At 41.4% G+C, this 115,343-nt stretch carries 107 protein-coding genes, 4 tRNA genes, 2 pseudogenes, 1 riboswitch and 1 other annotated feature (2 of these 115 cut by a window edge); of the genes and pseudogenes, 76 read left to right on the forward strand and 37 right to left on the reverse strand.

The genetic code is table 11. The features are described 5' to 3' along the window. The 3 genes from C6347_RS00260 to C6347_RS00270 form a co-directional block, all read right to left on the reverse strand. A protein-coding gene (locus tag C6347_RS00260; RefSeq protein ID WP_106071254.1) for a 2,3-dihydro-2,3-dihydroxybenzoate dehydrogenase crosses the window boundary here: on the reverse strand, nt 1-382 show its beginning. The gene continues 404 nt to the left of window position 1, outside the view; only the first 382 of its 786 coding nucleotides appear in the window; it begins with the start codon at nt 380-382; its stop codon lies beyond the left edge, outside the window. A 7-nt stretch (nt 383-389) separates the two neighbouring features. Continuing rightward, complete coding sequence (locus C6347_RS00265) at nt 390-1,271, reverse strand: alpha/beta hydrolase (RefSeq protein WP_106071255.1); 882 nt, start codon at nt 1,269-1,271, stop codon at nt 390-392. Between the two features lie 595 nt (nt 1,272-1,866). Continuing rightward, entirely contained in the window at nt 1,867-2,724 is an 858-nt protein-coding gene (locus C6347_RS00270; RefSeq protein WP_106031728.1) for a hypothetical protein, read from the reverse strand. A 108-nt stretch (nt 2,725-2,832) separates the two neighbouring features. Between C6347_RS00270 and C6347_RS00275 the strand changes: the two genes are divergently transcribed. From C6347_RS00275 to C6347_RS00285, 3 genes are all read left to right on the forward strand, one after another. After that, a complete protein-coding gene (locus C6347_RS00275) occupies nt 2,833-3,789 on the forward strand; it encodes a DUF4885 family protein (protein ID WP_106042805.1) in 957 nt (318 codons plus the stop codon). Between the two features lie 251 nt (nt 3,790-4,040). Beyond that, a complete protein-coding gene (dnaB, locus tag C6347_RS00280) occupies nt 4,041-5,405 on the forward strand; it encodes a replicative DNA helicase (RefSeq protein ID WP_003214779.1) in 1,365 nt (454 codons plus the stop codon). Between the two features lie 129 nt (nt 5,406-5,534). Next, nucleotides 5,535-5,948: a VOC family protein gene (locus C6347_RS00285; RefSeq protein WP_060597683.1), complete on the forward strand. Its 414-nt coding sequence runs from the start codon at nt 5,535-5,537 to the stop codon at nt 5,946-5,948. A gap of 34 nt (nt 5,949-5,982) precedes the next feature. On the opposite strand, the gene C6347_RS00290 is transcribed toward C6347_RS00285, so the two are convergent. Continuing rightward, the gene (locus C6347_RS00290) at nt 5,983-7,188 is read right to left on the reverse strand and encodes a cytochrome P450 (RefSeq protein WP_106071256.1); all 1,206 of its coding nucleotides are present in this window, start codon (nt 7,186-7,188) and stop codon (nt 5,983-5,985) included. A 106-nt stretch (nt 7,189-7,294) separates the two neighbouring features. On the opposite strand from C6347_RS00290, the gene C6347_RS00295 reads away from it, so the two are divergent. The 4 genes from C6347_RS00295 to C6347_RS00310 all read left to right on the forward strand — a co-directional run bounded on the left by C6347_RS00295 (nt 7,295) and on the right by C6347_RS00310 (nt 10,907). Next, nucleotides 7,295-7,906 (forward strand): TetR/AcrR family transcriptional regulator, encoded by a 612-nt coding sequence (locus tag C6347_RS00295; RefSeq protein ID WP_223251415.1) that lies wholly within the window; start codon nt 7,295-7,297, stop codon nt 7,904-7,906. Between the two features lie 216 nt (nt 7,907-8,122). Further along, a complete protein-coding gene (locus C6347_RS00300) occupies nt 8,123-9,412 on the forward strand; it encodes an adenylosuccinate synthase (protein ID WP_034660617.1) in 1,290 nt (429 codons plus the stop codon). 136 nt (nt 9,413-9,548) lie between these two features. Continuing rightward, nucleotides 9,549-10,682 carry a DUF418 domain-containing protein gene (locus tag C6347_RS00305; protein WP_106036346.1) on the forward strand — a complete coding sequence of 378 codons (1,134 nt, stop codon included), beginning with the start codon at nt 9,549-9,551 and terminating at the stop codon, nt 10,680-10,682. Between the two features lie 15 nt (nt 10,683-10,697). After that, entirely contained in the window at nt 10,698-10,907 is a 210-nt protein-coding gene (locus C6347_RS00310; RefSeq protein WP_106071257.1) for a hypothetical protein, read from the forward strand. Nucleotides 10,908-10,937: 30 nt separating this feature from the next. Here the strand turns inward: C6347_RS00310 and C6347_RS00315 are convergent, their stop codons facing one another. Next, entirely contained in the window at nt 10,938-11,462 is a 525-nt protein-coding gene (locus tag C6347_RS00315) for a peroxiredoxin family protein (RefSeq protein ID WP_106071258.1), read from the reverse strand. 342 nt (nt 11,463-11,804) lie between these two features. Here C6347_RS00315 and C6347_RS00320 point away from each other — a divergent pair. The 11 genes from C6347_RS00320 (at nt 11,805) to C6347_RS00370 (ending at nt 19,938) form a co-directional block, all read left to right on the forward strand. Then, nucleotides 11,805-11,880, forward strand: a tRNA-Lys gene (locus tag C6347_RS00320). A gap of 6 nt (nt 11,881-11,886) precedes the next feature. Beyond that, a tRNA-Glu gene (locus C6347_RS00325) sits at nt 11,887-11,958 on the forward strand. 81 nt (nt 11,959-12,039) lie between these two features. Then, a tRNA-Asp gene (locus tag C6347_RS00330) sits at nt 12,040-12,116 on the forward strand. A gap of 26 nt (nt 12,117-12,142) precedes the next feature. Then, a tRNA-Phe gene (locus C6347_RS00335) sits at nt 12,143-12,215 on the forward strand. Nucleotides 12,216-12,561: 346 nt separating this feature from the next. Then, nucleotides 12,562-13,269, forward strand: coding sequence for a response regulator YycF (gene yycF / locus C6347_RS00340; protein WP_034660610.1), 708 nt, complete (start codon nt 12,562-12,564; stop codon nt 13,267-13,269). A gap of 7 nt (nt 13,270-13,276) precedes the next feature. Then, on the forward strand, nt 13,277-15,115 hold the full coding sequence (walK, locus tag C6347_RS00345) for a cell wall metabolism sensor histidine kinase WalK (RefSeq protein WP_050944648.1): 1,839 nt from the start codon (nt 13,277-13,279) through the stop codon (nt 15,113-15,115). Beyond that, entirely contained in the window at nt 15,105-16,484 is a 1,380-nt protein-coding gene (gene yycH, locus C6347_RS00350) for a two-component system activity regulator YycH (protein ID WP_060597680.1), read from the forward strand. Before walK ends, yycH begins: the two co-directional genes overlap by 11 nt. Then, nucleotides 16,471-17,334 carry a two-component system regulatory protein YycI gene (locus tag C6347_RS00355; protein WP_060597679.1) on the forward strand — a complete coding sequence of 288 codons (864 nt, stop codon included), beginning with the start codon at nt 16,471-16,473 and terminating at the stop codon, nt 17,332-17,334. Before yycH ends, C6347_RS00355 begins: the two co-directional genes overlap by 14 nt. A 6-nt stretch (nt 17,335-17,340) precedes the next feature. Beyond that, nucleotides 17,341-18,135 (forward strand): MBL fold metallo-hydrolase, encoded by a 795-nt coding sequence (locus C6347_RS00360; protein ID WP_034660602.1) that lies wholly within the window; start codon nt 17,341-17,343, stop codon nt 18,133-18,135. Between the two features lie 78 nt (nt 18,136-18,213). Further along, complete coding sequence (locus C6347_RS00365) at nt 18,214-19,404, forward strand: S1C family serine protease (protein WP_374955721.1); 1,191 nt, start codon at nt 18,214-18,216, stop codon at nt 19,402-19,404. A 69-nt stretch (nt 19,405-19,473) separates the two neighbouring features. Beyond that, entirely contained in the window at nt 19,474-19,938 is a 465-nt protein-coding gene (locus C6347_RS00370; RefSeq protein WP_081311462.1) for a GNAT family N-acetyltransferase, read from the forward strand. A gap of 39 nt (nt 19,939-19,977) precedes the next feature. On the opposite strand, the gene C6347_RS00375 is transcribed toward C6347_RS00370, so the two are convergent. Together C6347_RS00375 and C6347_RS00380 are read right to left on the reverse strand one after the other, a co-directional pair. Further along, nucleotides 19,978-20,859 carry an ABC transporter ATP-binding protein gene (locus tag C6347_RS00375; protein WP_066031483.1) on the reverse strand — a complete coding sequence of 294 codons (882 nt, stop codon included), beginning with the start codon at nt 20,857-20,859 and terminating at the stop codon, nt 19,978-19,980. After that, entirely contained in the window at nt 20,860-21,549 is a 690-nt protein-coding gene (locus C6347_RS00380; RefSeq protein ID WP_060597675.1) for an ABC transporter permease subunit, read from the reverse strand. A gap of 192 nt (nt 21,550-21,741) precedes the next feature. After that, nucleotides 21,742-22,012 (forward strand) — a binding site (T-box leader). A 110-nt stretch (nt 22,013-22,122) separates the two neighbouring features. Between C6347_RS00380 and C6347_RS00385 the strand changes: the two genes are divergently transcribed. The 6 genes from C6347_RS00385 (at nt 22,123) to rlmH (ending at nt 27,003) form a co-directional block, all read left to right on the forward strand. After that, nucleotides 22,123-22,983, forward strand: a complete 861-nt coding sequence (locus C6347_RS00385) for an SAM hydrolase/SAM-dependent halogenase family protein (protein ID WP_034660590.1) — start codon at nt 22,123-22,125, stop codon at nt 22,981-22,983. A 14-nt stretch (nt 22,984-22,997) separates the two neighbouring features. Continuing rightward, the gene (locus tag C6347_RS00390; protein WP_012011871.1) at nt 22,998-23,555 is read left to right on the forward strand and encodes an ECF-type riboflavin transporter substrate-binding protein; all 558 of its coding nucleotides are present in this window, start codon (nt 22,998-23,000) and stop codon (nt 23,553-23,555) included. A 19-nt stretch (nt 23,556-23,574) separates the two neighbouring features. Then, nucleotides 23,575-25,290: an ABC transporter ATP-binding protein gene (locus C6347_RS00395; RefSeq protein ID WP_106071259.1), complete on the forward strand. Its 1,716-nt coding sequence runs from the start codon at nt 23,575-23,577 to the stop codon at nt 25,288-25,290. Beyond that, on the forward strand, nt 25,281-26,111 hold the full coding sequence (locus C6347_RS00400; protein ID WP_106071260.1) for an energy-coupling factor transporter transmembrane component T family protein: 831 nt from the start codon (nt 25,281-25,283) through the stop codon (nt 26,109-26,111). The genes C6347_RS00395 and C6347_RS00400 overlap by 10 nt, the downstream gene beginning before the upstream one ends. Before the next feature lie 161 nt (nt 26,112-26,272). Further along, the gene (locus tag C6347_RS00405) at nt 26,273-26,443 is read left to right on the forward strand and encodes a CxxH/CxxC protein (protein WP_066031484.1); all 171 of its coding nucleotides are present in this window, start codon (nt 26,273-26,275) and stop codon (nt 26,441-26,443) included. A gap of 80 nt (nt 26,444-26,523) precedes the next feature. Next, a complete protein-coding gene (gene rlmH / locus C6347_RS00410) occupies nt 26,524-27,003 on the forward strand; it encodes a 23S rRNA (pseudouridine(1915)-N(3))-methyltransferase RlmH (protein WP_106071261.1) in 480 nt (159 codons plus the stop codon). A 171-nt stretch (nt 27,004-27,174) separates the two neighbouring features. Here rlmH and C6347_RS00415 read toward each other — a convergent pair whose 3' ends face one another. Continuing rightward, complete coding sequence (locus tag C6347_RS00415) at nt 27,175-27,786, reverse strand: DUF421 domain-containing protein (RefSeq protein ID WP_106071262.1); 612 nt, start codon at nt 27,784-27,786, stop codon at nt 27,175-27,177. A gap of 22 nt (nt 27,787-27,808) precedes the next feature. Beyond that, nucleotides 27,809-29,122: a voltage-gated chloride channel family protein gene (locus C6347_RS00420; RefSeq protein ID WP_106071263.1), complete on the reverse strand. Its 1,314-nt coding sequence runs from the start codon at nt 29,120-29,122 to the stop codon at nt 27,809-27,811. A gap of 596 nt (nt 29,123-29,718) precedes the next feature. Between C6347_RS00420 and C6347_RS00425 the strand changes: the two genes are divergently transcribed. From C6347_RS00425 to C6347_RS00435, 3 genes are all read left to right on the forward strand, one after another. Next, nucleotides 29,719-30,021, forward strand: a complete 303-nt coding sequence (locus C6347_RS00425) for an ArsR/SmtB family transcription factor (protein WP_045034889.1) — start codon at nt 29,719-29,721, stop codon at nt 30,019-30,021. 137 nt (nt 30,022-30,158) lie between these two features. Continuing rightward, a complete protein-coding gene (locus C6347_RS00430; RefSeq protein WP_034660579.1) occupies nt 30,159-31,337 on the forward strand; it encodes an MFS transporter in 1,179 nt (392 codons plus the stop codon). Nucleotides 31,338-31,428: 91 nt separating this feature from the next. Next, nucleotides 31,429-32,277: an MBL fold metallo-hydrolase gene (locus C6347_RS00435; RefSeq protein WP_106071264.1), complete on the forward strand. Its 849-nt coding sequence runs from the start codon at nt 31,429-31,431 to the stop codon at nt 32,275-32,277. Between the two features lie 68 nt (nt 32,278-32,345). Here C6347_RS00435 and C6347_RS00440 read toward each other — a convergent pair whose 3' ends face one another. Further along, nucleotides 32,346-32,588 (reverse strand): hypothetical protein, encoded by a 243-nt coding sequence (locus tag C6347_RS00440; protein ID WP_106071265.1) that lies wholly within the window; start codon nt 32,586-32,588, stop codon nt 32,346-32,348. A 342-nt stretch (nt 32,589-32,930) separates the two neighbouring features. Here C6347_RS00440 and C6347_RS00445 point away from each other — a divergent pair, with 342 nt between their 5' ends. From C6347_RS00445 to C6347_RS00470, 6 genes and pseudogenes are all read left to right on the forward strand, one after another. Next, nucleotides 32,931-33,368, forward strand: a complete 438-nt coding sequence (locus C6347_RS00445; RefSeq protein WP_034660576.1) for a helix-turn-helix transcriptional regulator — start codon at nt 32,931-32,933, stop codon at nt 33,366-33,368. Then, a complete protein-coding gene (locus C6347_RS00450; RefSeq protein WP_060597665.1) occupies nt 33,365-34,099 on the forward strand; it encodes an ABC transporter ATP-binding protein in 735 nt (244 codons plus the stop codon). Before C6347_RS00445 ends, C6347_RS00450 begins: the two co-directional genes overlap by 4 nt. Continuing rightward, nucleotides 34,096-34,833 (forward strand): ABC transporter permease, encoded by a 738-nt coding sequence (locus tag C6347_RS00455; protein WP_060597664.1) that lies wholly within the window; start codon nt 34,096-34,098, stop codon nt 34,831-34,833. Before C6347_RS00450 ends, C6347_RS00455 begins: the two co-directional genes overlap by 4 nt. Nucleotides 34,834-34,935: 102 nt before the next feature. Continuing rightward, complete coding sequence (locus C6347_RS00460; RefSeq protein ID WP_106071266.1) at nt 34,936-35,442, forward strand: LURP-one-related/scramblase family protein; 507 nt, start codon at nt 34,936-34,938, stop codon at nt 35,440-35,442. A 93-nt stretch (nt 35,443-35,535) separates the two neighbouring features. Next, nucleotides 35,536-35,997 (forward strand): hypothetical protein, encoded by a 462-nt coding sequence (locus C6347_RS00465; protein WP_106071267.1) that lies wholly within the window; start codon nt 35,536-35,538, stop codon nt 35,995-35,997. 26 nt (nt 35,998-36,023) lie between these two features. Beyond that, nucleotides 36,024-36,253, forward strand: a pseudogene (locus C6347_RS00470) (LysR family transcriptional regulator); the annotation flags it as partial. 49 nt (nt 36,254-36,302) lie between these two features. Here C6347_RS00470 and C6347_RS00475 read toward each other — a convergent pair. Then, complete coding sequence (locus tag C6347_RS00475; RefSeq protein WP_060597662.1) at nt 36,303-37,013, reverse strand: GntR family transcriptional regulator; 711 nt, start codon at nt 37,011-37,013, stop codon at nt 36,303-36,305. Between the two features lie 153 nt (nt 37,014-37,166). Between C6347_RS00475 and C6347_RS00480 the strand changes: the two genes are divergently transcribed. The 3 genes from C6347_RS00480 (at nt 37,167) to C6347_RS00490 (ending at nt 41,648) form a co-directional block, all read left to right on the forward strand. After that, nucleotides 37,167-39,065 carry a beta-glucoside-specific PTS transporter subunit IIABC gene (locus C6347_RS00480; protein WP_060597661.1) on the forward strand — a complete coding sequence of 633 codons (1,899 nt, stop codon included), beginning with the start codon at nt 37,167-37,169 and terminating at the stop codon, nt 39,063-39,065. A 12-nt stretch (nt 39,066-39,077) separates the two neighbouring features. Beyond that, nucleotides 39,078-40,514, forward strand: coding sequence for a 6-phospho-beta-glucosidase BglA (gene bglA, locus C6347_RS00485; protein ID WP_374955718.1), 1,437 nt, complete (start codon nt 39,078-39,080; stop codon nt 40,512-40,514). 153 nt (nt 40,515-40,667) lie between these two features. Continuing rightward, nucleotides 40,668-41,648, forward strand: a complete 981-nt coding sequence (locus tag C6347_RS00490; protein WP_066031490.1) for a restriction endonuclease — start codon at nt 40,668-40,670, stop codon at nt 41,646-41,648. Between the two features lie 4 nt (nt 41,649-41,652). Here C6347_RS00490 and C6347_RS19330 read toward each other — a convergent pair whose 3' ends face one another. After that, on the reverse strand, nt 41,653-41,814 hold the full coding sequence (locus tag C6347_RS19330; protein ID WP_223253273.1) for a hypothetical protein: 162 nt from the start codon (nt 41,812-41,814) through the stop codon (nt 41,653-41,655). A 161-nt stretch (nt 41,815-41,975) separates the two neighbouring features. Here C6347_RS19330 and C6347_RS00495 point away from each other — a divergent pair, with 161 nt between their 5' ends. The 6 genes and pseudogenes from C6347_RS00495 (at nt 41,976) to C6347_RS00515 (ending at nt 48,164) form a co-directional block, all read left to right on the forward strand. Next, complete coding sequence (locus C6347_RS00495; protein WP_106071269.1) at nt 41,976-43,211, forward strand: TerD family protein; 1,236 nt, start codon at nt 41,976-41,978, stop codon at nt 43,209-43,211. A gap of 202 nt (nt 43,212-43,413) precedes the next feature. Beyond that, nucleotides 43,414-44,970 carry a ribonuclease YeeF family protein gene (locus C6347_RS00500; RefSeq protein ID WP_106071270.1) on the forward strand — a complete coding sequence of 519 codons (1,557 nt, stop codon included), beginning with the start codon at nt 43,414-43,416 and terminating at the stop codon, nt 44,968-44,970. A 13-nt stretch (nt 44,971-44,983) separates the two neighbouring features. Next, entirely contained in the window at nt 44,984-45,523 is a 540-nt protein-coding gene (locus C6347_RS00505; RefSeq protein WP_034660743.1) for a DUF2247 family protein, read from the forward strand. A gap of 21 nt (nt 45,524-45,544) precedes the next feature. Continuing rightward, entirely contained in the window at nt 45,545-45,877 is a 333-nt protein-coding gene (locus C6347_RS19335; RefSeq protein ID WP_223250411.1) for a hypothetical protein, read from the forward strand. A 628-nt stretch (nt 45,878-46,505) separates the two neighbouring features. Next, a pseudogene (locus C6347_RS19685) lies at nt 46,506-46,646 on the forward strand (YxiF family protein); the annotation flags it as partial. A gap of 324 nt (nt 46,647-46,970) precedes the next feature. Next, a complete protein-coding gene (locus tag C6347_RS00515) occupies nt 46,971-48,164 on the forward strand; it encodes an MFS transporter (RefSeq protein WP_106071271.1) in 1,194 nt (397 codons plus the stop codon). 39 nt (nt 48,165-48,203) lie between these two features. On the opposite strand, the gene C6347_RS00520 is transcribed toward C6347_RS00515, so the two are convergent. From C6347_RS00520 to C6347_RS00530, 3 genes are all read right to left on the reverse strand, one after another. Continuing rightward, nucleotides 48,204-49,106 carry a quinate/shikimate dehydrogenase gene (locus C6347_RS00520; RefSeq protein WP_106071272.1) on the reverse strand — a complete coding sequence of 301 codons (903 nt, stop codon included), beginning with the start codon at nt 49,104-49,106 and terminating at the stop codon, nt 48,204-48,206. Nucleotides 49,107-49,124: 18 nt separating this feature from the next. After that, on the reverse strand, nt 49,125-50,306 hold the full coding sequence (locus tag C6347_RS00525) for an MFS transporter (protein WP_060597655.1): 1,182 nt from the start codon (nt 50,304-50,306) through the stop codon (nt 49,125-49,127). Between the two features lie 432 nt (nt 50,307-50,738). Beyond that, nucleotides 50,739-51,761 carry a LacI family DNA-binding transcriptional regulator gene (locus C6347_RS00530; RefSeq protein ID WP_106071273.1) on the reverse strand — a complete coding sequence of 341 codons (1,023 nt, stop codon included), beginning with the start codon at nt 51,759-51,761 and terminating at the stop codon, nt 50,739-50,741. Between the two features lie 261 nt (nt 51,762-52,022). Then, nucleotides 52,023-52,102, forward strand: a riboswitch (glycine riboswitch). A gap of 162 nt (nt 52,103-52,264) precedes the next feature. On the opposite strand from C6347_RS00530, the gene C6347_RS00535 reads away from it, so the two are divergent. Beyond that, the gene (locus C6347_RS00535) at nt 52,265-53,611 is read left to right on the forward strand and encodes an amino acid permease (RefSeq protein ID WP_060597654.1); all 1,347 of its coding nucleotides are present in this window, start codon (nt 52,265-52,267) and stop codon (nt 53,609-53,611) included. A gap of 48 nt (nt 53,612-53,659) precedes the next feature. Here C6347_RS00535 and C6347_RS00540 read toward each other — a convergent pair whose 3' ends face one another. Both C6347_RS00540 and C6347_RS00545 read right to left on the reverse strand, forming a co-directional pair. Further along, nucleotides 53,660-54,340, reverse strand: a complete 681-nt coding sequence (locus C6347_RS00540) for a DUF3169 family protein (RefSeq protein WP_060597653.1) — start codon at nt 54,338-54,340, stop codon at nt 53,660-53,662. After that, on the reverse strand, nt 54,337-54,543 hold the full coding sequence (locus tag C6347_RS00545) for a helix-turn-helix transcriptional regulator (RefSeq protein WP_034323321.1): 207 nt from the start codon (nt 54,541-54,543) through the stop codon (nt 54,337-54,339). Before C6347_RS00545 ends, C6347_RS00540 begins: the two co-directional genes overlap by 4 nt. Before the next feature lie 170 nt (nt 54,544-54,713). Between C6347_RS00545 and C6347_RS00550 the strand changes: the two genes are divergently transcribed. Continuing rightward, nucleotides 54,714-55,337, forward strand: coding sequence for an NUDIX hydrolase (locus C6347_RS00550; protein ID WP_106071274.1), 624 nt, complete (start codon nt 54,714-54,716; stop codon nt 55,335-55,337). Between the two features lie 11 nt (nt 55,338-55,348). Here the strand turns inward: C6347_RS00550 and C6347_RS00555 are convergent, their stop codons facing one another. Beyond that, on the reverse strand, nt 55,349-55,831 hold the full coding sequence (locus C6347_RS00555; protein WP_066031499.1) for a DUF4188 domain-containing protein: 483 nt from the start codon (nt 55,829-55,831) through the stop codon (nt 55,349-55,351). Between the two features lie 4 nt (nt 55,832-55,835). After that, the gene (locus C6347_RS00560; protein WP_060597650.1) at nt 55,836-56,387 is read right to left on the reverse strand and encodes a PadR family transcriptional regulator; all 552 of its coding nucleotides are present in this window, start codon (nt 56,385-56,387) and stop codon (nt 55,836-55,838) included. A gap of 233 nt (nt 56,388-56,620) precedes the next feature. On the opposite strand from C6347_RS00560, the gene C6347_RS00565 reads away from it, so the two are divergent. From C6347_RS00565 to C6347_RS00580, 4 genes are all read left to right on the forward strand, one after another. Further along, the gene (locus tag C6347_RS00565) at nt 56,621-57,472 is read left to right on the forward strand and encodes a hypothetical protein (RefSeq protein ID WP_142393572.1); all 852 of its coding nucleotides are present in this window, start codon (nt 56,621-56,623) and stop codon (nt 57,470-57,472) included. A 310-nt stretch (nt 57,473-57,782) separates the two neighbouring features. Next, nucleotides 57,783-59,642, forward strand: a complete 1,860-nt coding sequence (locus tag C6347_RS00570) for a beta-glucoside-specific PTS transporter subunit IIABC (RefSeq protein ID WP_106036356.1) — start codon at nt 57,783-57,785, stop codon at nt 59,640-59,642. Nucleotides 59,643-59,646: 4 nt separating this feature from the next. After that, entirely contained in the window at nt 59,647-61,113 is a 1,467-nt protein-coding gene (locus C6347_RS00575; protein WP_106036357.1) for a glycoside hydrolase family 1 protein, read from the forward strand. A gap of 30 nt (nt 61,114-61,143) precedes the next feature. After that, nucleotides 61,144-61,992, forward strand: coding sequence for a PRD domain-containing protein (locus C6347_RS00580; RefSeq protein ID WP_106071275.1), 849 nt, complete (start codon nt 61,144-61,146; stop codon nt 61,990-61,992). 100 nt (nt 61,993-62,092) lie between these two features. Here the strand turns inward: C6347_RS00580 and C6347_RS00585 are convergent, their stop codons facing one another. After that, nucleotides 62,093-63,271, reverse strand: a complete 1,179-nt coding sequence (locus C6347_RS00585) for a response regulator aspartate phosphatase (RefSeq protein ID WP_106071276.1) — start codon at nt 63,269-63,271, stop codon at nt 62,093-62,095. Between the two features lie 414 nt (nt 63,272-63,685). On the opposite strand from C6347_RS00585, the gene C6347_RS00590 reads away from it, so the two are divergent. Continuing rightward, nucleotides 63,686-63,898 (forward strand): hypothetical protein, encoded by a 213-nt coding sequence (locus C6347_RS00590; RefSeq protein ID WP_106036360.1) that lies wholly within the window; start codon nt 63,686-63,688, stop codon nt 63,896-63,898. A 32-nt stretch (nt 63,899-63,930) separates the two neighbouring features. Here the strand turns inward: C6347_RS00590 and C6347_RS00595 are convergent, their stop codons facing one another. The 4 genes from C6347_RS00595 to C6347_RS00610 all read right to left on the reverse strand — a co-directional run bounded on the left by C6347_RS00595 (nt 63,931) and on the right by C6347_RS00610 (nt 69,003). Next, the gene (locus C6347_RS00595; RefSeq protein ID WP_060597643.1) at nt 63,931-64,692 is read right to left on the reverse strand and encodes an ABC transporter ATP-binding protein; all 762 of its coding nucleotides are present in this window, start codon (nt 64,690-64,692) and stop codon (nt 63,931-63,933) included. Nucleotides 64,693-64,705: 13 nt separating this feature from the next. Continuing rightward, nucleotides 64,706-67,033 carry an ABC transporter permease gene (locus tag C6347_RS00600; RefSeq protein WP_106071277.1) on the reverse strand — a complete coding sequence of 776 codons (2,328 nt, stop codon included), beginning with the start codon at nt 67,031-67,033 and terminating at the stop codon, nt 64,706-64,708. After that, nucleotides 67,030-68,283 (reverse strand): MFS transporter, encoded by a 1,254-nt coding sequence (locus C6347_RS00605; protein ID WP_106030709.1) that lies wholly within the window; start codon nt 68,281-68,283, stop codon nt 67,030-67,032. The genes C6347_RS00600 and C6347_RS00605 overlap by 4 nt, the downstream gene beginning before the upstream one ends. A 72-nt stretch (nt 68,284-68,355) precedes the next feature. Beyond that, nucleotides 68,356-69,003, reverse strand: a complete 648-nt coding sequence (locus tag C6347_RS00610) for a TetR/AcrR family transcriptional regulator (protein ID WP_066031508.1) — start codon at nt 69,001-69,003, stop codon at nt 68,356-68,358. Between the two features lie 161 nt (nt 69,004-69,164). On the opposite strand from C6347_RS00610, the gene C6347_RS00615 reads away from it, so the two are divergent. The 7 genes from C6347_RS00615 (at nt 69,165) to C6347_RS00645 (ending at nt 75,930) form a co-directional block, all read left to right on the forward strand. Then, the gene (locus C6347_RS00615) at nt 69,165-70,277 is read left to right on the forward strand and encodes a CdaR family transcriptional regulator (protein WP_106036362.1); all 1,113 of its coding nucleotides are present in this window, start codon (nt 69,165-69,167) and stop codon (nt 70,275-70,277) included. 118 nt (nt 70,278-70,395) lie between these two features. Next, complete coding sequence (locus C6347_RS00620) at nt 70,396-71,667, forward strand: GntP family permease (RefSeq protein WP_106036363.1); 1,272 nt, start codon at nt 70,396-70,398, stop codon at nt 71,665-71,667. A 31-nt stretch (nt 71,668-71,698) separates the two neighbouring features. Beyond that, nucleotides 71,699-72,838, forward strand: a complete 1,140-nt coding sequence (locus C6347_RS00625) for a glycerate kinase (RefSeq protein ID WP_060597638.1) — start codon at nt 71,699-71,701, stop codon at nt 72,836-72,838. A gap of 93 nt (nt 72,839-72,931) precedes the next feature. Further along, entirely contained in the window at nt 72,932-73,270 is a 339-nt protein-coding gene (locus tag C6347_RS00630; RefSeq protein WP_060597637.1) for a zinc ribbon domain-containing protein YjdM, read from the forward strand. 327 nt (nt 73,271-73,597) lie between these two features. Further along, the gene (locus tag C6347_RS00635; RefSeq protein WP_106071278.1) at nt 73,598-74,527 is read left to right on the forward strand and encodes an ABC transporter ATP-binding protein; all 930 of its coding nucleotides are present in this window, start codon (nt 73,598-73,600) and stop codon (nt 74,525-74,527) included. Continuing rightward, on the forward strand, nt 74,524-75,477 hold the full coding sequence (locus C6347_RS00640) for an ABC transporter permease (protein ID WP_106042889.1): 954 nt from the start codon (nt 74,524-74,526) through the stop codon (nt 75,475-75,477). The genes C6347_RS00635 and C6347_RS00640 overlap by 4 nt, the downstream gene beginning before the upstream one ends. A 24-nt stretch (nt 75,478-75,501) precedes the next feature. Next, a complete protein-coding gene (locus tag C6347_RS00645) occupies nt 75,502-75,930 on the forward strand; it encodes a DUF4064 domain-containing protein (RefSeq protein WP_106071279.1) in 429 nt (142 codons plus the stop codon). Between the two features lie 46 nt (nt 75,931-75,976). Here the strand turns inward: C6347_RS00645 and C6347_RS00650 are convergent, their stop codons facing one another. From C6347_RS00650 to C6347_RS00680, 7 genes are all read right to left on the reverse strand, one after another. Then, the gene (locus tag C6347_RS00650; RefSeq protein ID WP_106071280.1) at nt 75,977-77,305 is read right to left on the reverse strand and encodes a CitMHS family transporter; all 1,329 of its coding nucleotides are present in this window, start codon (nt 77,303-77,305) and stop codon (nt 75,977-75,979) included. 297 nt (nt 77,306-77,602) lie between these two features. Further along, complete coding sequence (locus C6347_RS00655) at nt 77,603-79,669, reverse strand: beta-galactosidase (RefSeq protein WP_106071281.1); 2,067 nt, start codon at nt 79,667-79,669, stop codon at nt 77,603-77,605. Between the two features lie 23 nt (nt 79,670-79,692). Continuing rightward, a complete protein-coding gene (locus C6347_RS00660; protein WP_106071282.1) occupies nt 79,693-80,901 on the reverse strand; it encodes a glycoside hydrolase family 53 protein in 1,209 nt (402 codons plus the stop codon). A gap of 11 nt (nt 80,902-80,912) precedes the next feature. After that, on the reverse strand, nt 80,913-81,755 hold the full coding sequence (locus C6347_RS00665) for a sugar ABC transporter permease (protein WP_106071283.1): 843 nt from the start codon (nt 81,753-81,755) through the stop codon (nt 80,913-80,915). 1 nt (nt 81,756) lies between these two features. Further along, nucleotides 81,757-82,995 carry a carbohydrate ABC transporter permease gene (locus tag C6347_RS00670; RefSeq protein ID WP_076840566.1) on the reverse strand — a complete coding sequence of 413 codons (1,239 nt, stop codon included), beginning with the start codon at nt 82,993-82,995 and terminating at the stop codon, nt 81,757-81,759. Nucleotides 82,996-83,133: 138 nt separating this feature from the next. Further along, nucleotides 83,134-84,399 (reverse strand): galactooligosaccharide ABC transporter substrate-binding protein GanS, encoded by a 1,266-nt coding sequence (gene ganS / locus C6347_RS00675; protein ID WP_106071284.1) that lies wholly within the window; start codon nt 84,397-84,399, stop codon nt 83,134-83,136. Nucleotides 84,400-84,571: 172 nt separating this feature from the next. Further along, nucleotides 84,572-85,567, reverse strand: a complete 996-nt coding sequence (locus tag C6347_RS00680) for a LacI family DNA-binding transcriptional regulator (RefSeq protein WP_076840564.1) — start codon at nt 85,565-85,567, stop codon at nt 84,572-84,574. 172 nt (nt 85,568-85,739) lie between these two features. Here C6347_RS00680 and C6347_RS00685 point away from each other — a divergent pair, with 172 nt between their 5' ends. Then, nucleotides 85,740-86,639: a LysR family transcriptional regulator gene (locus C6347_RS00685; protein WP_034660520.1), complete on the forward strand. Its 900-nt coding sequence runs from the start codon at nt 85,740-85,742 to the stop codon at nt 86,637-86,639. A 15-nt stretch (nt 86,640-86,654) separates the two neighbouring features. Here the strand turns inward: C6347_RS00685 and C6347_RS00690 are convergent, their stop codons facing one another. Continuing rightward, entirely contained in the window at nt 86,655-88,331 is a 1,677-nt protein-coding gene (locus C6347_RS00690; protein ID WP_106061335.1) for a hypothetical protein, read from the reverse strand. A gap of 550 nt (nt 88,332-88,881) precedes the next feature. On the opposite strand from C6347_RS00690, the gene C6347_RS00695 reads away from it, so the two are divergent. The 5 genes from C6347_RS00695 (at nt 88,882) to C6347_RS00715 (ending at nt 94,521) form a co-directional block, all read left to right on the forward strand. After that, nucleotides 88,882-89,220 (forward strand): DUF3969 family protein, encoded by a 339-nt coding sequence (locus tag C6347_RS00695; protein WP_045210169.1) that lies wholly within the window; start codon nt 88,882-88,884, stop codon nt 89,218-89,220. A 164-nt stretch (nt 89,221-89,384) separates the two neighbouring features. Further along, nucleotides 89,385-90,242, forward strand: a complete 858-nt coding sequence (locus tag C6347_RS00700) for a MurR/RpiR family transcriptional regulator (RefSeq protein ID WP_060597627.1) — start codon at nt 89,385-89,387, stop codon at nt 90,240-90,242. A 185-nt stretch (nt 90,243-90,427) separates the two neighbouring features. After that, nucleotides 90,428-91,972 carry a gluconokinase gene (gene gntK / locus C6347_RS00705; RefSeq protein WP_106071285.1) on the forward strand — a complete coding sequence of 515 codons (1,545 nt, stop codon included), beginning with the start codon at nt 90,428-90,430 and terminating at the stop codon, nt 91,970-91,972. A 24-nt stretch (nt 91,973-91,996) separates the two neighbouring features. Continuing rightward, nucleotides 91,997-93,325: a GntP family permease gene (locus C6347_RS00710; protein WP_034660515.1), complete on the forward strand. Its 1,329-nt coding sequence runs from the start codon at nt 91,997-91,999 to the stop codon at nt 93,323-93,325. A gap of 89 nt (nt 93,326-93,414) precedes the next feature. After that, complete coding sequence (locus C6347_RS00715) at nt 93,415-94,521, forward strand: DNA alkylation repair protein (RefSeq protein ID WP_106071286.1); 1,107 nt, start codon at nt 93,415-93,417, stop codon at nt 94,519-94,521. Between the two features lie 31 nt (nt 94,522-94,552). Here C6347_RS00715 and C6347_RS00720 read toward each other — a convergent pair whose 3' ends face one another. Further along, on the reverse strand, nt 94,553-95,890 hold the full coding sequence (locus C6347_RS00720) for an amino acid permease (RefSeq protein WP_060597624.1): 1,338 nt from the start codon (nt 95,888-95,890) through the stop codon (nt 94,553-94,555). A 319-nt stretch (nt 95,891-96,209) separates the two neighbouring features. Between C6347_RS00720 and C6347_RS00725 the strand changes: the two genes are divergently transcribed. Then, nucleotides 96,210-97,724: a methyl-accepting chemotaxis protein gene (locus tag C6347_RS00725; RefSeq protein ID WP_060597623.1), complete on the forward strand. Its 1,515-nt coding sequence runs from the start codon at nt 96,210-96,212 to the stop codon at nt 97,722-97,724. A 39-nt stretch (nt 97,725-97,763) separates the two neighbouring features. Here C6347_RS00725 and C6347_RS00730 read toward each other — a convergent pair whose 3' ends face one another. Next, nucleotides 97,764-98,747 carry a Gfo/Idh/MocA family protein gene (locus tag C6347_RS00730; protein WP_060597622.1) on the reverse strand — a complete coding sequence of 328 codons (984 nt, stop codon included), beginning with the start codon at nt 98,745-98,747 and terminating at the stop codon, nt 97,764-97,766. Between the two features lie 144 nt (nt 98,748-98,891). Further along, complete coding sequence (locus C6347_RS00735; RefSeq protein WP_060597621.1) at nt 98,892-99,251, reverse strand: MerR family transcriptional regulator; 360 nt, start codon at nt 99,249-99,251, stop codon at nt 98,892-98,894. Between the two features lie 310 nt (nt 99,252-99,561). On the opposite strand from C6347_RS00735, the gene yidA reads away from it, so the two are divergent. Continuing rightward, nucleotides 99,562-100,374, forward strand: a complete 813-nt coding sequence (gene yidA / locus C6347_RS00740; protein WP_106071287.1) for a sugar-phosphatase — start codon at nt 99,562-99,564, stop codon at nt 100,372-100,374. A 36-nt stretch (nt 100,375-100,410) separates the two neighbouring features. Here yidA and C6347_RS00745 read toward each other — a convergent pair whose 3' ends face one another. After that, nucleotides 100,411-101,418 (reverse strand): helix-turn-helix transcriptional regulator, encoded by a 1,008-nt coding sequence (locus C6347_RS00745; protein ID WP_060597619.1) that lies wholly within the window; start codon nt 101,416-101,418, stop codon nt 100,411-100,413. A gap of 129 nt (nt 101,419-101,547) precedes the next feature. Here C6347_RS00745 and C6347_RS00750 point away from each other — a divergent pair, with 129 nt between their 5' ends. Next, a complete protein-coding gene (locus C6347_RS00750) occupies nt 101,548-102,255 on the forward strand; it encodes a class I SAM-dependent methyltransferase (protein WP_060597618.1) in 708 nt (235 codons plus the stop codon). Next, nucleotides 102,252-103,349 carry a saccharopine dehydrogenase family protein gene (locus C6347_RS00755; RefSeq protein WP_106071288.1) on the forward strand — a complete coding sequence of 366 codons (1,098 nt, stop codon included), beginning with the start codon at nt 102,252-102,254 and terminating at the stop codon, nt 103,347-103,349. The genes C6347_RS00750 and C6347_RS00755 overlap by 4 nt, the downstream gene beginning before the upstream one ends. 27 nt (nt 103,350-103,376) lie before the next feature. Here the strand turns inward: C6347_RS00755 and C6347_RS00760 are convergent, their stop codons facing one another. Then, nucleotides 103,377-105,200, reverse strand: a complete 1,824-nt coding sequence (locus C6347_RS00760) for an acyltransferase family protein (RefSeq protein WP_106071289.1) — start codon at nt 105,198-105,200, stop codon at nt 103,377-103,379. Nucleotides 105,201-105,441: 241 nt separating this feature from the next. Between C6347_RS00760 and C6347_RS00765 the strand changes: the two genes are divergently transcribed. From C6347_RS00765 to C6347_RS00815, 10 genes are all read left to right on the forward strand, one after another. After that, nucleotides 105,442-106,317: an aldose 1-epimerase family protein gene (locus C6347_RS00765; protein WP_060597616.1), complete on the forward strand. Its 876-nt coding sequence runs from the start codon at nt 105,442-105,444 to the stop codon at nt 106,315-106,317. Between the two features lie 60 nt (nt 106,318-106,377). Beyond that, nucleotides 106,378-107,322 (forward strand): DNA-binding transcriptional repressor DeoR, encoded by a 945-nt coding sequence (locus C6347_RS00770; protein WP_034660503.1) that lies wholly within the window; start codon nt 106,378-106,380, stop codon nt 107,320-107,322. An 83-nt stretch (nt 107,323-107,405) separates the two neighbouring features. Next, the gene (deoC, locus tag C6347_RS00775) at nt 107,406-108,077 is read left to right on the forward strand and encodes a deoxyribose-phosphate aldolase (RefSeq protein WP_060597615.1); all 672 of its coding nucleotides are present in this window, start codon (nt 107,406-107,408) and stop codon (nt 108,075-108,077) included. 166 nt (nt 108,078-108,243) lie between these two features. After that, nucleotides 108,244-109,425 carry a NupC/NupG family nucleoside CNT transporter gene (locus C6347_RS00780; RefSeq protein WP_060597614.1) on the forward strand — a complete coding sequence of 394 codons (1,182 nt, stop codon included), beginning with the start codon at nt 108,244-108,246 and terminating at the stop codon, nt 109,423-109,425. 25 nt (nt 109,426-109,450) lie between these two features. Next, nucleotides 109,451-110,752 (forward strand): pyrimidine-nucleoside phosphorylase, encoded by a 1,302-nt coding sequence (locus C6347_RS00785; RefSeq protein WP_095285603.1) that lies wholly within the window; start codon nt 109,451-109,453, stop codon nt 110,750-110,752. A 180-nt stretch (nt 110,753-110,932) separates the two neighbouring features. Then, nucleotides 110,933-111,376 carry a MarR family winged helix-turn-helix transcriptional regulator gene (locus tag C6347_RS00790; RefSeq protein WP_106071290.1) on the forward strand — a complete coding sequence of 148 codons (444 nt, stop codon included), beginning with the start codon at nt 110,933-110,935 and terminating at the stop codon, nt 111,374-111,376. A gap of 14 nt (nt 111,377-111,390) precedes the next feature. Continuing rightward, nucleotides 111,391-112,029: a nitroreductase family protein gene (locus C6347_RS00795; protein WP_012011776.1), complete on the forward strand. Its 639-nt coding sequence runs from the start codon at nt 111,391-111,393 to the stop codon at nt 112,027-112,029. A gap of 25 nt (nt 112,030-112,054) precedes the next feature. Beyond that, the gene (locus C6347_RS00800) at nt 112,055-112,348 is read left to right on the forward strand and encodes a putative quinol monooxygenase (protein WP_060597613.1); all 294 of its coding nucleotides are present in this window, start codon (nt 112,055-112,057) and stop codon (nt 112,346-112,348) included. 189 nt (nt 112,349-112,537) lie between these two features. Further along, entirely contained in the window at nt 112,538-114,919 is a 2,382-nt protein-coding gene (locus C6347_RS00805) for an immune inhibitor A domain-containing protein (protein ID WP_106071291.1), read from the forward strand. 208 nt (nt 114,920-115,127) lie between these two features. Further along, on the forward strand, nt 115,128-115,343 hold the 5' portion of the coding sequence (locus tag C6347_RS00815) for an ORF6C domain-containing protein (RefSeq protein WP_012011773.1). The gene runs 39 nt beyond the window's last position; 216 of the gene's 255 nt are visible here — the first part of the coding sequence; the start codon lies at nt 115,128-115,130; its stop codon lies off the right edge, out of view.

Here is a 115,343-nt window from a genome sequence, read left to right on the forward strand (position 1 = left end):
AGACAGCTTGAGATACGTAAAAGACACCATGTGTGTTGACTGCGAAGGTTTGTTGCCAGTCATCTGCACAAAGCTGGTCAATAGAACCGATTCGAAGAATGCCTGCTACATTGACTAGTAAATAAATGGGTCCGAGCTGCTTTTCAATTTGATCGACAATGTGCTGAACAGAAGCTTGATTGGTAATGTCACCTGGATAGGCAAAGGCGCGTATGCCTTCATCATTCATTTGTTGGATGGTGCTTTGCAGCTGATCTTCATTTGCGTCAACTGCTGCAATGATCGCACCTTCTTCGGATAGTCTTTTTGCGACTGCTTGCCCAATACCTTGTCCTGCACCTGTGATAAGGGCAATCTTTTGAGATAGACCACTATGTTTCATGTGTTCACTACCTTTCTTTCATGTCTGTGGTTGTTAAAGGATCATCATGATAGAGTGCAAAACGGAAAGCGTAATTCATCAGCACCGGTAAAACGGACGTATGTCCTTCTTCAGGGAACTCATGATAGGCCGTATGTAAGCCATATGAGGATAAAGGCAACATACGATTTGCTAGTGACTTTGCATGATCATTCATTTGACATGGATGATGTTTTTCTAGCTCACCTACACCTACAAACAGCCTTACATCCATAGGCACCTGACGTACACGGTTGGTGAATTGGTATTCTTTTTCTAGAAATAATTTTTTATTCCAGTGGATAGAAGGACTGCCCGCAATATATGTCTGATAAGCATCAGGGTGCTCAAATAGTGTGTGTAATACAAAAAGACCGCCAAGAGAATGCCCAAACAGTGTTTGACGACTCAGGTTGATCGGAAAGCGTTGCTCGATATAAGGCTTTACAGTCTTTTCTAAAAAAGAAAAGAAAGCAGAGGCCCCGCCATATGTATGGATGGAGAAGTCCTTTCTTTTGCCCCCAATGGAAGCATCAGGGCTGGTAAGAGTGAGATCATAATGCCTGAGCGGATGATAGGGCGCTTCTGTCTGATAGCCAATTCCAATAATGATGGCAGGTACGACACCTGTTTTTTCAGGTCTTCTTGACTGTAAACGAATGGCTTCGACCATTGTGCCAAAAAGTGAATTCCCATCAAGCACGTACATGACTGGAAAACCAGCCGCTGGAGGAGTAGTATTCGGTTTAAATATAAAAAGTCTGTATGGGTGTGCTGTGATATCCAGTTGCTCCGTCCCAGATATAAAGAAAGGACGGCTTTCTCCGAAAAGTGAATCCTCAGTACCCATTCCTTCAGGGCGTTTGGACATATGTAAAAAATCTCCTTCCTCAAATTCGACCCTCATACGATGATAAAAACAGGCTTGCGGATATTGGATGAGTGTAGTAATTGAAGAATGGTTTCTCCAAATGAAAATGATTCTCAACTATCACGCAAGCAAATCAAATGATAATGGTTATCAATTATGAAGTCAAATGTTCATAAAGTTGTGTATTTGATATTTCAATCTTAATATTCAGAAAATAACAGACTAACTCACTAACAAATGATTTGAAATAGGGAATACCGGACCTTGTCATTTAAAAAGAGGAGAAATGTCAAAAGACCTTGACTGCCTCGGAATATTTACCATTTTCTTCTGTTTGATTCAGGAATAAATATAGGTTTTTCTTCTCGAAATAATTTTGAGGAAAAATGAGTCTATAGACCCCCTTATATTTTTAGGCAAAAAGAGGAGGATTTTGCAAAAAGCTGGTGATCATATCTCACAACTTATTCAATATCATGCGTAGCTGTTTTAAAAGTGGCGAAGTATAGCATCAAAAATGACACAATTAAAAAAGTAAGGGAATGTACCCTTACTTTTTGATCAATTGGTGAACATGTCTGTAAACACCATTAAATTAGAATCCATCTGTGACATCATATTCGTAACGGATATCGGCTTTGACATTGCTCATAGTAGATCTCGCTGTAGCTTTTGCGTTGTACTTAAAGTTCCATTTTTGAGCGACTTTTAATTCATCTTCAAGAGAAATACGGTAAGAACCGCTTGTTGCAGAAGAAAAAAGTGATGTGTACCAAATATTACTTTCACTAGCCATCAGTTTGTGTGTGACATTCCCTTGGTTGGGTGTTTGGGTACTAGTTGTCGTAATCGATTTAACTACAGCACGTTTAGGAACTGTGGAATTATTAGTTAAATCCATTGTAATGACTGAAGAATCAACTCCTAAAAAATTTAAAGAAGAATTCCCCAAGTTGGTAGAAGTCCCCGTAAAATTGAATGTCCCATTCCCAGATTTAATACGATCTTGAATGGAAACAGTAAAGTACATATTCCCTGTATATGTACCACGGGTCACTTTCACAAAATAAGTCTCTGAAGTTGATGTAACTTCACCAGTATTAGCAAAAATAAAAGGCGTTACTGAATCAGGATTAATAACTTCGGACCCTGTCCTAGAATATTTAGAATTATACACCTCGATATTCATCCCTGTATATTGCTTATTATAAGAACTTCTGACATAAACTCTTTCACCTTTATTGATCGTAAACTGATAATACGCTTCATTTTCACCTTCAGGTAAGATTGTTGTATCTGGACGACTATTTTTCCAATATCCCATTGAACTTGCTGTGTTAGGACTGTTATTCCCTGTAATAGCTGCTTCCGCAGAATTAGGTGCAAAAAAACTAGTAACAAGCACTAATACCAATGCAGGTAATAAAAAACGTTTGAAGATAGTATTTGTCATATTTTAACCCTCCTTGTAATAATTACTATATCGGATCAAAACTAACAAATTTTAACTGAATTGCCGATATATTTAATAATCACTATTTTTTTAAAAAGGAGAATCAAAATGAATATTAATACGTCATACACGGCAGGTGCTTCAAACAATCAGAACCGAATCGACTATAAAGGTCAATCAGCTATTAAAAGTACAAATGAGGTGATGACCGAAGCTGATAGACGGATGAAAATACTAGATGAAAAATACGAAAAAATAAATGAACAAAATAAACGATTCAAAGATCCTCAAGACCATATATATAATAAGTATAGAAACCCTTATTCTTCTTATTTCAGAAGTGATCTAACAAAACCGGAAAGAGAAGCTGCTTACATTATGGAAATGAGTTGGGCAAGGAATAATAAAGGAGGTCAATATGACTTTAATGACGCCATCTTCCGTAATGAAAAACGGTACGATCCTACCCAAGAAAGCGTAGAGAAAAAAATATTCAATCGGCAAAAGGTCAACGAACAATTGCAAGATTTATTCTCTAAAAACGGTATAACCATTCCTAAAAACACAAATTTAACTTTTACCATTGACCCAAATCATTTCAAATTATTGGTGAGTGGTTCAACAGACGAATCGCTGACCAAACAAATAGAAGACCTATTAAATACAACCAACAATACAAGAGAATTATTTTTCCACATCATGAAAAGCAGATCTGACGATTCTACTCAATTCACGCCTGATTCTCTTGCCAAATTCCACCTTGTTAATCAAATCAAAACGGTCACAGGCTACAATTTAAAAGATTTAAGCATTGTAAACGGTCAATTTGTAACGGATAACGGGAAGAATATTTTTGATATATACAAAGAAGAACTCCTGAAAAATCCATACACAGCAGAAAATGCACGCATTGCCGCTTCACATTATGGTGCACAGCTATTTGATCTAGCCAAAAACGGGATTGATTCAATTCCCGATTTGGTGTTATCTATTGGTTATCAAAACGGGTCTTTACAAGACATTGGGCAAAAAGAAAATTATGGAGTTAAGAAAACGATAGATTAAAAAAACGCATTCGAACATGCCATGTTGGAGCGTCGATCACATGTGTGAACTACAACAGATAAAAATCCGATACAGAAGGACTCTATAACAATTTATGTTACAGAGTCTTTTCTATTGAAATGCGTTGGTTGGCTGTTCAACGAAACATCCTCATGGTAATTTTGACTATAGTCGATGTTTTTCACTTTTTTATTGATGAAAATGTTAAAATGATGAGTAGCGTATTTTTATATGAAAGGACGGTGCTTGGCATGACGGAACTTCTCGATGACCGGCTGCCGCCGCAAAATATAGAAGCCGAGCAGGCCGTATTAGGTGCTGTTTTTTTAGAACCATCTGCGCTCACGCTCGCTTCTGAGGTATTAATTCCAGAGGATTTCTATAGAATGTCGCATCAAAAGATTTACAATGCGATGCTTGTACTTGGTGATAGAGGGGAACCGGTCGATCTTGTCACGGTGACTTCTGAACTTGCCAATACAGATTTACTAGAAGAGGTAGGCGGGATTTCGTATTTAACCGATATTGCGAACTCTGTCCCAACTGCCGCAAACATTGAATACTATGCAAAAATTGTAGAAGAGAAATCAATTTTAAGACGTCTGATCCGTACGGCGACAACCATTGCACAGGATGGGTACACGCGTGAGGATGAAGTAGAGGATCTGTTGAGTGATGCTGAAAAGACCATTATGGAAGTGGCGCAGCGTAAAAACTCAGGAGCCTTCCAAAACATTAAGGACGTTCTTGTTCAGACATATGATAATATTGAACAGCTTCATAACCGAAAAGGCGATATCACAGGGATTCCAACGGGATTCTCTGAGCTTGACCGGATGACTGCTGGATTCCAGCGAAATGACTTAATTATTGTCGCGGCTCGTCCATCAGTAGGGAAAACGGCTTTCGCATTGAACATCGCACAGAATGTTGCGACCAAAACGGACGAAAGTGTCGCCATCTTTAGTTTAGAAATGGGAGCTGAGCAGCTAGTTATGCGTATGCTTTGTGCAGAAGGGAATATCAATGCACAGAACCTAAGAACCGGTAATCTGACAGAAGAGGACTGGGGCAAGCTGACAATGGCGATGGGCTCGCTATCAAATAGTGGGATTTTCATTGATGATACACCAGGAATCAGGGTAAGTGAAATTCGCTCGAAATGCCGCCGTTTGAAGCAAGAAAACGGTCTTGGCATGATCCTGATTGACTACTTACAGCTCATTCAAGGGAGCGGACGATCAAGCGATAACCGTCAGCAAGAGGTTTCTGAAATCTCTAGGGCGTTAAAATCGCTAGCAAGGGAACTTGAAGTTCCGGTTATTGCTTTGTCTCAGCTTTCACGCGGAGTAGAGCAGCGTCAGGACAAACGTCCAATGATGTCTGATATTCGTGAATCAGGAAGTATCGAGCAGGATGCCGATATCGTGGCATTCCTTTATCGTGATGATTACTATGACAAAGAATCAGAGAATAAGAACATTATTGAAATCATCATTGCCAAACAGCGTAACGGTCCAGTTGGTACAGTATCACTGGCGTTCGTCAAAGAATATAACAAATTCGTCAATCTGGAAAGAAGGTTTGACGATGCGGGTGTTCCGCCCGGTGCTTAAAGCCCAGCTCAAGAAGCTGGGCTTTTTTTGATGGATCTACATCGAAAGAATGATTGAAAAACGGTCGAAATGAGGAGGAGAGGGAGAGAGAGAAATCGTATACTAAAAGGAGAAAAGGAGTGATGACTGATGAAATTTCAACAGTTCGAAGCCGCTCAATTACGCATCGCACGTCCAACCGTCAACATGGAAGAGGTTGTTTCTTTTTATGAAAAAGGCTTAGGGCTCAAACGAATAGGTTCATTTGATCAGCATGAAGGATACGATGGTGTGATGCTGGGGCTTCCTCAACAGCATGTTCATTTAGAAATCACCAAACATGAAGAAGAAGAGAGCCTGCCCGTTCCGCATCCAGAACAGCTGCTTGTTTTTTATATTCCTGATGAACAGGAGTTTCAGCAGATGAAAGAGAGACTGATCTCATTTGGCGGACGGCAAGTCACCTCTACGAACCCATACTGGGATCGAGGAGGGGCAACCATTGAAGATCCAGATGGATATCGAGTTGTGCTCATGAACACAGAAGGAATTACCCCCGTTTAAAAAAGACTCCCATGCTTGGTGGGAGTCTTTTCTGTTATGAACGAAGTGTGACGCGCAGCTTCAGCTCTTTCAGCCCATACATGCCGCTGTTTGTCATCGGCATATAGGAGAGGAGCTCTAGTGACTCATATCGGTCCAATAAGGCCTTGATGGCAGTACATGCTTCCAAGCGGGCAAGTGGTGCGCCAAGACAGAAATGGATGCCGTGCCCGAAACCAATATGAGGGTTAGGGTGACGGTGTATATCAAATTCATGTGCGTTTAAAAATTGACGCTCATCCCGGTTGGCAGAAGCAAGAAACACAATCACATTGTCTCCCTTTTTCAGCACTTTTCCCCCAAGCTCTGTGTCTTCTGTGACATAGCGGACGATCGTAGGAGCGGGTGCACGGAAACGGACGGCCTCCTCCACAGCACGCGGGATGAGCTCAGGTGATTGAACGAGCGCTTCATACGCACCCGGCTGTTCTAACAAGCTGAAGATCATATTGGAGATCAGGTTGGTGGTTGTTTCGTTGCCAGCTAAAAGAAGAAGATTACAGAATGGAATTAATTCATCCGCTGACAGTTTGTCTCCATTCTCCTCCGCTTGAATAATGAGAGAAATCAAATCTTCACCGAGGTTGTGACGTTTCCTTTCAATGATGTCTGCAAAAAACGCCATCATGTCAGCCTCTCCTTGGTCCCGAATTTTCTGCCATTCAGCGACATCCTCCTCATCTTCACTTTTAGGCATACTGACGAGAATATCAGACCATTCTTTAAAGGATTGTTTATGCTCTGACGGTACACCTAAAAGCTCTGCAATGACAATGACAGGAAGCGGATAAGAGATGGCTTGCACTAGGTCAATCTCGTTTTTCCCTTCTATTTGTGCCATGAGTTCCTCCATCAATTCTTGAATACGCGGCTCCCACAATTTCATGACTTGAGGTGTAAAGGCTTTGCTCACAATGGAGCGGATTCGAGTGTGTTTGGGCGGGTCCATCATCACCATTGTTTTCATCAATGAATGCTTCCGCTGGTCTTTAGGAGGCTGACTAGAAAAGGTATTTTTATCGATTGTCACACGTTTTGCTTCCTCATAGGTGAATACACTCCATGTTCGGCTGGCTTCGTCAAAATGAACAGGTGATGTCTGACGCATGTTGGCATACCAATCAAATGGGTTATACGGATCCTGCTTGTTTTTTCCTCTTAATAACGCTTTTTGCACGGCAGTTGGTGTAGTTGTTTCCATGATCATCACTCCTTATAGGTTGTCAGATGCTTCCTTTTTTTCATTGTGTTAGATTAAAGTTAATTCATCAGCCTTGAGGATTCAACCAACAGAAAAGCGGAATCTGTTGAAGTTCATAGGAAGGGGAGAATGGCTTGTGGCGGACTGCTACAGAGGGGATAAGCGTGCAACGGAATCGAAGCAGCAATTAAGAAAAGCGTTATTTCAGTTATTAAGAGAAAAAGAGTGGGAGAAGATTTCTGTACAGGATTTGACGAAAGTGGCGGGCATCCACCGCACCACCTTTTATCAGCATTATGAGGATAAATTTGATCTTGCCCAGCAGGTGATGGATGAGATGTTTGATGTGATGAAATGTGCCATTTTTGCTCCTGTACAAGAAGATGATGTGAAAAAAGAGCATGCGTCTTATGTGTATATTTTTCGATTTTATCAGCATTTGCAGGAACATGAAGAGGAGTATCAAATTCTTTTGAAACGAGGACGAGAGCTCAATATTCATGAAACGGTTCGTGCTTTTTTTGAAGAAAGCTTTTCTATGGGGTTAGAGGAAATCGCAGGCTCAAAGCCTCATCCACATCTCGTTCCAATCGACATGCAGCAGCAATTCGTCATTTCTGCTTATGTTGGAACAGCAGAATGGTGGTTGAGGACAGGGAGACCGTACTCACCTGATTTTATGGCAAGCTCGATGATTCATTTAATTGAAAATCAATAGAAATTAGGAACCATCAAAATAGTTGTTTTTACTCAAAATCTCCCTTTTTAAGCGCTGAAGAAGTGATTAAAGCGCTTTTTCTCATAATTAAAACGAACAAAATTTGATTTCGAGATATTAATGTTCGGATTTCGCGTTGACTTTTTCGTTTTGCATTGATAAAATAAATGTGTTTGAAAGAGATAACGTTTTGAAAGGTTAACGGAGGTGCACGATATGTCTTCAGTAGTCGTAGTAGGTACGCAGTGGGGTGACGAAGGGAAAGGGAAAATTACCGATTTCCTTTCAGAAAATGCAGAGGTGATTGCCCGTTATCAAGGGGGGAACAATGCAGGTCACACGATCAAATTTGATGGAGTGACTTACAAGCTACACCTCATTCCGTCCGGTATTTTTTATCAAGAGAAAACTTGTGTCATCGGTAATGGAATGGTGGTTGATCCTAAAGCGTTGGTCACTGAGCTTGCGTATCTTCACGAACGGAATGTGAGTACAGATAACCTCAGAATCAGCAATAGAGCCCATGTGATTCTGCCTTACCATTTAAAATTGGACGAGGTGGAAGAAGAGCGGAAAGGGGCTAACAAGATCGGTACGACGAAAAAAGGAATCGGACCAGCTTATATGGACAAAGCAGCTCGTATCGGTATCCGTGTCGCAGATCTATTAGATCGTGAAGTATTTGAAGAGAAGCTTGCACGTAATCTAGAAGAGAAAAATCGTCTTTTAGAGAAAATGTACGACACAGAAGGCTTCAAGATTGAAGATATTTTAGACGAGTATTATGAATATGGCCAGCAAGTGAAAAAATATGTCGTGGACACATCTGTTGTCTTGAATGACGCACTAGATGAAGGCCGCCGTGTGCTATTTGAAGGAGCACAAGGCGTTATGCTTGATATCGATCAAGGGACATATCCATTTGTCACGTCATCTAACCCAGTGGCTGGAGGAGTGACGATTGGTTCTGGTGTAGGACCAACGAAAATTCAACATGTGGTCGGCGTGTCAAAAGCGTACACAACACGTGTTGGAGATGGCCCATTCCCGACAGAACTCCATGATGAAATTGGCGATCAAATCCGTGAGGTTGGCCGTGAATACGGTACAACAACTGGACGTCCGCGCCGTGTTGGCTGGTTTGACAGTGTCGTTGTCCGTCATGCTCGCCGTGTGAGCGGGATTACAGATCTATCTCTTAACTCAATTGATGTACTGACAGGGATTGAAACATTGAAAATCTGTGTCGCTTATAAATTGAACGGAGAAATCACAGAAGAATTTCCAGCAAGTCTAAATGAACTAGCGAAATGTGAGCCTGTCTACGAGGAAATGCCAGGATGGACAGAGGATATTACAGGCGTGAAGAATTTAAGCGAACTGCCTGAAAATGCCCGTCATTATTTAGAGCGCATTTCACAATTAACAGGTATTCCACTTTCCATTTTCTCAGTCGGACCAGATCGTTCCCAAACGAACGTTGTCCGCAGCGTGTACCGTCCATAATAATAGACTGATCAGACACCAGTAAAATTGCACATTTTACTGGTGTCTTTTTGTTTAAATATTTCTTAATTTCAGTAGAACAGGCTTCCGATCATTACCAAAATATGATAACTGTATAGGGGGAAGGAGCGTTCTAGTGAAAGAAAGAATAAGATTATTAGATATTTTACGAGGTTTTGCCATATTAGGCACATTGGGAACGAACGTCTGGTTTTTTGCGTATGCAGGGGATACCTTTGCGACAGATCAGATTGCAGATGAATATGAACATGGCAGTTTTCTAGAAAGCCTTGTTTCCATGTTCGTCTATGGGAAAATGCTCTCACTGCTCACAATCATGTTCGGTGTAGGGCTAGAGCTGAAATATCAGCAGGCCAAAAGAAAAAACATGCCTTGGCCAGGTACATATTTATGGATTCTTTTATTTTTATTTATCGAAGGCTTTGTCCATTTTGCACTTGTGATGGAATATGATGTGCTCATGAGTTACGCTGTGACCGGTTTGCTTGTGGCATTTATTGTACGAGGAGGGAGCAAGCGCATCAAAAGAGGCATGATGTTCTCTGGAGTCATTCATTTGCTTGTTCTGTCCTGTCTGATGGTGTTCTCCCTCTCTGAAATGGAGACAGAATCGTATGATCAAAGCAGTGAACCGGCGCTGGAAGAGCAGCTGCCAGAGACATGGATCTCGCAGGTTCAAGAACGATTACAACACTTTTTCATGTACCGTGAAGAAGCGATCTTTATCATTCCAATGAACACATTTCTGTTTTTATTAGGTGTGCGGATGATGAGAGCCGGTGTTTTTTATGCAAACGAACGCGGGCAATCTCTACGGAAAATACTATTCCGAGTCGGTCTGTGGGTGGGTCTGCCGCTGAATGCACTTGTCTTCGTTCCGAACGAACTAGTGGAATTCGTTGTGCGCTATGCGTTTTCGCCATTCCTTTCTCTTTTCTATATCGCTGTCATTGCGAAGCTCCTGGTTCACACGGAATCATGGTTCATGTGGAATTGGTTTGAATATGTAGGGAAAATGGCACTCAGCTGTTACATCCTGCAAAATATCATCTGCTCGGTTCTTTTTTATAGCTGGGGATTGGGTCTTGGCGGACAAATCAACGCCCCTCTTATCGTATTGGCATGGCTGCTCATTTCACTTCTGCAAATTGCCATATCAGCGTTTTGTCTAAAGGTTTGGAGAATGGGTCCGATGGAATATATTCGTTTGCGGGCACTTCGCCGGGTGACGATGAAGAAGGCAGCATAAAGGGGAATAGCTACAATGTTTTTTAAAAAAATGACGAAAAGAGAACAAGCGAATTCACATAAAGCAGCTGTATCAGCGTTTGTCTTTTATCTTCTCGCATTAGGAGGACATGCGCTGTACTCGTATGTCGAAGGTGACAGACCACCCGTCACTTTTGTGATTCTCATGGCGGGTCTTCTTGTGTTTTTCGCCGCAGACTGGCTATTTAATAAAAGACAATCATAAAAAAAGAGCCCTCATCATGAGGGTTCTTTCTTATTTCATGCTTTTATATTGACCTTTTAAGTTTTTGCGGATGTACTGAATGATTTTGCGCAGTTCGTTGGCATGCGGTCTGCCAAACGGACTTGTTTGTCTTTGCTGATAGAGGACTTGGCCCTTTTCATTTAATAAGAAATAGGCAGGTTCCCCGTGCACTCCGTGATCTTCATAAGGAGCATCTTCTCCGTGATAGTGGACTTCATATGCTTTTAATGAAGTAAGATCCTGGTCAGACATGATCGGGAAGGACAGCCCCTCTTTATCCGCAAAATCTTTCAAGTCATCAGGGTTATCCGTTGAAATCGTCATTAAGTGGATATCCTTGTCTTGAAAGTATGATTGCTGCTGTTCGAGCTCTTTTAATTCTTCTACACATACTGGGCACCATGAGCCTCTAAAGAAGACGATGAGGTGCCAGCTTTGATGCTCCTCTAAATGTTTGTCGAAATCAATGTGATCGCCCTGTATTGTTGGAAGTGAAAAGTTGGGCATTTTATCTCCTAATTTGAATGAACTCATACTGTTTCCTCCTTTTTCAATGACAATGTCACTTGTTTCATGTATAGCCATTTTTGAGCGGCCTGAAACGTGTCTATGTGTTTGAATAGGCAGAGATCATCCGAAAAGACGTGTAAAATGAAGGCGGTTGCAGAAGTGGAGGCTTTGAAAGCAGATTTGACATCCGACACTTTTTTTAAAAAAATGTCGAAAAACGTATTGCCATATGTAATTACTCTATGATATTATAAATCTCGTTGTTGCAAAGGTCTCTGAAACTTGTTAGGATGCGATGTTCCAGCTTTTTTAAAGCGATTGGTTTGACGCAATACGGCTTCTTCAGATTCACTTTTCACAAACCGAGAGCCATTAGCTCAGTTGGTAGAGCATCTGACTTTTAATCAGAGGGTCGAAGGTTCGAGTCCTTCATGGCTCACCATGTATTGGCCCGTTGGTCAAGCGGTTAAGACACCGCCCTTTCACGGCGGTAACACGGGTTCGAATCCCGTACGGGTCATTGATTTACTTTAGCGTTAAGCTAATTTTTCCTCACTTGCTTGAAGGAGCACCACGATTGCTTTTTCGGGCAAGTTACTGAGGTCCGGTAGTTCAGTTGGTTAGAATGCCTGCCTGTCACGCAGGAGGTCGCGGGTTCGAGTCCCGTCCGGACCGCCATTTATACATATTCATCTTTTGATGATGGCTCGGTAGCTCAGTTGGTAGAGCAACGGACTGAAAATCCGTGTGTCGGCGGTTCGATTCCGTCCCGAGCCACTTCCAAACGCATCTGCAATCGCAGGTGCGTTTTTCTTATGAAAAGAAGGCATAAAAGGGAGAAGCCGGACCTAGGTAGGGCCCGGCTCCATAAGAAGAAGACGTTACATCTATATAGACGATTGGTGACTGGAAAAGTTTCAATAAAAAAGGAAAAAAGCCATCAATTTTTTTGAGAGGTGACTTCCTATTCAACGTTTACTAGAAAAGAAAGCCGTTATTATTTTTATCTTTGCCACGTAAAACGTTATAATAGACAGTGAGCCTTTTTTGCTCAAACGAAAAGGCCTGATGAGAGATGCAAAATGGAATGACATAGATGCTAAAAATGCAGGAGGAAATCACAATGGAAAAAAAGATTCTTGTCGTAGATGATGAAAAACCGATTGCTGATATATTGGAGTTTAACTTAAGAAAAGAGGGCTATGAGGTTCATTGTGCATATGACGGAAATGAAGCCCTTGAAATGGTAGAAGAAATCAAACCGGACATCATTCTGCTCGACATTATGCTGCCGAACAAAGATGGCGTTGAGGTATGCCGTGAAGTGAGAAAAAAATATGACATGCCGATTATCATGCTGACAGCAAAAGACTCTGAAATTGATAAAGTCATCGGTCTTGAGCTTGGCGCAGATGATTATGTGACGAAGCCGTTTAGCACGCGCGAGCTGCTTGCCCGTGTGAAAGCGAATTTGAGAAGACAAATTGCTGCGCCGCAGACAGAGGAAGAATCTGAATCAAATGATATTGAAATTGGATCACTTGTCATTTATCCAGATGCGTATGTGGTGTCTAAGCGTGAGGAAACAATTGAATTGACGCACCGTGAGTTCGAATTGCTTCATTACTTAGCGAAACATATCGGACAAGTTATGACACGTGAGCACTTGCTGCAAACCGTATGGGGCTACGATTATTTCGGGGATGTGCGTACAGTGGACGTCACAGTCCGCCGTCTTCGTGAGAAAATTGAAGACAATCCTAGCCACCCGAGCTGGATCGTGACACGACGAGGCGTTGGCTACTATTTAAGAAACCCAGAGCAGGACTAAGATTCTTATGAATAAAGTAGGTTTTTTTCGCTCGATTCACTTCAAATTGACCTTAATTTACGTGCTGCTGATCATTGTCGCCATGCAGATCATTGGCGTGTACTTTGTGAAGCAGCTAGAGCAGTCCTTAATTAATTCCTATGATAATTCCTTGAATCAGCGAATCTACTCGTTATCGTATTACCTAGAACAAGATTCATCGAAAAGCAAGGCAGAATTAAAAGAGGATGCTCAAAAGATATTAAACGACTTTAACAACAAAGATGAGTCTAATGAAATTTCTGAAGTCAGCTATATTGACGAAAGCAGAGAGGTCATTGCCTCTGTGAATAATGGCAGTCAGGAGATTGCCGGGAAGAAAATCACTGATCAAATCATTAGCCGTATTTTTGCGGTCGGCAAAGACTATGAAAAGAAATTCTATGACCCAGAATCCAATAAACGGGTGCGTATTTCTGCGACAGCCGTGAAAAATGAAAACCAAGAAACCGTCGGTGTGATTTATGTTGTGTCTTCGATGGAGAGCGTGTTTAACCAAATGCGAACCATTAACACTATTTTGGCGACTGGCACACTGATCGCACTTGGGACGACCGCACTGCTTGGTATCTTCATCTTTAGAACAATCACTCATCCTATTTCGGATATGAGAAAGCAAGCGATCGAGCTTGCCAAAGGGAATTTTTCCAGGAAAGTCCGAAAATATGGACATGACGAGATCGGCCAGCTTGCGACAACCTTTAACCATCTGACGAGAGAACTGGAGGAAGCGCAGCTGATGACGGAGGGTGAGCGGAAAAAGCTTTCTTCTGTCATTGCCTATATGACGGATGGCGTCATCGCCACGAATCAAAACGGTGCGATTATTCTATTAAACAGCCCCGCATTAGAGCTGTTAAATGTTTCACGTGAAACAGCTCTAGAGATGCCGATTACGTCCTTACTGGGCCTCGAGGACACGCATACATTTGAAGATTTAGTCGAAAATCAAGATTCCATGCTGATAGAAATTGAACGCGAAGATCAGCTGTCTGTTTTGCGTGTGAATTTCTCAGTCATTCAGAAAGAGCATGGGAAGATTGATGGTTTAATTGCGGTCATTTATGACGTCACAGAGCAGGAGAAAATTGATGCAGAACGCCGTGAATTCGTCGCAAACGTATCACATGAGCTACGCACACCGCTGACGACGATGCGAAGCTATCTTGAGGCACTGGCCGAAGGGGCAATTGGTGATAAAGAGCTTGCGCCAAGGTTCCTCAGTGTCACGCAAAATGAAACAGAACGCATGATCCGGCTTGTTAATGACCTGCTGCAGCTGTCTAAGTTCGACAGCAAGGATTATCAATTCAACCGTGAGTGGACGAATTTTATCAGGTTTATCTCATTGGTCATTGATCGTTTTGAAATGACGAAAGAGCAGCATGTCGAGTTTATCCGCAATCTGCCGCAGCGTGAAATATACGTGGAAATTGATCAAGATAAAATCACACAGGTGCTCGATAATATCATTTCCAATGCCATGAAATACTCCCCAGAGGGTGGACATATCACGTTTACCGTTGATCTGGATGAGGAGAATGGCCTTGTGTTATTCAGCGTCAAAGATGAAGGGATCGGTATTCCGAAGAAGGATATGGATAAAATCTTTGAACGTTTTTATCGAGTGGATAAGGCGAGAACAAGAAAGCTTGGCGGAACCGGCCTAGGACTTGCGATTGCAAAAGAAATGGTTCAGGCTCATGGCGGAGATATTTGGGCTGACAGCATTGAAGGAAAAGGAACAACGGTGACCTTTACCCTTCCGTACAATGAAGAACAAGAGGATGATTGGGATGAAGCGTGAGACCTTTAAAACCATAATATTGACAATCCTAATTGCAATCAGTCTTGTGTTTACGTGGAATATTTGGATGTTCCAGCCCGTCATGCAGGACCAGGCAGATGCCGGCACACAGGTCGTGGAAACGAAGAAGATTTCAAGCGATGAGCCTAGAAGTCTCATTGATGTCGTGAAGCCGCGCGAGATGTTCATCCATTCAAATGGGGAGCACTTTAAAGTCGATCAAAAGGAACTCTTTCAAAACTTCTGGAATGATGTGAGCCTTTGGGATGTCAAAGAGATTTCGGATGTGTCGGATCAATATTCTGAGCAGAGATTTAAGAATTTCTTCTATGGAAGCGGAGGACAGGGGAAGACATTGGATCTTGTGTTCAATGACTCGATTCCGATTGATATTTTCCAAGCGCTGTTTAAATGGCCGAATAAGTCCATTGAATACAACTCGTTTGATCGGATGATTGTGCCGTTCTCCCAGCAGGACAAGGCCAATAAGAAAGTCTATTTGGTTTCATACAGCAAGGAAACGGTGCTTGAGCTGACAATAGAATCCGCTAACTATCGGAATCTAATGGACAGTATCTCAGCCGCTCAAAACGAGATGCCGCGCTACGATCTCTATACATTCTCAGCGAATTCTAAACGAGATTTCCTCCTTCCGAGAAAGCAAAAGCAGCTTGAAGCGAAAATGTTCTTTATCGAAACGATTAAGACAAGCAAATTCAAGGACGCTCTGTTTACGGACCCGAGTCTTGTGGGCGAGGAGTCTAATTTAAATCGGACAGTGTACACAGATGGCACAAGCCGTCTTGAAGCCAATCAAAAAGACCACCGCATCCAATATCAGCACCGCAATATCAATTCCAGCACCGTTTTCCAAACGGGGGATTTGATCAAGCGAAGTGTGAAGTATTTCAATGATACGGGGAGCTTTACCGATGACTATCAATACTTTGGCATCAACAGCAACCAGCAGCTTTCCTTTAATATGTTTATGGATGGTCTGCCGATCGTCAACAGTACAAAGCATCCATTTGGGATGACCTCTCTTGAAGTACAGTGGGCGAATGATGACATCTTGAATTACAAGCGTCCAAACTATATTCTAGGCAACAAAGCGAGTCAGAGTGAACAGGTCAAGCTGATGAACGGGACAGAGCTGAAGGACTTAATCGTCAAGCAGACGAAATATGATGACCTGGAGAAAATTGAACAAATTTTCCCGGCCTATCAAGCTGCTTCAACCGCATCAGATCAAGATCAAGCGATGTTTGTCTGGCTGGAGCCAGTATGGTGCATGAAATATAATGGCAAAACCGTGATACTATCGCATGATTTGTTGACAGAGGGGAGCGAGAATAATGGAGTGGAATAAGACCAAAACGATCTTTATCCTAGCCTTTCTCGTTCTCGATATCTTTCTAGGTTTTCAATACTTTGAAAAACGATCAACCGATCATTTTGCGATTATCGAAAAAACGGATACGCTGGAAGAAATGAAGGCAGATGGGATCAAATATGGCAATCTATCAGATGAAGCGAAGATTGGATACCGCATTACAGCTGAAAAGAAGCAATATACGAAAAAGGATGTCGACGGATTAGCTGATCAAAAGGCGAAAAGCACATTCCCGAAAACGGACAAAGATGATCCTGTCACACTGCTTGAGATGACCTTCAATAAACCCGTTGCATTGCCAAAAAAGGATATAAAAACAGCGGCGACAAACCTCGTAAACCAGCGTTTGCTGGATGGGAAGAATTATAAGCTGTGGAGTATTGATGAAGAGACAGGGAAGATCGTCTTTTTCCAAACGTATAAAGGGAAATACATCTTCCAAGAAGGCCTTGATGACACCGAAACCATCGGGAAAATCACCTTAGATGTAAACGATCAAAACGAGGTCGTGTCGTATCAGCAGTCGATGGTGACGTCGATTAATGAAGTGAGAAAAGAAACCCTTGTCCCAGCCCTTGAAACCGTGAAGGACTTATATACACAAAACATGCTGAGCCAAAACACGACCGTGAAAAAGGTAGAACTTGGCTACTATACGCAATACCCGGGTGCAAGCACGCAGGTCATGGTGCCTGTATGGCGAGTCGAGCTTGAAGGCGTATCAGTTAGTTCAAAGAAAAAGACAGAAGAAGAATATTTGATCAATGCCATTGATGGCTCAACACTTGATCATATAGAGAAAGATGACAAATCTTCAATGGAGTGAGAGAACATGAGCTTGCAGTTCAGTGTACTAGCGAGCGGAAGTACGGGGAACGCTTTTTATTTAGAAACAGACGAGCATGCCTTTTTAGTGGATGCTGGATTAAGCGGCAAACAGATGGTCGAGCTGCTTGGTCAAATCGACCGCAAGCCTGAAGACTTGGACGGCATTTTTGTGACACACGAGCACTCAGATCATATTAAAGGGCTCGGTGTCATGGCAAGAAAGTACAAGCTCCCTGTCTATGCAAATGCGAAAACATGGAAGGCGATGGAGTCTCATATCGGGAAGATTGACACAGAGCAAAAATTCCACTTTGATATGGAAACCGTCCAATCCTTTGGTGGTCTCGATGTTGAGTCCTTTGGCGTCTCACATGATGCGGCTGAGCCCATGTTTTACGTGTTCCATTATGGAGGGCGTAAACTTGCCCTGATGACGGATACAGGCTATGTGAGTGATCGTATGAAAGGCATCATTCAGTCAGCCAATACGTTTGTATTTGAGAGCAATCATGATGTCGGTATGCTGCAAATGGGCCGATACCCGTGGAGCATTAAGCGCAGAATTCTGAGCGATGTCGGACATGTATCAAATGAAGATGCCGCTCTTGCGATGACAGATGTGATTGGAGATGCGACCTCACGCATTTATTTGGCTCACTTGAGTCAAGACAACAACATGAAGGATTTAGCCCGTATGGCGGTCCAGCAGACGCTTGAGATGAAGGGCTTTGTTGTCGGGGATGGCTTTGATTTATATGATACGGACCCGAAAAAAGCAACCCCGCTTTGCGCCGTATGATTTTTACAATCGTATGATTAAGATAAGAGCTTCTTACCAACACTATATACATCATCTATTCACTGAAAGGAAGGAAACATAGTGGATTATCGCGATGTAGAGTGGAAGCCGAGACGAAGCAGAAAAGGATATTTCCTATCTGGTCTGATCGGTGTATTGGTAGGAGCTTTTTTAATGGGATTCTTTTTCCCCTATGTGTCAGGACAGAGCGGCAGTCCCTTTGGGTGGCAGCAGAATGGAGATGGGCAATCAGCACAGGGCCCTTTAAAGACCGTCAATGTGAACGTCAATGATGCGGTCACGAAAGTCGTATCTAATATGTCGGATACGGTTGTCGGCGTCATTAATATCCAAAAGTCGAGCTTTTGGGAAGAAGGCGGGGAGGCAGGCAGCGGGTCAGGTGTGATTTATAAGAAAAAGGGTGATACCTTTTATATCGTGACCAACCACCATGTCATCAAAGGAGCCAACCAGCTTGAAGTGAGCCTTCAGGATGGGACAAGAATTGGTGCCAATCTTGTTGGAAGCGATCAGCTGATGGATTTAGCGGTTCTCACCGTCAAAAGTGATAAGATCAAGAAGACCGCCGCCTTTGGCAATTCAGATCATGTGAAGCCAGGTGAGCCAGTCATCGCCATTGGAAATCCGTTAGGGCTTGAATTCGCGGGCTCTGTCACACAAGGTGTCATTTCTGGAACGGAACGTGCGATTCCTGTAGACTCGAATGGGGACGGACAGGCGGATTGGAATGCGGAGGTACTGCAAACAGATGCCGCCATCAATCCAGGCAACAGCGGTGGTGCCTTGATCAATATGGACGGAAAAGTGATCGGCATCAACTCAATGAAGATTGCTGAATCAGAGGTAGAAGGCATCGGGCTGTCTATCCCGGCGAATCTAGTCATCCCTGTCATAGAAGATTTAGAGCACTACGGAGAGGTGAAGCGTCCGTATCTAGGCGTTGGCATGAAATCATTAGCAGATATTGCGAGCTATCACTGGCAGGAAACGTTGAAGCTGCCATCTAAAGTCACATCAGGGGTTGTCGTGATGAGTGTCGAGTCTTTGTCTCCAGCGGGAAAAGCGGGACTAAAAGAGCTGGATGTCGTCACCTCCTTTGATGGCAAGAGTGTACAGAATATCGTAGATCTTCGTAAGTATTTATATCAAAAGAAAGTCGGCGACAAGGTAAAGATGGAGTTTTACCGAAGCGGAAAGAAAAAATCAGTAGAGGTCAAACTTTCTCAAACCGACCGATTCGGCGGATGACCAGTTCCTTGATGGGACTGGTTTTTTTCGCATGCTCATCATATGATTGAGGAAAGGGGGCGGTACGAATTGGTTACACTACAACCAATGTCACAAACGGATTACGATGTATTGATGGAGAAGGCCATTCAGCGGTACGCAGAAGAAAAGGTACTCGCAGGGACATGGGAAAAGGAAGAATCACTTGCAAACGCCGAAGAACAATTTGATCGGCTGCTTCCCGAAGGTCTGCAGACAGAGCATCATGAGCTATGGAATTTCTTGAACGGGGAAGAAGCGATTGGCTGGGTTTGGCTTTGTTATAACCCGAATCACCCTCAGCAGGAAGGATTCATTTATAACTTTATTTTATTCGAAGCTTATCGAGGTAAAGGCTTTGCAAAGCAGGCCATTGCTGCATTAGAGGAGCAGGCAAAGTCATTAGGAGTGCAAAAACTCTCGCTCCATGTCTTTGCTCACAATCAAATCGCCCGTTCACTGTACGAGAAGACCGGATTTGCAGAAACCGGAATCTATATGAGTAAACCTTTATAAAAAAGAAGAAGTACCGTGCGGATCGCGTACGGTACTTTTTTATGAAGTGCTCATGGCATCCTGAGCCGTGACTCTGTATAAATCGACTTTGCATTTCACGAAAGCGCGGATGATCGATGGGACTTGGGCTTCTGAACGAATCAACAATGAGGTCTCGTCATCACTGATCACAAGATCTGTTCCGACAGTTTGTAAGTACTGCGTGAGAACAGGTTTCACCTCATCATCAATCCACGCATGCTTGAAGGTTGCACGTATGTTTGAGGATGTGATGGTTTTTTCTTGAGGATGAGTATGGGGGGACACTAATTTTCCTTCAGAAATGAATGCCGTTTTGGTACAAATACTATTTGTGAACCTTGGGCGGTCAGCCGTTAAAAAGACGGTTTTCCCTTCATGTTTTAACGTTTCAATGACCTGCTGGATGTGCAAGATCGAATCAGCATCAATATCGGCAAAAGGCTCGTCTAGTAAAATAAATTCGGGCCGATGGGCGATGGCCTGCGCCATTCCGAGCCGCTTCTTCATACCAGGTGTGAAGGTACCGACCTTTTCCTGATGATAGTGATGTAAACCGACAAATTCGAGCAGTTCTTCATAATCACTCGTTTTCTGGCGTGTCCCGGTGATTTTGGATAAGTAGGCAATATGTTCAAGTGCCGTGAGCCCTTCATATAAATCCGTATATTCAGGCAGAACACCGATATGCTGCCTCACCTTTTTTAATGAAGGCATATCCATCATCGTAAACGTACCAGAGGTTGGCCGGGAAATTCCCGTAATGATATTGAAAAACGTCGTCTTACCAGAACCCTTAGGTCCAATGAGTCCGAAGATATCGCCTTGATTGACATCAAGGGTAATGTGATCTATCGCGACTTTTGTCCGATATTTTTTTGTGAGCTCTTTTGTATGCAGCATTTAGACATCCCTCCTTTGAAATAGGAGTGCTGTTCCAATGAGTAATACAACGGTTAATGCTGTATTCATGAGTACATAGGTCAGCGGTTCACTCAAGCGCGCATAATAATAAGGCGTCATATATTGGAACCAATGAATCAATCGTTCTGAAGAAAGAACAGATATCATACTGACGATCGGGAAAAGAAAGGAAAACAACATCCCAACAAACATTGATTTCTGCGGTGTTGGAAAGAGCATGGACAAAAATAAAGTACATGAGATACCGACACTGATAAAGGTTAAGATTTTTAACGCATCAGAGAACAGAAAACGATGTGAAATCACCATATTCAGTACGTAAGTCGTCATAATGCAGCTAAGCCAAAACAGCATCAGCCCAAGATATTTTCCGATAATAATGTTCAAACGGGTTGTTTTACTGACGAGAAAACGGATGGTTTTCAAATGAATTTCTCGGCTCAAAATATCGTGAGACAATAAAAAAATAAGGAAGAAACCAAATAACGACATCACCAGTTCATTCCCAATAGAATAAGGATCCTTTGCCTGCTCCCATTTGTCCTGATGAGCAGCAATAAACGGAAGAGTTGAAACAAAAGTAGATAAAATGAAAATAATAACAATTGTTAAAATGGATTTTGTGCTTTTGAAGAGCTGCTTAAACTCATTCATACAGATGGTCCACACACGCTGTACCTCCCTTCATCTTTATTATACCGCTAGAAAGAAAAGACACCATATCTCGCTCTTTAACATTTGTTTAAATTTTATAAAAAGAAGACTCTTCCAGCATCAGTTGACTCACTTTTGAAAATGTTCAGAAAAATATCTTGATTTATCAAAAAACATCATGTATGATAGCTTTAATTCAAGATAGTTAAACAGGCAATGACGAGAGAAAGTACAATCATCAATTTTTCCACAGAGAGCTTCGGCAGCTGAAAAGAAGCAAAAATAATGATTCGAAAAATGGTCTCTGAGCCTCGTGCTGAACATATCTATGATATTAGTAGGACACGACGAGAGTTGGTACTCGTTATCAAAACCACAGTATATGAGCCAGATTGGAGCTTTGTACTTGTAGAGGCTGTTTAGCGCGAGCAAACAGTAAATAAAGGTGGTACCACGAGACAAATACCTCGTCCTTATGATTCAAAGATAAGGATGGGGTATTTTTTATTGTCCACTTTTTTCATACAAATGTTCAAATGTTCCACGTGAAACACCACATCCATTTTTTCAAATGAAAGGGAGATTGACATGAGTGAACATGCATTGGTTTTACAATCAGATTTCGGCATTGATGATGGAGCAGTCAGCGCAATGTACGGAGTGGCAAATACGGTGAGCAGCAGGATCCGCCTTTTTGATTTAACACACAATATACCGCAGTATGACATTTGGGAGGCATCTTACCGCCTGCTCCAAACCGTCACATACTGGCCGGAAGAGACGGTATTCGTTTCCGTTGTTGACCCAGGCGTTGGGTCAGAAAGAAAGAGTCTTGTCGTCAAAACCACCAGCTCGCACTATATCATTACCCCAGATAACGGGACACTCACGCACGTCGCGCAGGATATTGGCATTGTGGAAGCCCGTTATTTAGATGAAACCATTAACCGGCTGCCGAAGTCGGGAAAATCACATACATTCCACGGGAGAGACATTTACGCATATACAGGGGCGAGAATCGCTTCAGGTGTGATTTCTTTTGAAGAGGTTGGGCCAAAGGCGAATATTGATGATATTATTCACCTTCCAGTCGTACAGGCGTATGCGAAAGAAGAAGTCATTACAGGAACGATTGATATTTTAGACGTGAGGTTCGGAAACCTATGGACAAACATTCATCACACGTTATTTGAACAGCTTTCAATTAATTACGGCGATGCAATAGAAGTTACCATTGCCAACGGGCCGAAAAATGTGTATAAAAATATCATGACCTATGGACGATCTTTTGCCGATTTAAAGGTAGGCGAACCACTCGTATATGTCAATTCACTCGATCATTTAGGCGTGGCGATCAATCAAGGGTCATTTGCAAAGGCTTATAACATCGGTACAGGCACAGGCTGGCGCCTTTCGATTCGCAAAGCTCCGCGCATTATATACGAATAAGAGGAGGAAACATCATGGCAGGTAAACAACTTTCAACGAAAACTGTCGTTGCCATCGGAATTGGCGCAGCCGTCTTTGTCATTTTAGGACGCTTCGTCTCCATTCCAACTGGGATTCCGAATACACAAATTGAGACATCGTACGCATTCCTTGCATTAATGGCTGTGCTTTTTGGTCCTGTTGCAGGCGCACTGATTGGGTTTATTGGTCATCTCATTAAAGATGCCACCACATTCGGCCCTTGGTGGAGCTGGATTATCGTTTCAGGTGTTGTTGGGTTATTGATTGGCTTCATTTCTAACCGTTTAAAAGTAGAAGAGGGCGACTTTGGCTGGAAGAAGATCACGCTTTTCAACGCCGTACAAGCAGGTGCGCAGGCATTAGGCTGGTTTGTCATTGCTCCTGTACTCGACATTGTGATCTATGCAGAACCTGCGAACAAAGTATTTGTTCAAGGCATCGTGGCAGGGATCTCGAACATCATCACAGTCGGTGTACTAGGAACCATCATCATTGCGGCTTATGCGAAAACGAGAAGCAAAAGCGGCAGTCTATCGAAAGAAACATCATGAAGCAAGGTGGAACACATAAATGAAGAAACCGATGATTCAATTCGAACATTTCGGATTCAAGTATCGCAGTCAGGCAGAACCGACATTGAAAGATATCAACCTGACCATCTATGAAGGGGAAAAAGTCCTCATCGCAGGCCCGTCTGGATCGGGAAAAAGTACGCTAGCCCATTGTATCAATGGGCTAGTTCCTGCGTCTTATAAAGGTTCTATAGAAGGAAGTCTTCACATCGGCGGGAAAAATGCAGAGAAAGAGAACATTTTCTCCCTTTCACAGCTCGTCGGAACGGTGCTGCAGGACCCTGATGGACAATTTATCGGGCTGACCGTTGGAGAAGACATCGCGTTTGCTCTTGAAAATGATCAAGTCACACGCGAAGAAATGAAAACACGTGTCGAAGAAGCGGCAAGATTAACAGAGGTAGACGGCAAGCTGGCATCGTCCGTGCATGAGCTGTCAGGCGGTCAAAAACAACGTGTTGCCATTGCGGGCGTACTTGTCAACGATGTCGACATTTTGCTGTTTGATGAACCACTTGCAAGCCTTGATCCGTCTACAGGCAAAGAAGTGATCGATCTTATTGATCGACTGCAAAAAGAAACGAAAAAAACGGTCGTGATGGTCGAGCACCGGTTAGAGGACGTCCTCTTCCGTCATGTCGACCGCATCATCGTCGTCAATGACGGCACGATTGCAGCGGATATGACACCAGATGAATTGCTCGCCTCAAATGTATTAGAAGCGGCATATTTGCGCGAGCCTTTATATGTAAAGGCCATGAAATATGCAGGCATTCCAGTTACACCGGGAGATCAGATAGCTAATTTACAGCATCTCACCTTAAATGACGAGGAAAAAGAGAAAATCGAGCAGTGGATGGAAGCGTCTGAGCCGTCAGTAGAGCAGATTACAGCGCAGGATTTACTAGAGGTGCGTGAGCTGAGCTTTGACTATCCGACAAGACCAAACACGCTGAGCAACATCTCCTTTACCGTCAAAAAAGGAGAAATGATCAGCATCGCAGGAGCCAATGGCGCAGGCAAGACGACACTATCCAAGGTGCTCTGCGCATTTGAAAAGCCAACAAAAGGGACAATTCATCTAAATGGCGATGACATCACAGAAGACACAATCAAACAGCGTTCTGAACGAATCGGCGTTGTCATGCAAAACCCAAATCAAATGATTTCAAAACAAATGATCTTTGATGAAGTCGCACTCGGTCTCGTTTTAAGAGGCGTAAAGGAAGACGACATCAAAGAACGGGTGGAGCGGGTTCTAAAAGTATGCGGCTTATATCCATTTCGGAACTGGCCGATTTCAGCCCTCAGCTTCGGACAGAAAAAACGCGTCACCATTGCATCAATTCTTGTATTAGAGCCAGAAATCATCATTTTAGATGAGCCAACCGCAGGACAGGATTTTAAACATTACACAGAAATGATGACGTTTTTAGAGCAATTAAATCAGCAGGGTGTCACGATCTTCATGATCACCCATGATATGCATTTGATGCTCGAATACACGACAAGAACCATTGTCATTTCAGATGGAGAAAAAATCGCAGATGATACCCCAGCCAAAGTGCTGACAGATCAGCTGCTTGTCCAAAAGGCGAGCTTAAAGGAAACGTCGCTGTATGAACTGGCGCTGAAAGCAGACTGGCCGAATCCAAATGAACTCGTGGATCGCTTCATTGAGGTTGACAGAAAGGAACGAATGACATGGCTGTAGACATGCTGTCCTATATCGATCGCCCGTCGCCGATTCATCGGCTGACAGGGGCAACCAAACTCATTTGCTTTATCCTCTGGTCATCCGCAGCGATGCTCACGTATGATACAGGCATTTTAGTCTTTATGCTAGCCGCCAGTATCGTATTCTTTCAGCTATCGAACGTGCGATTTCGTGATATTTCCTTCGTGGTGATTGTCCTGGCGATTTTCCTAGTCATCAACAACATCGCCATTTACATTTTTGCGCCCCAGCAAGGAGTTGCCATCTACGGAGCAAAGCATGAGCTGTTTCATATTGCAGGCTGGTACAACGTCACACTGGAACAGCTTTTCTATCAATTGAATATTACGCTGAAATATGTGACCGTCATGCCAGCAGCGCTTTTGTTTATCGTCACAACGAATCCAAGTGAATTTGCCTCATCGCTCAGCCGAATCGGGGTCAGCTACCGGATTTCCTATGCTGTCGCGATTGCCTTACGCTATATTCCAGATATTCAGCGGGAATTTCGAACGATAGCGATTTCTCAGCAAGCAAGAGGAATTGATTTATCGAAGAATGAAAAACTGGGGAAACGGATTAAAAATGCGCTGTCGATTGTGATGCCGCTCATTTTCTCCAGCTTGGAGCGGATTGAAACGATCAGCAATGCGATGGAGCTGCGCGGATTTGGAAAGCATAAAAAGCGCACATGGTTCACGGCGAAAGACTTTCAAAAAGCAGATTATGCTGCGTTATTGTTTGTTGGTGTGGTACTCATCGTGTCGCTAGTGATTACATTTGTTAGAGGAACAAGATTTTATAATCCATTTTTATAGAAAGAAGCCTTCACAGAAGTGGAGGCTTCTTTGTTTGGTTTGTGGATAAAAGGTGTGGGAAATGGCAAAAGACTATTAACATGTGAATAAATCGGTTATATTGAACAATGAGCGAAACACTTGTGAATAACCAGACAACATATTGGAGGAATAAGAAACTTATGAACAAAACATTATATGCTTGTGCAGAACACATAGAAACCGTATTAGACATGTACATAGATGATCACGAACAGCCACCAGAATTCAGAAAAATCGAACATACACACAGTTTATCCACAACCTGTGAATTGTGCGATGAACCTGCAATATATATAGTGGGGAACGAATGATCGGACACAAAATACACAAATTTTATCCACAATTGTTGATAACTTATATGAATAACTTGTTCTTAAGGTGGGGATGACCTGTGAATATATCAATTATCACAGTAGGAAAATTAAAAGAGAAATATTTAAAGCAAGGCATTGCCGAATACACAAAACGATTACAGGCATATGCGAAAATCGACATCATTGAGCTCGCGGACGAAAAAGCACCCGAACACCTCAGCGATCAAGACATGAAAATCATCAAAGACAAAGAAGGCGACCGCATCCTAAGCAAAATCAACCCAGACGCCCACGTCATCGCCCTCGCCATCGAAGGAAAAATGAAAAGTTCCGAAGAATTAGCCGATACAATAGATAAGCTGGCAACATACGGAAAAAGCAAAGTATGTTTCGTCATAGGCGGATCCCTCGGATTAAGCGACGCCGTCATGCAGCGTGCGAATGAGAAACTGTCATTTTCGAAGATGACGTTCCCGCATCAGTTGATGAGATTGGTGCTGGTGGAGCAGATTTATCGAGCGTTTCGGATTGTGCGGGGGGAACCGTACCATAAGTAAGTGAGGAATGAGAAGAGTAAATTTAGCTGAGGGTAATCTGTGCAGTTGATTTTTTAATGCTTAGACATTGACATAGCAGGAAAACAATATTCCGTTTTCCTGTTTTATCTCCAAGAGGAAAGACGAGATCGACCCCAAATCATGTTCAAGTTGAAATATTTATAATTGCTCTTAATCCAGATTCTCTTTAGGTTTTTCTTTATGTTTTCTGTTTTTGACCTCAGTAAATAAGTTATCTGACATGATTGTTTGAGTTTTTGATGATCCATTCTGAGGACGGGATTGGTTTGATTCAATTAGTGATTTGAGCATCTGAATATCCTCCTTAGTAGCATATTGTTTATCAGACTTTAACATATATCCTAACTGACCGTTCGCTTCTATTGTTGCCCATTGTAAGTCAGTGAAATGCTGAATGTTCTCCTGCCTCATTCGTACTTCAAGCATATCAACAGTTAACCGCAGCTTTTTTAAATTGCTTTCATTAATTTGGCCGTTTTCGACTACTAGAAGTGATTTTCCATAAACAAATGTCTCAAAAACATTGTATTTCAAAGCGATATACTCAATAAAAAGAAGTGTAATTACCATCAAAAATGTAATCACCATTGTAATCCAGATGTTCCTGTCACCCACAGGTTGAATAATCAATGATCCGACTGCTATCATCATGACAGTCTGAGCTACCGTAAGCTGTGAGATTGATTTTCTTCCTGCTAACCTCAAAATTATGACTCCTCCTACGACAACGACAATAGCTTTCCATATGAAGTGAAAATCCATAAGCAATCCCCTTTCCGAACAATCAATTTTGTTTAGTGCTTTTTTTTCTTTTTTTTACATTTTCTAATGTTTCTCCTTGGGGAAGATTATATAACCTGCTCTTAGGGTTATATATTTTCTGAGAAGGCCAGAGCCCATGATATCCTGAGAATAGATAGCTGACTAAACAAGCAACAAAAAAGTACTCTAACCCTTTCCCATCAAACATCTCCATTGCCAGCAGGAAAGCAGCTATAGGGGTATTCGCACCCCCGCAAAAAACCGCGATTAAGCCTAAAGCGGCGAGAAATGACATAGGTAAGTCAATGAACGTGTGTAAGGCATTACCTAATGTTGCCCCGATAAAAAACAAAGGGATGGCTTCCCCGCCGACAAAGCCGCTGCCCAGGGTTACCGCAGTAAATACCAGCTTGGCCAGGAAAGCAAAAGGCGGCACCTCTTCTGAAAAAGTTTGTTGCAGCATTTGTAATCCTCGGCCATTGAAGTCTTGTGATCCAACAATTAAAGTTAATCCCACAATGACAATTCCTCCAAAGAAGGCTCTTTTCATATGGTTTTTCTTGAAAAGTTTCTCAGAGAAATTTTGTATTCCGTGCCTCAACTGACAGTAGAGAACACTTATCAGGCTAAAAATGACTGCTATAAGAATAACTTTTAAAAACGTAATAGATGATATTTCCGGTACGGTTTGTATAATAAATTCTTCGTGTTTATGTCCCCAAGCTGCTGTAGTTATATAGTGACCAACAAAGCTAGCCACAAGACAAGGAACAAGTGCTTCAAATTTCAGCTTTCCTAAAGCAGCCATTTCCATGCCAAAAACAGTACCAGTTATGGGTGCTCCGAAGGCAGACCCAAAACCAGCACTTATACCGCTTATAATTAAAACTTTCTTGTCAAATCTGTTTACCTTAAAAAATTTGTTGACCGCTGCAGCTACACTTCCTCCCATTTGGACAGCTGCACCTTCTCTTCCTGTTGAACCGCCAAAAAGGATCGTGATAAAAGTCCCGAAAAAGACGATAGGTCCCATTCTCCGCGGAACCTCTTTTTTTCCATGAACTGAGTCTATCACGAGATTATTTAATTCAGCAGTGTCATTCAAAGTATTATTCAAAAATACCTTTCCGTATTTCATATATATGTATCCTATGATAATTCCTCCAAAGGGGAGAAGGAAGATAAGCCAATCTCTTTTTGCTCGTATATCATCTCCTAGATAATCATTTGTCTCTAAAAGAAAATTTGTTGTCGTACCAATAACTATACCAATTATGCTTCCAAAGAAAATCCATTGACCAAGAATTGAAAAAAAGTCTTTATACTTTAACAGCATTTACCAATTCACCTCATTTCAAATCTTTTAGGAATATCGATTCTATTTTTGCCCATTGTATTAAAATTATTATAATAAGAATTGAATAACCAATTATGCAAAAAAGGATTAAAAACCCTTAAATGCGATTTAATAAAGGCCGTTTTACATCAACTTAAAAATCTTCATTTAGATTTATCACGAAGAGCCTTATCATAAATAAGTGCGGTTTAATGTAAAGTATTTAATTCACATATGACTGTAAGACACTTAGACATATTCAGGTAAAATGAATATATCTATTTTTTTCAAAAATCTTGTAATGTTTTATTGTTTCTTTAGTTATCTTATTAGCTTAATTTATTTAATTGAAACAATCGTCTATTCTCCTGCTAGCAATTTTTTTACGGAGGATAAAAGAATTGGACCTGAGACTAGATTTAGCAGAAAGTGAACTAGTGGATGCTGTCTATTACGGTGAATTTGATCTTGGTTAAGTAACGAAAGAAAAAGAGCAAAATTTGGAGAGATAGAGAGAAAGAAGGAAAATAGAAAGTTTTAAGGGATCTCAAACAACACATGTTGACATATCGTTATTTATCGATATAATGGTTTGTATGGAGCCAATAGAAGTTTTCAAAGCCTTATCCAATGAATCAAGACTGCAAATTTTACAATGGCTAAAGGAACCTGATCGTCATTTTACACCCCACGAAGGGATTGATATGAATACTACAGGGGTATGTGTTAGTCAAATAACAGATAAATTGAAAATGACGCAATCAACAGCATCTCAATACCTTTCAATTCTACTACGAGCTGGATTAATTACGACAGAGCGTATAGGTAAATACACGTATTATAAAAGAGATGAAAATGCCATAAAAAAAATTGCTAAGATTCTAGAAAAAAATATTTAATAAATGAACTGAATTCATACATCAGAATTCAGTTTCATTTATTAAATACAAATCGACTTATCGTAATATATTTTTTTGTTCATACATATTAACAATTCTAGATATGTAAATATATTATATATAGGGAGTGATCTACATTGTCAAACACTGTAAAGGTATACATTTTAGCTATTGTAAGTTTTTTAGTTGGTACATCAGAGTATATCATCTCTGGTATTTTGGATAATATTTCTGAATCATTAGGAATTACGATAGCTGCAGCCGGCCAGTTAATTACCATTTTTTCTCTTGTGTATGCCATCTTCACCCCAGTATTAATGGCTTTAACATCGGGAATGAATAAACGCAAGTTAATGTTATTTTCACTTAGCATTTTTATTCTAGGTAATATTCTTGCATTCGTCCTTCCTGGGTATAAATTATTTATTGTTTCAAGAATTATTATGGCTCTTGGGGCGGGGATGGTCGTCGTTACTGCATTAACAATTGCTGAAAAAATCGCACCAAAAGGTAAGCAAGGTAACGCTATTGCTACAGTAGTAATGGGATTTACAGCATCATTGATAATTGGAGTCCCACTGGGCAGAATGACTAGTGATTTCTTCGGTTGGAAAGCTGTATTTGGAGGAATAGCCTTACTCGGATTATTAGCAATGGTTATAATTTCTCTTACGATTCCAAAAATCCAAGGGGATAAACCTGTACCTTTAATTCAACAACTCGCTCTTTTTAAAAAACCAAAAGTAGTGTTGGGATTGGCCATCACCTTTTTCTGGCTTGGTGGTTATTCAATTGCCTATACCTACCTATCCCCTTACCTTTTAAATATATCAGGTGTAAGCAACAAATTGCTGAGTGGAGTTCTCCTCGTATTCGGGATTGCTAGTCTAGTTGGGTCAAAGTTTGGTGGATTTAGTACCGATCGATGGGGTGTGAATTTTACTCTGATTAGCGGAATGACATTACATGTCATCATGCTAATATTGCTCTCACTAGTTACGCATTCTTATATTGGAGTATTGCTCATTTTAATATTATGGTCATTTGCTGCATGGTCTTCTGGCCCGACTCAACAATATCACCTAGCTACAATGGAGCCAGAGTCATCAGGTATACTATTAGGTCTCAATCAGTCAATGATGCAATTGGCGATGGCTGCAGGTGCAGCTATTGGAGGTATCTTTGTAGAGAGAGTTTCTCTATCTTCCATTACTTGGGTAGGGGCTTTGGGTGTTGCAATCGCGATCATTGTAACAATATTGGCTTCACGTGCTACTTCGAGTAATGGAATTCGAATTAGTAAACCGCACTTATAATATTGAAGGACAACCGCATCATAAACAGCGGAACGATGGTAAAAAACGTGATTCGATTTAAAATATAATTATAGAAAGGAGGAAGCAACCTATGCACTCAATTAAAAAAATAGGTCAGAATTTTTGGTACATCACACCTATATCGCTTACCGACCGCCCCATTCTAGGTATGGTTGTGGGCAGTAACAAGACATTAATGATTGATGCTGGTAACTCGAAAGAACATGCCAAGTACTTTATCAAAGAAACGTTAAAACATGAGAACTTGACTCCTGATATGGTTGTGCTCACGCATTGGCATTGGGATCATATCTTTGGTCTGCCAGCGCTGCCTGATTCGCTTTCGATTGCTTCTGCAAAGACAAGAAAGGAAATGGAGAAGCTTCTTCCGTTTTCGTGGTCAGATGAGGCGATTGATGAGCGGGTGAGGGAAGGAACGGAGATTGAGTTCTGCGCGAAGGCCATCAAGGAGGAATATCAGGATCACCGAGATATTCAGGTGGTTTTACCGGATGTGACATTTGACCGTCGGATGGAGATCGATCTTGGCGGGGTCACGTGTGTCGTGCAACTTGTTGGGGGCGATCATGCCGCTGATTCAGTCATCGTGTATGTGAAAGAAGAGAAAATCCTTTTTCTTGGTGATTGTATTTATCCGAAAATGTATGCCGAAAAAGTCCATTATTCAATGAAGGAAACATTGCGTCTTTTAGATGAGTTAGATGCTTTTGATGCTGATATGTATATTCCTTCACACCAAAGACCGTGGACAAAAGAGGAGTTTCGTCAGGAAACAGATAAGCTTAGGATGATTGCGAAATACACTGATCTTTATGGTGGAGATCGGCAGAGAATCACGAAAGAATATCAAAATTACGTGAACAGAGAACTGAAAGAAGATGAATTAGAAACTATTTCTTACTTTGTAAATGGTTATTAAATGATTGCTGTAACTAAACAAAAAAGTCTCATTTGAGTGATTTCCCTCAAACGAGACTTTTTTATTTTCTATGGTAAACCTACAACATCTTCTGCATCACGAACTGTGACAGATATATTTTTTACATTAACAATAATGACACAATCCCAAGTAGGTTTGATTTGTAGTTCATTGTTTTCATCCATCCAGATCACACCGTTTAATTCGATTGATGGTTCTAAAATGACCATTTTCTTTTCGTTATGATCTGTAATTGCGGTTAAATCATGTTGTAAATTGATTGTCCAGTCAAAAAACTTTATTTTTTTCATAGTTCCTCCTTTTATTCACTGATAACATTACTATACTTATCTAGTGATGCTTTGCGTGGGGGAATACCTATTTTCCAAGCCATTCTTACTTCCCTTATTAGCTTTAGCAAAAGGTGTTGTAGCAGAAGAAAAAATTAGTATATGTGATTAAACATATGAATCTCAGTTCCTATATTCGATTACACACCAAAAAAGTCCCCTCCACTTAATTTCGAGGTGGCTTTTTTGGGTTAAACTTAGGCATTTAACCAAATGTAAATTGAAGATAACTTCTGATGTCATGTTCAGTTGGTAGATGATCGGAATAAGTCTTATATAATGATATTGAAGGGTGTGAAAAACATGATCAATATGAATTTGAAAAAAATGCGAAAAATACACAGGTTTACACAAGAAGAAGTGGCTGAGAAAATTGGTGTTTCAAGGCAAGCTGTTGCGAAATGGGAATCGGGAGAAACTGTGCCGGATATCAACAATTGTAAGGCTTTGGCTGAAATATATGGCGTTGCTTTGGATGATCTCGTGAATAATGTGGATGGTACAGAAGAGGTAGGGGTGAAACCAAAAGGAAAACACATATTTGGACTTGTAAAGGTTGGTGAACGCGGGCAAATTGTCATTCCTAAAAAAGCGAGGGAGATATTCAGCATCAGTCCTGGAGACAGCCTGTTGATTTTGGGCGATGAAGCTCAAGGAATCGCCATTGTAAAAAATGAGGCCTTCCTGCAGTTTGCTGACGATATATATAAGGCACAGGAAGATCAGGAGGATGAGGAATGATTGCTATTCAAACAAAGAATCTAACTAAGAAATTCGAAGAAAAGATTGCAGTCGATTCTCTTAATCTTTCAATTGAACAAGGCGAGCTTTTTACTTTACTTGGAGTGAATGGTGCAGGTAAAACGACAACGATCAAGATGTTGACCTGTCTTAGCATCCCTACTACCGGTGATGCAACGATCCTTGGTAACAGTATTGTTTCTAATCCCTATGCAGTAAAAGAACAGATTAATGTTTCACCACAGGAAACGGCAATAGCTCCTAATTTATCCGTTAAAGAAAATCTTGAATTAATCGCTCAAATATACGGATTCCACAAGAAAACGGTTGATATAAAAGTCGAGGAAATGCTTGGTACGTTTAGTCTGACGGAGGTATCTAAAATGAAGGCTAAAACCTTATCTGGAGGAATGCAAAGAAGACTTAGTATTGCAATGGCACTCATTACAGACCCCAAAATCCTTTTTCTTGATGAACCTACTCTCGGTCTCGATGTCATCGCAAGGCGTGAGCTATGGAGTACTATTGAGAAATTAAAGGGGAGCATGACCATCATTCTCACGACACATTATATGGAGGAAGCAGCAGCCCTTTCGGATCGAATAGGGACGATGGCGAAAGGAAAATTAAAGGCAGTTGGAACAGCAGCTGAATTGATGGAAAGTACCAACACCAAATCACTTGAGGATGCCTTTATTTCGTTAGCTACCAATGAGGAGGTCACCAGATGAAGTCACTAGCCTTTGCTGCACGTAATCGTAAAGAGATTTTGAGAGATCCTTTAAACTTAGCATTTGGTATAGGCTTCCCGTTAGTTATCTTATTTTTGCTTCATGCTATTCAAGCGAATGTTCCAACTGATTTATTTGTCATTGATAAACTAATTCCTGGCATAGCCGTCTTCGGGCTTTCTTTTATCTCACTATTCTCTGGAATGTTAATAGCTAAAGATCGAAGTACATCATTTTTGATGCGATTGTTTACTACACCTCTTTCTGCCTCAGACTACATTGTAGGATATATTGTCCCACTCATACCGATAGCAATTGTTCAAGTTATCATTAGCTTTATCGCAGCACTTTTCTTAAGATTACCTTTTAATTCCAATGTTTTGTTATCCATTCTTGTCCTTTTGCCAACATCTTTACTATTTATCGGCATAGGGCTCTTAGTGGGGAGTATATTTAACGACAAGCAGGTTGGTGGTATTTGTGGAGCGCTACTAACGAATATGAGCGCATGGTTAAGTGGTACATGGTTCGATTTGAATTTAGTTGGAGGCTGGTTCAAAGATATTGCGTACGCACTTCCATTTGCTCACGCAGTAGACGCTAGCAGAGCCGCACTTTCTGGAGACTATGCATCAATTTTACTGCATCTTTGGTGGGTAATTGGATATACAGGTGTTATTGTAGCTATCGCCATTTTTGCTTTTAAAAAGAAAATGAATGGGGAAAACGCTTAGTTTGATACAGTTTTTGGTGAAGAAATTTACAGCTGGGTTATCTGGGCCTTTTTCTGTATGATAAACTTTAATGAAGTTGTCATTTAGTAGAGGGAGGTACATATGAAACAGCTTTACATGAAGCAGAAAGTATTTAGTCTGAGCGGCAGGTTTACGGTAAAGGATCAGCAGGAGAACGATGTGTATGTGGTTGAGGGCAGCTTTATGAAGATGCCGAAGACGTTCACCATTCTGAATTCAGAGCGAGATGAAATCGCGGTCATTACGAAGAAAATGTTTAGCTTTTTACCGAAGTTTTTAGTAGAAGTTGGTGGTAAAGAGGTGTTGACCATCAAAAAAGAGTTTACGTTCTTTAAAGCAAAATATTCAATTGATGCTGCTGGTGTAGAAGTACAAGGCAACTGGTGGGATATGAATTTCCAAGTGCTGCAGAACGGCGAAGTGATCGGTCAGGTGAAGAAGGAATGGTTTACTTGGGGTGACAGCTATAAGGTTGATATTTTGAAAGAAGAGATGGAGCCTGTAATGATTGCACTGGTTGTTGCGATTGATTGTGTGAAGGCTGATGAGGCAGCGTCTAGGTCTTCTTCGTCGACACCGACGAATTAAGATCATCATTTTTTAGAAATAGATGAATAACAATGGAGGGTTTAAAAAGTTGGACAACCTAACCCGCATATTAAGATTAAGAGACGCAGAAATATGGGAGATGAATTTCTCGATAAAAAAGAAATCACCATTTATTTCTCCATTACAGATTTAAATCGAAAAGCAACGACTCACGATAATCCTCTAGCTACCCAAGAAGAACTGGATGAAAGAGATAATTACATTTCAATTGATGTGTATAGTAATCTCGATCTCAAAAAAACGCTTGAAGAAGAAACATCTGATGATTTTATCACCACGATCTCTTCTTTAGTAGAGCATATGCACGATTTTCACAATGCTCATGTTTTTATTAAAGCTCATGTTCATGACAAAATGGACTTAACTGTTTTTCAGTTAGAGGAAGATGAAGATTTGCATGGTGATGAAAAAGAACAACTAGACACGCATAAACGGTCATTGATTCATGAAAAATGTTTTCAGTTGGTAGAAAGCTATTTAAATCGAAAGATCAAAGATACATCGAGCAGTAGATTTTGCCAAGATTTAATGTGAGATTAACATATGAGATAAGCAAACTGATCACATTCCAATACAAAGTATTTCTAACAGTCGTCGAATCCGGCAGTTTTACAAAAGCCGAGGAGAAACTTGGGCTGACACAGTCTGGCGTGAGTCATAACATTGTGAAGCTCGTATCCGAATTAGGGATTGTATTGCTGCGGCGGAATCGAAACGGTCTTTCATTAACTGATGAGGTGAGCGGGTGATGCCTCATATTCGGCAAAACATTCATCATGCGACATTTCTTCATACGACAAAAAAGCTTCCTGATTGTCTCAGGAAGCTTTTTCCATCCATCACCCATAATAATTATTCGCTTGAATAAAAAATTGGGACTGCATGTAGTTATAAGTGATTTTCGAGAAGTCGAAAGGCTGGCCGTTTGTGAGATGAAAGACGGTCTCGACGCGGAGAGCGGGATCATCTTGTTTAAGGCCGAGGTGCTTTGCTTCGGTTTCATTCAGTTTTCCTACTTGTAAGTACATATCGGAAAAGCCGACCTTGAGTCCAAGGCCTTCACTGATAAATTTAAAAACAGAATCGGCAGCAATTTCTGTGTTGAGATAGGGAATGATGGTTTTTCGGTAATAGGATTCTTCTAGACATAAGGTTTGTCCATTGATGTAACGGATGCGTTTGAGGTAAAAAACATCCTCATCTTCTTCAATATTCAAATTAAGCGCTGCTTCTTCGGGCGGTTTGATGGTGTCTAGCATTAAAACCTCTGAAGTCAGTTGAAATTCCTCTAAATCTTTTTTAAACCCTTGGTTGGATAAAAGGCTGATATAGCCCTTGCGCCTGTGTCTTCGAACAAAGATGCCGCTGCCCCTCACTTGATAGATAATTCCTTTTCTTTCGAGTAAGTCTAATGATTTGATAATGGTGCTTTTGCTCACAGCAAATTGGCTCATGAGGGTTTCGAGTACAGGAAGCTTGTCCCCTTGCTGCAGCTCATGGGTGACAATATATTTTTCAATATCGCTCGCAATTTGTTGATACTTTAACATAGCCATTCCTCTTTGTTTTCACGATTTATTGTCTTTGTATTATAGCACATACCGATTTTCCTTTGATATGCTAATCAAAATTATATATGTATTGATATATTGTACCGGTATAATTATAATATACATATACTAGTAGTGATAAAGGGGGGTTATATGTCAAAAGTGAGGGATTATCAAAAGCTTGCAGAAGACATCTTAGAGGCAGTTGGCGGAGAAGAAAATGTGGTGAGTGCCGCAAGATGCGCCACGCGTCTGCGTTTGGTACTGAAACGTTCGAATCCAAAGGCCAAGGAAGCAGTCAACGCCATGCCTGGTGTTATTACCGTGGTGGAAAACGGCGGTCAATTTCAGGTCGTCATCGGCCAGCATGTTGGTGAAGTATACGAGCATTTTTCCAACCTTGTTCAGCTCCAATCGTCGGATGATGACCAGCCTAATGAAAACAAGGGAACGGTACTGAACCGTGTCATTGCGACCATGTCCGCTGTGTTTGCGCCTTTTGTGTATATTTTGGCTGCAGCTGGTATTTTACAAGGTGCACTTATCCTCATTAATTTGTTATTTCCAAGCTTTTCGAAAACGGGAACATATGAAGTCTTTAGTTTCATTTCATGGGCACCGTTTACGTTTTTGCCAATCTTTATTGCCATCACAGCAGCTAAGCATTTTAAAACGAATATGTATATCGCAGTAGCGTGTACAGCAGCGCTTGTCAGTCCAGCTTGGACAGAAATTGCTGGGCGTGTGGCTTCAGGTGAAGGCGTTACCTTTTTAGGCATTGCGTTATCTGAAACTGTTTATACGTCATCTGTTTTGCCTCCGCTGTTCTTGGTATGGATTCTTTCATATGTAGAGAGATTTTTAAATAAACGGATTCACGAGGTAGTAAAACCGTTATTTGTCCCATTTATCTGTATGGTCGTCATGGTTCCGTTAACCATTCTATTAATTGGTCCTCTTTCAACAGCAGGTGCAAATGGGATTGCAAACGGATACAATATCTTAGCAGAAAATGTACCGGCTTTAGCAGGCGCCATTATCGGTGGATTCTGGCAAGTACTTGTCATATTCGGCGTTCACTGGGGCATTACGCCAATGGTGCTCGCCAACTTTGAACAATATGGACGTGACTCCTTCCAGGCATATCAAACCATCGCTGTTATCGCTCAGGTCGGCGCAGTGTTAGGAGTTATTTTAAAAGCAAGAAACCGCGAAACTCGGAAAGTCGGAGTCTCAGCCGGAATCACGGGACTCTTCGGAATTACGGAGCCTGCGATTTACGGTGTTACCTTACGTTTTAAAAAGCCGTTTATTTTCGGATGTATTTCTGGAGCAGCCGGTGCCATCGTTGCCAGCTTCTTCACGCCTTATTACTTTGCGTATGCAGGTTTGCCTGGTCCGCTGACAATTGTGAACGGAATTAGTGCAGATTATCCAACATCGATCATCGGTATCTTAATTGGTGTCGCAATTGCGCTGATCTTACCAGTTGTGCTCATTCAAATGTTTGGTTATGGGGAAGATACAGTGGAGCAGACAGCCGGAACAACAACTGTCAAAGATCAAGATAAAGAAAAAAAGAATGCTTCGATGAACAATGAAGAAACAATCACTGCACCACTTGCAGGAAAAGTGCTCACATTATCTGAAGTTCCGGATGCCGTATTTAGCTCCGGGGCGATGGGCAAAGGCTTTGCCATTGAACCGACAGACAATAAGCTGTATGCACCGTTTGACGGCAGTGTTGTCATGCTTGCACCAACAAAGCATGCCATTGGACTTCGTTCAGAATTTGGTGTGGAGTTACTTGTTCACGTAGGAATTGATACGGTTTCTCTAGATGGCTCAGCATTTACACTCAAAATTCAAGAAGGCGACAAGGTGAAAAAGGGTGACTTGTTGATGACATTTGATCAAGAAGCCATTGAAAGCAAAGGATTAAAAACAGTCACACCAGTCATCATCACCAATACACAAGCGTATGAAGATGTGATGGTAGAAGCACAATCGACATGTCAGCCAACGGACGTCATGATTACAATTGTAAAATAGGAGGAATAAATAATGACATTACCAAAAGGTTTTCTATGGGGCGGAGCATTAGCTGCACATCAATTCGAAGGTGGATGGAATGAAGGAGGAAAAGGCCCAAGTGTTGTGGATGTAATGACAGCTGGTGCTCACGGAGTACCGAGACAAATTACTGAGACGATAGAAGACAACAAATTTTATCCGAACCATGAAGCGATCGATTTCTACCATCGTTACAAGGAAGATATCGCGATGTTTGCCGAAATGGGTTTGAAATGCCTGCGTACATCCATCGGCTGGAGCCGAATTTTCCCAAAGGGAGATGAAGCTGAACCGAATGAAGCTGGTTTACAATTCTATGATGATGTATTTAATGAACTGCTCAAGCATGGCATCGAGCCTGTAATTACACTGTCTCACTTTGAGATGCCGCTTCATTTGGCAAGAGAATACGGCGGGTTCCGAAGCCGAAAAGTCGCTGAGTATTTCGCAAAATTCGCAGAAGTGTGCTTCAATCGATACAAGGACAAAGTCACATACTGGATGACATTTAATGAAATCAATAACAAAATGGATGTCAACAACCCACTGTTCCTTTGGACAAATTCAGGGGTATCAGTCAAAGAAGGCGAAAATGCCAAAGAAATCATGTATCAAGCAGGACATCATGAATTACTTGCAAGTGCGTGGGCAGTAGCAAAAGGCAAAGAAATCAATCCTGCTTTTCAAATTGGAGCAATGGTTTCTCACGTACCAATCTATCCATATTCCTCAAATCCAGAGGATGTCATGCTTGCTGAAGAATATATGAGACAACGCTATTTCTTCCCAGATGTACAAGTTCGGGGCTACTATCCGAGCTATGCACTTAAAGAATTCGAACGCGAAGGCTATCATATTCCGTTTGAAGAAGGCGATGAAGAAAGCTTAAGAAAAGGGAAAGTAGATTATCTTGGCTTTAGCTACTACATGTCGACAACGGTTAAAAGTGATGCAGTGTCTGATAACAACGGAGATATTGTCAACGGAGCCCTGCCGCATGGTGTAGACAATCCTTATATCAAATCAAGCGACTGGGGCTGGTCCATTGACCCGACAGGCCTAAGATATACTTTGAATCGTTTTTATGATCGCTATCAAATCCCGCTATTCATTGTAGAAAATGGATTTGGTGCCATAGATCAAGTGGAAGATGACGGTTCTATTCACGATCCAGAACGTATTCAATATCTCGCTTCTCATATCGAAGCACTGAAAAAAGCCATTGAATACGACGGTGTTGACCTTATTGGCTACACACCTTGGGGCATCATTGATATCGTGTCATTCACAACAGGTGAAATGAAAAAACGCTACGGCATGATCTACGTTGACCGCGACAACGAAGGCAACGGCTCGATGAAGAGACTCAAAAAAGATTCTTTTACTTGGTACCAAAACGTCATTGCCACGAACGGTGAAGAAGTGTAACAAAGGAAAAGAGAAGCCCGGATGAGCGAAGTATGTGCTTGTTCGGGTTTTTACGTTCTTTCGGGAAAATTGGTTTGTATATCCTTTTGTTCACTAGATATAAGTCTTATAATTTAGTAAGAAAGAAGAAGATTGGAATGGGAGAGATCGTAAATGACGAAATGGTGGATGGTGCGTGCAGGCGACCAGAATGATTTAATTCCGATTTGGGAAGAGAAAGGATTAGCATCAATCGGGTGGCCTAAATTAGGTAATCCAAAACAATATCAAACAAAGCAAGAGATGAATGCTCGAGCTGATGTCATATACGCCGAGAACAAACCTTTTACGAGAAGAAGCTGGGTTAGTCAGGTATGGAGGTTTAGTAGAGAAATTCAAAAGGGAGATCGAATTATTACATACATAAAAGAAAGCCGTGAATATCGAGTTGGTACGGTGACTGCTCCACATTTTTTTGATGAAGCAGCAGGGGATAAAATGTATCCAAATCATATTCAAGTCAATTGGGAACCAATCGCAGTGAAACGAGATTCTCTCAGCCAATCAGCTAAGAACAGCCTCGGTTCTATATCAACTGTTTTTCGTGTAGATGATTGGGGGAAAGAAATTGAACACCTACTTAAAAACCCTACTTCTATACCAGCATTCGAAGATGAAACAGAAGAAGATGAAATTATTGAAGATTTAGTCAGCAAAGCAACTGTGATGATTGCAGATAAGGTGGATAAACTGGATCCGTGGCAGATGCAAGACTTAGTCGGGGGCTTACTGCAAGCTATGTCATACAATGTTCGTGTGAGTCCAAAAGGTCCTGACGGCGGTGTAGATATATTAGCTTATAAAGATGCATTTGGATTTGAAAAGCCTATTATTAAAGTACAAGTCAAGCATCGGAAAAATTCAGCCAGTGCGCCAGAAGTGCAGCAATTATTAGGAGCAAACCCCATGAATGCAAATAGTTTATTTGTTTCTACTGGTGGATTTACCTCTCATGCAAAAGCTGTTGCGAAGCATAATGAAGTTCATCTATTGGACTTAGAAGAACTCGTCAATCTTATTGTACATTGGTATGAGGATATGCCAACTGAGACAAGATCTTTATTACCTTTGAAAAAAGTGTATGTGCCTGAGTGAATTTTTATTGTCTAAATTTTATTAATGCCTGAATACAAAGAAAAAAGAGAGTAATGGCGACAAAATAGTTCATTGGATTGTGAAAGATCTTGATGTTCAAGGATATTTGAAGAAGAATCCAAAGGCCGAATATCACCATAACTGCAGGAATGATTCTTTTATACACATTGATTATCCTTTCGGGAGTGGTTTGTTTTTAGTTAGCATTGTCTCATATCATTGCAGAGGTTGAAAAGAGATAAAGATATTAATAGGTTCTATTACATGATTTGGTATAATTGATCTATAAAAACGATAAATGGTAGATAAAGTATAGGAGTTGTTGAAATGAATCAAACACTGCAAATGGGAGCCAATACCGTACTAAGTTCTCCAAAGGGGCATGTATCCATCAGCTATGAAGTGTCATCTGCAATTGATATTTCTTTAACGGCGTTTCTTTTAACAGATTCAGATCAGGTTGAAGGAGATCATGGCATTATTTTTTACAATCAACCAGAGAGTGCTTCGGGTGCAGCGTCACTTTTACCAGCAGAGGTATCAGGTCAGTTGAAAAGGCATCAATTGAATTTTGATATGAGCAAAGTGCCTGCTGGAATCACAAAGATGGCTATTACATTAACAGAAGATCAAGGAACGGGCTTTTCTCAAGTGAAGAATTTGCAAGCGGAAATTCGAACAGGTGACGAGGTGTTTTATCTAACACCAGTAAACTTTACAAATGAAAAGGGCATTGTCGTAGTAGAGCTATATATAAGAAATGGTGACACGAAAGCACGCTCAATTTGGCGTGGTTTCGATTCTGGACTGGAAGGTCTATGCAAGCTTTATGGTGTGGAGGTTGAACCTGATGAACAGGATATTTCTACACATCAAATGGCTCTTGAAAAACAACCAATTAAAGACCCTGCTCAAACGAAGACAACTGCTAAAGAGAAAGTCGCTGCACCTATCAGTTTAGAGAAAGTTCAGGGTAAAATTAGTCTAGACAAAGGTCATAAACCGATCATAATCGAGAAAACGCCTGAGATCACAGCTACAGTATCCTGGGAGTCCGGCACCGATTATGATATTTATGCATTGGTCTACACAAAGTCAGGAAAGCAAGTAGATGTGGCTATGTTTGGTGCGAAAGGAATTCCTGCTCTCAAAAGTTACGGCAACGGAGCTGTTGAGCATAAGGGAGATGTCGGTAGAGACCATGAATCAATGAAAACAGAAGTTATTAAACTACGGTTAAATGACGATATCCTTGCTGTCGTTCCGGTTGTTTATTCTGCCCAATCAAACGGAACAGGTTCCTTTTATAGATATAGAGTATCTATGAGTATAGATAATCACCAAGGAACGTCTGTGACGATTCATGCCAAACATGCCAATGACAATGATCGTATTTATTCTTGTGTGCCAGGTATACTTCAAAATACAAATGATGGTGTGATCATCCGCCCACTTGAGCTTTACAGCAAACCAAACTCTGAGCGCAGACCTAAATTAAAAATGAAGTCTTCTAATGAAATTGAGGTTTTGATGGATAAAGGACCTATCAATGATTTTAAATAACACATGGGTATGGCTAGACAGAGCAAAGTACAGTGTCTAGCTTATTTTTTAGCCCGTTAAATAGTGAGTCTAATCCATTTTTTGTGTCAATTAGCCTATTTTTCCGTTTTGGTGGACACGGTAAATTTGACTTTATGATCAATAATGGAGGGAGTGACTTCTTCTGGGCAAGATACTTGATGCAAAAGCACTAACAAATGCTATGGATGCAAGGGCAAAACACTACCAAGAACTCCGCGAACAAATGGTAGATTTAAAAAAGACACTTCAAGGCGTGGCAAACCTCGGTGATGAATTCACGGGAAAAGGCGCCGATAACATTAAAAGCTTCTACAAAGAACTGGCTGGAAATGTAGACATGTTTATCAGCTTCATTGATAAGCAGAAAGCCTTTCATGAAGGCGTTTCTGGGACACTTGATGATACGAATTTTGGCGACGATACCTTTGTAGAAGAACACTTTTTAGACAATGCAGTACATATGGGAATCAAAAACGCCAAAAGTATTGTAAAGGATCAAAAAAAGGCACTCAAAACGATTTTTCAAGACATCGACGACCTCATTTCTCTAGAAGTATTTGATAGCCAAACCTTTGATGAAAAAATTGCAAATGCAGAAGATGAACGAAAAAAGACAGTAAAAGACCTAAGAGAGCTTGATCAAAATTTAAAAGATGAATATGCTTTATCAGAAACGGAGCAGCAAGCTACAATGGCATTGTACGCAGAAATGATGAATGCGACAAATGATGGAAAAGCCATTTCGCCGATGAATTTTGACAAGAAAGCGTATCAAAATAGCGAAATCTACAAGGCAAAAAGCGATATTGAGAAGCAAACTGCTGAATATCTCAAAATTAAAAAAGAACAAGAAGAAGCTAGAGAAATCGCAAAGGAACAAGAAGCACTCGCCAACCGCCCTTGGTATGAAAAAGCACTTGATTATGGTGGAAATATCGTGAATGAACTGACTGGCGTGAACGATGCAAAACGCGCCGCAACGGGCGTTGACCCGATCACAGGCGAAGAACTTACCGCAGGACAGCGCGTCGCCGCAGGCGGCATGGCAGCAGCAGGTTATATCCCAATCGTCGGCTGGGCAGGCCGTATTTTCAAAGGCGGAAAGGCTGTCTATAAAACGACTCAAGCCACATCAGCAGCAGTACGAGCAGTCGACATCTACAAGACATCGCAAAAGTCCTTTGACGCCTTAAAAACATCTCAAAAAGGCTTATATGGTCTCACCGCAACAAACGGCTTCAGTGAAGCGATTACTGGGCGAGACATGTTTGGAAATAAGGTCTCGAAAGAACAGCAGGAAGCGAGTATGAACGCGGCGCTGGGAATGCTTTTGCCGTTTGGGGCGAAAGGGTTCAATGGGAAGATGGGGATTAAAGGAGATAAAATTGAACATCCGGTAATAGATAATAAAAGGGTCGGAAGTGCGTTGAAAAAGCCAGATGGTCAACATGGTTTCAATGATATAATTGACAATTACACACCACTGGCTAAAGAGTTTGATTTGGTTGGTGGTGATAAAACAAAGGTTAAGTTATATCAAATAGAAGGTGGAATGAAATACTATAGTTACAAGGATGTTTATAATAAAGATTTACGTATAATTGAAAGAGTGTTTTCGGTAAAAGATCAAAATGGTATTTTTGAGTGGATTGTCGATCCCAATAAGGGGGTTACTCATAGAAGGTTTATTCCAGAAGGTGAAATTACAGGATTACCTAATCAAAATCCTAAAAGATAGGAATGAAGAAAAAATGAAAAGTTCTATAGAGGTCTTAAAAACTTATAATATTCATTATGATTGGAAAACTATATATGTAGGAATTAGGCTAGATTTGATTTCATATAAAGAAATAAGCAAGTATGCTGTGGAATATTTATCTAATCATATTGAATGTGAAAATTCTTTAATCCTAGAATTAGCTTGGGGAGCTGGCGACCCAGATGAAGATTATAGAAAACTTCAAATGGTATTGGTAGAATTATATAATGATTTGATAGAAGAAGAATCCAGCCAATGGGACATTGAAAAAAGGAAATGGAGATATGGTATAACTTCTCATTTAAAAGAAATAAATAAGAATTCAACTGAAGAGTTGTTGGATGAACTTTCTGAAGTATACGCAGATTTTGGTTATCCTGAGGATATGGAACCGTTTATTCATTATATGCCTCCTTCAGATGGTTATAATCCGTTGCTGTATTCAAAAGAAGAGAATATAAATAGATTAGCATCTCTTTTTGAGGAGTTTTTACAAAAAGAAAAAGCATTTGTTCAATTTGAGCAAATGTAACTACTGATTAAAAGATGCCTAATGAAAATAGAACTTGAATTCGAAAAAGAAGTTACAAACTACTATAAGTGGTTAGATCAAAAAATAAATGAACTTAAACAGCTAAGTGTATATAGTATTAATGGATATTACTTTTTAGATGATGGCGGAATTAAGACTTTTCAACGTTATTGTCAAAATGAACTTATCGAAATTTTTAGCGACCAGTTGAATAATTACCATTTTTATATATTCCTGAGTAAGAAAGTAAGTGATGTACATTCTCGAATAGAGAAATTTCGAAAAGTATGGAAGTCTATTGACTCAGAAATAAATACTTCAGGTTTTGAAAAGGGGCCAGAACTACTTTTATGATGAACTTAGAAATCATTTTTATGTTAGTATGGCGAAAGTTCCTCAGCCTGAATTAGATAAAGCATTGCGGATAATGGATAAGTATCAATCGAGTTTCATGATTGCCACTAGAAGGGATTCTATTCTTTCAGAGGAATCTATAAAAGATTTGTTTTACTCAGGTTTGAACAAGGATAGTCACGAAGTAGATTATCAAGCACTTTTTTTGAAATATGGTTTGAATAGTGAAATTATTTTCAGATGGGGCTCTGTTGTAAATGAGGCCGAATTGGCAATGATATTAAATCAAGATCTTACCCAGAAAATACGGCAGCGAATACAAAGCTATTCATAGTATCTTCAAAAGACAATGATCTCTAACATATTAAACAATCCCCACATTCGGGACTGACTCTCATTTTTGAGACAGGGATCATGACACTTTATGAAACAGCCAGTTGTCGAAACTCTTTCGATGGCTGGTTGTTTCATTTCAATTGATGAAAGCAATGCTGTTCTCCATAAAGATACCATTTCTTCATGTTTCCACTTGTGTACTATTCTTAATCCTTATTTTTTGAATGAATCTCTGCTAACTTCAATCGAACGGTCTCTCCTTTTACACTGATTGAATAACTCACTCCTTTTTCATACAAACCAGCTTCTTGAGCAAACGAAATTTTCAAGTGGATACGGGGATTTTATTTTAGTCGCAGAGGATTTTTGTTTTGGGTTATGCATAGAGCGAACGGAATATTTTTATGAGCTAAGTATTTGGGGGCTAGAATAATTAACGATGAATAGAGTTGACACATCTTTTAGGGAGTGGAATTAGCCACTCTTTTTTTCTATCGATGGAGTCATACGCTTGATCGATGATTTTCTCTCAAATTTAAGCAATTCACTATCATTACCTTTCACATTCATATAAAATAAGAGAGTGAAAAATTGAAGAAATGCTTGATACATGAAGGGCATGTAAGCTGTGAGCTGCATGACATGATGAGATGTATGAACGTGAAGGCTGCAAAGCTGTTCTTCCTCACATATGAGATCTTGTAAGCGTAACCATTATTTGTCACTTCATTGCGATGGTGTTGAGGGGTGTGTCAGGATGAGAAATCCGTATGTGAGAACGGCTTCTAGTCTTTATATCAATTATTTTTTATTAGGTATGGTCAATATTATTTTGGCTTCAAATATGCCATTTTTAATCAAACAGTTAGATACCAATAGTGCGGGAATTAGTTATATGATTTCGGCGCTCGGCATTGGCAGGGTGCTCACGTATGGTCTATCGGGCGTGCTGTCAGATCGTTTTGGGCGAAAGCCGGTCATTTTGGTTTCGGGTGTGCTGATGGCGGCGTTTCTCATCGGAATCCCATTGTCTCCGAATTATCAAATTGCGTTTGCGTTTGCGATTTTGGCAGGGGTGGCGAATTCGGCGATGGATGCAGGAACGTATCCAGCGTTAATGGAGGCTTTTCCTCAAAACTCGGGATCTGCGAATGTGATGGTGAAGGCCTTTATCTCGATTGGGGCAACCATCCTACCACTGGCGATTTTCTTTTTAGCAGAGCATAATTTGTTTTATGGGATGGCATTTTTTGTTCCTGCTCTGATCTATCTTGTGAATGTCTTGATGCTGTGGAGCTTGCCATTTCCGAATCATCGCAAGGTGGAGCAAGTCCAGGTAACGGAGCATGACGGACTTCCGCGCTTCTCGACAGAGCCTACGTTTTGGAGAGAAGGGATTGCACTCATTGTGATCAGCTTTACGTCAAATGGGCTGTATGCGTTGCCGCAAATTTGGCTGCCTACTTACGGTGAGACCATATTGGGGATGGCTTCAGGGAGTGCTGTGAAGCTGCTTAGTTACTATAGCATGGGCGGGCTGCTGTCTGTCTTATTGCTCGCATTTCTTTTGCGACGTTTTGTCCGTCCAGTCACTGTGCTGCTGATCTATCCAATCATTACACTTGTCTCCATCTGTGTCCTATTGGTCGTGAAATCCCCAGTCATCGGAACTGTCAATGCCTTTGTATTGGGATTCTCAACAGCCGGTGTTTTTCAGCTGACGTTAACGGTGATGGCTGAATTCTTCTGGAAGAACAAAGGAACGATGACAGGGATTATCTCCACAGCCGGCGGGGTGTCGGCTATTGTCATTCCGGTCGTAACAGGTTTAATTGAAAGTCACTCGACCATTTTACAAATCTTTCTGTTCGATGCGGTGGTGGCAGTTGTCGCTATTATCGGTGCACTGTATATTCTGTATCGATACCGCCAAATCATGGTCCATGAATAAAAAAGACGACCTCCGCTCAGGAAGTCGTCTTTCTTTTGTTTAGAAACGGTCATTTTCAAAAAGAATTTGTTTCACTTGATCAACTGGCATATCTTCACCAGTAAAGAGTTTGTAAGCAAGTGCACCTTGCCATAGCATCATGCCAAGACCGTTAATGGTTTTGGCACCAGCTTCCTGTGCTTGCGCAAGGAGCTTTGTTTTTTGCGGGTTATATACGACGTCTGTCACGATTAAATCTACACGCAGGACATCAAGCGTATCATCGATGATGCTGAGCTGATCTAGTGGTTTCATGCCAAGGCTTGTCCCATTTGCTAAGATTGCACTTTCAGCTACTTCACGGCGGAAAGCGTCTTTGTCTTCAAGTGGGAAAATGTTCGCTTTGACACCAAATGATGTCATTTCGTTGTTGATGTAATTTACATTTTCTTCTGCTTGAACAAAGTATTGATCATTACGAGCAAAAATACTAATTTCACGAATACCTGATTGTGCAAGCTGAATGGCAATCGGTGTTGCAGCTCCGCCAGATCCGACTAGTGTGACCTTTTGACCAGCTAATTCAACGCCATGTTCAATCAAGTTTCTCACGTAACCAAGACCATCTGTGTTGTAGCCAATCAGTTTGCCATCTTTGTTTACGACGGTGTTACTTGCACGTGTGTATTTTGCAGAATCATCTAGTTCATCTAAGTAGTCTAGCACTTTCATTTTGTTCGGCATAGAAACATTAAACCCAGCTGCACCCATTGCTTTCATACCGTTGACAGCTGCTTCTAGTTCCTCATTCCCTACTTCAAATGCGAGGTAAGCGTAGTTGATCCCTGTTAGTGTATAGCCAAGGTTATGCATACGTGGTGACAGGCTGTGTCCGATTGGTGTAGCAAGAAGGCCTACTAATTTTGTTTTTCCATCAATATTACGTTCATGTATGTTTGTCATGATTGACATCTCCTTTAATTATCTAAACAATTTTTTCATGCGTCCAAGAACAAAGACCGCTAACAATACGCTAATAACCGCAATGATCATATCGAAAAATAACGTCATTTTAATATCGTACGTGCTGACCAACCCACTTGTAATGAGCGGCACAAGAATAAACGCTGAGCTTGCCGCAATGTTGACGTATGATGAAGCCGTTGCTTTGTTTGTAGGGAATAATTTCATCATAATACTCATTGCCAGCTGGAAGATCCCTGCTGTAAATAATCCTAAGAAAAAGGTGCTGACAATGACAATGCTATACGTTTCAATTTGAAATAGTGAAAGCATGGCAAGAAATGCTCCAACTGGATAAATGATTGCGACCATAATCGGCGAAATGAATTTATCTAATACAATTGAGAGCAGTAGAACTGACACAAGGGCACCAATACTAAAATAAGAAAGAAGCTGTGTCGCTTGTCCTGCGCCAAGCCCAATCAATTTCAATCCGAGCTGTGGAAGCCACGTTTGCCATACGACAAACAATGCAGTAGACGTGAATCCCATGAGCACGACGGCTAAGCCTTCACCCAACATTTTAGGTTCTTCCTTCATTTGTTCCTGCACTGGAAGGTCATCTTGTGAAGAGACTTGCTTATGGTTCGGGAACGGCATAAAGATCAAGTAAATCCCTACAAGTAAATAAAGAAGTCCTAGTCCAAAGAACGCCCAGCCCCAGAAGATGTCATGTGCAATAAGGAACGCCAAGATAAATGGAAGAACAGTCGCTCCAATTGAAACGGACGCCTTCACTAAAACAGAAGCTGAACTTGCCTTTTTAGGAAACGATTCTGTCAAAGCAGGATATGTTCCCGAATCAAGTAATGAGTTTGCAATTCCGGCTGAAATCGCAAAGATAAATGCCAATGTATAATTCGTTGTCGTTGGAATACCGATTAAGAATAATAAGTAAAGAAAGTTCCCTGTAATAATGACAGGCTTACGTCCCCAGCGGTCTGCTAACCGGCCAGAGAAAAAGAGAGCAATCAGTTTACCAATTCCGATCGCCGATACAAGCAAGCTGATTTTCGTAATATCCACATGGTAGCGTTCAGATAAGCTATTCATATTGGACGCTACAATGATATTGATCATGCCGAGCATGAAGTAATTTAAATACATGCCGAGTGATGATTTAATATAAGGATTTTTCATGTTCCCACTCCTATATTTGCAACCCTTTTAGGGTTAAATTCTTTGTATGTCGGTTGTTCTTTCTATGAATGTACATAAAGCCCATCACAACACCCCTTATGTGATTGATGTAAAATAATGAATATTCATCTGTTCTTCAATTAAGTACATCGTTCTACTAAAATATAAAAATAAAAACAGCTTTGATAAGAAAGTGAATCTTCATAATTTGATCAGAATCAGAAAAGTCCACTTTTAATTGATGTTGAATAAAAACAACGATACACAGAAATAGGTATAACGATATACTAAAAGAAGCAACGAGATAAATATACTCCTGTGTTTAAAATGTGTCAAGTTTATGACTTTGTGATTTAAAAAAAGAAAAATGAAACAAAGAAATGATTGACTTGCTCAATAAAAAAAGAGAATTGCTGTACACAATTCTCCTTTTCACAATGAGGTAGAGGTTTCTCTGATATGAAGTTGAGGCTTTAAGATCAATCGCTGCAGCTCTTCATCCTGCTCGTTCATTTTATGATATAAAAGGTTCGCTGCTTTTACCCCGATGGACCGTGGGAATGAAGAGACAGTGGTGAGCGGCGGGTGATACATTTCCGCTTCAGGGATGTTATCGAATCCAACTACATCGATATCTTCACCAGGCTTGATGTCACGTGATGACAGTCCTTGAATGACCCCAAACGCAACTAAGTCACTAAAACAAAAAATAGCAGTAGGAGGATCGGGCTGATCGATGACTTGGGCGAGTGCTTCTTTCCCGCCTTCACGAGTCGGTTCCATATCAATAATAAGAGATTCATCAATTGTTAGGTTTGCCTCGTCGTGGGCTCTTTTGAACCCTTTCATTCGGTCGATCCAAGTCGAGGAGGTCTTGATGCCGCCTAAAAAGGCAATGCGCCGATGTCCCTTTTGAAGAAGATGATGGACCGCCATCCAAGCGCCTTGTTCATAATCAGCACCGACATAGTCACAATGCACATCCGCTAATTCACGATTTGCCAGTACTTTTGGGGTACGAATTTGATTTAATTGTTTGACCGTCCGAGCAGAGCTTTTCGAAGCTGGGTTTAAAATGATCCCGCCAACTCGGTGCTCTACCATGGTAGAAATGAGCCGTTCCTGCTTATCGACACTGTCAAAGGTTGTCCCAAGTAAAACGGTATAGCCCAGTGATTCAAGTGTGGTTTGCACGCCGATTAAAAACTCAGAAATAAACGTGTTTGAAATATCCGTGACAATCACACCTACAATATTTGAACTTTTTGACCGCATGTTAGCAGCGACGCGGTCATACACGTATCCTAATTCCTCCATAGATTGCAGGACTTTTTTTCGAGTGGCTTCAGAGATTCTTGGGTTGTTTCGAACAACGAGTGAGGCCGTTGAAGTCGATACACCGGCATGACGGGCGACTTCCTGTAATGTGACACGCTGTTTGTTCATTTTTTTCATTTATCTTCACCAACTTCAATGGATTGCCTAACTTGGTTCATGGTCAGGATGGATTTCTACATCAAACGAGCCGAACATCTTTTGATTTATTATACCTTAATGAGGGGTATTGATGAAGTGAAGTCAGCTAGAGTGACAGAAATCATAAAAGATTTCCATTGACAGCTTTCTTCTAGAGGCGTAAAATATGAAATTATTCAGAAATAGCAACATTTTAAGTAAATAATGAAGGCTATGATTGCTGTGGGTCACACTATGGCAGGAGCAGCTTCTGGAGAGACCGCATGTATGTGCGGCGCCGAAGGGTTCACAATCTCAGGCAAAAGGACAGAAGAGTACGAAATATTGTATTTGTAATGCATGGATGACGCCGTGTATTGCTTTTCTCTATTTTGCTATTCTTTTATGACCGTGAGATTGGAGCGCATCCAATCTCTTTTTTTATGGACTTTTTGAGGGTTCATTATTTCAGTATAAGATCGTGTCGTAGGAGGGCGTTAGCATTGGCACAACAAGAATTAAAACGAGATTTATCAAACCGCCATGTTCAGTTGATTGCAATTGGCGGAACCATTGGAACTGGGCTGTTTTTAGGCTCTGGAAAGGCCATTCAATTGGCAGGTCCATCGATCATTTTTGCTTATTTAATTGTCGGAATGGCGATCTTTTTTGTCATGAGGGCACTTGGTGAATTACTCTTATCGAAGGCGGGCTATCAGTCATTAACCGATATTGCAGAGGACTATCTCGGTCCTTGGGCTTCCTTTGTGACAGGGTGGACATATTGGTTTTGCTGGATTATGACAGCGATGGCGGATGTCATTGCTGTCGGAGTGTATGTGCAGTACTGGTTTGACATCCCGCAATGGATTCCTGCCATCATTTGTTTGTTGATTTTACTAGGGTTTAATTTATTAACGGTGAAGCTTTTCGGAGAAATGGAATTTTGGTTTGCGTTGATTAAGGTCATTACGATTCTATTACTGATCGGCGTTGGAATTGTCCTTTTAATCATGGGTTTTCAAACAGATGCAGGTCCGGTGACGGTAACGAATCTTTGGTCACACGGCGGATTATTCCCGCATGGTGTCACAGGCTTCTTACTGTCATTCCAGATGGTAATCTTTGCGTATGTGGGAGTGGAACTAGTCGGTGTGTCCGCAGCAGAAACAGCCAATCCGCAAAAAAACATCCCGTCTGCGATTAATAAAATTCCTTTAAGAATTCTATTTTTCTATGTGGGTGCCATCTTTGTTTTACTATGTATCAACCCATGGACTGAGCTCAGTGCATCAGAAAGTCCTTTTGTAAAAACATTTGGGCTGATTGGGATACCAGTAGCAGCGGGACTTATTAATTTTGTTGTCTTAACGTCTGCGGCTTCAGCTTGTAATAGCGGTATGTTCTCAACAAGCCGTATTTTATATAATCTCAGTCATCAAAAACAGGGACCAGCTTCCTTTGGACGTCTGAACAAGCACGCTGTTCCAAGTAATGCACTATTCGTTTCAACGATTGTGGTATCGGTCGGTGCTCTTTTAAGCAAGCTGATTCCCGAACAAGCCTTTGGTATTGTCACAACCATCAGCGCCATTTGTTTCATTTGGGTATGGAGTATTATTTTAATTTGCCATTTGAAATATAAAAAAACACGGCCTGAACTGCATGCGGCATCTACTTTTAAAGCACCGTTCACACCTTTTGTGAACATTTGTGTTCTTGTGCTCTTTGCTGCCATTCTTGTGATCATGCTGTTTGCGGATGCAACACGTCCGGCGCTCTTATTAACACCGGTTTGGTTTGGTTTCTTATTATTGATTTATGCACGAAAGAAACGCCGTGCGTCATAATGGACGGAAAAAAGCACAGCCTTTGCATTAGGCTGTGCTTTTGTTCATTTAACGATTTCTAATCCTGAACATATAATTTGCATTCAAAATGATTAAAACAAGTCCAATCACCATGATTGAGAAGAGCTGAGAGTGATTGGCCCCAAGGGAATACACAATCAAAATAAACATGGCACCGATCAACAGGATATTCATCAATTGATATGTGTGAAACAGTCCGCCAAGCATCACATGCTTTTCACCTTCGTCAGAAATAGCGAGCAGCTTTTTACTATAATCTTTGTCAGATGGGCTTGGTAGGTTGCGATTAGGGTAGACAAGCTTTAGAACGGATATCGCTACATAAGAACTGATAATGGTGACGATAAATAAAGTAACATTGACCAGAATCAGCCAAATAGGCTGCTCGGTTACGATGGCCATACCGATGGCAATAATGGACAAAATGGTACTCACCGTATTGGCTAACGTCAAATCAGTAAAGGTTCGATACTGTTTTGCTTCCAGTTCATCCTCCTCATCACCAGATACCGAAAGTGATACTCTTTTTTTCATACGTGAAATCCCTGAAAAACAATAAATAATCAATAGAATCGTCAATCCGCTGATGACAAGAGTCGCTTCGAATGCAACATCAAGAAGTGTCATCTCAAATTCGGCTGCAAGCAGACAGTAAGCGCCGAGAAAGCCAAGGAGAGCACCTAAGAGCATTTTGTATACAGTTTTCATGTGAGTTCATCCTCCTCGAATAGAAAAATACGTTCAATGGGTTCCTGAAAAATTCGTGAAAGCTTAACAGCGAGCAAGAGAGACGGCATTAATTCATCTCGTTCCATTAAGCTGATGGTCTGACGAGAAACCTTTGCACGCTTTGCAAGCTCAGTTTGGTTCAACCCATCACGCGCACGAAGCTCTTTTAGCCGATTTTTCATTCTGTCACCTCAACTTTGATCGAAATCTTTCTTTGATTGTAAAGCATTGTATTCAATTCGACAAGTATAGTTGTCAAATTGATAAAAATAATTGTCACAAAGATCATCTTTAATCAAAAGGTGAACCATGATACGCTAAAGGAAAGAGAAACAGAAAACAGGTGATGTCCGTGTTCATTGACCAATTAAAAAATGACTTACATCAATCACAACCGTTATTTATTGGAGAAGAGACAGCGTTCAAAGCTGCGGTCCTTGTCCCTTTGGTGCAAGTAAACGGGGAATGGCATATATTATTTGAGGTGCGATCGCTGACCATGAGAAAACAGCCGGGTGATATTAGCTTCCCTGGTGGCAAACTCGACGGCAGCGAAACAGCACAGGAAGCTGCACTGCGAGAAACACATGAAGAGCTGGGTATTCCACCAGAATCGGTGGAGATTCTTGGACAGCTCAGTCCTTACATTGCTTCTCCATCCTTCGTGGTCTACCCATATGTCGGGATCATTGATGAACAAAAAGTGAAACACTCCTTCAATCAAGAAGAAGTAGAAGAGACCTTTACCGTGCCTCTATCATGGCTCAGCCAATATGAGCCGTACTTACATCATGTATCCGTTCAGCCAACACCAGCTGAGGATTTCCCTTATGAAAAAATCATGAATGGTGAGAAGTACCGCTGGGGGAGCCGATCGATAGAGGAATGGTTTTATGATTATGAAAACTACACCATTTGGGGATTAACAGCCCGCATATTAAAGCATTTTGTGACCGTTGCAAAAAGAAATTCCTAGAGATTCGCTCTCTAGGAATTTGTTGTTTTCAGCCGTTCTTTCGCTGTTTGTTTTTCTTTACCAATTGGAATAGGAGCTCTCGCTTGGCTCAGTCCGTAGGAAGGCATGTTCATATAGACGGATTCATACGAGCCGGCTTGAATTTGATAGGTTTCATGATAAATGCCCACTGCGTCATTGTTCTGAGCCCTCTGATGAAAGTTCTTCCAAGCCGCCAAATGTTTTTCCATCTTCGCATAGGCAAGGAGGTCATCTGTTGATTTCCAATATTGGATCATCGCTGTCGTGCGTAAGCCAAAGTAATTCTCTGTCCCGAGGAAACCAAGCTCATCTTGATGGGTATACAGCTCTTTGATCATGCCAGGCATCGCCATGAACACAGGCAGCCATTGATGAACCGCCCAGCGTTTGTTGATCCGCATGCCGATGATGAACACAACAATCGAGTCAGAATTTTCTGTTGTAAACCTGCCAGCACGTATGTCTTTTTTCATTCATTTACCCTTCCTTTTTCATCAAATGGGATGTTTCCACGCACCAATCAATTCCTGCTTGAGCCACTCTTTTTCCGTAATCTAAAGTAAACAGCCAATACTTCGCATCCGCTTCATCTGGATAAAGCTCTTGAATGTTTTCTTCAATCGAAACATAGGTCTTATAACGGATACGAAGCTGCCTTTCATAATCCTGTAGAAGCACCAGCTTTTTCTCAAACGAAAGATATTGACCGAAGAATAACTTTAATAACACTTCATTTCGTTCTGTTGGTAACTGATCGAGCGGCTGCGCTAACCACTGCCTTAACGTCTTCAGCCCTTTTTCAGTCAAATGATATTCCCGCTTGTCTGAGCGACCAGACGTAGAAGCGGGTGAAACCTCAGCAAGACCTTCCTCGACTATAAACTTTAAAGCTGGATAAATTTGTCCATAACTAATTTTCCAAAAATGATGCAAGCTCTTATCAATTAATTGCTTCACTTCGTACCCTGACTTACAATCTGTCGTTAAAATACCTAAAATTGCATACGTCGTATCATTGTATTTTTTCATATCAGCACACCTATCTAAAAGATATATCAATTAGATGTATAATAAATTTGAAATGAATAAAAAGCAAGAAAATAATAATTATAGTTTTATATTTTTGAAATACAGGAGATAAATAATAAATATGGTAATATATACTTGATGTGTAAAGTGCTTGCGCATCTATTCATAAAAGAATGGAGGGTGTACAAATGAAGTTGAGGCACATAGGAATATTGTTCATGATTGTTGCACTATTGATTGGTGTTGGAAGTTTTGGAGGAAACAAAGCATCTGCTAAAAAAGAATCACTGAATCAATCTTATGCATATGCTTATAAAACAAAGGACAATGTCAGTTGGCTGAAGGTGACTGAAAAGAAAGGCAAGGTCACGGGTTACCTAAACGGTAAGGGTGTTAAGATTGATCCAATTGAACCTTTTATGGTGAAAACAAAATACAAGCTAACGGGGAAAACCACCAAAAAAGGATACAAACTTAAAGTCCAACAAAAGAAGAAAACAATCGTATATGACATCTATTTTTCTGGAAAAGATCTCATGGTCAAAAAGCAAGGAGCAAAGAAAAGTAAACGCTATCAAGCTGTTGATGAGAAGAAATTAAAAGAATACAAAAAAGCCATAGATAAGCGCTATGATGAGTACGTGGATACAGCAGAAGACCGTTACTATGAGATCATAGGGAAATACACAGATAATTTAAATAAAGCCTACGGCTATCTGTATACAGCAAAAAACAATTCATATCAAATTTTCCTTGATATCGAAGAAGCCGTTTTTGAAGGGGATTTTTCAGGGGCTATTACAATCTCCAAAGCCACAGGGAAGAAAAGTAAGCCATTGAAAAAAGAAAAATATCAAGCAGTAGGAACCACAGGTTTTAAAAACTTTTGGGTATATCCCACACCAAAAATAAAGTGTGGCTTGTCTAAGATGATAGGGTCATCTGATGTAGAGGCTTCCTATATTGAGTTACCGATTTGGAAAAAGAATGAAAAAATGAAACTGAAAGCTGTGAATAAGAAACAATATCAAAAGCAAGAAGAAGCATTTAAAAATGCCGCAAAGAAAAAAGCAAAGAAAAAATAATGATAATAATTAAGTCAGATAGGACATTTGAGACTATCTGACTTTTTCGATTTAAATTTCCTCTAAAGTAAAATGAGGTCGTTTTGATGACATTAGACTTGTAAAAAAATATTTTTTAAATTCAAAAATATATGTTGACGCTTACATTAACTCAATATATACTAAAATCAAATCCAATATTGATAAATTAGACATGTGACTGGTCATGCAGGCAGGATCTAAAAACGATGAATTTCTTTAATTTGTCGTTTTAGGTCCTTTTTTTATTGCCGAAATATAGGTCTCATGTATGAGAAAAGGGGGAGAAAAAATGGATTACACACAGGTTGCCAAAGACGTTTTACAGCATGTAGGTGGCAAAGAAAACATTGCGCACCTTGAGCACTGTTCAACAAGACTTCGCTTCACACTGATTGATCAGAAGAAGGCAGATGTACCGGCTCTAGAAAAAACGCCAGGTGTCATAGCTGTCAGAATGTCAGGTCAATGCCAAGTGGTCATTGGGAATGACGTCATCGAAGTGTATCAAAAGTTAACAAGTTTAATAGGTAGCAGCTCATCAGGGAAAGACGCGCCTTCCAATCAGCCAAAAGAAAAAAGAAAAGCAGGCACAGTTCTGTTAGATTTCATTGTAGGTGTCTTCCAGCCGCTTGTTCCAGCTATCGCAGGCGGAGGGATTTTAAAATCATTTCTTCTCCTTTTCTCTTTATTAGGCTGGATGGATGCAAAGGGCCAAACCTATCAAATATTGAACATGGTAGGGGACGCACCTCTTTACTTCCTCCCTTTACTAGTCGCTGTAACGACTGCCAATAAACTAAAAGTAAACCCACTGGTCGCATTATCAGCAGTCGGTGCGCTCCTTCTTCCGAACATGACGGCTATGCTTACTGAAGGTGCGCAATTGATGACATTCGACGTAAAAAATATAGCTTATGCGTATCAAGTGTTCCCAGCAATCCTTTCTGTATTGCTTTACGCTCAAATGGAAAAATTCTTTACACGATTTTCACCAAAACCAATTCGGATTTTCTTTGTCCCAATGATGTCATTGGTCATTACTGTACCAGTTACGTTACTTCTATTAGGACCGATTGGTTTTACAGCAGGACAAGGTTTTTCATCCATCATTCTTGCAATGTTTAATACAGTAGGCTGGGTAGCTGTCGCAATTTTAGCAGCAGTCCTCCCATTCATGGTCGCATCAGGTATGCACAAAGCAATGGTCCCTTATGCAGTCACAACGATGGGAACCCTTGGGAAAGAAGCACTTTATTTACCAGCATCACTTGCGCATAATATTGCTGAAAGTGGAGCGTGTTTCGCTGTGGCACTACGCACAAAAGACAAGGTACTCAGATCAACAGCTATTTCGGCAGGGATTTCAGCATTTTTTGGCATCACAGAGCCTGCTTTGTATGGTGTGACACTTCAAAATAAGCGGGTCCTTGGAAGTGTCATGATTGGTTCGTTTGTTGGCGGAATCTTCATTGGATTAGTTGGTATACAAGCCTTTGTACTTGTTGGCCCTGGATTAGCAAGTATGTCGATGTTTATCTCAGATGAGCTCCCGCGAAATCTGATGTTTGCTGTCATTGGAGCAGTCATTTCGTTTATTGTCGCCTTTATCGCTGCTTTTGTATTAGGTAAGGATAAAACAGGAGAAGAAAAGACAAATGATCAAGCTGCATTTGCTGAACAAATTGGGGCAGGTGAAACATTCAAAAGCCCTGTGATTGGTCAAATGATCTCTCTATCTGAAGTAAAAGATGATATTTTCTCTTCAAAGGTCATGGGTGAAGGAATTGCCATAGTACCTTCAAAAGGAGCGCTTTATGCACCAGTAGATGGCGAGGTGACCTTGCTGTTCGAAACAAATCACGCACTTGGTATGAAAACGGACCAAGGGGTTGAAGTATTATTCCACATTGGCATCGATACCGTTCAGCTGGAAGGACAGTATTTTCATCCAAAAGTGCAGGCAGGAGAACGTGTTCAAGCAGGAGATTTACTGATTGAATTTGATGTAGAAAAAATCATAGCAGCAGGATATGATCCAGTTACACTTGCTGTAATCACAAATACAGATCAATATGATATAAAGGTACGGCCATTACAAGAGGTCAATCGTCAAGATACATTGATGGTTGTCACACAATTAGGAGGCTAATCATATGACAACAATTAAAGGTTTTCCAAAAGGATTTTTATGGGGCGGCGCCATTGCCGCCAACCAGGCAGAAGGCGCCTGGAATATAGATGGAAAGGGACCATCAGTTGCAGATATTGCAATGTATCGTTCCAATTTAAGTGTAGAAGATTATGAAGGACATCTTGCTGTTACTTCTGAAAATATAGATCGTGCAATAAAGGATCCAGACGATAAAAAGTACCCAAAACGCAGAGGTGTTGATTTCTATCATCACTATAAAGAGGATTTGGCTCTATTTGCTGAAATGGGCTTTAAAACACTTCGCATTTCTATTGCATGGAGCCGGATCTTCCCTACTGGAGAAGAAGCTGAACCGAATGAAAAAGGGCTGCAATTTTATGATCGTGTATTTGCCGAAATGAAAAAACTCAACATAGAACCGATTGTGACACTCTCTCATTATGAAATGCCTTTAGCCCTTAGTGTGAAATATAACGGCTGGGTTGAAAGAAAAGTGGTCGATCTCTTTGTGAAGTTCGCCAATGTTTGTTTCGAACGTTATCAACATGATGTGAAATATTGGCTCACTTTTAATGAAATTGATAGTATACACCGCCACTCATTCATTACTGCAGGAATTATTCCTGATCGTTGCCCAGAAGGAAAAGTAGAAGAGACGGTGTATCAAGCGCTTCATCATCAATTTGTCGCATCTGCTCTTGTAACAGCAGATTGCCATCGTATTATCCCAGGCAGCCAGGTTGGGTGTATGCTGACAAAATTGACAACGTATCCGCATACATGTCATCCGAATGATATGGAACAAGCCTTGAAACAAAACTTAGAAAACTACTTCTATGCAGATGTTCAGGTGTTTGGCGAATATCCGCCACTGATTACACGTATGCTTGAGAGAAAAAATATTCAAATTCATATGGAAGCAGATGATCTAACCATTCTAAAAGAAAACACAGTAGATTTTATCTCATTTAGCTACTATATGTCTTTAACTGAATCAGCCCAAGAAGGATTAGAACAGACAGAAGGGAATACGATTCGTGGAGTCAAAAACCCTTATCTTCCTTCAACTGACTGGGGCTGGCAAATTGATCCGGTTGGTCTGAAAATTTCTTTAATCGAATTGTATGATCGCTATCAAAAGCCTCTTATCATTGTCGAGAACGGAATGGGTGCAAAGGATGTAGTTGAAAGTGATGGCTCTATCCATGACGACTATCGTATTAACTATTTTAAAGAGCATTTCCGTCAGATGAGAGAAGCGATTGAAGAAGGCGTCGATCTCTTTGGATATACGAGCTGGGGCTCAATTGATATTATTAGTGCAGGTACATCACAAATGTCAAAACGCTATGGCTTCATTCACGTAGATCAAGATGATGATGGCAACGGAACCTTAAAACGATCTCGAAAAGACTCATTTTATTGGTACCAAAAAGTCATTGAGACAAATGGTGAATCGCTTGATTGAACACCACAATCATGAAAACAGGTGATGACGATGTTTAAAATCAAAAAAGTTTTAAACTCGAGTGTGGTCCTGGCTGAAGATCAGAACCATCAGGAGATGGTTTTGTTTGGCCGAGGGATTGGCTATGGACAGAAACCGGGTCAAATGATAGAAGAGAAAAAAGCGGACCAAGTCTTTATGTCAGTCGATAACTTGAGAGCAAAAGAATTTCTTCAACTGTTAGATTCAATGCCTCAAGAGTTTATCGATTTAACTCAGCACATCGTCCAATATGCAGAAAAACGGTTAAATTCAAATCTAAATTCAGGTGTTTATTTTACCTTAATGGATCATTTGAATTTTGCTGTCGAACGACATAAAAAGAATATTAATATTACGAATCGCGTGTACTGGGAAATCAAAAATTACTATACTGAAGAATTTGAAGTAGGGAAGTACGCACTTGAGTTAGTAAATGATACATTGGGCATACAATTACCAAAAGAAGAAGCCGCCAATATCGCCTTTCACTTAATTAATGCATTAGGTGAAGAATCTGATTCGAAAGATGGCATGAAATATGCCAAAATGATCGGGAGTATTGTCAATCTTGTGCGCTATACATTGAATATGAAAATGGACCAAGAGAATATTCATTACAGTCGGTTCATTACACATGTGAAGTTCTTTGTAGAAAGATTTTATGCAAATAAATTACTCTCAGATCAAGAAAATGAGTTGTTTGAACAAATTGCACACTTGTATCCTCAAGCGATGGATGTTGCTTTTAAAATCAAAGATTATATTAAACAGGTGCATAGTATCGTCATTCCTAATGATGAGCTTACTTATCTTGCGGTACATATACACCGCCTCATATCTTATCAGCAATTAAAATAATGGTGGAACCACTTGCCTTATGATCAGGCAAGTGGTTCTTTGCTATGACCAATTTTTATATTAAGTTCCGATAGGTCGTTCTGTTGTACCAGCATTCGTCTCATTTAACGAATTGAAAGAAGCTGTTTGTCCAAAAACAACGATGGTTAAAGCGATGATCAATAAACTCATTTTTTTCATTAGAATTCCTCCAGTCAAGTATAGGATGGTTCCTGTGATAGGCTTCCTTTAAAAAGAGATAGGCTTGATGAATGTCACCCAAATCCTCAAAGTGTTTTGCAGCTAGAGCACTTAATTCACAGGCACCTTCAGCATCCTTTAATTCTTTTAGAATGCTGATTTCATCGAAACAGGCTTGAGCTTTTTGAACCATATCTTCAGTAAAATATAGATGGTAAAGCAAATTCATTTTTGCTGTATAGATGGGGCATTTCTCTGATTCATGTTTTTGGTTGACCAATTCGAAGTAATAGAGAGCTTGTGTTCTTTCATCAATAGAGAGCAGCTCTTTGACTAACATAAACATGGAGTGATGGAAATAGCACGATGAGAGGTAGTTTTCATCACTTAGAGCCTTTTCTAGGGCATCGATACATTTTTTCGATTCTCCAGCTTCGGCATACAGAATACTGATATTATGAAAAAGCTGTGAAGTTAGAAAATGATCATTTAGACTGTCAGCTATGTGTATTGCTTTTTTGTAGTAGTTTTCTGCTCTTATGAAGTCGTTAATGTCCATATAATTAGCAGCGGCGATAACAAAGGCTGTCGCTAGTCTTCTTTCATATCCTTCATGACTTTTGAAAATATCTATAGCATTCTGAATATAGTGAAGAGAAATTAGGCTTTGACGAAGTAGCATATATAAGTTTGCGATTTTCGTATGAAATTCTGCTACTTCTATTTCATCCGGAATGTTTTGCAGTTTTTTCTCGGCAATTTTAAACAGTCCAATGGCTGATGCATAGTCCCTGTTATATGAAGCGTAAAGGGCTTTGTATAGGTAAAAATAGTATTCAATTAAATCGTTTGTTTTAGAGGGGCAATCTAGCTCTGTCTGTTCATTCAGTTTTTTACCTCTCCGTTCATATAACATGAGTTTATACTTGCCTTCTAGCAATGAATAATAAGTCAAGACCTCCTGATTCTCTTCCATTTCTTGAAGTAATTGCTTTAATTCTGTGTACATTGCGTTAGCACTGTGTACATCATGCTTGCGAATCGCAATTCGCCAATCATTTAAACGGTTCCCCACCTGTTCAGCAGAAATGATAGCCATGAAATTTCACCTCTTTAAGATCCTTTCACCTGTCTCACTAAAAAACGATATCACAATTTTTGGAAGAATATAATCATTTCTGCGAGGTGATTGCCAGGAGGTAATAAAAAGGACCTAAGGTCATGTGATGTACGAAATTGTAATGGTGATTGAATGTTTTTACAAATGATTAAAATCTTTTTTTAGTCGTCTAAAAAAGGGATATATACATTGGGTTTTATGATTATGTTCGAAAATATCACCGGTATATTACAAATAAAGTGATTTTATGTAATATATTGGTAAGTTGGAAGGTCGATCTGTTAAAGAAAATCAGTTATGATGATGCTAGATCAAATTTGGAATAGAAACTGATAGAAGCAGACAAAAGTAAATGCCAATCACAAACACTAGTCTATTAGAAAGGACGTTGATATGAAAAAAAGATTTCAAATCTTAAACGGGCAAATCACAGTGATCATGACGACGCTGTTACTCGTTTTAGTGACTCTGTATATGTCAAAGAGATACTTTTATAGCAAAGAAATAGAGTTACTGACAGAATCTTGTCAACAAGTAGGCGGCAAAATCATATTAGAAACAAATCGTTTTTCGATGGATTATTCGTTTGAGTTCCAGAAAAAGTAAAACAGGCAGCTTTCTGCCTGTTTTTACTCCAATTACAAACCTAAATTTTGCAGCCATTGATTTAATCTAAATTCTCGATTCTCGGCAGTTGAGTCATCATATCTCCCTAAATGTAAGCTGGCTGTTATTTCTCCGTCATTCATAAACATGATTCTTTCAGAACGAAGAGCAACCTTTGGGTCATGTGTGACAAGCAGTAGTGTTGCTCCTTCAGAATGGATTTTCGAAAATATATTCATCACTTCCTTCGTTGCATTAGAGTTAAGAGCACCTGTTGGTTCATCAGCGAAAAGAATGTCTGGTTCATTCATAAGCGCTCGACAGATAGAGGCCCTTTGAAGCTGACCTCCTGATACTTCTGACAAATATCGATCTGCTAAATGATCAATATCAAGTTTTTCCATTAAATATCTAGCTCGTTCATTCACTTCTTTTCTTGGCTTTTTCTTTGTTAAGTAAGCTGCAGCAATGATGTTGTCAAATAGATTAAGATTTTTTAGTAAGTGGCTGTGTTGAAAGACAAATCCCATATCTGTTAAGCGCAGAGCAGTTAACTGTTTGTCTGTCATTTCTGATAGTAATCGGCCTTTATATTTGATCTCACCTGTTGAGGCTGTTTCTATCCCGCTAAGTTGATAAAGCAAGGAAGTTTTCCCGCATCCGGAAGGTCCCATAATGGTCACAAATTCCCCAGGCTTTATCGATAAATGGATATCTTTAAGAATGATTTGTTTCTGTCCTTTTAAAGAATCGATTTGCAAAGACAATCGCTTTGTTTCAATCAAGTGTTCCATGTGAAACATCTCCTTATGAAAGTGTATGACGTGTAGTTTGATTAGTAAAAAACGTCTTCAATAACGAAGCGGTTAAAGCTAAGCTGACAATCAACAGTGTGATTGGGTACACAACTGACACCCATTGTGGTGCCAGCCACTGCAGGCTTGATGCCCCTAGGGAGGCTCCACCTACACTCATCAAAGCTGGTCCAATCGTATGGACAGCGATCGTACCAATAAAGGCGCCCAAAGAGATAACGACGATAAAACTTGTGATATATTGTGCTGTTACATCTTTTTTAGAAAATCCAATCATTCTTAACATGTGGTTTCGACTTGAATCTTTCGTTTTTAACATGTGCAGAAACATGAATAGCATCAAACTGGCGGTTCCAAAAGCAGCTAATGTAGACAAAAATGCAACGATTTTTACTAAAGAGGCTGTGCTGCCGATTGTTTGATGAACGTATTCTTTCATATCTGTCACTTTTGCAGGAGATATCCCTTTTTCAAATACTGTCTTTTTCTCCGCAATTTCTACTCCTTGTTTTAGTTGGATTTGAATGGTTTTCCAAAGGGCTGATTGGGAAAATGGCTGTGATATTGCTTTGGCTGTTTTGCCGCCGTTGGTGACATCCTGATAAATGCCAGTCACTGTTTTTTGAATTTCATGCCCGTTTGTTACGAGAGTGATTTTTTCTCCTACCTTTTTCTGGAGTGAATCTGAACTTAGTACTGATAAGGCAATTTCTTTATTCTTTAAAGGCTGTCGCCCTTGTAAATAGGTGAGAGGAAATGCTGAGAGATCACCTGTTTCTAAATAGAGTGTTTCTAATGTATTCTCCTTTGATTTTGCCTGAAGAGAAGTTGTTTCATATATGGCTGATGTATGAATATCCCGATCTTCACGAATCATTGATTCTATTTCATTTGTATTTTCCTCTAGATGATTTCCTTGTCGTATATCAATTCGAAGGTCACTTTGACCAGAGCCAAGATATGTGATGAAATCCGGCGATTGTAAGGTGTGCCATAGCTGAATAGGCAGCAGCATCAAAAATGTACAAAGCGCGATAATACAAGTAATCGTTGTGTACAACTTCTTTCGTGATAACAGATCTTTTAAACCAAGCCAAATATTGACCGGGATGAACCTGTTTTTCTTGAGATGTAGGGGTATTTGTTTTTTATCATTCGTTGAAATGGCGCCGCCTTGAAGTGCTTGAGCGGCTGATACTCGACCAAACTTTCTTAGGACAGCATAGCTGCAAGAAATGACGATCATTGCTATCACTATAGAAACACAAAGCGGGATGAACCAAGAAGTAAAAGAAGGCTGATTCCCCATGTATCGCTGAATATTGGCCGTAAACATATCACCAAATAAAAGCGTTAACCCATATCCTGCTATACACCCTACACAAGCAAGCACGGCATACTTTCCAACGTATAATTGCTTGATTCTTGTTAAAGGAATCCCAAGCACCTTCAGTATTCCAATTTCACGTTCGTCCTCTTCTATAGAAGCTGTCATAGCAAGATGGAGAGAGAGAAGGGCTATACCGATAAGTAGCATGCAAACAAGCAGGAGAATGGCAATCACCAGTCCATCTGTCAATGCATTCAGCATACGGAGCAAAGGTAATGTGACAGCTGGACCTTGCTGTGGAAGCTGTGATGACTGGTAGATTGCTTGAAAGGCATCTGCCTGAGCGGCATCATGCAGTAAAAATTCAATTAAATATTCCTTTTTATGAAACACTTGATTCATTGCGTCCCAATCCTTGTGATGAAGAAGGAATCTTTTCGAACTAACAAGACTGGGGTTCATTTGTGCATCTCGCAAGAACGCTTTGATGCGGAAAGAGAATTGATTAGACCCTTTCCCAATCAGTAACGTTTCTCCTATCTTGAGATGATACTTTTGTTGAAAATAGATAGGGACAGCCACTTCACCTTTATTGACAGTGAGCTTTTCATTTTGTTCATTTAAAAGAAAATCAAAATGACGATTTTGTTTCACAAATAAATGATCCATCACACCTGCTTTGGCGGGTTCATGTCCGAACTTGATGTTTGCATGTTCAATTGGAATCATTGGGACGATTTGATGTGCTTTTACCATGGACTGCTTGTTTGAAAATGCTTCAATGTCTTTTTCATTTAGGCTGCCGTCATGCATTTGGACAAAATCTGGTGCCTTGGCTGAATGGAGCAGATTAGAAATGGAACCATTCAGCTGTACTGTCATTTGAGCGGCGTTTGTTGCGAGAAATGATGTCAACATAATACAAATGGTTAAACCGATGGAAATGAGACGGTGGCGGGTTAAGTCTTTCTTTATAAACGTCAGTCTCATGAGGCTGATTCTCCTTCATGTTGAAGCATATTTTTTGTTAAGTAGGCAAGGGCAAACATGAAAGTGCTGACTATTAGCACCGTCACATACATGTTGGCTGAAAACGTATTGAACAAGAATCCATACATCATTTGACCAAGCGGGGCAGCACATTGAGAAACCATTGTCAGGTTCGCCATCACTTTTCCTAATTGACTATTTGGCGTTTTCTTTTGAACATGTGAAATTACAACGATTGAGATCATTGTAAGCAGCATAGCAATTGGAAGACATCCTGCTAGAAAGAGAAAATAAGCTGGATAAGTGCCAAATTGAAGAGCTGTGTTGGATGTTGAGAATGCGACAGGTAGCAAGATGATCGCGATGACGATCAGCCAGCGATATAAAGTAGGTATCTGCCAATGCTTTGCTACAAGTCCAACTAGCAGAGCCCCTGCGATCACAGCGAACTCAATCAAGCCCATGCCTATTCCATACATGATGTCACTGCTTTTCATTGTGACCCTTAAAATGATTGGACCACCCACGATAAAAAATGGCGTGAGGATGAAATTTAACATTGCAGCAAGCAGCATGGCTCTTTTTAAAAATGGCTGACTGCCAATATAGGAAAATCCCTGTTTCATATCTATTATGAGCACTTTGCCCATAGTTTCCGTTAGCGGGCTAGGTGAGAAGGATATGTTTAACCGTAAAAGCATGCATGCTGATAGAAAAAACACGATAGCACTGGCACCTATGATGGATTGACTTCCAATCAGTCCGTACAGAACCCCGCCGATAATAGGAGCGAGAACACCTGAAAGTGCCTGCACGCCATTGACGATTCCGTTTGCTTGTTCTAATTGTTCCTGTTTTACTAACTGTGGAATGCTGGACATCACAGCAGGAGCATAGAACGTACTCATCACACCAAGAAGCACCATGACCGCTCCGATCATATAGAGTGAATCATTTCCTGAGAATAACCAAAAATAAAAAGCCAGAATCATGATGCCGGTGAGAACATCAAATAAAATCATCAAGTTCCTTCTGTTAAACCGGTCAGCGATTGCGCCTGCTAAGGGAGAAAGAAGGAGTGGGACATTGGATAAAGCGAATAGTAAGGCATATAAGTCAACACGCTGCGTCATATCCAGTACGTGTAAAGATATAACAAACCGAATTAAGGAAGAACCAAAAACGGAAATAATTTGTCCGAGAACGAGGTACATAAAGTGGGATGAACCTCTTTTGGATAACAAAGACATGAGTATCACTCTCCTTTTAGACCGACCGTCAGTCTATAATGTATGCAGGATTGGTATTGAAGTGACCAATCACTAATTCTTTTCATCCAGCTCTCCAGTTAATCGCTTTAGAAGAAAGGAGAAGCTCCCCTTTTCTGCATGTAATGAGGATTCGAGGATATCGATAAAAGCTAGAGCGCGCTGTATACTTTCTTCGGCTGTCCATTGAAAAAGGCCCTCATCAAATATGACCTGCGCAGAAGCAAGAAGGAATTCAACCGTTTCTTGCGGGAACTTTGTTTTGAATGTTCCTTCTTCCACCCCTTGCTGAATGACGTCTGCCAATACGGGTGATAGTTCTTTAATCGCTTTGATTAAGCTTTTTTGGTGCATCTCTGCATTAGAAGGCTGATGGAATTGTTCAATCATCCCCTGTTTATTGCTTCCTTGCTGAGGCGATTGTGCCATGATGATACGAAATAGTTTGTCGACGACTGGAAGGTCTGGCTCAGCCGCAATACGCTTTGCCACGATGATATCTGCTTTGATGATCCTGTCAATAATGGCATCCATCACTTCTTCTTTGGATGAAAAGTAATAATAAAAAGTGCCTTTTGCAATGCCAACAGCTTTCAGAATGTCGATAATCGTTGTTTGCTGATAGCCTTTGGTAGAAAAAAGCTCTTCGGCTGCGTTTAAGATGTCATTTTTACGTTCTTCAGGATGTTTAACGGTTCTCATAAAGCCATCCTTTCTTTTGACTAGACTGTCGGTCGATCCTTTGATTTGATTAAACACTTTTCAATGTCCCTTTGTCAATGCCTCATTTTTGAACACTTTGCATTTATTGTGCAATGACACTATGATACATTGAATGAAAACAGCCTCAGGAGAGATGCCTCATGCAATTTTTAACTGCTGAATTGGCGCAAGAAATGGTTGAACGTACGATGCGTATTTTAGATAAAAACATTAATGTGATGAATGCAGATGGTGTCATAATTGGTTCTGGTGAACGAAACAGGATTGGTCAGAAACATGATGGTGCACGACTTGTGCTGACAAGCGGGAACAGTATGGAAATTGACCATGAGGCGTCCTTACGCTTAGAAGGAGTGAGACCTGGAATCAATTTGCCTATTTGCTTTCGTGAACAAGTAGTTGGTGTGATTGGAATTACTGGTGAGCCAGAGGACATTCGGCATCATGCCGAGCTGGTGAAAATGGCAGCTGAGCTTGTGTTAGAGCAGTCTTTTCTGCTTGAACGAATTCAGTGGCGGCAAAGAATAGAGAGTGAAATTGTCAATCAGTTAATTTCTGATTCGGACGTTGGTGATCATCAGCTAAAGAACCGAGCTGCATGGCTGGGAATGGATTTAGATAAGCGCCGAATGGTCATCGTTTTTCAGCCAGTTCCATCCTCGGAAGACGCTGTGCATAAAATGATGCATGCGATTCAATACGATAAGAATGCGGATGATTTGCTTGGCATGACCTTTCGTCATGAATTGGTTCTTTTAAGGCAGCCGATCCCTGATCATCGTTTAAAGCATGTGGCAGGGCAGCTGCAAAGAACAATGGAAAAAGCAGTAGGAGGTCAGGTGCTGGTGGGGATAGGGACTGTCGCTGACGACATAAGCCGGCTGCCATTGTCTTTTGAGCACGCAAGAGATGCCTTGAGGTTGGGGAAAACTCTTGATTCCGAGGAGAGTATTTATTTTTTTAAATCTTATCAGTTGGAAAGGCTATTCCTCACTGCAGGAGCTGTTGAAGAGGAGATTAGATGGACTGACTTTTACAATCCATTAACACAGGAAGCGGAGCTCGCCCAAACATTAAGGATTTACATTGAAGAGGGCGGAGATTTACAAAGAATTGTTGATCGTTTATTTATTCACCGGAATACTTTGCGATATCGTTTAGATAAAATTCAAGCATTGACCGGAAAAAATCCCCGTCATGTGAAACAGTTGATGGAGCTTTATATGGCGCAGTTGATGAGTCAACTATCTTGATTGTGCATATGCACAATGGAATGAAGGGATAAATTAAAAAAATTCATCTAGATTCACAACCCGATCCCCACTAGTAAACGCTTACAATTGGAGAAAGACATTTTGGGGGAGATCGAGGATGAGTGGAGATGTGACAGTAAGTACACTGGGAGCCGTGACGGCGCTTGTGATAGCGATTGTTCTTATTCTAAAAAAAGTATCACCTGCATATGGCATGCTGGCAGGTGCCTTCATAGGCGGCTTGGCAGGCGGTGTAGATATTGTTCAGACCGTCAACGTCATGATGGAAGGCGCTAAGGATATGATTCCGGCTGTCCTCAGAATTATGGCGGCAGGTGTACTAGCTGGCGTTTTGATTGAGTCGGGTGCAGCTTTAACTATCGCCGAGGCTATCGTGAAAAAGCTTGGAGAGGCGAGGGCGTTATTAGCACTCGCACTGGCAACCATGATTTTAACAACAGTGGGCGTTTTTGTAGATGTAGCTGTTATCACGGTAGCGCCCATTGCACTTGCCATTGCCAAACGGGCAAAGCTGTCGAAAACGGGGATTCTACTTGCCATGATTGGAGGCGGGAAGGCAGGGAATATCATGTCACCGAATCCGAATGCCATTGCCGCTTCTGATGCTTTTGGTGTACCGCTTACTTCAATGATGGCTGCGGGTGTCATCCCGGCTGTGTTTGGATTGGCTGTTACATATGTGTTAGCCAAAAAGCTTGCAAAAAAAGGGACACCTGTTCTTGAAGAGGAAACTGCGCAAAGCAAAGTTCAAGTGCCAGCTTTTTTTCAAGCACTTGCGGGTCCGCTTGTCACCATTTTATTGTTGGCTTTAAGACCGCTTTTTCAAATCAATATAGACCCAATGATCGCCTTACCGATCGGAGGCATTGTAGGCGCTCTTTTCATGAAAAAAGGGAAGTTTCTCAATGATTATGCGATATCGGGGCTTCATAAAATGTCGGGTGTAGCGATTATGTTATTAGGGACAGGCACACTAGCAGGAATTGTATCGAATTCTTCCTTAAAAGATGTGTTTATTCAAGCACTCGATGCATCGGGATTACCTCCGTATTTACTTGCACCAGCTTCAGGGATATTTATGTCAGCCGCCACCGCTTCGACAACAGCAGGAACGGCGGTAGCGAGTGGCGTATTTAGCGGTACATTAATTGGCCTTGGCGTATCTGCTCTTTCAGGAGCAGCCATGATTCATGCTGGGGCAACAGTGCTAGATCATATGCCGCACGGGAGCTTTTTCCATGCCACAGCAGGAAGTGTTCAAATGAACATCAAAGAGCGGTTGAAACTCATGCCATTTGAATCGTTAATTGGTTTGACATTAACCGTCGTATCGACCATTATATTCGGCGTTTTCCAGTTGTTTGGCTGATGACATTTGATAGGAAACGAGGGGCTTTAGGATGAAAATTGTGATTGCACCAGATTCATTTAAAGAAAGTTTATCTGCATATGAGACAGCATGTGCCATTGAACGAGGATTTCATGCGATTTTGCCAAACGCTGAATATATCAAACTTCCAATGGCAGATGGAGGAGAGGGAACTGTTCAATCGCTAGTTGATGCGACGGGCGGGCACATTGTCAATCAAGTGGTCACAGGCCCGCTTGGGGAGCCTGTTGATGCCTTTTTTGGCATGTTAGGGGACGGTCAGACTGCCGTCATAGAGATGGCCGCAGCCTCTGGGTTACACCTTGTTCCGCAAGAAAAACGCAATCCCTTATTCACGACATCGAGAGGAACAGGGGAATTAATGCTTGCGGCACTGGATCAAGGAGCGAAGCATGTCATCATTGGGCTTGGCGGAAGTGCAACAAATGATGGCGGCGTTGGGATGATGCAAGGATTAGGTGCGGCTTTTCTTGATAATGCAGGACAGGAGCTATCGCGAGGCGGTGGAGCCCTTCATCAATTAGCTTCTATTGATCTATCTGGACTTGACCCAAGACTGCAATCCGTTCGGCTGGAGGCAGCTTGTGATGTGGACAATCCTTTAACGGGTGAAAGAGGAGCATCTGCTGTATTTGGTCCTCAAAAGGGTGCTGATAAAGAAACGGTTCAAGTGTTAGATAAAAACTTAGCTCATTTTGCACAAGTAGCAGAAAAACAGTTCAATGTATTTTTTGAAGGTGTAGCAGGGGCAGGAGCGGCAGGAGGACTTGGTGCGAGTTTATTAGGCTTTTTACACGCCGATTTGCAAAGAGGAATTGATATTGTGCTGAAGGCAGTTCATTTTGATGATGTCATCAAGGAGGCAGACCTTGTCATTACTGGGGAAGGCCGGATTGACCAGCAGACCATTTATGGAAAAACGCCAATTGGTGTAGCCAAAGCAGCAAAGCAGTATCACCTGCCTGTGATTGGTATTGCGGGCTCCCTCTCAAAAGACAGTGCAGTTGTACATGAGCATGGAATTGATGCACTTTTTAGTATCGTTCCAGGTGTAACTTCTCTTTCTGAGGCGATGAGAGATGGGGCTCTTCATGTAGAGAGAACCGCTCGGAATATTGCGGCTGCTATATCAATTGGAAGAAATAAGTAAACGTTGAAAAATGTTTCCTTTTCTATCACATTCCTTTCTATAGAAATGTGGTAAAATTGTATGAAATAAAATAGAAAGTTGGAGGAAACACAAATGTCTAATCTACCGAATTGTCCTTCATGCAGTTCACCTTATACTTACGAGGATGGCAGTCTGCTGGTTTGTCCTGAATGTGCCCATGAATGGTCACTTGAACAAGAACAAGCGGCAGAGGACCAGCTTGTTGTCAAAGATGCGAATGGGAATCTGTTAAATGATGGGGACACGGTCTCTGTCATCAAAGATTTAAAAGTAAAAGGTTCTTCTTCCGTTTTAAAAATAGGGACGAAGGTCAAAGGCATTCGTTTAGTTGAAGGCGATCATAACATTGATTGTAAAATTCCTAGCTTTGGCGCAATGAAGTTAAAATCAGAGTTTGTGAAAAAGGTTTAATAACGAAAGGAGGCTGTCAGTAAGAGGCCTCTTTTTATTTCTTTATTTATAGGTGAAAGGAATAATCTTAAACAGAATTCCATACATATATACCTGTTGAAAAAGGTTCATTTTTTAAAAAAATCAAGCCTCTTTTCACATAAAAAATTGCTGTTTTCTTAACCCTACCTTAAAAAAGGCAGATGATTCGCTAAATTTTGCCTAATCCCCTTCACAACTTTTGGGCATTGCTGTACCATATGGAAGTGTTCTTCTATTTTTAACGGATCATGGTGTTTATCAGGAAATAGATGATAGATAATACTTAGACAAAGAAGGAGAGGTAACGTGACGAACGTTTTAGAACTGCATAATGTATCTAGGCATATTCACGGGAAAAAGATTGTTCAAGACTTGAGCTTTTCTGTCCAAGCGGGCGAGGTCTTTGGCTTCTTAGGACCAAACGGCGCAGGGAAAACAACAACCATTCGTATGATGGTCGGTCTTTCTCCTATTACATCTGGCGACATTCTGATTAATGGTCATAGTATTCAATCCTCATATCAGCTTGCCATTCAAGATGTTGGTGCCATAATTGAAAACCCAGAAATGTATAATCACTTAACAGCCAGACAAAATCTTGTTCACTTTGCCAGAATGAATGGGAAAGTGGATGAAGGGCGAATTGATGAGCTGCTAGAGCTGGTCAGCTTACAGCACGTGAAACATAAGCGTGTCCGTACGTTTTCATTAGGAATGAAGCAGCGTTTAGGCATTGCGCAGGCTCTTATACATAGACCGAAACTGCTGATATTAGATGAGCCGACCAATGGACTTGATCCAGAGGGAATTCGCATGATACGAGATTACTTGAGAAGGCTGGCAAAGGAAGAAGGGCTGGCTGTTATTGTTTCAAGTCACCTCATGTCAGAAATGGAATTGATGTGTGATCGTTTTGCGATTATCCAAAAAGGAAAGCTGATTGCGATTGAGGATCAGCGTACAGAGACGAATCAAGACGAACTGGTCAATTATCGAATGAAGGTCGCATCTGGTGAGCTGGAAGAAGCGCAGAAGCTCATCGGTGTATTTGAGGAAGGCACGACTGTTAGAGAAGAGGAGCAGTATTTATTCCTCTCCTTGACAGAAGAGAAAATGCCGGAATTGATTCGTCATTTGAGTGACGCGTCCATTCATTTGTACGAAATCAAAATAGAAAAACAAACCTTAGAAGATAAGTTCTTAAGCTTAACAGGTAAAAAGGAGGCAGACGTATGATTCGCCTCATTCAAAACGAGTGGATGAAGATCAGTTATCGTGTTGGAACTTGGATTATGGTTGGACTTCTTGTTTTAGGTATGATTGCCACACTGATCTTTGCACTTAAAACAAATGACGAAGATCAATCATCCGGAGCTTGGAAAGACCAACTAGAAATGATGAATACTGAGAACAAGAAGGAACTCAAAGAAACAGAAAATGGTTTCTTTAAAAGAAGCCTTGAAAAAGAGATAGCTATTAATGATTATCGAATCAAGCATAACTTACCGCCAGCTAATCAGTTTAGTGACAGTGTATGGGATTATGTAAAAACAAACGCCAATTTACTTCAGCTTGTAGGTGTGTTTGTGATCATTATTGCTTCCACCATTGTCTCGGCTGAATACAAGCATGGTACAATTAAATTATTATTGATTCGCCCACCATCAAGGCTAAAGATCCTAATATCTAAATATATTACGGTGCAGCTGTATGCTCTTTTACTAGTTGTGGTACTGTTTCTCTTGTCATTTATATTGGGTGCCATTTTCTTCGGCCTCAACACTGATTATGTGAATTTGGTCTATCAAAATGGTGAAGTGATTGAACGTTCGCAGTTTGCAAATATGGTCTTTTATTATCTTGCTCATTGTGCAATGTTTGTCGTACTGGGAACACTTTCGTTCGCCATTTCTACAGTATTTAGAAGTGAAGCTATCTCCATCGCTATTAGTGTGTTAGCTTATATTGTGGGTGGATCAATTACAGGTATTTTAATGCTCTTCTTTGATTGGTCAAAATATTTGTTATTTGCAAACGATCCATCCCAATACTTTATGGAACAGGTTACTCTTATCGAAGGTATGTCTCTAGGATTTTCATTAACAGTCCTAGTCATCTATTGGGCTATTTTCTTGGCCATTGCCTTAATCGTCTTCCAAAAGCGAGAAGTGAAAACAGGCAGTTAATTTAACTTTTTAGGAGGTTTACACATGATTAAACGTAAAGGTGAAAAAATTATGGGGATTATTAGTATTATCCTCAATGCCATTGGTGTTGGGTTTGGAGCATTAATTCTCTCCTTAGGTCCATCATTTTATGATGAAATCAATGAAGTGTTACAAGAGGAAGGAGAAACATTGCCGATTGAAACGCTTCAGGCTTCGATTAATTCATTTGGTACTCAGTTCATGGTTGTTTCCGCAATTGCGGCTGTGCTATCGATTGTCGGTGTGATTCTTTTGAAAACAGATCGCCGTGCCGTGCTTTCAGGTATTCTTTTCTTGGTGTCTGCTGTGACTCTTTTAATTGGAACAGTCGGTCTTGCATTTGCTCCAATGGTTCTATTGTTTATCATTGGATTGATGTCTCTTATTAGAAAGCCGAAAACAGACATTCACACGAGTGAATATCCTTCATAAATACAAAGAAAAAGACATGCGTCGTTGTACGCATGTCTTTCTTTTTTTAAATGATACCGATCAGCAACGCCACGAACAGAAGGATAATACTGAATCCCCACATCCAAAAGAAGGAGTAGCGGATATGTTTCCCCATATCGACCCCTGCAAGGCCTATCGCAAGCCAAACGGCTGGAGCGAGTGGACTGACAAAGGTTCCGATGATGTTACCAATCATCATGGCATACGCAGCGGAAGTGCCCGACACGCCAACCTCAGATGTAATCGATTCGACAATTGGAAGTAGAGCATAATAATAGGCGTCTGTGCTTGTCAGCATATCCAGCGGTACCCCAAACATCCCAACAATGATATGTAAAAATGGAAGCAGGAAAGCAGGTAGAATCTGAATGCTGTCCACAGCAATAGCTTTTAGCATGCCCGTTCCTTCGAGAATTCCTAAAAATGAACCTGCGGAGAAAATAACGGCAGCCATCATGAGTGCACTAGGTGCATGCGCCTTGATTCTCTCCATTTGTACATCCACTTTCGGATAGTTAATTAATAGTGCGAGAGAAAGACCAATCATAAACATATAACTAGCCGGAATCACGTTGAGCACAAGAAGGACAACTACGGCTATAAACAGAATGAAATTCACCCACATCAAGTGATAACGTTTTAAAGCGGCGTCACCTGTCTCGCTAATGGATTGAATAGCCCGGTCCCAATCTGCGCCTTCTAATTGAACAGCAGCGATTTCGTTTGCAGCGATTTTTACCCGAATGCGTTTTTCTTCCCTTTTCCCTAAAATAAATGCCATTCCTAATACGAGAACGACTCCAATGAGCTGAATGGGAATGAGCGGCACCCAAAGTTCAGATGGGTCTATATTCAACACACTTGCTGCCCGTCCTGTGGGGCCAGCCCACGGCACCATATTGGTTAAGCCGGCACTCGTCCCAATCAATAACAGCAATAAGTACGGACTCATATGTAATTTTTTATAAAGCGGTAGCAGTGCAGGTACAGTTAATAAAAAGGTCGTAGCTCCTGCTCCGTCTAAATGAGCGATGACTCCTATTAGAGCTGTCCCCATCGCAACCGTGACAACATTTCCCTTTGTCAGTTTAATGAGCGCTTTTATTACAGGTTCAAAGAACCCTGTATCTTGTAAAATACCAAAAAATAAAATGGCGAAGATGAACATGGTCGCCACTGGAAGTACTTTAATAATCCCTTCTTCAAAGAAGGATTGAATGTCATTAATTCCAAATCCTGCGATGAATGCCCCGATTAAAGGCACCATGACCATGGCAACAATTGGACTTGCTTTCCCCCAAATCAGCAATACAACAATCGTTAAAATAATCAATAATCCAACAAACGTTAACATAAGTCCCTCCCCCTACAATAAACCGTTTACATTTACTTGCTCTTTTTATGACAATGCAGTCCCACATCTGCATTGAAAAAAAGGGTATCAAAAATATGAGCATTAGGCAACCGCTTTCATACCTATACAATGGTAAAAAAGGATGGTGAATCCATTCACGGCGCGGTATCAAACATGTCAAAAAATTTAGATAAAATATAACGATTCAAGGGCATTTCTACAAGTGAATATATTTATATAGGTATTTAGAATCATTAAAATAAAAGAAGCGTCCAATGAATGAACGCTTCTTTCAAATTATTTTTTCAAGATGACGTACTCGTAAGGGTCAAGCTGAAGCTGGTCTGGCACCTGCTCTTCAGTCAGCATATTTTCATAGCTTTCCGCTGAATCTAGTGATATGTTCTGCAGCTCTTCTGTAAAATTCATCATAAATACATAGTCTTGCGTGCCATCTGTTCGTTTTTGTACACTAACTCCCTCTGGAATCACAGATGATAGGACGGGCTGTATACCCATTCCTGCGATGAGATCCTCGTAAAACTCATCATAAAAAATCTGCTCATTTTCGGAAGCCATATAGTATGCTTTTCCATCTCCAAAAGGATGGACAGTAAGGGCTGGCTGTCCTTCATAGCAGCCATTCTCAAAATGCCCTAACACAGAGGCCGTTTCAGGATGAATGGATTCGCAATATTGCCCGACATGGTAGGTGCGTCCATTCCCTGTGGTTATTAACACATGTTCATCTGGCATCAATGTGTTGATTTCCTCAGCCCATATGCCAAGTACATGACGGAGAGGGCCGGGGAAACCACCGAGGAAACATAGGTCATTTTCGTCGACCATGCCGCTCCAATATGTCGCGATAAAAATACCGCCCTTTTTGACAAAGGCTTCGATTTTTTCTGCGACGCCTGGTTTGATCATGTAGAGCATTGGAGCAACCAGCACACGATAGGATGAGAAATCCTTCTCCATGCCGACGATGTCAACAGGGATGCCTTTTTTCCAAAAGCTTCGATAGTGAGTTTGACAAGCCTCTACATAGCGTTTGTTTGTATTATTTAAGCCTTGTGCATCATCAATGGCCCAGTGGTTTTCCCAATCGTATATGATGGCGACTTCTGGTTGTACGGACGTGCCCGCAATGGGCTGCAGCTGCTCCAATTGTTTTCCTAGATCAGCGACTTCTTGAAACACGCGCGTATGTTCATGTCCGGAATGATCGACTACGGCGCCATGGAATTTCTCGGAGGCACCTCGGCCTTGGCGCCACTGGAAGTAAAGCACGGAGTCTGATCCGTGGGCAATCGCCTGTATGGCAGAAAGGTGTGCCATTCCTTTGTGTTTGACCTTATTCACTTCATGCCAGTTCACAAGGCTCGGTGTACTCTCCATAACGAGAAATGGCTGACCGTCCTTTAATGAACGATATAAATCGTGAACGAAGGCGACGTTTGACGCTAATTCGGAGGTTGTTTCCCTGCCGCTATGCCATGCTGGATAGCTATCCCATGAAATCACGTCGACCTCTTTTGCAAATTGATGATAATCCAGCCCAAGGAATGGGCGCATATGCGGGTAGTCGCCCATAAAGTTGGTGGTCACTGGGATATGAGGCGTCAATTCCCGCAGCGGTTCAATTTCATTTTGATAAAAATTGATCGTTTGCGCTGTGACAAAGCGCTTCCAGTCTAGGTTCATCCCGTGAATCATGTGCTCCCCGTGCGGTGCAGGTGATTCGATTTGTGACCAGTCACTATACGTGTGGCTCCAAAAACCCGTCCACCATGCTTGATTCAAAGCTTCAAGGTCATGATTGTATTTGTCTTTCAAATAGTCCCGAAATGCTTCCTGGCAAAGATCACAATGACATTCGCCGCCGTACTCATTCGAAATGTGCCACATAATCAGTGCTGGATGATCCTTGTAGCGTTCAGCCAGCAGCCGGTTGAGTGTATTCGTTTTTTCTCGATAAACCGGTGAGGTGAAGCAATGATTATGGCGCAGTCCATGTAAATTACGCTGACGGTTCGCTTCGACGCGCAATACCTCTGGATATGCTTGTGACAGCCAAGCAGGTCTTGCCCCGCTTGGCGTTGCGAGAATGGCGTGAGCCCCCTGAGCTGCCAAGCGGTCCATGATGTCATCCAGCCATGCAAAATCATACTGCCCTTCTTTTGGCTCTAGCTTACTCCATGCGAAAATGTTGATGGAGAATGTTTGACAGTGTGCAAGCTTCATTAATCGAAAATCTTCGTCAATGATCTCCGGCATATGGAGCCATTGATCTGGATTATAATCGCCACCATGCAAAAAGCCTTTCACATTTGGGTGAACGAGTGGGTAACGCTTTCCCATTTTGTCACGTCCTATCCTTTTAATTACGGTGTCATTTGTTTAAATACATCAAGAGAAGGCAGTGCTTTTCCGTTGAAATCAAACATCGCTTGATTTTCCCAAGCATTTCCGACTGTACCGGTTGTTTGGATATAAGCCAGCCCGTATTGACTAGACCACGGAGCGCCTTTCGCTGGAATCCAAAGCGGCTCCCAATAAAAGAACCCTTTTCCGCGATTGTTTTTCACTTGTGAAATTTTCTCTGATAGATCTCGTATAAAAGATGCCTGGCCTTGAGGTGAAGCCGGGTAGCCGGCTGTTTTGACAGAGTCTTGATTAAATGAATTCTCTAGGTTGTCGCCATTTGCTGTCGTAAACCCATAGGCGGTTTCCACAACAATCACGTCTTTGTGATAGCGGGCACTAATATCATTCATATTAGACGTCAGACCATTAAATCCACCGTCCCAATACGGGTAATAAGATAGACCGATCGTATCGAATGAGACGCCTCGTTTTGTGATTTCATCAAACCACCAGCGGGACGCACCATTGTCCCCTCCGTGTGCAAGGTGAAGCATGATTTTGATGTTAGAATCGACAGAGCGGACAGCATTTGTGCCAGCCTTTAGCAAAGCGGCGAGCCGGTCAAATTCCCCGCCGCCTTCACCCCAGCTCTTTCCATTTGGCCACAGCATGCCTGAGTTCAGTTCATTCCCAACCTGAACCATGTTCGGAAGGGCATTTTGTGCTCTCATCGCTTTGAGTACATCCCCTGTGTAAGTGTCGACCGCTTTTTCTAAATCGCTTTGTGAAAGAGATGCCCAAGCTTTCGGTTTGAATTGTTTACCAGGATCAGTCCAGAAATCACTGTAGTGAAAATCAAGCAGCACTTTCATATTTTGTGCTTTTGCACGTTTCGATAGAGCGATGGCTGTGTTTAAATCATTTGTCCCGCCGTTATAGGCACGGCCTTGGTTGTCGTATGGATGGTTCCACAGTCTAATGCGCACATAGTTGACGCCTTTTTCCTTTAATAGCTTGAGCGGGTCCACCTGTTTTCCGTTCTGGTCGAAGTATCTGCCGCCGCTTCTCTCTACTTCTGCAAGCATAGAGATATCGGCTCCTTTGATGAAATCACCCTGCAGTCCATTGATCGGCTGAACAGAAATCGTATCGGCTTTTGCTTCAGGCAAAATACCTAACCCCATAAAAAAGAAAACGACAACCGTGACGAGCATCCATTTTTTCATCAAATCTCCCCTTATCCTTTTGTCCCGCCTTGTGTGAGGCCGGATACAAATTGTTTTTGTAAAACAAGAAACAATAAAGCGACTGGAACCGCAATGAGTAAAGCCCCGGCTGCAAAGGTCGTGTAGCTGGCCCCCATTTTGTCTGACACAAGATTGTACAGACCGATCGGGAGCGTATACATTTCGGGTGAGCGGACAATGACACTGGAGATGATGAAATCACCCAGTGGTCCTGTAAAAGAGTTGATGGCAACAACCGCCAAAATCGGCTTAGCAAGCGGCATAATAATTTGGATGAAAATCCGGAAATGCCCTGCGCCGTCCATTCTGGCTGATTCATCGAGATCCTTCGGAATCGCATCAAGATAGCCTTTCATTAAATACGTATTCATCGGAATTTGCCCGCCTGCATAAATCAAAATTAGTGCGAGGTGGCTGTTAATCAGTCCAAGCATTTGAGCCAAAACAAAAATCGCAATCAGCGCTGAAAATTGCGGAATCATTTGCAACAGCAAAAAGAGCATCAGCCCATTTTTCCGTCCTTTGAATCGGAACCTAGAAAAGGCATAGCCTGTAAAGCTGACAAGAATTAACGTTAAGAGCATAGTCGCAATACTGATCTTCATTGAATTCCAATACCATTTTGCATAAAGTGCTCCCTGACCGAAAAAGAGCTCGGTAAAGTGGCTGAACGTTGGATTCTTCGGAAACATACTTGTACTCATGAGGCTGTTTCCAGGATTAAAGGAAGCACCGATTGTCCAAAGCAGTGGATATAGAATACAAATGGAGGCAATGAAAAGGATAAAATAAGTAATGCTCAGGCGAATGAGCTTGTTTTGTTTTGATCCCATATCACATCATGTCCTCCTCTTTGAATGAATTCGTTCTCTTAAACTGCCAGAGTGCAATGGCGATGACAAAGATTGAAAGTAAAATCGTGACAGCCGCAGCGAGTGCATATTGAGAGGACTGCATCGTAAGTTTATAAATCCAAGAAACCAAGATGTCCGTTCCTCCAGCGGTTGACCCCGCAACAGGCGGTCCCCCGCCATTAAATAAGTAGATAATATTAAAGTTGTTAAAGTTAAACGTATATTGTGTGATAAGGATGGGTGCAATGGAATAGAGAACAAGCGGTAACGTGATGGACCGGAATTTCTGAAAAAAATTGGCTCCATCGATGGTCGCAGCCTCATATAAATCCTCGGGAATCGCCTGCAAAACGCCTGTTGTCATAATGAAAACAAAAGGAAATCCAAGCCAAGTCTGCATCGCAATAAGGGCAATTTTGCTCCAAAATGGATCTGTCAGCCATGGTTTTGGATCAATCCCTATCGATGCAAAAAGTGTATTGTTAATGGCACCAAAGGTATCATTGAACAGTCCAGCAAACACCAAAATGGTCACAAAGCCTGGAACAGCCCAAGGAAGAATCAAAATGGTTCTAAAAAACCGTTTTCCTTTTAAATCCTTCTGATTGAGCAGAACCGCTAAAAAGATGCCGATGGCACATTGAAGGGTTGACGCGGCCAAAGTCCATACGACGGTCCAGCCAAGTACATCAATGAAGGTGTCTCTCCAAATATCAATGGAAAAGATATTTTGAAAGTTCTTGATTCCTACCCAGTCGATCAGATTGGCAGGAGGCGAGTGGTATAAATCATAGTTCGTAAAGGCAAGCGCAAAGCTGAACATAATAGGAAAGACAACAGAAAATAGAAGTAAAAAGAAAGCAGGAGTGCTCATTAAGTAAGGGAAGCCTTGATCGATGAGCTGATGATATTGAGCACGGATGGAATGAAGCGGAACCCCTTGATCACGTTTCTTTCCGTTTATAAAAGCATCACGCATCATGAGTACATAAAAGCCGATACCAAAACCAGCTGTTAACAGCGCAATAATCCCCTTGGCTAAAAGAAAAACAGAGTTGTCACGAGGCAGCATCGTCCCCAGTGTGAACAGACCCCAAAAGCCAATATTGAATAAATCATAAAATACAATCAAAAAAGAGACGCCAAACAGGAAAAAGAGTGCCCCTTTGCCGTATTGTTTGTTGTATATCTGCCCCATCCCGGGTATAAAGGAGAACATTAGCGCCCGTCTCCGGTGTGTCTTTGATTCCACTGTGTGTGTGCGGTCTAGTTCAAGGTTACCCGTCACGTCTAACACCTACTTCATATGAAATTAGATCAACTACGGGCAGCTTGATAGACTACCCGCATTTGATGGTTATTTGGAGTGATTTGCTTTAATTTGAGAGTCGATTTGATTGACCGCATCATCAAATGCCTTTTTCACATCTGTACGACCAGTTGCAATGAGACCTAATGCACTATCAATCGGCTTCCACACTTCTGCCATTTCAGGATTGTTCGGTGTCAGCGTGGCATATTTCGTTTGTTTTGAAACAGCATCCGCATTAGCGTTTTCCGTAATGATTGGATCTTTCATCAGTTTTTTCACTGGTGGAATTTCCTCTGTCAATTCAAAGCGCTTCTTCGCATTTTTTTCGTTTGTGATAAACTCAACAAATTTCTCAGCAAGTTCTTTATTTTTAGAATAAGAGGAGACGTTGTAGCTCTTTACACCTAAGAAGGAGCTCATATGTTTTCCGTTAGGGAGTGTTGGCAGTTCAGCCACGCCATAGTCAATACCCGCCTTTTTAAATGGACCAAATGACCATGGACCAGAAATGACAGCTGCTGCTTTTTTCTCTGTGAATAAGGAGTTGAGGACATTGATTCCTTGTTCCCCAATGATGCCTTTCGGGAAAAGTCCTTCGCTAAAGAATTTTTGAATGTATTCTCCGCCTTGGATGGCGCCATCGTTGTTCAGACCAATGTCATTAACATCATAAGAGCCATCGCTTTTCTGCTTGAAAATATAGCCCCCAGATCCGCCTAAAACACTTTGCGCATAGTAAATTTCATCCCATTTCGCAACAAAGCCGTACTTTCCGTCTTTTGTCAGCTTTTTCGATAGATCATACCAGCCATCAAGTGTCGTTGGTGCCTTTTTGACAAGGTCTTTATTATAGAAAAGCACCGTCGTTTCAACGGATTTAGGAAGACCATACAGCTTGCCGTCTACCGTTTGTGATTGAATCGATTCGTCTGTGAAGGAGTTAATCACTTTTTGATCTGGTTTGATTTCCTGTAATAGCCCCTCAGTGACAGCTGATCCAATTTGATCGTGAGGCATCGTGATGACGTCTGGACCTGTCCCAGCTGCGCCATCTAGACGTAGAGCTTCAATTTGGTCGGCATAAGCTTTTTCGACCACTTTGATTTTCACATCATGTTGTTTTTCGAATTCTTTTACAGCGTCTTGAATCCCATCAGACTTTTTGACATCCTCCCACACTAGCAAGGTCTTTGTACCTGTAGATGCCGGCTGTGTACCGCTTGAATTGTCATCTCCCGGTCCGCAAGCTGAAAGCAGAAGCACAGCAGTACCAACGACTGCTGATAATGTCGCCCTTTTTCCCTTTTTCATTGGTAATCCCCTCTCGTTCTTTTTTCACAGATGATAAGAAAACGCTTTCTTAATGTGAGAATATCAACTTAAGTAAAAAAAGTAAACATATTTTATTAAATTTATTAAGTAAAATTTTTTACTCATATAGAGAGAAAAGAAGCCCTCCACATTGGACGGGGCTTCTAGTTGTTTATATCGTACTTTTCCGAAAGACAGGTTCTGAGGCAATCAGCACAGTTTTAGGTAATGTTCTGCCGTCCACAAGTCTTTCTAACAGTAAATCGACAGCTGTTTCACAAAGTAAAGACGTGTGGATATGATACGTGGTGAGCGGTGGTGACACATATTGAGACACATGAATATCGTTGATACTAAAGACGCTCACGCGGTTCGGCAGAGAAAATCCGCGCTCGTTTAATGCTTGTAAGCAGCCGATGGCAAGAGGATCACTAGCGACACAAAAAGCGGTGGGCAGATCATCATCAAGCTCATCAATCGCCTTCATCATCAGCGAATAGCCTTCATCTACTGAGAAATGATGACCGACATAGACCAATCGCTCATCAAGGACATTGTGAGCCATCATATATTCACGGAAAGTCGTTTCGCGAATATCAGGAATATGCACATTCGTATTCAGGTCAAGGTCTGTGCCGCCAATGAATCCAATGGATGTGTGTTTTTTTTCAATAAAAGAATCGATGATCTTTTCAACAATTCGTTTCAGATTTGGTTTTACAGAATCAAAACGGTCTTCATCCGGTGACGTATCAATAAAAACGATATGCTGGGTGATTGCATATAATTGATCAAGCTCTGACGTTTTAAATCGGCCGATGGCGATGATCCCTTCTGTAGAAGGATCAATGGAATGAAGCCCATCAGATGGATTGTAAGCGGTGACATTTAAACTCCGAGTATTGGTCAGTTCCTCAATGCCCAGACGAATGGATTTGAAATAAATATCTTCAAGCTCTTCCTTTTCGGTCATCCAATAGAGAAAGGCGATTTTTTTTAATGAATGTTTGAATGTTTTCTTTTGATAGGACAAAGCTTCTGCGGCGGCGTATACTTTTTCGCGTGTTTGATCCGTGACAGATAGGTTGGGATCTTGGTTCAGTACGCGAGATACAGTCGCAATGGATAATCCAGCTTTTTCAGCAATGTCCTTTATTTTAGCTGCCAAATCAGCACCTCCTATAGAAAATATCTCCTCCTAGTATAGAGTCTTTAAAAAAATTAGTAAATATTTTTATTAAATTGTTTTCAGTTAAGCGCTTCTTTACGCACTGGGAAGGAATTAGTAAGATATATATATGAAAGGTTTTGGATTAAGATTTCTGATAGGAGAGGGACCGATGTATTACGATGCACTGAAGACATTTGTGACAGTTGTGGAAGAGAAAAACTTTACAAAAGCAGCCCAAAAGCTGCGGATTTCTCAGCCGAGTGTCAGTCTTCATATTAAGAACTTGGAGCAGGAATTCCAGACCGTGCTGCTGAATCGTTCGCCAAAGCAATTAACGGTTACACCAACTGGGGATATGCTGTACCATCGATCAAAACAAATCATTCGTTTATATGAACAGGCGAAGCAGGATATTTATGAGCATCATCATCTGGCAAGAGGGAAGCTGACAATCGGGGCGAGTTTCACCATTGGAGAGTACGTGCTGCCGCAAATATTGGCAGAGTTTCATCAGCTCTATCCGCATGTTGATATTGAGGTGGTCATTGATAACACAGAGGCGATCGCCAGACATGTCCGCTTATTCCATGTTGACATCGGTTTGATCGAAGGACAGACCAATGACAAAGAACTAACTGTCGAAACTTTTCTAGAAGACGAGCTCTATATCGTGGCGCCATTAGATCACCCCTTTGCTAAGAAAAAGGATGTCACGATTGATCAACTGCAGAACGAAACATGGATCACGAGAGAAGAGGGATCAGGTACCGGAGAATACTTACAGCACGTCCTGAAATCAAATGGACTGAAAGCACGGACCTTTGTGACATTTAGCAGCAATCAAGCGATTAAAGAAGCTGTGATCCACGGAATGGGGCTTTCCGTTTTATCTAAATATGTCCTCCAGCGAGGCAGCATTGGCGGTGAATTGGCTGTCATTTCTGTGAGAGGAATGGATTTCAAACGAAAATTCTCCTATGTCGAGTCACCAATGACAGGGGGAAATAAAAATAAAGAATTGCTCGTTGAATTGTTAAGGAAAGAGAGAAAAGACGCTTCTCCTCAGTAGGAGAAACGTCTTTTTTTATAATCCTTTGATTTTGATTTCATCAACTGGAAGGAAGATTTCACCTGTATCTGTGTATTTCATGGTGACCTGATCGCCTTCTTTTAAATAAATGACAAGAGGTTCTTTTTCAGATGACATGGTGTAGCTTTTCCCATCGTCTAGCAGGAAGGTGACGGTTGTATAATCACCGGTCTTTTCTTTATAGACTCGTTTGACTTTTCCTGTAGCTTCTTTCTTTTCCTGCTTAGATGAACTGTTGACGGTGCCGCCGCCTTTTTGAAGAGCTGTCTTATAGGCTCTCAACGCTTCGTTTGGTGTTGAAGCGTACGCAGCGATTTCAGGATTGGCTGCAGAAACGATAAAGTAGTTTTGCAGGAATCCATTTGAATCGAGAACCGGTGTGAGCCAGCTGGCTTCTCCATAGAAATTATAGAGAATGGGCATGCGCCCTTTCCATTTCTTCTCGATGAATCGTTTTTCAATAATTTGCAGAGCGCCTTGAGAATCCATGTAGGACTCTTCAAGATTACCGGTATAATAAGTCGCTTTTCCTGTCCGGGCATTTGTCAGGGCATACCCAAGCATCGAATCAACGCCCTCTTTCGGACTTGTGAAATCTGTGAAGTAATACATATCTCCTTTTGAATCAAACACTGGACTTACATTGGCTTCTGTTCCTTCATCTGAAGGCAGCTTCACATCTGATTTTCCAAACATACTGTTCCAGAACCCGTGAATATAGTTTCCGAAATAACTGTTTTGCAGACTGACCGCTTCTGGTGAAACAGCGCCATCAATAAAAGCAGGTACTTGATCTAGAGCATATTTCTTCGTTGCACCTGTTTTGGCATCAACAACGACTACGCCGGAAGCTTTAAAGCCGTTTCGGGCAGAGATAAAATCGCCATACGTGCGAATGTAATAAGGTTTTCCATCATCATTGATTTCCAGCTGTGTATCGCCGTAGAAAATCAAATCAGGATACTGAAGGCGGATATGCCGCTCAATTTCTTTGTTGAAATAAGAGGAAGGTGTGTAAACCATCTCTGTTTTCACAAACTTTGGATTAGCAGATGAGTCGGTCGCACTTAATGTAAAGTAACCCGGCGTACTCCCCGAACGAATCCATTTAAAGAAGTCCGAGAACTCCACTGGGGCGATGTACACATACTCACCGTTGACCTTCTGGATTTGCAGGCTGCCAAGCTCATAGTAGCTTGTGTTTGGAACCTGTCCGAACGATTTCTTCATTTTGTTCCGAGCAAATTGAGGCGGTACACTTGCAGGTGTTTCCGTCTCATCAAACGCTTTGATTTCCACCTTTTGTTCCATTTTGGAGACATCAAATTTCTCATTCGCATTGAATAGAAAAGCTGTCGCCATATAAACACCGAGCAGTAATAGAATAAGAAACAGCACGCCTTTGATCTTACGCTCCAATCCAACTGACAAAAAGGCACCTGCTGCTGTCACAACAAGTCCAATCAACCATAGGGATGAAGGGTTACGATCTAAATTGGTGATGTAATAGAAAATAAAAATACCGACCATGAACAGCAAAGCAAGGCCTGCAATCCACATAAGCGGAACCTGCTGTTCTGTTCCTTTCTTTCTAACGAACAATCTGAGCGGTGTGAGCAAAAGGGTCAAAATCAGACCGATCACAACCGAAAATAACAAAATATATCCCACAAACAGATCTCCTTTCAAATCAATCACTCTTTTAGTATATACGAGTGAAGCGGGGAAAAGATTCATAAGAATCATACAGATAAGGTTTATAAAAAAATGAGTTTAAAAGACACTTATATATCGGAAGGTTAGGTGAAGTTTTCCTTGCGCTATATGATTAGATTATAGTGAATATTTTGTTATGTCATTCAAATATATCATTTTCCTTTTCTAATTATTTTTACTTTAATTGTATCGTTATTCTCACCGTCTGTAACATTCCATATTAATCGAGAGGCTTCTTCAAATGACAAAAGTGTACAAATTGGTTATAAAGGAGCCGATGCTGTATGGGGTCTTGTCATCCGTACTATTTTTGTAGACTAAAAAAGTTACAGTAAATAATAAGAAGTTGTTATCTGAGTTAAAACAGATTGAAGGAGGGACTTGGAAAAAAGTATATAAAGATGGCTATAAAGACGGAAAAAAGGTTTCTGTACATTATTTTCAAAGTAAATCTGGTTTGGTGTATGATGTGAAAGTTAAAAAAGGTTGGAGTGTGAAATGATTTATGAATAAAATAGAACTAAGATATTCTTCACATGAAGATTTAGATAGGATTATTGTTATAAATATCATTGGTATAATCATATCGCTAAAAGAAGGTTTAATCACTATAGAAGAAGCGGAAAAGCTCATGTTCAGTCCACGAACAATCGATGTTTTAAAAAAGAAAGGGATAAATGAAGAACTGATAAATATACTTCATTTGGGAACAGAACTTGAAGATGTAGAAAGTTTAATACCACATGAATTAAGTGATAGTTTAGAAGAAATAAGGGTAAAATGCTTAAGATTTTTGGAAAGAAATATAGAAAATGAAGTTGAAAATAATGTGGTAGATTGTTGAGCTAAAAGTGTATATTATAAAATTTTGAGTAAATCTTTTTTGATTTATTGATTAAAACGATGAATTCATAAAAAGAGAAGTCTGTGCAAACAGGCTTCTTTTTTATAAGATGGGAACATAAGGAAATGTATGCGCTCACATAAATAAGGGAGGAGTGAAGTAAATTGGCTTCTGTCAGTTTAAGTAGTATTGAAAAAATACGAGCAGCAAGCAGGGGATTGCCGCCAAAGCTGAAAGGAATTGCAGAACATATTACGAGTGAGCCCCGCGACATCATCCATTTGTCTATTGTCGAGCTTGCGAAAAAGACAGCGAGCTCAGAGGCAACGATTTTTCGTCTTTGTAAAAGGCTTGGATTTGAGGGCTTTCAAGATTTGAAGATTGCTATTGCCCAGGAAATAGACCAAACAAAGCCTAATTATGTAGATGAAGAAATGAGTCTTGATGATGATACAGCGATTTTTATGCAAAAGGTTTTTCAGGCGAATATATCCGCTTTAAAGGATAGCTTTCAATTGTTGAATCCAGAGGATGTAGAAAAGGCCATACAAATCATACATGAAGCGAAACGCTTAGAGTTTTATGGGAGTGGTGGGTCTGGACTCATTGCAACAGACGCTTTTCATAAATTTATGAGGACAGGTATCAACTGTATTGTTCACACAGATTCTCACTTTCAAGCGATGTCTGCTGGTCTCCTTGACCAGCACAGTACAGTGATCGGTATATCTCATTCTGGACGTAATAAAGATTTACTCGATGCGATGAAAACAGCAAAGGGAAAAGGAGCCAAAACCATCGGCATTACAAGCTATCAGCGCTCTCCATTGAGTCAGCTTGCAGATGTCACGTTGTATACAGCGACGCAAGAAACGGCTTTTCGAACAGAAGCGATGTCTGCAAGACTTGCTCAGCTGACTGTCATTGACGTTCTATATTTTGCACTTGCTCACTTAAGGCAGCAGGAAACAATAACAAATTTAAAGCAAATGCGAGAAACCATATCACAAAAAAGGGTGTAATGATTCCAAAAATAAATTTTTCTGATGATGAAAAATGCTGCTATGGTAACGATTGTGAGCTTTTGGATGAAAATAATTTTCTTTTCGGTCGTTGAATGTCGAAAAAATTATTTTTATAATGGGATTTAACAGGTATATCAAAAACTTCATATCTGATTTCAAATCAATGATTGGGCGTGATACAGATGAAGGGAAACCAGGCGGTAATTGGTTTGGATATTGGAACAACAAGTACAAAGGCGGTTCTGTTTGGACCACAGGGGAAAGTAATAACGAAGCATTCAGTACCTTATGATCTCATTCAGCCCCAGCCAGCATGGGTTGAGCAGGACCCTGAAAAGATATTAGAAGCCGTCATTGCGAGTGTAAGAGGTGCATTGACGACAGCAGCATTTGATGTAGCAAATCTCATCGGCATCGGGATTAGTACTGCGATGCATTCCTTAATTGTGATGGATGAGGATGGCAAGGCGTTAACGAACAGTATCATTTGGGCAGATAACAGAAGTGCAGAACAAGCGAAACGAATCTTATCAGATATGGATGGCTTCCACATTTATAAAAGGACAGGTACACCGATCCATCCAATGTCACCGCTTTCAAAAATACGTTGGATCAAGGAAATGGCACCTGATCTCTTCAAGAAGGTAGCGAAATTTATTTCTATCAAAGAATATATTCTATATCATTTCTTCGGTCAGTATGTCGTCGATTATTCAATCGCTTCAGCAACAGGTCTGTTCCATTTGGAAACGCTTCAATGGGATGAACAGGCGCTTCGTATTGCTGGAATTGAAGCCAGTCAACTGTCTGAACTTGTCCCAACGACGTATCAGCTGAGAGGACTTCAGCCTGAGATTGCACTGCGCATGGGCATTAAAGAAGATACACCATTTGTGATTGGTGCGAATGATGGCGTTCTAGCGAATTTAGGTGTTGGCGCGATTGGAAAAGGAGAGGTGGCTGTTACGATTGGGACAAGCGGTGCGGTCCGTACGGTTGTAGACAAACCAATCACAGATGAGCAATCAAGAACGTTCTGCTATGCGCTGACAGATAAACATTGGGTTGTGGGAGGACCGACCAATAATGGCGGGATCATGCTGAGATGGCTGAAGGATGAATTTGGATCTTCAGAGGTGGAGGTAGCAAAGCGCCTTGGTGTGGACCCTTACGATTTAATGATGGATATTGCGGAAAAGATTCCAGCAGGCTCAGAGGGACTGCTGTTTCTGCCATTTTTATCGGGTGAGCGTGCACCTTATTGGAATCCAAATGCGAGAGGCACCTTCTTTGGGATCGGTCTTCAGCATAAGCGGGAGCATTTTATTAGAGCTGTGTTAGAAGGCGTCATTATGAGTGTTTTCTCGATTGGTGTTGCCTTAAGAGATTTAACCGGTTCTGCAAAGGATGTCAGAGCTTCGGGCGGATTTGCACGATCTCCGTTGTGGCGGCAAATTTTAGCGGATACGATGGGCAGAGAAGTACTTGTTCCAGAAAGTTATGAAGCGTCAGCACTTGGGGCGGCTGTCCTCGCACTTCATAGTTTAGGTCATATGGAAGAGATAGAAGAGGTTCAAGAGTGGATTCGAATTTCTGCCCGTCATGAACCTAATATGAAGAACAATGAAACTTACATAGAGCTATTTTATTTATATGAGCGTCTCTACGATAAACTGAAGGATGAATTTGATGTCATTAGTGCGCTGCAATTAAAACAAAATCGTTAAACATCAGGGAAAAGGTGGGAGAACATGCTTTTATTCATCGTGATTGCGGCGATTGTCCTTTTACTCATTCTCATTACAATCGCTAAGTTGAATCCATTTGTGAGTTTAATTATTACTTCGATGCTAGTGGGCTTTGCTACTGGAATGGATTTGCAGGAAATCATTCAATCGATTAAAACGGGATTAGGCAATACGTTATCATTGCTGGCAATTGTTCTAGCGCTTGGTACAATGCTTGGGAAAATGATGGCTGAATCAGGGGGAGCAGAGCGGATAGCTCAAACTTTAATCGGCCGGTTTGGGACGAAAAATGTGCATTGGGCAATGATGTTTGTTGCCTTTATCGTGGGGATACCTGTCTTTTTCCAGGTCGGTTTCGTTCTTCTCATTCCTTTACTTTTTACAATTGCTATTGAAACAGGCATCTCGCTCGTGACAATTGGGCTCTCGTTAATTGCTGGCTTGTCTGTCGTGCATGGACTAGTGCCGCCTCATCCAGCGGCAATGGCAGCCGTTGGCATCTATCATGCCAACGTGGGGAAAACCATTTTCTTTTCTATAATTGTCGGATTGCCGACAGCGATTATTGCTGGACCGCTGTATGGTAAGTGGATTGGAAAACGGATACATAAACCAGTTCCGGAGATGCTGAGAAAGCAATTCACTGAACGAAATGAAGATCGAAGGCTCCCCGGCTTTGCGAATACGATGTTTACCATATTGGTGCCGGTGATTCTGATGCTTCTTGCCACATTGGCGGACATTATCTTACCAGAGGACAATATGTGGTTTCAGGTATTCAAGTACATCGGGGATCCAATTACAGCACTGCTGATTGCAACGGTGTATTCTTTCTTCAGTCTTGGCTTTATGCAAGGAATGAGCCGTGACCGAGTGCTTTCATTTAGCAACGAGTGCTTAGGACCAATCGCTTCCATTTTGCTTGTCATTGGAGCAGGCGGGGCTTTTAATAATGTGCTCATTGATTCGGGCGTTGGTGATTATATTGCAGATGTAGCCAAACACTCGCCGATTTCACCGATTTTGCTAAGTTGGCTAATTGCTGCGGTGATTCGTGTAGCAACAGGATCTGCGACGGTCTCTATGATGACGGCAGCAGGTATTGTAGCCCCAATTGCTGCAACTATGCCGGATGTGAGCAGAGAGCTGCTTGTGTTAGCAACAGGAGCGGGTTCGTTAATTTTATCTCACGTCAATGACTCTGGTTTCTGGCTGATCAAAGAGTATTTTGGTATGACCATTAAAGAGACGTTTTTGACATGGACGGCTATGGAGACGATCATTTCCGTTAGTGCTATTGCATTTATTATGATCATTAATATGTTTATATAGCGAACAACAGCCTGGTTCTTTGGAATTGGGCTGTTTTTGCTTGTTGTGATACCACTTTCTTCAGATTGGGGTAAAATAATGATATTGAGATGTGGGAGGTGGACACGATCGAACCATTAAAACATGTGTACCATGAATTATTTATTCAAGAATTAGCGGAGAAACTTGTACAGGCTTCGACTGTATTTGATGCTGAGCAATTCCAGCGGCTCGTGCTTCAAGAGGATTGGCAGCAGCTTGAGTTAAAAGGACGGATGAGAAGAGTCACTGAATCGATGCATGCCTGTCTGCCTGAGGATTATAAGCAGGCAATTGAGGTACTGCGTCAGGCAGCGCCGCATTTTTCAGGGCTTAGTGCGCTCGTATTTCCAGACTATGTCGAGACATATGGCCTTGCACATTGGGATCTCTCGATCAAGGCGCTCGAATTCTTCACGCCTTTTTCCACTTCTGAATTTGCCGTTCGGCCATTTCTGATTCAAGATCAAGACAAAATGCTGGCGCAAATGCTCGTATGGTCTCAGGATCAAAATGAGCATATACGGAGGCTTGCTAGTGAAGGCTGCAGACCGCGTCTGCCATGGGGCTTATCTGTTCCTTCGCTTAAAAAAAATCCTTCGGTCACACTGCCGATTTTGGAAAATTTGAAGTCTGACTCGGCGCGGTATGTGCAAAAAAGTGTAGCGAACCATCTAAATGATATCTCAGCAATTCAGCCTGATCTGATGAAGCAGACAGTTCAAAACTGGTATGGAACCAACAAACATACGAACTGGATTGTCAAACATGCATCCCGTACTTTACTCAAAAAAGGAGATCCAGATATCATGGCTTTGTTTGGCTATGGAGACGATCCATCCGTTCAGGTAACGGATTTGAAGATAGTACAAGACCCTATTCGGATCGGTGAGAAAATGACTTTTCATTTTACACTTCAGGCCGATAAGCCGCTAAAGCTGCGTGTAGAGTATGCCATAGACTACGTCAAAGCTCGGGGGACCCGCAATCAGAAGGTATTTAAAATTACAGAGTTTGAAACAGGCTCAGCGTTACATAGAGAATTCGTCAGGTCACAGTCTTTTCAAAATATGACGACGAGAAAACATTATGAGGGAACCCATACTTTATCGATTATCATCAACGGTATCCCAAAAGCGTCGATTGATTTTGAAGTGACAGAAGCCAGCAGCTCATGAAAAAACCCGCCTCAATGGCGGGTTTTAGCGTTTAAGCCTTCTTTTTCATTAAGAATGAAGCAATGATGGCTGCAACTAAGAAACCGATGCTGATAATCGAGCTAGGCAAGTTTTCTTGTCTGAATAGAAACATCACAAAACTCACACTTAGTACAAGACCTGCAAATAAAGTCAAATACGGAAACAGCCACACCTTAAAATACGGCTCCTGTGGATATTTCGGGCGAAGTTTCAGATGTGCCATGCAAATGCTAATCCAAATGAGTGAAACAGCAAAACCAGGAATAGCCAGCATATAGCTGAAAATTTGCTCTGGATATAAGTAAGCAAAGAATGTTCCGATGAGAAGAAACAGAACGGTCACCCATAAACTCAAAATGGGTACGCCTCTTTTATTGACCTGTGCCAGCTTTTTCGGACCGCCATCTGATTTAGAAAGAGAATGCATCATTCTCGTCGTTCCATAAATGCCAGAATTGGCCGCAGATAAAACGGCTGTAATCAATACAAAATTAATGAAGTGAGAGGCGCCTTGCATACCGGCTGCTGAAAAGACTTGAACAAATGGGCTGTTATTTGGATCAATTTGATTCCAAGGAATGAGTCCGCAGATGATCAAAATCGGCAAAGTGTAAAATAAGATAATACGCCACATCATACTTTTAACAACACCAGGCAAGACCTTCTCGGCATCCTTTGTTTCTGTAATGGTCAGCCCGATCAATTCAGAGCCCCCGTAAGAGAAGATAACGACTAATAAAGATGCAAAGATCGCACCCCATCCGTTCGGGACGAAGTTTTGATAGTTGGTGAGTGCAGGTGTGCTTTGTTCGTTTGGAATGATCCCAAATAATAGGGCTGCACCAAGAATAATAAACACAATAATAACGAAAATCTTCATTCCAGCGAACCAAAACTCAATTTCACCAAAGTATTTTACATTATTTAAGTTAATTCCGATGACTAAGAGTGAGCAGAGTAAACATAGTGACCATAGCGGCACGTTCGGCATCCAGTATTGAAGCAAGCTGCCTGCCGCGATAATCTCAATGACACACACAGTGAGCCACATGAAACAGTAAACCCAGCCGACGACAAATGAAAAACGTTGACCAAGCGCAATCTGTATCAGGTCGCGAAGGTTATTTCCCGGATAGACAATCGCCATTTCGGCTAAGGCTGCCATCACGATGAGCAATAATAAACCGGCAAATACATAGGAAAAGATGACCCCAGGACCTGCTAAACCGATTGTATCGGCACTTCCTTTAAAGATTCCTGTACCAATGACCCCGCCCAATGCAATCATGCGTATGTGACGCGGTGATAAAAGCTTTTTTAATTCTTGTTGTTCCTGATTCGCGCTCATGACGTTCTCCTTTTTTAAAAATGCTTATGTTCCATTTTCTTTTTTCGGGACGTCAGTGTCAATATAAAAAAAGAGATTTTTCAGACAAAAAAGGCGGTTGATTCTATCAAATGAGCCACTTTTCTCCATAAATTCCTTCTATCATCCACCACCAAAATATGAAACTTCGTGAAAAAATGAACATTTGTCTTATTTATGACATAAACAATTTTCAGTTTTTGTCGATATATCTTTTGTAATACTAAAGTCCTAATAAAGAATTGTTTATAACTGTAAAATATTTCAAAAATGTATGAAGAAGTGAAAGGAGTTATGAAAGATGTTTATGAGAAAAGCAAATGATTCGTCAGCGGGAACCCTTTTAAATGAAAGCAGTCGATTAGTAGAACGAATTGAGAAGGGAGACCTTTCAGCAAGAATAGATACTGCTGCATTCTCTTCAAGTCAAACGATTGAAGCAGTAGCCCAAATAAATGAAGCTTTGCAAAAGATGCAGGAAGTAAATGAAGATATTCAAATGCGGATGAATTTAGTGACAAAAGCCATTCAAGTTGGTTTATGGGATATGATCGTTGTCGCTGGAGATCCGGTCAATCCAAAAAATGAGTTCACATGGACGGATGATTTCCGCAAAATGATCGGCTTTCAAAATGAGCACGATTTTCCAAATGTTTTAGACAGCTGGGCATCTCGAATCCATCCGGATGAACAAGAATATACCTTAAATGCATTCTCTTCGCATTTATTGGATCATTCGGGACATACACCATATGATATCGAATATCGCTTGAAGTTGAAAAACGGAGATTATCGCTGGTTCAAAGCAACTGGCACGACCATTCGTGATCGAAATGGTGTCCCTCTTCGTGTAGCGGGAGCTCTTTTTGATATTCATGATCAGAAATTGAAAGAAGAAGAGCTGCAAGCATTCGTGACGAGATATGACTTGATCAACCGTGCGCTTGTGGAAGCTCCTTGGGACATGGTCGTAGAGGCCGGCGATCCAGTCAATCCGAATAACGAGTTCTGGTGGTCCCCGCAGTTCAGAAAAACGCTTGGTTTTACGGATGAAAAGGATTTCCCGAACGTGTTAAGCAGCTGGAGCGATCGCCTGCATCCTGAGGATCAAGAAAAGGCTCTCCAAGCTTTTGCAGATCATTTAAATGATCACTCTGGACGCACACCATTTGACATTGATTACAGATTGCAGAGCAAAAATGGCGAGTATCGCTGGTATCATGCAGGTGGTGAAACCATTCGTGATGAAAAAGGTGTTCCTCTTCGTGTGGCTGGAACCATTCGTGACATCACGTTAGAGAAAAACAAAGAGAAAACAGCGAATGAAATGGCTTCACAAGTAGAACAGCTTTCAAGTTCGATCAGCGAGATGGTATCAGGCATCAGCTCTGTGACAAACCAAGCGCAAGAGCTTGCTGTCGCACAAGAGCAGTCAACATCTGCTGCCAATCTAGCAAAAAATAGTGCAGATGAGACGAAAAATATTTCTGACTTGATCAAAGAAGTAGCGAACCAAACGAACCTGCTTGGTTTAAATGCTGCGATCGAGGCAGCGAGAGCTGGTGAGCAAGGAAGAGGATTCTCAGTCGTTGCAGATGAAGTGCGTAAGCTGGCGCTTCATAGTGCCAATGCAACGGAGAATATCGAATCTAGTTTAACAGAAATGAAAACACAAATTGATGAAATTCTTGAAAATATCTCGAACATGACAGCTCTTACACAAACACAGGCTGCTTTAACAGAGCAAGTAAATGCTTCAGTCGATGAAGTGAACCACATGTCTCAGCGCCTTGTGGCCTATTCAAAGAGTATTTAATCACCAAAAACCGCCCTCTCATAGACGGCGGTTTTTTCATTAAAATTGATCTGCTGGGAAAACAATGCCTGCATCTTTTCTTGCAGCTTCAAGGACTTTCATTACAGAGAGACTTTCATCAAGCCATGCATAGCACTGTTCATAATTTTTTGTTTCAATGATGTGCTGAAAAGCTTCTGTTTCATAAAACAGACGGTTTGAATTTGTTTGTGCATTGAGTGAGGTCACCTGATCATTCACATGAAGTAACACTTCCTCGCAGCCATTCGCCCCATTTTTCACATGAATGAAGCCTTTTTCTCCTTGAATCAATGCAAAATTCATGCTGCTTGTATCCTTACTGCCGACACTTGTCGCAATGAAATCATTGTAGGTGAAAGTCAAAACACCAGATGTATCGATGCCATTTGGGTGACGGTTTGCCTGGTAGCGGACCTGTTCTGGTGATCCGAAGAGGTTCATGATGAAATGGACATTATAGATATTAATATCCATCAACGCTCCTCCGGAGAATTCAGGGTTAAAGACATTTGGCGTTTCGCCGGCTAGCAGCTGATTATATTTGCTTGAATATTGACTATAGTTACATTGAACCAGTTTGATTTCACCTAATTGATGAAGATGCTTTTTAATCAAATGATAGTTTGGCATATGAATGGTCGTAATGGCCTCAAATAAGAGAAGCTGCTTTTCCTTTGCGAGTGCGATTAAGGCTTCCAGCTCTTTGACATTAGAGGTGAAAGGCTTTTCGCAAATCACATGTTTTCCGTGTTCCAATGCAGCTGCGGCATGCTCGCTATGTAAACGATTCGGTGATGCAATATAAACGGCTTCAATGTTCGGATCTTCTAGCATAGCCGTTAAGTCCGTATAAGTTGTTTTCACACCAAATTGGTCTGCGAGCTTCTTTGCAGTTGCTTCCTTTCTTGAATAGACGGCATGACAAGAAGCGCCTTCAAGCTGTTCAATCGCTTGCAAGAAGCTTTCCACAATCACACCTGTTCCAATGGTTGCAATGTTCATTCTACTCAAAACCCCTTCCACTCGTTTGATATCAAGTAAAGCTTTCTCTAGTATAACTGATGTTTGAATTGCACGTGCACTTGAGACCTGGGCGGAGAGGGGCGCCAGTGGCAAACACCGGCACATCTTTGGCAGCCCTTACAATTAGCTGATGTTCGCTAATGTTTGTTTTGTTAACAATTGAATGGCAGCCTTCCTCTTTTTTAACTCTTGAATGGAGTGTTGAATATCCTCAACTTTTTGTTCGAGCAGCTGTTCAGCTTCTGTTTTTGATTGTTTTTCAAATAGTGATTTGATAATTTCGCGAATTTCTTTGAGTGAGAAATCTAGCTTTCTTGCTTCTGTGATAAAGGAAAGCATGAGTACATATTTTTTATCATATAAACGATAGCCGTTATGTGCTCTCTTTGGTTCGGGGAGCACACCCTCATTTTCGTAAAAACGAATGGTTTCAATATGCACACCAGACAGTTTTGACAATTTACCTCTAGTAAACGTAATCATTCCCTGCACCTCCTTTCTTTGCTATCCATCATACAATTAGATTTGCTAGTTTCAAAATGTTCAGTCGTGAACATTTGTTTTCATTTTCCCATTGGAAAAGGGCACAAACTCTGTTTAAAGCAGGATGAATAGAATACGATATAATAGAGTAGGCAGATGACAATTTTGTTACAGGTGAGAACAAGTAGACAGCGTGATGAAAAAACGATAGGCTAAAATAGGTAAATAGTAATGATATAGCCTGTCATCATATAGATGATGGCTCAAAATAGTGACAGCACGTTTTTTGCTGAGAAAAGGGGACCAGTGAATGTATAAATTAGTTGCAATTGATATGGATGGTACGTTATTAAATGATCAACATATGGTGACAGCTGAGGTGTTTGAGGCCATTCAACAGGCGAAGGCAGAGGGAGTTAAGATTGTATTATGTACAGGACGACCTATTGGTGGAGTGAATCGCTATCTAGATGATCTTCAGCTCAATCAAGAAGGAGACTATGTGATTGCCTACAATGGGGCGCTTGTCCAAAACAGCCATACAAATGGAGTGGTGTCAGAACTGACGTTATCCTATGAGGATTTGACTTCTTTATATAAGCTGAGCCGTGAGCTGGATACACCGATGCATTATTTCGATTCCGCTCATTTGTACACACCGAATCGTGATATTAGTGAGTACACAGTACTTGAATCTTATTTAACAAAGCTGCCGCTTAAATATTTACCTGTTGAAGAGGCAGATCCCTCAATGAGACTTCCGAAGATGATGTATATTGATCAGCCAGAACGGTTGGAAAAGACGATACAAGCCATTCCATCTGAAGTGAAGGACAAGTACATGATGGTGAAAAGCACAGATTTCTTCCTTGAAATCCTGCATCCTGAAGTCAGCAAAGGGAATGCCGTGAAGCTGCTGGCGAAAGAGCTGGGAATTGCTCGTGAAGAGGTCATGGCCATTGGTGACAATGGGAACGACGTATCGATGCTGGAATTTGCGGGCTGCGGCGTTGCCATGGGAAATGCCATTGATGATGTCAAAGCCGTAGCGGATGTTGTGACAAAATCCAATAATGAAGCCGGAGTAGCACATGTCCTGCATGAGTTAGTTTTAGGAAAATAAACAAAAAAGCGGTCTACCAGTGAGGTAGCCGCTTTTTTATATGTGAGAGAAAAAGTAAACAAGCATCCGTCTGCTGCTCAAATTTGTCTTTTGCAGCATCGCCTTCACATGATCATGGACGGTATGGGTTGAAATAAATAAAGTACTGGCGATTTCCTTTGTAGACTGTCCCTTTAATAAGCAGTCGAGGACGTTCATCTCTCTTTCTGTCAGCCGGTACGTTTTTGCCGCATAAGGAAGAATATCATTTGTTTGGGCTCTCTTGATGTGAATCATGACAGCCTCTTCCTGCCCGGCTGCCTGCGCTAATCGAAATGCTTGAAGAGAGAGGAACAGCCCCGTAGGCATTCTCGTCATGCTTGCCGCTGTTTGGTCGATACCTCCGTATAAAAGTTTAGCCCCTAATGCTCTGAACGGGCGCGGCATGGTCGCCTTGTCATGGATTTGTTCAAAGGCTTGAAATGTATGAAGCCAATGAAGCCCTGTCTCATTTCCATAAAGAAGATTGTAATCGTGTGAGAGAATGAGGAAACCTTGATGCTCCGCTGCGTCATCCCCTTCAGTATCTCTTTTCTTGAAAAGTTCATCTCTTAGCTTGGCTGCGAGTCTGGGCGTTTGTTCGATGACCGCTCGGATATCTTGTTCTTGAAAAGGTTCCTTGTCCTTTAGACGATATAGGCTGGCAATACCCCAGCATTCTCCTTGAATCACAAGGGCTGCCCGCAATTCATCAGACCATCCTTTAGGCAACAAAATGTCTCTGTAGCGATCACTGTTGAGATATTCCCCGCTTTGGACTAAGCTCGCAGCATGAATAGGGCCTTTGGCTAGAGACTCATGTTGATGCACGTCCTTTTTTAAGAACTCATTTTGAAACAGCTGATCATGAATTTCTTCAATCGGTTCATCTGTGAAGGAACCTGTCGAGAGGAGAGTGGCTGGATCAATGGTCGTGATACAGGCGGCATCAAAATCAAGGACGGCAGCAAGCTCGTCCCGAATGTGTTGTCTCAGCTGCTGAAAATGAGTGGCTGGATTGGTCACATGATCTCCTCCTCAAAAATCCCCACTTTTAGGGATCGTGTTTTCTGATGTCTCTTTTTACAATAAAGATGTCATACCGTTAGTGTACAGGAAACGATGTAAAGCGGAAAGGAACTGGAGGAGAAGGACATGAAAGGAAACCAGCATTGGCACGATCCCGTAGCTGAATCATACGCAGCCACGATTGCTCATAAAGTACCCGGCTATCAGCTATTGCATGAGTTGACAATAGACGTATTAGAAACTGAAGTAAAGGGAGCGGCTTCTCGCATTCTGACTGTTGGAGCGGGCGGGGGCGAAGAGATCATCAACATGCTACAAAGAAAAGAAGACTGGCTGATCACAGGGGTCGATCCGTCACCTTCTATGCTGGATATGGCGAAACGGCGAGTTGGACAGCTTCAGATGGAGGCGCGTGTCACATGGCATGAGACCGTATTAGATAAGGTTTCTGCTGAACCTGTTTACGATGCAGCGATGAGTTTGCTTGTGATTCATTTTATAGAAAGGCGCCAGCCCTTTTTAGAGGAGATTGCCCGCAGGCTTCAACCAGATGCACCGCTTGTGTTGGCATTTATACAGGGAGAGATGAAGTCCCATACATTTCAACAGGAGCTTTACATGCTTTCTCTTTTCATGCAGCGGCAGGGTCTAGAAAAAGAAGTGTTTACATCCTTTAAAAACAGGCTGGGACACGCGACACACCCTGTTCCTGAGGAAGAGATAAGAGAGCATTTAATCAAAGCGGGATTTGAAGACATCAGACCTTATTTTCAGGCAGGAATGATCAAAGGGCTTGTTTGCAAGCGAGGTCGTAGAGAGGCGGATGAGAAATGAGATCACAGGTGATGGTGATTGGCGGCTATGGACATGTTGGACAGCAAATATGTCTGCAGTTAAGTGAAGTGTATCCGGGACAAATTGTTGCGGCAGGCAGAAGCTATGAGAAGGCAGAGAAATTTTCACGCCAGTCAAAAGGGAAAGTTCGTCCTTATCAACTAGATGTCAGTGAGCCGCTATATTCGGACTGGATGGATAAAACAAAGCTGGTGATCATGTGTCTTGATCAAGAAGATCCGTCATTTGCTGAAGCAGTTCTGCGGTCAGGCATTGATTATATTGATATCTCCGCGAAAGGGGCGTACATGGAGCAGGTGGCAAAGCTGGATCAGCGGCACATCGGTGCAACGGCTTTGCTCAGTGTCGGGCTTGCGCCTGGCCTTACGAATTTATTGGCAGCGAAAGCAGCATCTATGCTCTCATCAGTGAATCAAATAGATATAGGGATTATGCTTGGGTTGGGTGATCAGCATGGAAAAGCCGCTATTGAATGGACGCTTGATCATGTCCATACTGACTATGTGCTTACTAAGCATCATCAGCGTAAAAGAGTCAAAAGCTTTACTGGAGGTAAACGGATAGACTTTGGTGGAAGTCTTGGAAAGCGGCATGCCTATCAGTTCCCCTTCTCTGATCAGCAGACATTGCCTTCGACGCTCCGCGTGCCTTCTGTGACGACAAGGCTTTGTTTTGATTCCCGCGCGGCGACGCGTGCATTTGCCTTCACAAGGAGTCTCGGAATGACGTCCCTTCTCACTGTGCCGAAAATCAAGAAACGAGCCATTTCCATGATTCAATCTGCTCAAATGGGAACAGATCAATATGCAGTGAAAGTGGAGGCTACAGGAATGGACGGGAACAAGATTCATCAAGCAGCGCTTGGAATAAAAGGACGCGATGAGTCTCAAGCAACAGCTCAAGTCGCCTCTGCTGCGGCATTGCATTTATTGAGCAGGCGGTTTCAGACAGGTGTTTTTCATATCGAAGAAGTATTTTCTCTAGCGTATGAGAACGGTGATTTTGCTTTGGTGGATCAAACAACGAAGGAAAAGCGGGTGTTAGCGTTGAGAGCCAGCCTGTTAACGGCATAAAATAAGACTAGCAGAATGCTAGTCTTTTTATGATGAAGATGACACATCTCCTTTTTTCTTGATGCTCGCTGTAATGAGCTGTGTCAATGTGTCAGAGCCTTTTGTTGAAAGGTGAACACCATCAGGCTGAAAATAAGATGGCTGTCCAGTAGCGGCTGAATGCCAATCGACAAGGGTCACATTGGAATGTTGATCGGCCACTCGCTGAATGACTGCATTCACATCATTTTCCCAAGACCTTGGGACTCTCGTGTTCACAAGGAAAATGTGCGCCTTTGAAAATTGTTGAATGAATGCTGTCAATGTGCCCTCAGTAAAATAGCCATTCGTGCCAAGCTCAATAATAACAGCGGCATCAGATTGATTAAATGAAGCATATTGAGGAGCGATGCTGACGGCTTCGTTCATTTGTCTGCCAACCTTTGCATCGATGGTGATTTGTGCATATGCTTTTTCAAGATTCGGCGCAATGTCCAGCATGACGGAATCACCAATAGCAAGAATTTGGTGAAACTGTTTCTGATCTGCTGCTTTCTTCTCGTGTTTTTCTTTCTTTTTCTTAGCTTTTGGTTCCGCAGAGTCTCCTGCTTTTTTCGGTGCCGTCTTAATTTGTGTCACTTCCTTGGCATGTGGGGACGTATGGGACGAACTGGACATGCCAATGGTAAATAAGATCAAAAGAGCTGCTGCGATTCCAAGGAACACTTTATGAGACGTAGACCATTGTTTGAATCCCTTTTTCCAAATAGACCAAGAGGCAAAATATTGTCTGAAGCCAAGCCGGCGAATCGGCTGTTCGATGAAGCGGTAAGAGGCCTCTGCAATGAGTAAAATGGCCATGAGCTGCAATGCGACACGCCCCATAGAAGGCTGTCCAATTTCAATGACAGGGGTGGTCAGCACGATGATGGGATAATGCCACAGGTAAATACCATAAGAACGCTTTCCGAGCCAGACGAGCGGCTGATAGGAGAGCCATTTCCCTAAAAGACTTGCAGGGTGGCAGATGCACGCAATTAAAATCGCTGCATTTAGACAGAATAAAAGCATGCCTCCTTGATAGAGAAAGCCGTCAAATTCGTCCACTGCATAAACACACAAAAGAAAAACCGCAAACGAACCAAAACCAGCGATATGTAAAATACGTCTGCCAACAGGAAGTAACTTTTTGCTGGACAGTCTTTGCATGGGCCATACAAATGCCAGGCTGCACCCAATCAGGAGCGCAAATGCACGAGTATCTGTTCCGTAATAAACTCTGCTTGGATCCGTATCTGGTGAATAAAGAATCGCCATCCATAAGGCGGAGACAAGTGCAAGGCCAAAGGTGATCATTGGCAGATGGGATCTATTTTTCACCCATTTTAGCCCTGCAATCAATAGAATCGGCCAAATGATATAAAATTGCTCTTCTATCGCCAAAGACCACAAATTTTTCAGTGGAGATACAGCGTTGAAGCTATCAAAATAAGACAGCTGATGGAAGATGTACCACCAGTTACTGACATAAAAAAAGGACGATAAGGCATCGCCACGAATGGACAATAGTGCATTCGAACCCACAATCGCACACCAGCTGACGGTTAAAAAAATCATCACGTAAGCAGCTGGAAGAAGCCTTCTGATCCGGCCCATCCAAAATGGTAAAAGCTCTTGATAGCCCAGATCCTGCTTATGTAACAAGATCGTCGTAATCAAGTATCCAGAAATCACAAAAAACAAATCAACGCCAAGAAACCCGCCGCTTGCAGGTCCGATATGTAAGTGATAAGCAATGACTGCCAATACAGCAACAGCCCTCAGCCCATCTAATCCTAATATATAACGTAAACGATTTTCCTTGCTGTTCATGAAAATGAATCCCCCATTTATGTCAAAACGCTTCTTTTTTGTTGTCATTCCAAAAGAACAACGATTCTTTTATTTTATATAAGATTAGACGGATCAGCATCACATTTTGTTGGCGAATTTCTGTCTTTTTTTAAAATTTTTATATAAAGAAAGAATTGATGGCCTGGAAGGCTGCCTTATTTTTATACTCAAAACCAAAATCCCTGTCATAATAAAAGAAGAAGGAAAGGGGATGTGTGGAATGAGAACGATTGAAAATGATCAGTTATTGATTCAGGTCAATGAGAGAGGTGCTGAGGTCAGAGAGGTGCTTCACAAGGAAAGTGGACGTCACTATATGTGGTCTGGCGATCCTGCTTATTGGGGCAGGGTGTCGCCAGTCTTATTTCCAATTGTCGGACGATTAAAGAATGACCAATACAAGATAGGTGATCAAACCTATGAGCTTGCGCAGCATGGATTCTTGCGGGATGTTGATTTTGATTTATATGAAGAAACGAAACATACGGTGACCTTTCAATATGAATCAAAAGGCCGCCACATCGAGCAGTATCCTTATGAATTTACCGCCCGTATTCGATACGAGCTGTCGGAAAATGGTCTGACGATTTCCTGGGAAATTGATCATGACGGAGATGACACGATGTATTTCTCCATTGGAGGGCACCCCGCATTTCATGTCCCGCTTGTTGAAGGTGAGCGCACAGCAGATTACTACCTGACATTGACCCCTTCCACTGAGTATCTTCCTGTCCAATATGAACTAAAAAATTCACTTGTCAGGGAGAAAGAAAAAGGCATTCAACTTGAACCGATTCAGCTTCGACCAGAGCTTTTTCAGCATGATGCGATGATCTATAGCCATATCAATCGAGTGTCATTGATTTCTCAGGCAGGTCACGGGGTTGAGGTTGATCTCACTGGTTTTCCGTTTGTTGGTATTTGGTCACCTTATAATAAAGAAAAAGGCACAATGGCTCCATTTGTATGTATTGAGCCTTGGTACGGTATTGCCGATGTTGAAGGGGCGAATGGGCAGTACAAGGAAAAGTTCGGTATTCAAACTTTAGAGAAGAATGAAACCTTCCAAGCCGCCTATACGATTTTCTTCAAATGAACATTTGTGCATGATAAGATGAACATTTTGTTATGATAGAAGAAAAAAGGAGGTGTACGAATGGATCGGGAGAAACAACAACTGAGTATTGAAGCGGCAAGGCTTTATTATTTATCGGATTACAGCCAGCAGGAAATTGCCAAACAACTCGACCTGTCGAGACCAACTGTGTCTCGGCTGCTTCAATATGCGAAGGAGAAGGGGTACGTCCAGATAACGGTAATGGACCCATTTGAAGACTTAAATGAGCTATCTTCATTGCTCAAGGAAAAATATGACCTGCTCGAAGCTCATGTGGTGTTTTCGCCCAAAGATGATTATCCAACGATTACCGAATACTTGAGCCAATTTGGTGCCGAGTACTTGCAAGACACAGTGAAAGACGGTGATATCGTTGGTGTGAGCTGGGGAACCACCATGTATCAAATTGCCCAAAAGATGCAACCTAAACAGGTCAAAGGTGTGGAGGTTGTCCAGCTGAAGGGTGGGATCAGCCACTCCCATGTGAATACATATTCTGCGGAAACCATCCAGCTGTTTGCTGAGGCCTTTCAAACAGCACCGCGCTATTTACCGCTTCCTGTTGTATTTGATAGTGCTGCCGTCAAGGAGATGGTTGAGCAGGACAGACATATTCAGCGCATCATTGAAATGGGGAAACAGGCGAATATTGCTGTGTTTACTGTTGGAACGGTAAGAGATGAAGCACTTTTGTTTAGACTTGGTTATTTCCGTGAAGAAGAAAAAGCGCTGCTCAAAGCATCCAGCGTCGGAGACATCTGTTCGCGCTTTTATGATCAGGAAGGGCGCATTTGCAGTGAAGCGATTAACAACCGCACTATTGGTGTGGAGCTTGATGATTTAAGGACAAAAGAACGCTCCATTCTTGTGGCTGGCGGACATCGCAAGGTTGCTTCTATCCACGGGGCACTAAGAGGAAAATATGCGAACGTATTGATTATTGATCAGCATACAGCAAAGGCTCTTTTAAATGTCACAAAATAGATGAACAAAATTTCATAACTATGTTTACAAATGTTCATCGGTCATATATGATGAAAGTATCATAATTAAAAGGAAGTGTAAGCATGACGATAGCAAAGCTCATTGATCATACAGCACTAAAACCAGATACATCTAGAGCTGCCATTATGCAGTTACTTGAAGAAGCAAAAACTCATCAATTTGCATCCGTTTGTGTGAATCCAACTTGGGTATCTCTTGCAGCGAAGGAACTAGCAGGAACAGGCGTTGATGTATGTACAGTCATCGGTTTCCCGTTAGGTGCAAACACAACAGCAGTGAAAGCATTCGAAACAAATGATGCAATTGAAAACGGTGCAACTGAAGTGGACATGGTCATCAATATCGCGGCATTGAAAGACGGCGAATATGATGCAGTTGAACAAGATATTCGTGCAGTTGTAGACGCAGCAAAAGGCAAAGCCTTAGTGAAAGTCATCATTGAAACTTGTTTATTAACAGATGAAGAAAAAGTCAAAGCTTGTGAGCTTTCAGTAAAAGCTGGCGCTGATTTTGTGAAAACATCGACTGGATTTAGTACAGGCGGTGCAACAGCTGAGGATATCGCATTAATGCGTAAAACAGTTGGACCTGACATTGGTGTGAAAGCATCAGGCGGCGTGAGAACAAAAGAGGACGTTGAAGCGATGACAGCTGCAGGCGCTACCCGCATTGGTGCGAGTGCAGGCGTTTCTATTATCAAAGGGGACCAATCAGCTCCTTCGAAAGACTATTAATTCATACGATCCTATGGTAGGATAACATTCGTGACTCATAAATGATGAAAAAGTCATATGCGGAAGGATCTCACTTCTGGGAATTTCTTCCGCACTTTGTTTACTAAATAGGGTTTGTTCCATACAAGCGCATTAATGTAAACGAATTCATTCGAGGAGGAAAAACATGAAATACTTGATTGGTATCATCGGTTTGCTGGTGATTCTCGCCATTGCATGGCTGGCTAGTAACGGGAAAAAACGAGTAAAATTCCGTCCAGTATTTGTCATGATTGTACTGCAATTTATTTTAGGTTATATTCTGCTCAATACAGGTGTTGGAAACTTCCTAGTCGGCGGCTTTGCAAAAGGATTCCAAATGCTTCTAGGCTATGCCGGCGAAGGAATCAACTTCGTATTTGGCGGGTTAATGAATGATAATGCGTCAACTTTCTTCATCAACGTCTTACTGCCGATCGTCTTTATTTCGGCATTGATCGGTATTTTGCAGCATTGGCGTATCCTTCCGCTTATCGTACGCGGAATCGGTTATTTGCTTAGCAAAGTAAACGGTATGGGGAAACTAGAATCTTACAACGCAGTAGCGTCTGCGATTTTAGGACAATCAGAAGTGTTTATTTCTATTAAGAAGCAGCTTGGATTGTTACCTCAGCAGCGTCTTTATACATTATGTGCATCTGCGATGTCGACAGTATCGATGTCTATTGTCGGTGCGTACATGCAAATGATTAAACCAGAGTACGTGGTCACAGCACTTGTGCTGAACCTATTTGGTGGATTTATTATCGCGTCTATTATCAATCCATATGAAGTAGCTAAGGACGAAGACATGCTCGAAGTCGTTGAAGAAGAAAAGCAATCCTTCTTTGAAATGCTTGGCGAATATATTATGGATGGTTTCAAAGTAGCGATTGTTGTCGCTGCGATGTTGATTGGATTCGTTGCATTAATTGCGATGATTAATGGAATCTTTACAGCTGTCATCGGTGTTTCTTTCCAAGATGTACTTGGATATGTGTTTGCTCCATTTGCTTTCCTTATCGGTGTACCTTGGAGCGAAGCCGTACAAGCAGGAAGCATTATGGCAACGAAAATGGTATCTAACGAATTTGTGGCAATGCTTGCTCTAAATGGAGATAGTGTGCATTTCAGTGCTCGTACAGAAGCGATCATTTCTGTATTCCTTGTGTCATTTGCGAACTTCTCTTCTATCGGTATCATTGCTGGAGCAGTCAAAGGCTTAAACGAAAAACAAGGGAACGTTGTCGCACGCTTTGGATTAAAGCTGTTATTCGGTGCAACACTTGTCAGCTTCTTAACAGCAGGCGTTGTCGGTTTGATTTACTAATTTAAAAAAAGGAATGGTGAAAACAATGAGAATGGTAGATATCATTGCGAAAAAACGTGACGGAAAAGAATTATCTTCAGAGGAAATTTCTTTCTTTGTCAAAGAATATACAGACGGAACAATTCCCGACTACCAAGCAAGTGCCTTGGCTATGGCGATTTTCTTCCAAGATATGACGGATCAAGAACGTGCAGACTTAACGCTCGCTATGGCGAACTCAGGAGACACGATTGACCTGTCTGCCATTGAGGGCATTAAAGTAGACAAGCACTCAACAGGCGGTGTAGGTGATACAACAACGCTTGTACTTGCTCCTCTTGTGGCTGCACTTGATGTACCTGTTGCGAAAATGTCTGGGCGCGGCCTTGGACATACAGGCGGTACAGTGGACAAGCTTGAAGCGGTAAAAGGCTTCCACGTAGAAATTACAAAAGACGAATTCATCGAGCTCGTGAACCGTCATAAAGTAGCGGTCATTGGGCAATCAGGCAACCTGACACCAGCGGATAAAAAGCTATATGCCCTTCGTGATGTGACAGGAACCGTTAACTCGATCCCGCTCATTGCAAGCTCTATTATGAGTAAGAAAATTGCTGCTGGCGCAGATGCGATCGTACTAGATGTGAAAACGGGCGCAGGTGCTTTCATGAAAACACCTGAAGACTCTGAGAAGCTTGCAAAAGCAATGGTTCGCATTGGAAACAACGTAGGCAGACAAACGATGGCTGTCATCTCTGATATGTCTCAGCCGCTAGGATTAGCGATTGGAAATTCCCTTGAAGTGAAAGAAGCGATTGACACGCTTAGAGGCGAAGGCCCTGAAGACTTAAACGAGCTTGTGCTCACATTAGGAAGTCAAATGGTTGTTCTTGCGAAAAAAGCAGAGACACTTGATGAAGCAAGAGAAAAGCTAATTGAAGTCATGAAAAACGGCAAAGCACTTGAGAAATTCAAGGAATTCTTAGAAAATCAAGGTGGAGACGGCTCGATTGTAGATCAGCCGGAAAAACTGCCGCAAGCCCCTTACCAAATCGACGTTCCTGCAAAGGAATCAGGTGTGGTTGCTGAAATCGTCGCAGACGAAATCGGTGTTGCAGCGATGATTCTTGGAGCAGGACGTGCAACAAAAGAGGACGAGATCGACCTATCTGTCGGCATCATGCTGAACAAAAAAGTCGGCGATCGTGTTGAAAAAGGAGATTCACTCGTGACACTTCATGCAAATCGTGAAGATGTTGCGAATGTCATGGAAAAAATTTATAACAACATCCGCATCGCAGATCATGCTGATGCACCAACTCTCATTCACACTGTGATCACAGAATAAAGGAAAAAGGACAAAAGTGCTTCGTCGCTTTTGTCCTTTTTTGTTCATTTCTTTTTCTATTGAGATAAAAAATTTCACTTTATGAAACAAACCTCTTGCAATCATCAAATAATGGGTGTATATTAGTTGACGAGTCAATGATTGATATATCAACTAATTGATCTGAATAGAAAAGAGGGGATGGCATTGACTGCATTTTGCTCTGAAGAAGCAGAGGTATTATACCGTTTGCAGTGCGTGAACCGTATGATGGGTGTGAAGTTCGAAGCATGCACGGGCATCAGCCAATCAAGACTAGAATTGCTATCACTGTTATTCCAAGCCGACGAAATCAGCCAGTCAGATTTGCAGAAAAAGGTAAATATTGACAGTTCGGCTGTGACGCGTCACTTAAAACAGTTAGAAACAAAAGGAATGGTTACGCGCAGAAGAAAGCCAGAAGATAATCGAGTCACACTTGTTCGTCTGACAGAAGAAGGCAGAACGAGAATCGAAGCTTCTAAAAAAGAAAAAGAACGATTTATCTCAGAAATGCTTGAAAACGTAAGTGACGAAGAACGAAAGCTTCTCACTGATGTGCTCATCCGTATACAACAAAACATCGAAAAGATTCAAACAACCTAAAGGAGTGTTGCAACATGGCTACAACATTAAAAACAAACGATTTTATGGAAATTATGAAAGGGCGCCGCTCTATTCGTAACTATGACCCAGCTGTGAAAATCAGCAAAGAAGAAATGGCAGAGATTTTAGAAGAAGCAACAACGGCACCATCATCAGTGAATGCACAGCCTTGGCGCTTTATGGTCATTGACAGCCCAGAAGGAAAAGAAAAGCTTGCACCACTTGCAAAATTCAACCAAACTCAAGTGTCAACATCAGCAGCTGTCATTGCAGTATTTGCAGATATGAAAAGCAATGAATACTTAGATGAAATTTATTCAAAAGCAGTAGAGCATGGCTACATGCCGCAAGAAGTGAAAGAAAGACAAATTGCTGCACTAACTGCACACTTTGAGGTTCTTCCAGAGCAAGTCAATCGCGAAACAATCTTAATTGACGGTGGAATTGTGTCTATGCAGCTTATGCTTGCAGCACGTGCACACGGCTATGATACAAATCCAATTGGCGGATTTGATAAAGAAGTCATCGCTGAAACATTTGGCTGGGATAAAGAACGTTATGTACCAGTGATGCTGTTATCAATTGGGAAAGCTGCTGACGAAGGTTATGCATCTTACCGCTTACCGATTGAACGCATTACAGAGTGGAAATAATATCTTTTCAAAAGGAGACGATCATATGATTATTATTCATGCAGGGATGACCATTCATCCAGAAAAAGAAAACGTATTTCTAGAAGAAATCAATGCATTAATGAAAGCTTCACAAGCTGAAGAAGGCAATGTATCCTACAAGCTGTTCAAGGATACAGAAAAGGAAAATACCTTTTTAATGGTAGAAGTGTGGAAAGATGACGCTGCGGTTCAGAGCCATAATGCAAGTGCACATTTCCAAGCTTTCGTAGCGAAGGCAAAAGAATTCTTAGCCGCTCCACTTGACGTTGTTGCATTTCAAGGCCAGCAGCTTTCATAGTAAAACAACAAACACCCTAGGCGGTTATCGTCTAGGGTTCTTTTATTTTCGACACCTTGTTCCACCCATTTCAATCCCGTATTGTGCATTTTCCACAAAGTTTCTGAAAATAAAATGTTTTTCGACTTAAGTATATTGGAATATGCTAGAATGAGATATTATTTATTACCAAATTAGGGAGGAACTAATATGAAAAAAGGGAAATGGACGAGCATTGCACTAACAGCTGTCCTCAGTTTAGGCACATTGGCAGCTTTCAGCACCCCTCTATCTGCCCACACCACAGAGAAATCAACATCCTCAGATGGCGGTCATTATTCAGGTATTCCATTTGACGCAAGTGTCGTGAATGAAGACCGTCTCATCAAAGCCTTGAAAAAACAAGGAAAGATCAAAAAAAATGCCAATGAGGCAGAAACCCAAAAAGCATTAAAGAAATATCTAAAGAAAAAAGAAGAATCTGCCATGAAACAAAGTGCAAGCACCTTAACAGAAGAGCCTGAATTTCTGAAAGAATACAAACAAGAGGTACATAACAAATTAGCCAAAAAGAAAAAGTTAAAGAAGCATAAAGGAAAAGAAGGGAATCATGTAAAACCGGTCAAAAAGGAAAAGTATAAAGGCGATGTTCGCAATGATAAGGTATTGGTTTTATTAGTAGATTTTAAAGATTATAAGCATAATAGTATTAAAAAAGAAGAGACTGATATGTACTATGACAAGTACAATCAACAGCACTATCAAGATATGCTTTTCGGAAAAAATGGCTACATCGGTCCAGATGGTAAACGCAAAGTATCCATGAAGCAATATTATGAAAAGCAGTCCGGCGGTAGTTACACAATCAGTGGAACAGTTGCAGGATGGTATACAGCTAAGCATGAAGCAGCCTATTACGGTGGAAACGTACCAGACGAATCAGGCAGTGACGGCAAACCGCGTGAATTGGTGAAAGAAGTACTCGAAGCAGCAGCAAAAGACCCGAACATTGATCTCGGTGAATATGATCAATGGGACCGCTATGATATGGATGGAGACGGCGTTTATAACGAACCAGACGGCATCATTGACCATCTGATGGTCGTTCATGCTGGCGTAGGTGAAGAAGCTGGCGGCGGACAACTTGGCTCTAATGCGATTTGGTCGCACCGCTGGTCACTTGGTGATGTATTTGAAATTCCAAACACTGAATCTGAAGTCGGGCAAGGCGGAAAATTAGGTGCGTTAGATTACACTATCGAGCCTGAAGATGGCGCGGCAGGCGTGTTCACACATGAATTTGGACATGATCTTGGTCTTCCTGATGAGTACGATACACAGTACACAGGCGGAGGCGAGCCTGTTTCATACTGGTCGATCATGTCAAGCGGAAGCTGGGCAGGTAAAGTCCCTGGAACGGAACCAACAGGCTTTAGTCCATATGCGAAAGAAATGCTTCAAAACTTGCATGGTGGTAACTGGCTTACTGGACAAACCATTGATGGTAAAACATTAAAGAAAAGCAAAACAGTGCTGATTGATGAAGCAGCAACAAAAGGAACGAATCATGATGCGGTTCGAGTGGATTTACCAGATAAAGAGATTGTGGTCACAAAACCTGCTCAAGGACAATATTCGTACTTCAGCGGAACGGGTGACAATTTGAATGCGACCATGACAACAACAGGTATCGATTTGTCGAAGGGGAGCAAAGCAAAGCTTACATTTAAAGCATGGTACGATATCGAAGAAGATTATGATTATGCGTATGTAGAAGTACGTGAAACAGGAACTGATCAGTGGAAGACCATTGCTGGTAACATCACGAAAGATCGAAATGAAGCAGGTGCGAACGAAGGCAATGGAATTGACGGAAAATCGGACGGATGGGTAGATGTAGCCTTTGATCTTTCTGCTTATGCAGGGAAGAAAATCGACCTGCAATTCCGCTATACAACCGATGCAGGCTATTCACTGCCAGGGTTATTTGTAGATGATTTAAACATCACAGCAGATGGGACGAAAGTGTGGTCAGATGATGCCGAGGGCACGTCTACTTTCACCTTTAACGGATTCTCAAAATCTAATGGAAAACAATATGCACCCCAATATTATTTGTTAGAGTGGCGCTCTTATGCTGACGTTGATAAAGGCTTAAAGCATATCAAACGTGGGGCAAGCCTCATGAGCTATAATAACGGTTTGGTCGTGTGGTATGTCGATCAATCCTATAGTGATAACTGGGTAGGAAATCACCCAGGGAACGGTTTCCTTGGGGTAGTAGATGCTGATCAGCAAGTATTGAAGTGGAGTGACGGCTCCATTGCTGCCACAGGCTTCCAAGTACATGATGCAGCATTTTCTTTGAATCCAAGTACGAAGCTCAATATTGATTATACAGCGACAACGGGCTTAACGTTGGCAGATCGCTATATTCGTCCGACTCGTACATTTAGTGATAAAAAGAATTATGTGAATCCAAATAATCCAGATGCAGGGCGTGATGTACCAACATACGGTCTATCCTTTAAAGTCGTTGGACAAAGTAAGGATCGTTCTGTTGGAAAGGTATTAATTTCTAAAAGTAACTAAACAGAAAGCCGGATTCTACCATTGAATCCGGCTTTTTGATATGGTAATAAAATGTTTTTGATGAAAAGGGCGGCTTTTTGGTCGAATGTCTGTTCTTTTTTATTTTGATATCCGAATGAAATCATTATATAATAGAGACTGGAAGGTTTTTCTTTCATACATGGTTCTTTTTTAGCTGTTAAAACAAAGGAAAGGATGAGCGTTACCAATGAGTTGTGTCACTGCTAAGCAATTGAAGGTGATTAGAGGGACGATGCAGACTTTTTGCAGCCATTTGGAGTATGATGGTCACGGTAAGCTTCATATCAATACCATCATGGCTTTTATTAAAAAGGAATTCGGTGTGAGAAAAATGAAAGACATTCCACAAAGCCGGTTTACTGAAGCGCTTGAATTAATACAAGACTTTGATTTATACACGGAT

The organism is Bacillus sp. NMTD17 (assembly GCF_002998735.1).
GTDB lineage: Bacteria > Bacillota > Bacilli > Bacillales > Bacillaceae > Bacillus.

Excerpts from the sequence above, each read along its gene's own strand:
- C6347_RS00450 (WP_060597665.1), top strand. The coding sequence starts at position 33,365 with ATGATTGCTATTCAAACAAAGAATCTAACTAAGAAATTCGAAGAAAAG.
- C6347_RS00620 (WP_106036363.1), top strand. The coding sequence starts at position 70,396 with ATGAGTGGAGATGTGACAGTAAGTACACTGGGAGCCGTGACGGCGCTT.
- C6347_RS00685 (WP_034660520.1), top strand. The coding sequence starts at position 85,740 with ATGTATTACGATGCACTGAAGACATTTGTGACAGTTGTGGAAGAGAAA.
- gntK (WP_106071285.1), top strand. The coding sequence starts at position 90,428 with ATGAAGGGAAACCAGGCGGTAATTGGTTTGGATATTGGAACAACAAGT.
- yycF (WP_034660610.1), top strand. The coding sequence starts at position 12,562 with ATGGAAAAAAAGATTCTTGTCGTAGATGATGAAAAACCGATTGCTGAT.
- C6347_RS00805 (WP_106071291.1), top strand. The coding sequence starts at position 112,538 with ATGAAAAAAGGGAAATGGACGAGCATTGCACTAACAGCTGTCCTCAGT.
- C6347_RS00425 (WP_045034889.1), top strand. The coding sequence starts at position 29,719 with ATGGAGCCAATAGAAGTTTTCAAAGCCTTATCCAATGAATCAAGACTG.
- C6347_RS00785 (WP_095285603.1), top strand. The coding sequence starts at position 109,451 with ATGAGAATGGTAGATATCATTGCGAAAAAACGTGACGGAAAAGAATTA.
- C6347_RS00610 (WP_066031508.1), bottom strand. The coding sequence starts at position 69,003 with ATGAGAACCGTTAAACATCCTGAAGAACGTAAAAATGACATCTTAAAC.
- C6347_RS00560 (WP_060597650.1), bottom strand. The coding sequence starts at position 56,387 with ATGAAAAAATACAATGATACGACGTATGCAATTTTAGGTATTTTAACG.
- C6347_RS00795 (WP_012011776.1), top strand. The coding sequence starts at position 111,391 with ATGGCTACAACATTAAAAACAAACGATTTTATGGAAATTATGAAAGGG.
- C6347_RS00655 (WP_106071281.1), bottom strand. The coding sequence starts at position 79,669 with ATGGGAAAGCGTTACCCACTCGTTCACCCAAATGTGAAAGGCTTTTTG.
- C6347_RS00505 (WP_034660743.1), top strand. The coding sequence starts at position 44,984 with ATGAAAAGTTCTATAGAGGTCTTAAAAACTTATAATATTCATTATGAT.
- C6347_RS00265 (WP_106071255.1), bottom strand. The coding sequence starts at position 1,271 with ATGTCCAAACGCCCTGAAGGAATGGGTACTGAGGATTCACTTTTCGGA.
- C6347_RS00315 (WP_106071258.1), bottom strand. The coding sequence starts at position 11,462 with ATGAGTTCATTCAAATTAGGAGATAAAATGCCCAACTTTTCACTTCCA.
- C6347_RS00420 (WP_106071263.1), bottom strand. The coding sequence starts at position 29,122 with ATGCTGTTAAAGTATAAAGACTTTTTTTCAATTCTTGGTCAATGGATT.
- C6347_RS00665 (WP_106071283.1), bottom strand. The coding sequence starts at position 81,755 with ATGGGATCAAAACAAAACAAGCTCATTCGCCTGAGCATTACTTATTTT.
- yycH (WP_060597680.1), top strand. The coding sequence starts at position 15,105 with ATGAAGCGTGAGACCTTTAAAACCATAATATTGACAATCCTAATTGCA.
- C6347_RS00270 (WP_106031728.1), bottom strand. The coding sequence starts at position 2,724 with ATGACAAATACTATCTTCAAACGTTTTTTATTACCTGCATTGGTATTA.
- C6347_RS00285 (WP_060597683.1), top strand. The coding sequence starts at position 5,535 with ATGAAATTTCAACAGTTCGAAGCCGCTCAATTACGCATCGCACGTCCA.
- C6347_RS00730 (WP_060597622.1), bottom strand. The coding sequence starts at position 98,747 with ATGAACATTGCAACCATTGGAACAGGTGTGATTGTGGAAAGCTTCTTG.
- C6347_RS00360 (WP_034660602.1), top strand. The coding sequence starts at position 17,341 with ATGAGCTTGCAGTTCAGTGTACTAGCGAGCGGAAGTACGGGGAACGCT.
- C6347_RS00275 (WP_106042805.1), top strand. The coding sequence starts at position 2,833 with ATGAATATTAATACGTCATACACGGCAGGTGCTTCAAACAATCAGAAC.
- C6347_RS00765 (WP_060597616.1), top strand. The coding sequence starts at position 105,442 with ATGAGAACGATTGAAAATGATCAGTTATTGATTCAGGTCAATGAGAGA.
- C6347_RS00435 (WP_106071264.1), top strand. The coding sequence starts at position 31,429 with ATGCACTCAATTAAAAAAATAGGTCAGAATTTTTGGTACATCACACCT.
- C6347_RS00395 (WP_106071259.1), top strand. The coding sequence starts at position 23,575 with ATGAAGAAACCGATGATTCAATTCGAACATTTCGGATTCAAGTATCGC.
- C6347_RS00455 (WP_060597664.1), top strand. The coding sequence starts at position 34,096 with ATGAAGTCACTAGCCTTTGCTGCACGTAATCGTAAAGAGATTTTGAGA.
- C6347_RS00445 (WP_034660576.1), top strand. The coding sequence starts at position 32,931 with ATGATCAATATGAATTTGAAAAAAATGCGAAAAATACACAGGTTTACA.
- C6347_RS00500 (WP_106071270.1), top strand. The coding sequence starts at position 43,414 with ATGGATGCAAGGGCAAAACACTACCAAGAACTCCGCGAACAAATGGTA.
- C6347_RS00440 (WP_106071265.1), bottom strand. The coding sequence starts at position 32,588 with ATGAAAAAAATAAAGTTTTTTGACTGGACAATCAATTTACAACATGAT.
- C6347_RS00590 (WP_106036360.1), top strand. The coding sequence starts at position 63,686 with ATGAAAAAAAGATTTCAAATCTTAAACGGGCAAATCACAGTGATCATG.
- deoC (WP_060597615.1), top strand. The coding sequence starts at position 107,406 with ATGACGATAGCAAAGCTCATTGATCATACAGCACTAAAACCAGATACA.
- C6347_RS00630 (WP_060597637.1), top strand. The coding sequence starts at position 72,932 with ATGTCTAATCTACCGAATTGTCCTTCATGCAGTTCACCTTATACTTAC.
- C6347_RS00780 (WP_060597614.1), top strand. The coding sequence starts at position 108,244 with ATGAAATACTTGATTGGTATCATCGGTTTGCTGGTGATTCTCGCCATT.
- C6347_RS00415 (WP_106071262.1), bottom strand. The coding sequence starts at position 27,786 with ATGGATTTTCACTTCATATGGAAAGCTATTGTCGTTGTCGTAGGAGGA.
- C6347_RS00750 (WP_060597618.1), top strand. The coding sequence starts at position 101,548 with ATGAAAGGAAACCAGCATTGGCACGATCCCGTAGCTGAATCATACGCA.
- C6347_RS00575 (WP_106036357.1), top strand. The coding sequence starts at position 59,647 with ATGACAACAATTAAAGGTTTTCCAAAAGGATTTTTATGGGGCGGCGCC.
- C6347_RS00755 (WP_106071288.1), top strand. The coding sequence starts at position 102,252 with ATGAGATCACAGGTGATGGTGATTGGCGGCTATGGACATGTTGGACAG.
- C6347_RS00545 (WP_034323321.1), bottom strand. The coding sequence starts at position 54,543 with ATGAAAAATCGGCTAAAAGAGCTTCGTGCGCGTGATGGGTTGAACCAA.
- C6347_RS00300 (WP_034660617.1), top strand. The coding sequence starts at position 8,123 with ATGTCTTCAGTAGTCGTAGTAGGTACGCAGTGGGGTGACGAAGGGAAA.
- C6347_RS00290 (WP_106071256.1), bottom strand. The coding sequence starts at position 7,188 with ATGGAAACAACTACACCAACTGCCGTGCAAAAAGCGTTATTAAGAGGA.
- yidA (WP_106071287.1), top strand. The coding sequence starts at position 99,562 with ATGTATAAATTAGTTGCAATTGATATGGATGGTACGTTATTAAATGAT.
- C6347_RS19335 (WP_223250411.1), top strand. The coding sequence starts at position 45,545 with ATGAAAATAGAACTTGAATTCGAAAAAGAAGTTACAAACTACTATAAG.
- C6347_RS00760 (WP_106071289.1), bottom strand. The coding sequence starts at position 105,200 with ATGAACAGCAAGGAAAATCGTTTACGTTATATATTAGGATTAGATGGG.
- walK (WP_050944648.1), top strand. The coding sequence starts at position 13,277 with ATGAATAAAGTAGGTTTTTTTCGCTCGATTCACTTCAAATTGACCTTA.
- C6347_RS00715 (WP_106071286.1), top strand. The coding sequence starts at position 93,415 with ATGTGGGAGGTGGACACGATCGAACCATTAAAACATGTGTACCATGAA.
- C6347_RS00310 (WP_106071257.1), top strand. The coding sequence starts at position 10,698 with ATGTTTTTTAAAAAAATGACGAAAAGAGAACAAGCGAATTCACATAAA.
- C6347_RS00530 (WP_106071273.1), bottom strand. The coding sequence starts at position 51,761 with ATGAAAAAAATGAACAAACAGCGTGTCACATTACAGGAAGTCGCCCGT.
- C6347_RS00480 (WP_060597661.1), top strand. The coding sequence starts at position 37,167 with ATGTCAAAAGTGAGGGATTATCAAAAGCTTGCAGAAGACATCTTAGAG.
- C6347_RS00645 (WP_106071279.1), top strand. The coding sequence starts at position 75,502 with ATGATTAAACGTAAAGGTGAAAAAATTATGGGGATTATTAGTATTATC.
- C6347_RS00625 (WP_060597638.1), top strand. The coding sequence starts at position 71,699 with ATGAAAATTGTGATTGCACCAGATTCATTTAAAGAAAGTTTATCTGCA.
- C6347_RS00540 (WP_060597653.1), bottom strand. The coding sequence starts at position 54,340 with ATGAAAACTGTATACAAAATGCTCTTAGGTGCTCTCCTTGGCTTTCTC.
- C6347_RS00515 (WP_106071271.1), top strand. The coding sequence starts at position 46,971 with ATGAGAAATCCGTATGTGAGAACGGCTTCTAGTCTTTATATCAATTAT.
- bglA (WP_374955718.1), top strand. The coding sequence starts at position 39,078 with ATGACATTACCAAAAGGTTTTCTATGGGGCGGAGCATTAGCTGCACAT.
- C6347_RS00495 (WP_106071269.1), top strand. The coding sequence starts at position 41,976 with ATGAATCAAACACTGCAAATGGGAGCCAATACCGTACTAAGTTCTCCA.
- C6347_RS00800 (WP_060597613.1), top strand. The coding sequence starts at position 112,055 with ATGATTATTATTCATGCAGGGATGACCATTCATCCAGAAAAAGAAAAC.
- C6347_RS00475 (WP_060597662.1), bottom strand. The coding sequence starts at position 37,013 with ATGTTAAAGTATCAACAAATTGCGAGCGATATTGAAAAATATATTGTC.
- C6347_RS00355 (WP_060597679.1), top strand. The coding sequence starts at position 16,471 with ATGGAGTGGAATAAGACCAAAACGATCTTTATCCTAGCCTTTCTCGTT.
- C6347_RS00570 (WP_106036356.1), top strand. The coding sequence starts at position 57,783 with ATGGATTACACACAGGTTGCCAAAGACGTTTTACAGCATGTAGGTGGC.
- C6347_RS00465 (WP_106071267.1), top strand. The coding sequence starts at position 35,536 with ATGGGAGATGAATTTCTCGATAAAAAAGAAATCACCATTTATTTCTCC.
- C6347_RS00770 (WP_034660503.1), top strand. The coding sequence starts at position 106,378 with ATGGATCGGGAGAAACAACAACTGAGTATTGAAGCGGCAAGGCTTTAT.
- C6347_RS00580 (WP_106071275.1), top strand. The coding sequence starts at position 61,144 with ATGTTTAAAATCAAAAAAGTTTTAAACTCGAGTGTGGTCCTGGCTGAA.
- C6347_RS00735 (WP_060597621.1), bottom strand. The coding sequence starts at position 99,251 with ATGATTACGTTTACTAGAGGTAAATTGTCAAAACTGTCTGGTGTGCAT.
- C6347_RS00595 (WP_060597643.1), bottom strand. The coding sequence starts at position 64,692 with ATGGAACACTTGATTGAAACAAAGCGATTGTCTTTGCAAATCGATTCT.
- C6347_RS00605 (WP_106030709.1), bottom strand. The coding sequence starts at position 68,283 with ATGTCTTTGTTATCCAAAAGAGGTTCATCCCACTTTATGTACCTCGTT.
- C6347_RS00710 (WP_034660515.1), top strand. The coding sequence starts at position 91,997 with ATGCTTTTATTCATCGTGATTGCGGCGATTGTCCTTTTACTCATTCTC.
- C6347_RS00720 (WP_060597624.1), bottom strand. The coding sequence starts at position 95,890 with ATGAGCGCGAATCAGGAACAACAAGAATTAAAAAAGCTTTTATCACCG.
- C6347_RS00490 (WP_066031490.1), top strand. The coding sequence starts at position 40,668 with ATGACGAAATGGTGGATGGTGCGTGCAGGCGACCAGAATGATTTAATT.
- ganS (WP_106071284.1), bottom strand. The coding sequence starts at position 84,399 with ATGAAAAAGGGAAAAAGGGCGACATTATCAGCAGTCGTTGGTACTGCT.
- C6347_RS00640 (WP_106042889.1), top strand. The coding sequence starts at position 74,524 with ATGATTCGCCTCATTCAAAACGAGTGGATGAAGATCAGTTATCGTGTT.
- C6347_RS00615 (WP_106036362.1), top strand. The coding sequence starts at position 69,165 with ATGCAATTTTTAACTGCTGAATTGGCGCAAGAAATGGTTGAACGTACG.
- C6347_RS00405 (WP_066031484.1), top strand. The coding sequence starts at position 26,273 with ATGAACAAAACATTATATGCTTGTGCAGAACACATAGAAACCGTATTA.
- C6347_RS00695 (WP_045210169.1), top strand. The coding sequence starts at position 88,882 with ATGAATAAAATAGAACTAAGATATTCTTCACATGAAGATTTAGATAGG.
- C6347_RS00525 (WP_060597655.1), bottom strand. The coding sequence starts at position 50,306 with ATGAAAAATCCTTATATTAAATCATCACTCGGCATGTATTTAAATTAC.
- C6347_RS00555 (WP_066031499.1), bottom strand. The coding sequence starts at position 55,831 with ATGAAAAAAGACATACGTGCTGGCAGGTTTACAACAGAAAATTCTGAC.
- C6347_RS00385 (WP_034660590.1), top strand. The coding sequence starts at position 22,123 with ATGAGTGAACATGCATTGGTTTTACAATCAGATTTCGGCATTGATGAT.
- C6347_RS00600 (WP_106071277.1), bottom strand. The coding sequence starts at position 67,033 with ATGAGACTGACGTTTATAAAGAAAGACTTAACCCGCCACCGTCTCATT.
- C6347_RS00725 (WP_060597623.1), top strand. The coding sequence starts at position 96,210 with ATGTTTATGAGAAAAGCAAATGATTCGTCAGCGGGAACCCTTTTAAAT.
- C6347_RS00660 (WP_106071282.1), bottom strand. The coding sequence starts at position 80,901 with ATGAAAAAATGGATGCTCGTCACGGTTGTCGTTTTCTTTTTTATGGGG.
- dnaB (WP_003214779.1), top strand. The coding sequence starts at position 4,041 with ATGACGGAACTTCTCGATGACCGGCTGCCGCCGCAAAATATAGAAGCC.
- C6347_RS00670 (WP_076840566.1), bottom strand. The coding sequence starts at position 82,995 with ATGTTCTCCTTTATACCCGGGATGGGGCAGATATACAACAAACAATAC.
- C6347_RS00375 (WP_066031483.1), bottom strand. The coding sequence starts at position 20,859 with ATGCTGCATACAAAAGAGCTCACAAAAAAATATCGGACAAAAGTCGCG.
- C6347_RS00460 (WP_106071266.1), top strand. The coding sequence starts at position 34,936 with ATGAAACAGCTTTACATGAAGCAGAAAGTATTTAGTCTGAGCGGCAGG.
- C6347_RS00790 (WP_106071290.1), top strand. The coding sequence starts at position 110,933 with ATGGCATTGACTGCATTTTGCTCTGAAGAAGCAGAGGTATTATACCGT.
- C6347_RS00390 (WP_012011871.1), top strand. The coding sequence starts at position 22,998 with ATGGCAGGTAAACAACTTTCAACGAAAACTGTCGTTGCCATCGGAATT.
- C6347_RS00400 (WP_106071260.1), top strand. The coding sequence starts at position 25,281 with ATGGCTGTAGACATGCTGTCCTATATCGATCGCCCGTCGCCGATTCAT.
- C6347_RS00585 (WP_106071276.1), bottom strand. The coding sequence starts at position 63,271 with ATGGCTATCATTTCTGCTGAACAGGTGGGGAACCGTTTAAATGATTGG.
- C6347_RS00650 (WP_106071280.1), bottom strand. The coding sequence starts at position 77,305 with ATGTTAACGTTTGTTGGATTATTGATTATTTTAACGATTGTTGTATTG.
- C6347_RS00520 (WP_106071272.1), bottom strand. The coding sequence starts at position 49,106 with ATGACAAACATACATGAACGTAATATTGATGGAAAAACAAAATTAGTA.